Below are 113,239 nucleotides of genomic sequence, written 5' to 3' on the forward strand. Positions count from 1 at the left end.
ATGACCTTGGAGTCCTTCATGCCGGCCAGGTGCTGGATGGCACCGGAGATGCCCACGGCGATGTACAGCTGCGGGGCAACGATCTTGCCGGTCTGGCCAACCTGCATGTCGTTCGGCACGAAACCGGCGTCGACAGCGGCACGGGACGCACCCACGGCAGCGCCCAGCTTGTCGGCCAGGGCGTACAGGTGCTTGAAGTTCTCACCGTTCTGCATGCCACGGCCGCCGGAGACGACGATCTTGGCCGCGGTCAGTTCCGGACGGTCGGACTTGGCCAGCTCTTCACCGACGAAGGCGGACTTGCCGGCGTCGGACACGGTGCCCACAGCTTCAACAGCAGCGGAACCGCCTTCGGCGGCAGCAGCGTCGAAACCGGTGGAACGCACGGTGATCACCTTCACGGCAGCCGAGGACTGCACGGTGGCGATGGCGTTGCCGGCGTAGATCGGACGCTTGAAGGTGTCGGCGCTTTCGACGGCGATGATCTCGGAGATCTGGTCGACGTCCAACAGGGCAGCCACGCGCGGCAGGTAGTTCTTGCCGTTGGTGGTGGCGGGCGCCAGCACGTGGCTGTAGCCCTTGCCCAGCTCAGCGATCAGCGGAGCGACGTTTTCCGGCAGCTGGTGCGCGTAGGCAGCGTGGTCGGCGACCAGCACCTTGGACACGCCAGCGACCTTGGCGGCCGCTTCGGCAGCAGCACCGACGCCCTGGCCAGCGACCAGAACGTGGATATCACCACCGATCTTCTGAGCGGCGGTCACGGTGTTGAGGGTGGCAGCTGCCAGCGCGCTGTTGTTGTGTTCAGCGATTACCAGGATTGCCATCTCAGATCACCTTCGCTTCGTTCTTCAGTTTCTCGACCAGTTCAGCCACGGACTTGACCTTGATACCGGCCTGACGGGCAGCCGGCGCTTCGACTTTCAGGGTCTTGACGGTGGAGGCAGTGGAAACGCCCAGGGCGTCCGGGGTCACCACATCCAGCGGCTTCTTCTTGGCCTTCATGATGTTCGGCAGCGACGCGTAGCGCGGCTCGTTCAGGCGCAGGTCGGTGGTGACGATCGCCGGCAGGGCCAGGGCAACGGTCTGCAGGCCGCCGTCGATTTCACGGGTGACGTTGACCTTGTCGCCCGCCAGCTCGACCTTGGAGGCGAAGGTGCCCTGGGCGTAGCCAGTGAGGGCGCCGAGCATCTGGCCGGTCTGGTTGTTGTCGCTGTCGATGGCCTGTTTGCCGAGGATGACCAGCTGCGGCTGCTCTTTCTCGACCACAGCCTTCAGCAGCTTGGCCACGGCCAAGGAGTTCAGCTCGTCGGCGGACTCGACCAGGATGGCGCGGTCAGCGCCCAGGGCCAGGGCAGTACGCAGCTGCTCTTGAGCAGTGTTCGGGCCGATGGTGACGACGACGATTTCACTCGCTACGCCTTTTTCTTTCAGACGGACGGCTTCTTCTACGGCAATTTCGCAGAAGGGGTTCATCGACATCTTCACGTTGGCGAGGTCGACGCCGGAGTTGTCCGCCTTGACGCGGACCTTGACGTTGTAGTCGACCACTCGTTTGACAGCTACAAGAACCTTCATGGATTCCTCGTTACTCTCCGGTTAATAAGAATGTCGCCAAGACGAGCCTGGCCAGTGATGCAGGTCGGCCGGAACCGACGTCAGCCCAGACAGCGAGCGCAAAACCGCCCGTATCTTGACCGGATCGCCTATTCGGGTCAATACAGCAGAATGCCCTGCCATAAGCCGCAGAGCCTTATCCTATCAGGGCTTCACAAAATTCAAACAAACGTTTGTATTGGACCAGCCTTGGGTGCTGGATATAATGCGCCGGCTCAGGTCAGGGATTGAGCCTAGCCCTCCAACACAAAATATCGAAGAGCCTTGAGGAGATTGACTGTGGAACGCGAATACATGGAATTCGACGTCGTCATCGTCGGCGCCGGCCCCGCTGGCCTGTCCGCCGCGTGCCGACTGAAGCAGAAGGCCGCGGAAGCTGGTCAAGAGATCAGCGTATGCGTGGTCGAGAAGGGTTCCGAGGTCGGCGCCCACATCCTCTCTGGCGCCGTATTCGAACCGCGAGCCCTGAACGAACTCTTCCCTGACTGGAAAGACCTGGGCGCCCCGCTGAACACCCCGGTAGCCCGCGACGACATCTATATGCTCAAGGATGCCGATTCCGCGATCAAGGTTCCCGGCCTCTTCGTGCCCAAGACCATGCACAACGAGGGCAACTATATCATCTCCCTGGGCAATCTCTGCCGTTGGCTGGCCCAACAGGCCGAAGGCCTGGGCGTGGAGATCTACCCGGGCTTCGCCGCCCAGGAAGCACTGATCGACGAGAACGGCGTCGTTCGCGGCATCATCACCGGCGATCTCGGCGTGGACCGCGAAGGTCATCCGAAAGAGGGTTACTACACCCCCGGTATGGAACTGCGCGCCAAGTACACCCTGTTCGCCGAAGGCTGCCGTGGCCACATCGGCAAGCAGCTGATCAAGAAGTACAACCTGGACTCCGACGCAGACGCCCAGCACTACGGTATCGGCATCAAGGAAATCTGGGACATCGACCCGGCCAAGCACCAGCCCGGCCTGGTGGTCCACACCGCTGGCTGGCCGCTGAATGATGAGAACCCGGGCGGTTCCTTCCTCTACCACCTGGAAAACAACCAGATCGTAGTGGGCCTGATCATCGACCTGTCCTACAGCAACCCCTTCCTCTCGCCCTTCGACGAGTTCCAGCGCTACAAGCACCATCCGGTGATCAAGCAGTACCTGGAAGGCGGCAAGCGTGTTGCCTATGGCGCCCGCGCCATCTGCAAGGGCGGCCTGAACTCGCTGCCGAAGATGGTCTTCCCGGGCGGCGCGCTGATCGGTTGCGACCTCGGCACCCTGAACTTCGCCAAGATCAAGGGCAGCCACACCGCGATGAAGTCCGGCATGCTGGCCGCTGACGCCGTGGCTGCTGCCCTGGCCGCTGGCAAGGAAGGTGGTGACGAGCTCACCGGCTACGTCGACAGCTTCAAATCCAGCTGGCTGTACGACGAACTGTTCCGCAGCCGTAACTTCGGCGCCGCGATCCACAAGTTCGGCGCGCTGGCGGGCGGTGCTTTCAACTACATCGACCAGAACTGGTTCGGCGGCAAGATCCCGGTCACCCTGCACGACAACAAGCCGGACTACGCTTGCCTGAAGCCGGCCGCAGAGTCCAAGCGCATCGAGTATCCGAAGCCGGACGGCAAGATCAGCTTCGACAAGCTCAGCTCGGTATTCCTCTCCAACACCAACCATGAAGAGGAACAACCCTGCCACCTGAAGCTGGCCGACGCGAGCATCCCGATCGCCAAGAACCTGCCGCTGTACGACGAACCGGCGCAGCGGTACTGCCCGGCCGGCGTATATGAGGTGGTGACTCAGGAGGACGGCGCCAAGCGCTTCCAGATCAACGCCCAGAACTGCGTCCACTGCAAAACCTGCGACATCAAGGACCCGGCCCAGAACATCACCTGGGTTGCCCCGGAAGGTACCGGCGGCCCGAACTACCCCAACATGTAAGCAGGCACGAAAAAGGCTCCCTCGGGAGCCTTTTTCATATCCACCTTCCGGCTACTCCGGCAATGGCCCGATGGGGAAGAACTCTCCGCCACTCCACACACCCAGCCAGGTAATGCCATCGATCTCGCGCGGCTCCGCCAGTTCCACCAACTGGTAGAAGACGTTGCGATGGATCAGTGCTTCCAGGTTGGTTCGCACCAGGACGTAAGGCGACGGCTCCTGGGTTTGTGGGTCCAGGTCAACACGCAGCGGATGAACTGCACCGGCGACCACCTCGTCCTCGACATTGGTGATGAAACGCAGCTGCTGCTCCCGCCCTGCTCCCTCCACCCGCAACTCGATCGCAACGAAGGGTGCGTCATCGACCTTGATGCCCACCTTCTCCACCGGCGTGACCAGGAAATAGTCCTCGCCATCCTTGCGGATCACGCCGGAGAACAACTTGACCATCGGCTTGCGCCCGATTGGCGTGCCCAGGTAGAACCAGGTGCCATCGCGAGCGATGCGCATGTCGATATCACCGCAGAACGGCGGGTTCCACAGATGAACGGGCGCGCCACCCGGCTTGTCGCCCTTGGGTATCTGCGCCAGCAAGTCACCGGCTTTGCCGGGATCGCTCATTTCAATCTCCTCAACGACTCAACCCGATCAGGCTGCGAGCATACTCTTCCAGTGGCGCGCCGATCAGGTCTTCAGGTTTCTCATCGTAAAACGTCAGAAAACCGCCACGATTGCGAATTCGCGCAGTGTCCACGAGATAACGGGTATTGGTCTCGATCAGCATCAACTGGATTACCCCACGATCGCGCCCGAGCCGATCCAGCAATTCCTCGTCTTCCCACTCCTCGACGGTGCCAATGCGGTCGTCAGCACTGGCGAATCGCGCGTAGAGCAGATAATGCGCCCCGAATGCACGAGCCTGTCCCATGGCCTCTTCCAGACCGGCAGGGCCCTTGGCGCGACGCACCATGGGGAAGTACTCGACGAAACCCTCGAACGCTTCTTCAGCGACCACGTTGGGGCGTGGGTAGGCGGAACCCGGGGGTACGAAGTAGCCCTGCGCGATGTAGATGAAGGAGTCTGCCTGCAAGCGCCAGGGGCTGGCGCGACGGGTCTCGCTGTGGTCCAGGAATCCGGCATCGCTCAATTGCTCGCGTGTGCCTTCCGCCATGTCACTGACCTTCATGCAACCCGCCAGGCCGAGAATTGCCAGCAACAGAATCATCCTACGCATCGTGTGTCCTCCAGGTGCCGGCGACGAAAAACCGGCAGATGGAGAACCAATGCAGCTTCCGCGCCATCAACCGCCAATGATCTTCATCACGGTGACACCACCGGAGAACGCCACGTCCTGCTTGTCGGCCAGCGCCTTGACCAGCAACCGCTGCAAGGCAGGCAAAGCCTCATGCCGTGGTTTTTCCAGCAGGTCGCCGACGTAGTGACGATTGCTCGATGACAGGCAACCGTGCAGCCAGCCGGTGGAGGACAGGCGCAGGCGGGAGCACGTCCGGCAGAAAGGTACGCTCTCGTTGGCGATCACGCCGAAATGGCCTTCACCCGGCACCCGATAACGCAGGGCAGTAGCATCCAGAGGCGCGCTGGCCTGAACGAACTCGTGGGACGTTCGGATCAATGTCAACAGTTCCTCCAGCCCCACGAACTGCTGATGGAAACCGTTGGGGTCGCGAGCCAGGTGTCCCATGCGCATCAATTCGATGAAACGCAGCTCGAAACCCCGTTCCAGGCAGTAGTCCAGCAGCGGCAATACCTGGTCGAGGTTCTTGCCACGCAGGGGGACCATATTGACCTTGATCTTCAGGCCGGCAGCTTTCGCTTCTTCCAACCCTTGGAGCACAGTGGCCAGATCGCCGCCACGGGCGATGCCACGGAACTCGTCAGCATCCAGGGTATCGAGGGAGATGTTCAGCCGGCGTATGCCGCAATCCAGCAGCAGGGGGAGCTTGCGCGACAACAACTGGCCATTGCTGGTCAGGCTGATGTCTTCGAGACCGAGCTTGCTGACTGCGCGGAGGAACGGATCGAGCTTGGGGCTGACCAGCGGCTCGCCGCCAGTAATACGCAGGCGTTCGATGCCGGCCGCCTCGATGAGATAAGCCACGCCGCGCACCATGGCCTCGGCGGACAGTTCGTCCTGGGCCGCCACCAGCCTCTTGCCGTCCGGCACGCAATAGGTACAGGCGTAGTTGCAGGCGGCGGTCAGGCTGATACGCAGGTTGCGGAAACGCCTGCCTTGGCGGTCGACGATCATGGGACGCTCCGGCATGTGGTACACCGGAGTATATCCCTGCGGTCGACACGGCACATATCCGGGACCGCGTTATAGGCGCTCTGAATGCGTCAGCCCGCAGGCAACTCGCTTTCGCGCTTGCGCTTGTTGCCCATGCGGACGCCGATGTCCATGAGGAACTGGAAGAAGCCTTCCTGATCTTCCAGGACATTGCTCCAGAACGGCGAGTGGTAGAGCGCGACAGCGCCATGCACCAGTGCCCAGGCGGCGCAGTAGTGGAAATACGGCGGAACGTCTTCCAGCTTGCCTTCGGCGATACGGCCCTTGATCAGCAGCGTCAGGCGCTCGAAGTTGGAGGCGCGGATCTTGTGCAGTTGCTCGACCATCTCCGGCACCTGGCTGTTCTTCACGACCTTTTCTTCAAGGCGGTCGAACAGGCGATAGCGCTGCGGGTCGCGCATGCGGAACTCGAAGTAGGCGCGCGACAACGCTTCCTTGTCGCGGTCTACATCTGCGGAATGGAACAACGCATTCAGGTCGCGCTCGTAGTCGAGCATCAGGCGCAGATAGATCTCCGCCTTGGACTTGAAGTGCTTGTAGATGGTGCCTTTGCCGATACCCACTGCGTCAGCGATCATCTCGACGGTAACGCTGTCTTCGCCCTCTTCTAGAAAGAGCTTGAGGGCGGTGTCGAGAATTTCCTGCTCGCGGCGGCGGAACTCACGGACTTTACGGGGTTCTTTCTGCATAAAGGGACTGTGGGGTCAAAAATCAAGCCGCGTATTATGCCTATCTGGCGTAAAAATGCACGGATCATCCGACTATGAGCTTATTGCAAGATGAGTTTGCCCACGCCGATGGGCTCCGCTATCTCAACCATGCTGCGGTTGCGCCCTGGCCCAAACGCGCGACTCGTGCGGTCCAGAGCTTCGCCGAAGAGAACTGGCGCCTCGGTGCAAGGGATTATCCAGACTGGCTCACCGTGGAACGTCGCCTCCGCGAACGCTTGGCCAGGCTACTGAACAGCCCAACCACGGCTGATATTGCACTGGTCAAGAATACATCGGAAGCCCTTTCGTTCGTTGCCTTTGGTCTGGACTGGACGGCGGGTGATCAGGTGATCATCAGCGATCAGGAGTTCCCGTCCAACCGTGTCGTCTGGGAAGCCCTCAAGCGCTTTGGCGTGGAAACGGTCCAGGTGTCGTTGGACGGCGCCGATCCGGAAGGCACTCTGCTCGCCGCATGCGGCCCTCGCACCCGACTGCTTTCGATAAGTGCCGTGCAGTACGCCAGCGGATTGCGTCTGGATCTCCACCGGCTCGGCCACGAATGCCGTCGGCTTGGCGTGCTCTTCTGCGTCGACGCCATTCAGCAGCTGGGCGCCCTGCCCTTCGACGTCCAGGCCATTGATTGCGCCTTCGCCATGGCCGATGGGCATAAATGGATGCTTGGACCGGAAGGACTGGGGGTTTTCTATTGCCGCAGTGATCTGCGAGACCAACTGAAGCTCCATGAATACGGCTGGCACATGCTCGAGCACCCCGGTGACTACGAGCGCGTCGACTGGGAGCCGTCCCGTACAGCGCGACGCTTCGAGTGCGGCAGCCCCAACATGCTTGGCGCGATGGCGCTGGAAGCGAGCCTGTCATTGCTGGAAGAGGTGGGCATGGACCAGGTTGCTATAGCGCTCGCCGAACGCGTCCAATGGTTGCAAGACGGATTGGCGCAGATCCCCGGTATCCAACTGTTGAGCCCGCTGAATCCTTTGCGTCGCGCCGGCATCCTCACTTTCCGCCTGGATGGCTGGGACAATCAGTTGCTGTTCGAACGGCTCCGCGCCGAACAGGTGGTGTGCGCCCAGCGCGGAGGGGGAATCCGCGTCTCACCGCACTTCTATACCGAATCCCACGTGCTAGACGAGACGCTCGCGCTCTTACGCCAGATGGCAGACGCATGAGGACTCAGCCGGCGCCGGCGTATTCCAAATAGGTTTAAGAAACGCTGCTGCACTGTCTGGACGCATGGGGATATTGACCGATACTTCTTCTTACTGGCGCGCGGCATCTCCCCCCAAGTGCCCAGCCAGTCGAGGAACCGTGGATCGCGTTCCTTTGTTTTACTCCTAATGGTCTTGACCCGGATTCATCCCCCAGAACCCGGGTTTTTTTTGTGCGCGTTTTTTCGAGCCGCTTCCCGCAACCGCTTCAGGCGCGCCGCGCAAGGGGGAACAGGCGCAGATAGTTTTCGCTGGTCTGCTCTGCGAAAGCTTCAAACGGAACCCCGCGCAAGTCGGCCAGGAACTCCGCCACCTCACGTACGTACTGCGGCAAGTTGGGCTTGCCGCGATAAGGCACGGGAGCGAGATACGGTGAATCGGTTTCCACCAGCAAACGATCCGCCGGGACCTGGCGCGCCACGTCGCGCAGCGCGCTGGCATTGCGGAAGGTGACGATTCCGGACAGGGAGATATAGAAGCCCAGATCCAGCGCTGCGCGGGCCATTTCCCAGTCTTCGGTAAAGCAATGCAGCACGCCGGCCTGCGGCAGTGCTGCCTCACGCAGAAGAGCAAGGGTATCGGCACGAGCTTCGCGGGTATGCACGATGACGGGCTTGCCCGTGACCTTCGCCGCCTCCAGATGCAGCCGGAAGGCTTGCTGCTGGAGCTCGGCTGCCTCGGGTTCGTAGTGGTAGTCCAGACCTGTCTCACCGATTGCCACGACCCGCGGATGCTCCAGCTCGCCCAACAACCATTCCAGCGCCAGGGATTCGCCCGGCTGCAGGTCAAGGGGATGAACACCGACCGAGCAATGCACGTCATCGTAGCGCTCGGCCACCGACTTCACGGCAGCAGCGTTGTCGGCACTTACGCCAATGCAGAGGAACTGGCTGACGCCACGGGCTCGAGCGGCGTCGAGGGCGGCGTCCAGGGAACCACCATGGGCGGCCAGATCAAGGCGGTCCAGATGGCAATGGGAGTCGATCAGCATGGTCAGGCTCCAGGCGCAGGCGCCAAGCTTCAAGCCTGTCGCTTTCAGCCCGGGCCCGGCGGCCGGTTACATCGTATGGGTGGGACGGTCGGACTTGAGGGCGCCGGCGAGATAGGTCTCGATCTTGTTGCGCGCGCCACTGTCGCCATCATTGAACTGGACGCCAATGCCCGCTGCGCGGTTGCCCTGGGCGCCCTTGGGGGTGATCCAGACCACCTTGCCGGCGACTGGAATCTTCTCCTGCTCATCCATCAGGTTGAGCAGCATGAATACTTCGTCGCCGAGCTTGTAGGTCTTGTTGGTCGGAATGAACAGGCCACCGTTCTTGATGAACGGCATATAGGCGGCGTACAGCACGGACTTGTCCTTGATGGTCAAGGACAGAATCCCGTTACGCGGGCCCAGGTTCGGCGGCAGGCTCATACGGTTTTCCTGGCAAGCTGGTTCAGCCACCGATTCTAGCCCGGCCCGGGCAGGCTTGCCCACTGGACCAGAAGAGCTTCGAGAAGCAAGACACGGTTGAGGTTGGCCTTGTTGAGGACTTTCTGACGTTGTTGCAGCAGCCAATCCTGCATGGCCAGGACTTTACTTTGTGGCGCCTTGTCGGCCAGGTACTGCACCACCTTGCGCATATCGTTGAGCCCGAGCCCCGCTTCGTCACGGGTGAGCTGGTAGCGCAGCATCAGCTGAGCCCAATTGCAAAACCAGTCGAACAGCAAGGGCAAAGGCACGGAGTTCCAGCCTTCTGCCAACTGACTGGCACCCACCTGCTGTTTGAGCAGCTTCTTCACACCATCTACGACTTCGGCACGCTGGGTACGCACGCCCTGCCCTTCCAGGCGCAGTGCCGAAAGCGGAGAGCCGCCGGCGAGCACCAGCAACTCGCTCAGCTCTTCAGGCGGCGCATCTGGTAATGCTGAACCCAGCCAGGCCAGGCTCTGCGCCTCGCTCGGCAATGGGCAGGCCTGCTGTACGCAACGGCTCTTGACGGTCGGCAGCAGTCGGCTGGGCTGGTGGCTGATCAACAGCAGCACCGTATCGCCGGACGGCTCTTCCAGGCTCTTGAGCAGGGCGTTGGAGGCATTGAGGTTCATTGCCTCGGCCGGCTCCAGCAGCACGACCTTGCGTCCACCGAGCTGCGCGGTCTGGACGACGAATCCCACCAGTTCGCGGACCTGGTCAACGCGAATCGCCTTGTCCGCTTCCTCTGGCTCGAGTACGAAGGCGTCGGGATGCGTACCGGCCGCCAGCAACAGGCACGCCTTGCACTGACCGCAGGCATCGAGCCCGTTGGGACTCTGGCACAGCAGGCGCGCCATCAGGCGCTCGGCCAAGGCACGCTTGCCGATACCGGATGGCCCGTGGAGCAGGTAGGCGTGCGCGTGTTGCGGACGGCCCGCCAGCTGCTGCCAGATCGCGGTTTGCCAGGGATAGGCCTCAGCCATGGCAGCGCCCCAGCAGATCGGGAATCAATTTATCGAGATTGGCCTGCACTTCCGCCAGCGTCAGCGACGCGTCGACGACTTTGTAGCGATCCGAAGCGGCCTGAGCACGCTGCAGGTAAGTCTGCCGAACGGCTTCGAAGAAGCTGCGCTGCTCCTGCTCGAAACGATCCAGGCGGCCACGGGCGGCGGCCCTGCTCAGGCCGATCTCCACTGGCAGGTCGAAGACCAGGGTCAGATCCGGACGCAAGTCGCCCTGGACGAAGTTTTCCAGCTGGGCGATACGCTCGCTGGACAGGCCGCGACCACCGCCCTGATAGGCATAGGTCGCATCGGTAAAGCGGTCGCAGAGCACCACCGCCCCCCGCGCCAGTGCCGGCTTGATCACGCCCTGCAGATGCTGGGCACGAGCCGCGAACACCAGCAGCAATTCGGTGTCGGCGCCCATGGCTTCGTCGCTGGGGGTCAGCAGGAGTTCACGGATACGCTCGGCGAGCGGCGTACCGCCCGGTTCGCGAGTCAGTACGACCTCGATGCCATGGCTGCGCAGACGCTCTGCAAGGTACTCGCGATTGGTACTCTTTCCGGCGCCTTCCGGGCCTTCCAATGTGATGAACAGACCGCTCACTGGGTGTCCTTATTCATTGCGGGGTGGGGCTGGAGCGGTAGTCGCTGCGGCGCTTCATCTGGAAGTCACGCACGGCCTGATTGTGCTCGCCCAAAGTCTCGGAGAATACATGGCTGCCATCGCCACGGGCGACGAAATAGAGGCTCTTCCCTGTCGCGGGATGCAGCGCGGCATGAATGGCTTCACGCCCGGCGAGGGCAATGGGGGTTGGCGGCAGGCCACTGATCACGTAGGTGTTGTAGGGCGTCGCCTCACGCAGGTGATCGCGGGTCAGATTCCCGTTGTAGCGCTCGCCCAGGCCGTAGATGACGGTCGGGTCGGTCTGCAGCAGCATGCCGCTATTGAGTCGGCGCACGAACACGCCGGCAATCTGCCCGCGCTCGTTGGGCACACCGGTTTCCTTCTCCACCAGCGACGCCATGATCAGCGCCTGATAGGGGTCGTTATAGGGCAGTTTGTCAGAACGCTTGCCCCATTCCTCGGCCAGCACCTGGTCGAGACGATCCCGCGCCTGCTTCAGCAGGTCGATGTCGCGCATGCCGCGCACAAAGCGATAGGTATCCGGGAAGAAGCGACCTTCGGGGTACTCGCCTGGGCGACCCAGGCGAGCCATCAGCTCAGCATCGCTGACATCGGTCAGCGTCTGCTCCAGCTTGGCCTGCTTGGCCAGGGCGGCGCGAACCTGGCGGAAGTTCCACCCCTCCACCAACGTCACGCTGTACTGCACCACATCGCCACGCCGCCACAGTCCCAGCAAGTCGGCGGCGCGCATGCCTGGCGTCAGGCGATACTCACCACTGTGCAGGGACTCGCCGGCCAGGTTGAAGCGCCAGTACTGACGCAACCAGAACGCATTGTTCAGGACCCCTTCCGTCTCCAGGCGATTGAGCAGGCCACCGGGCGTAGCGCCAGCCGGTACCTCCAGCATCCGCTCGGCGGAAATGTTGAGGGGTTGCTCAAGGGTGACGCGCTGCTGCCAGCCGGCAAAGGCAATTAGCAGACCGGCAAGGAGCAGGCCTGCTTCCAGCATCAGCAGGAATTTGCGTATCACGAATCAGATATCCAGTAGATCGCGGGCGATGACCTGAAGTTTACGGGTCAGCGGCCCGACCGGCCAGTGATGCCCTGTTACAGAACGCACCGGCCATACGCCGAAGAGGCTGTTACAGAGGAAAACCTCATCGGCCTGGATAAACTCGTCATAGGTAATATCGCGCACCTCGACCTGGAGACCTTGCGCCTTGGCGCTATCCAGCAGCGCAGCGCGCATGACACCCGCGACCCCGCAACGGGAAAGATCCGCGGTGAGCAGCACGCCGTCATGCACCATGAACAGATTGCTGAACACACCCTCGATCACGCGACCAGACACGTCGCGCATCAGGCCTTCGGCATGCTCGCCATCCTGCCACTCGGCACGGGCCAGGACTTGTTCCAGCCGGTTGAGGTGCTTGAGGCCAGCCAGCATCGGTTGCTCGGCGAGTCGAGTGGAGCAAGGAAAGAGTTGGACACCCTGCTGCGCATTGTTCTCTGGATAAAGCGGAAAGGCAGCGCTCTGCAGAATGCGCCGGGGCAGCGCGACAGGCGGCGGAGCATAACCTCGCAGCCCATCGCCACGCGTGACCATCAGCTTGGCGACGCCTTCACCCAATCCAGCCGAGAAGGCCACCAGCTCCGTGCGCATCAATTGCAGGTCAAGTGGAATACCCAGGCGCCGGCAGCCGTCGGCGAGCCGCGCCATGTGGTACTCGAGAAGCGGGGGTCGGCCGCCACGTACGGCGATGGTCTCGAAAAGCCCATCGCCGTAGGCCAGACCGCGGTCCTTGATGGACAGCGAGTCGGCCGGATGGCCGTCAACCCAATTCGGCATCAGCCCACGAACCGGCGGAACACCAGGGAACCGTTGGTGCCGCCGAAGCCGAAGGAGTTGGAGAGTACGACATCGATGGGCATCGAACGTGCTTCGTGTGGCACGAAGTCGAGGTCGCAACCCTCGTCCGGCTCTTCCAGATTGATGGTCGGCGGCGCCACCTGATCACGCAGCGCGAGGACGCTGAAGATGGCTTCCACCGCACCCGCAGCACCCAGCAAGTGGCCGGTCATGGACTTGGTGGAGCTGACTGCCAGCTTGTACGCATGCTCACCGAACACCGACTTGAGCGCCATGGCTTCAGCGATATCGCCGGCCGGGGTCGAAGTGCCGTGGGCGTTCACGTACTGCACCTCAGCGGGATTCAGGCCGGCGTCGCGCAGGGCGTTGCTCATGCAGCGCGCTGCACCCGCGCCGTCTTCCGGCGGCGAAGTCATGTGATAGGCGTCACCGCTCATGCCGAAGCCGATCAGTTCGGCGTAGATGGTCGCGCCACGGGCTTTCGCATGCTCCAGCTCTTCGAGGACCAGCGCGCCGGCACCATCGGAAAGCACGAAACCGTCGCGGCCCTTGTCCCAGGGACGGCTGGCACGGGTCGGGTCGTCATTGCGGGTGGACAGTGCGCGGGCTGCGCCGAAACCACCCAGCCCCAGGCCACAGGCAGCCATTTCAGAGCCACCCGCGACCATCACGTCCGCCTCGCCATAGGCGATATTGCGCGCAGCCATGCCGATGCAGTGGGTGCCGGTGGTGCACGCCGTGGCGATGGCGTAGTTCGGCCCCTGGATACCCAGGTGGATCGACAGGAAGCCGGACACCATATTGATGATCGAGCCGGGCACGAAGAACGGCGAGATACGGCGCGGCCCTTGCTCATGCAGGGATTTGCAGTTGTTCTCGATGTTCGTCAGGCCACCGATCCCGGAGCCCATGGCCACGCCGATGCGCTCACGATTGGCATCGGTAACTTCGAGGCCTGAGTCACGCACAGCCTGGAAGCTTGCAGCGAGGCCGTACTGAATGAACAGGTCGAGCTTGCGCGCCTCTTTGGCCGACAGGTATTCCTCGACATTGAACCCCTTCACCGAACCACCGAAGCGGGTGGTATAGGCGGACAGGTCCATATGCTCGATAGGGCCAATGCCACTGCGGCCAGCCAGAATTCCCTGCCAGGTGCTCGATACATCCGTACCCAGCGGCGACAGCATGCCAAGGCCAGTGACCACGACGCGTCTACGCGACACAGCGATCTCCTTCTTCAATCTCTACACGGCGGTTGATTCGGATAAACAGACTGTTGAAAAGCTCGGCAGGTAACGCGCAAACCGCAGATTTTCAACAATCGGCTTAAAGAAAAGCCGCACGCCCAATCGGGTCGTGCGGCTTTTCCGCGTCGGGGAACCGACGACTACATTACTGCGCGTGGGCGTTGATGTAGTCGATGGCTTCCTGAACGGTGGTGATCTTCTCGGCTTGCTCGTCCGGGATCTCGGTCTCGAATTCCTCTTCCAGAGCCATCACCAGCTCAACGGTGTCAAGGGAATCGGCGCCCAGGTCTTCAACGAAGGAAGCGCTGTTGGTGACTTCGTCTTCTTTGACGCCCAGTTGCTCGGCGACGATTTTCTTGACGCGTTCTTCGATGGTGCTCATACCGTGTTTTCACTCCTATGGAAAAATCCGTGCAGCTGGGGCTGCAGTGTATAGAAAGGGTTTTCCGCATTTCAAGCAGAACGCCTGAACCCCTTCAGGATCGCCGCAACGAAATGTCTATAACCCTGCTGCACTTATATAGCGAATTCTAGACAGCCCATATGACATCTTCCTGAAGGGATTCGTCACATTCAGCTCATGTACATGCCGCCGTTGACCGGAACGGTTGCACCGGTGACGTAAGCAGCACCGTCGGATGCGAGGAAGCCCACCACCTTGGCAATCTCTTCGGCCTGACCCAGACGACCCAGCGGGATCTGGGTCAGCAGCGCATCGCGCTGGGCGTCCGGCAGCTCACGGGTCATGTCGGTATCGATGAAGCCAGGTGCCACCGCGTTGACAGTGATCGCACGGGAGCCGACTTCGCGCGCCAGGGCACGGCTGAAGCCTTCCAGGCCAGCCTTGGCGGCGGCGTAGTTGGTCTGGCCGGCGTTGCCCATGGCACCCACCACCGAACCGATGTTGATGATGCGACCCCAACGAGCCTTGGTCATGCCACGCAGCACGGCCTTGGACAGGCGGTACAGGCTGTTGAGGTTGGTGTTGATGACGTCGAACCACTCGTCATCTTTCATGCGCAGCATCAGGTTGTCACGGGTGATGCCGGCGTTGTTCACCAGGATCAGCGGCTGACCGAGGTGCTGCTGGATATGTTCCAGGGTGCTGGCGACCGATTCGTCATTGCTGACGTCCAGGACCAGGCCGGCACCTTCGATACCGTTGTCCTTGAGGAACTCGGCGATACGCTCGGCGCCGGAAGCGGAGGTCGCGGTGCCGATCACCACGGCACCCTGACGGCCCAGTTCGAGGGCGATAGCCTGGCCAATGCCGCGGCTCGCACCGGTGACCAATGCCACCTTACCTTGCAGACTCATAGTCTTCTCCTTGTTCAGGCCAGCGCAGCACGGGCGGCCGCGAAAGCATCAGGGGTATCCAGATTGTGGGTGTTGACACCCTTCACGCAGCGCTTGTTCAGACCGGACAGCACCTTACCCGGACCGCATTCGACCAGGTCAGTAACGCCACGCTCGGACAGGCTGACCATCGACTCCACCCAGCGAACCGGGCTGTAGAGCTGAGCCAGCAGGTCACGCTTGAGGTCGGTGAGGTCGGCCACCACGGCGGCGCTGACGTTCTGCACCAGCGGAATTTGCGGCGCCTGCCAAGCCAGCGCGTCGACGGATTCAGCGAAGCGCTCGGCGGCCGGCTTCATCAGGGCGCAGTGAGAAGGCACGCTGACCGGCAGCGACATGGCGCGCTTGGCGCCACGAGCCTTGCACGCTTCGATGGCGCGCTCGACAGCCGCAGCGGAACCGGCGATCACTACCTGGCCGGGGGCATTGAAGTTGACAGCGCTGACCACTTCGCCCTGGGCGGCTTCGGCGCATGCGGCCAGCACGTCGGCATCTTCCAGACCCAGGATTGCGGCCATGCCGCCCTGCCCTGCCGGGACTGCCTGCTGCATGAGTTGACCACGACGCTCGACCAGCTTCACGGCATCGGCGAAGCCCAGGCTGCCTGCAGCCACGAGGGCGGAGTACTCACCGAGACTATGACCGGCGACGTACGCTGGGCGCGCACCACCCTCGGACAGCCACAGGCGCCACAGGGCGATGGATGCAGTGAGGATGGCCGGCTGGGTCTTGTCGGTCTGATTGAGCTGCTCTTCCGGACCTTGCTGGGTCAGCGCCCAGAGGTCATAGCCGAGTGCCTCGGAGGCTTCGGCGAAGGTATCCAGGACCAGCTTCTGCTGGCCCCCCTGCTCGGCCAGCATGCCCAGAGACTGGGAACCCTGACCGGGAAATACGAAAGCGAGGGATGCGGACATTGACTGAGGTCCCTTATCTGGCGGTATAGGGAGATTGACGCCTGGCTTATCCAAGCGCACGGAACTGACATTTGGATGACAGGCTGCCGGTAGCGGTCACATCCTACAGCAACAGATGTTCCAGTCTGCCGTGAAGGCGCTGCGGGAGGTTCTCGCGAACTTCGATCAGCGCGCGACGAATGGCGCTCTGGAAGCCTTCCGAGCCGGCCGAACCATGACTCTTGATCACGATGCCCTGCAGCCCCAGGAAGCTCGCCCCGTTATGGCGCGCCGGAGTCAGATCGGTCCGAAGACGGCGCAGCAACGGCAGGGCCAGCGCACCCACCACGCGAGAAGCGAAGGTTTCGTTGAACAGCGCTTCCATTCGAGTGGAAATCATCGAGGCTAATCCTTCGCTGGACTTGAGCAGGATATTGCCGACGAAACCGTCACAAACCACCACGTCGGCCTCGCCCCGATAGAGGCCATCGCCTTCGATATAGCCGATGTAATTGAGACCTTCGGCCTGCTGCAGCAGGCTCGCCGCAAGCTTGACCTGCTGGTTGCCCTTGATGTCCTCGGTTCCGACATTCAGTAATGCGATACGAGGACCAGGAGTGCCGAGCGCCTCAGCTGCAACAGCCCCCATCACGGCGAACTGGTAGAGATGCTCGGCGCTGCAATCGACGTTGGCGCCCAAGTCGAGCAGATGGCAATGCCCCCGCGCCGTGGGAATCGCACTGACCATGGCGGGGCGATCGATACCTGGCAGGGTCTTCAGCACGTAGCGCGACAGCGCCATCAGGGCACCGGTATTGCCAGCACTGACACAGGCTTGGGCTCGTCCATTGCGCACAAGATCGAGGGCGACACGCATCGAGGCATCCGGCTTCCCGCGCAGGGCTTGTGCCGGGCGCTCGTCCATGGCGATCACTTCGCTGGCGTGTTCGATTTGCAGGCGCTGGCGATCGACCGCAGGGATGCGGGCAACGAGTTCTTCAAGGAGGGGAGCTTGGCCGACGAGGACCAGGTGAAGCGAGGGGAATTCAGCCAGACAGGCGACGCTGGCTGGAACAATGCAGCGGGGACCGTAGTCCCCGCCCATTGCATCAATCGCGATGATCGAGGCGACCAAGGATTACTCGGCAGCGCCCTTGTCGATCACTTTGCGACCGCGGTAGAAACCGTCCGGGGAAACGTGGTGGCGCAGGTGAACTTCACCAGTGCTCTTCTCTACGGACAGGGCGTTGGCTTCGAGGGCGTCGTGGGAACGACGCATGTCGCGTGCCGAGCGGGATTTTTTGTTCTGCTGAACAGCCATAATCAATTAACTCCTAAACGTTTGGGTCACGCTTTAACTGCGCCAGTACGCTGAACGGGTTGGACCGCGGTACCTCGTTCTCGCTCGGCTCGGGCTCATTGGTGCCCGCCGGCTGCTGGCAATCTTCAGGGTCATGGGCCGGAACAATGGGCAGGGCAAGCAACAGCTCATCCTCGACCAGAGTCATCAGATCCAACGGATCCTCACCCACTTCCAGCACGTCATAGCCCTTCGGCAGCGACTGACTGTCCGCCCCTTCCCTCACCACGGCGTAATCACACTCGCTGTGGATGTTCAGGGTGACCAGCTCTAGACAACGCTGGCAAACCATCTTGACCTCGACGTCAATCCGGCTGTGAATTACGACAGCACGACGCTCGTCACGGGCGAACGCGAGGCTTGCATGGATGCTGCCCGCGTTGTCCGCTAGGGGATCGCAGAGTCGCTCCAGACTGGCGAGCGCAATGCCACCCTCTAGAGTGACTTCGCGGTCCGCCAGCTTGCGCGGATCTACATGAGGTGGAATCGGCCCATTCAACATAGGCGCGACATTCTAGGGACGAGCCCCTGCCCTGTCAAAAGAATTTCCGCATTGTCCGCGTGCGACGGGCCTCTATAGAATTTCCCGCCTCTCAGACCGGAGATTGCCATGCTACCCCTGGTACTTGCATCCAGCTCACCCTATCGACGCGAACTGCTCGAACGCCTGCGACTGCCTTTTACCTGGGGCGCACCCGCTATCGATGAAAGCCGTCGGACGGATGAACCCGCCGAACAACTGGTGCGCCGACTGGCACTGGAGAAGGCCAGAGCCCTTGCCAGCCAGAACCCGAACCATCTGATCATCGGCTCGGACCAGGTCGCCGCGCTGGGCGAGCAGATCCTCGGCAAACCCCATGATTTCGAACGCGCCCGAAATCAACTACTGGCAGCTAGCGGAACCAGTGTCAGCTTCCTGACCGGCCTTGCCCTCGTGAATAGCGCTACCGGCCACTACCAGGTGGACTGCGTGCCCTTCACCGTGCATTTCCGCGAGCTGGACGCCGAACGCATAGGCCGCTATCTGGAAGCGGAGCAACCCTATGATTGCGCCGGCAGCTTCAAGGCAGAAGGACTAGGTGTCAGCCTGTTCCGTGCGACCGAAGGCCCGGACGCCACCAGCCTCGTCGGCCTGCCACTGATTCGACTCGTGGACATGCTGCTCGCCGAAGGCGTACAGATTCCCTGATTCACCCATATAGAAGGAAGAAAGCCCGGCTTCTGGCCGGGCTTTCTTTTTTAGCAGACACGAATCAACGCAAGCTCGGCCCCTGGAACCCCATCCAGAGCGCCAACCGCTCGGCAACGCTGGCGCCGAACTTTTTCGAGAAGCGATCGAGGGGCGACTCCTGCACGGTGTAGTCGACGATCTCTTTCGCACCGACGACCTCGCGCGCAACGAAACTGGTATTGCCGAGTTTATCCACCAGACCAAGCGCCAACGCCTGCTCACCCGACCAGACCAGCCCGCTGAAGAGCTCGGGATGCCCATCGACCTTGAGTCGATCGCCACGTCCTTTTTTCACGCTCTCGATGAACTGCTGGTGAGTGGTATCCAGGACGCTTTGCCAGAACTGGGTTTCCTCAGCCTTCTGCGGTTGAAACGGATCCAGGAAGGCCTTGTGCTCGCCGGAGGTATAGACGCGGCGCTCAACACCCAACTTGCCCATGGCATCGACGAAACCGAAGCTCGCCGCAGTGACACCAATAGACCCGACCAGACTCGCCTTGTCGGCATAGATCTCGTCCGCCGCACTGGCAATGTAATACGCACCGGATGCGCCAAGATCGGTGATCACCGCGTAAACCTTGATGTCCTTGTGCTCCGCACGCAGCCGACGGATCTCGTCATAGATGTAACCGGACTGCACCGGGCTGCCACCCGGACTATTGATCCGCAGCACGACACCCTTGGTCTTCGGATCCTCGAAAGCCGCACGCAGGCTGGTCACGATGTTGTCGGCACTCGCAGCCTCTTCATCGGCGATCATTCCACGGACCTCGACCAGCGCCGTGTGCTCCTGGCTGCGCGCAGCGCTTTTCTGCAGATCGAATGCCGGCGAGAACAGTGCAAGGGCGACGAACAGATAGAGGAAGGTCAGGGATTTGAAAAAAATGCCCCAGCGCCGGGCACGACGCTGTTCCTGGACTCCCGCCAGAACAGCCTTCTCCAGCAACTTCCAACTCTTCTGCTCAGCCTTGTCGGCAGGCGCTTCTTTCCATTCGTCAGACATAAAGCTCCACCTCTCGGGATTGCCGGCTCAGGTCACCTTCCAGCCAGTGACGCAGCTCTTCGAAACGCTCGATCGCCAGCCTGGGCGACTCCTTGAGCAACTCAGCAAGCGGCTGGGCGCCATACCCAACCGCCACGGAATCCATCCCGGCCCGATGCGCCATGCGCAAATCGAAGGGAGAATCCCCCACCATCACGGCCTGCTCGGCAGCCACTCCGCAATGCGCAAGGATTTCATGCAGCATGCGCGGATCAGGCTTGCTCGCGGTCTCGTCCGCGCAGCGAGTGACATCGAAGTAATCCAGCCAGCCACGCCCGGCCAGCACATGCTCCAACCCCCGGCGACTTTTGCCGGTGGCCACCGCGAGACGATAGCCCTGGGCACGAAACACCTCCAGCGCCTCGGCCACCCCCTCGAACAGCGGCGAGGGCTGGCGCTCCAGCGTGTGGTAGTGCTCACCGTAACGCTGGCGGAATGCGTCGATGCACCGGGGATCGTCGAGCTCCGGATAGAGCGTCGCGATCGCCTCCGGCAGACCGAGCCCGATGATGCCCTTGATAGCCGCATCATCTCGCCACGGAAGTCCGGAAACCTCTGCAGCCACGCGCATGGACTCGACGATACGGGCGATGGAATCAACCAACGTGCCGTCCCAGTCGAAAATCAGCAGCTGGTAATCAGGCACCGAGACGCTCCAGGGTTTTTTGCCACATCTCGTCAACCGGAGCCTCCAGCTTCAGCTCACCCCCATCGGGGAGACTGATCGCCAAGGAGTGTGCGTGAAGGAACAGGCGCTTGCCGCCCAACTCACGAACCTCACGAGTGAAATCCTCGTCGCCGTACTTGGGATCGCCGGCAATGGAATGACCGGCATGCTTGGCGTGCACACGAATCTGATGAGTACGCCCGGTAATCGGGCTGGCTTCCACCAGGGTGGCGAACTCCCCGAAACGGCGCACGACGCGAAACTCGGTAAGCGCCTCCTTGCCTTCCGGATTCACTTCGACCATGCGCTCGCCGGAGCGCAGATTGTTCTTCATCAACGGCGCACTGACCTTCTTCTTCGAAGTCGGCCAACTACCGCGCACCAGCGCCAGATAACGCTTGTCGACGCCGTCGCCACGCAGCGCCTCGTGAAGGTGACGCAGCATGCTGCGCTTCTTGGCGATCATCAGGAGCCCGGACGTATCGCGATCGAGACGGTGCACCAACTCGAGATCCTTGCTCTCCGGGCGCAGCTGACGAAAGGCTTCAATCACCCCGAAGCTGAGACCGCTTCCGCCGTGCACCGCAATGCCGGCCGGCTTGTTCAGCACGATCAGGGCCTTGTCCTCATAGACGATCGCACTCTCGAGGCGCTCCAGCAGGCCCTGAGCCACGGGTGCAGGCTCGTCGGGTTCCGAGAGCCGCAGTGGCGGAACGCGAATGACGTCGCCTGCCTGGAGCTTGTACTCGGGTTTGATGCGCCCCTTGTTCACGCGGACTTCGCCCTTTCGAAGGATGCGATAAATCAACGTCTTGGGCGCACCTTTCAACTGAGTGCGTAGGAAATTGTCGATGCGTTGGCCGGCATATTCCGGCGCAACCTCAAGCAGCTGGACGCTGGAGGTTGGAGAGGCAGGAGTGTTCATTTGCGCATCATAACAATTTTTTATGGATTTGAAGCACTTAATGATTACTGCTATAGTCGCGAACGCCGCCAAAAGCGGCCTGGTTTCAGGGTGTTCGCCAAAACTGCCACCCTAACCGCTGCAACCCTTTCAGGACGTGAGGCCGTCCGACAGAAAATTCGCTGCAATGACTGCGAATTTTCAGAAACCAAAGCCTTGAGCCATGACGCGTGATCGCCCCTTTCCTTTGGGAGATCACGGTAAATGCAACCCGCTACGGATTCAGCGAGCGGCACCCGATTTTCAAGGGATAAGTGTAGGGTGGAGATGCATAACCGTCGGACTGCGTAGTTTCAAGACGCTTCATTTCGTCCGCTTCCGACCGTTGATTCCTCCTCCTGAACAAGTGCTTCTGTCACGACAGCAAGCAGGAGACGTAGTCGCGATTCCGGTCCCTTTGACTGGAGCTCGCTGGACACTGGAGTGGCACGCCGCTCCTGACACGCACCTGACACCGACCGCGAGAGTCGTGTGCGCCAATCGCCGTTTCCGGTAGCCCGGAAACCCATTGGTACCACATGAAAAGAATGCTGATTAACGCGACTCAGCCCGAAGAGTTGCGTGTTGCTCTGGTCGACGGCCAACGCCTGTACGATCTGGACATTGAATCGGGTGCCCGCGAGCAGAAAAAGGCCAACATCTACAAAGGCCGAATCACTCGTATCGAACCCAGCCTTGAAGCCGCCTTCGTCGACTTCGGCGCCGAGCGCCACGGCTTCCTGCCCCTGAAAGAAATCTCCCGCGAGTACTTCAAGAAGTCCCCCGAAGGCCGCATCAACATCAAGGAAGTGCTCAGCGAAGGCCAGGAAGTCATCGTCCAGGTCGAGAAAGAAGAGCGCGGCAACAAGGGCGCTGCCCTGACCACCTTCATCAGCCTTGCCGGTCGTTACCTGGTGCTGATGCCGAACAATCCCCGCGCAGGCGGCATCTCCCGCCGCATCGAAGGCGAAGAGCGCAACGAACTGCGTGAAGCGCTGAACGGCCTCAACGCTCCGGCCGACATGGGCCTGATCGTTCGTACTGCCGGCCTGGGCCGCTCCAGCGAAGAGCTACAGTGGGACCTGGATTACCTGCTGCAACTCTGGAGCGCCATCAAGGAAGCTTCCGGTGAGCGCGGCGCTCCCTTCCTGATCTATCAGGAAAGCAACGTCATCATCCGCGCCATCCGCGACTACCTGCGCCAGGACATCGGTGAAGTACTGGTCGACAGCGTCGAAGCCCACGAGGAAGCCCTGAGCTTCATTCGCCAGGTGATGCCGCAGTACCAGAGCAAAATCAAGCTCTACCAGGACAGCGTTCCGCTGTTCAACCGCTTCCAGATCGAAAGCCAGATCGAAACCGCCTTCCAGCGCGAAGTGAAGCTGCCATCCGGTGGCTCCATCGTCATCGACCCGACCGAAGCCCTGGTGTCCATCGACATCAACTCGGCTCGTGCGACCAAAGGTGGCGATATCGAAGAAACCGCCCTGCAGACCAACCTGGAAGCGGCTGAAGAAATCGCCCGCCAACTGCGCCTGCGCGACATCGGCGGCCTGATCGTCATCGACTTCATCGACATGACGCCGGCCAAGAACCAGCGTGCCGTGGAAGAAAAAGTCCGCGAAGCCCTGGAAGCCGACCGCGCCCGCGTTCAGATCGGTCGTATCTCGCGCTTCGGCCTGCTGGAAATGTCCCGTCAGCGCCTGCGTCCGTCCCTGGGCGAGACCAGCGGCATCGTCTGCCCCCGTTGCGACGGCCAGGGCATCATCCGTGACGTGGAATCCCTCTCGCTGGCCATCCTGCGCCTGATCGAGGAAGAGGCCCTCAAGGACCGCACCGCCGAAGTCCGCGCCCAAGTGCCGATCCCGGTTGCCGCCTTCCTGCTCAACGAGAAGCGCAACAGCATCACCAAGATCGAGCTGCGCAGCCGTTCGCGCATCGTCATCCTGCCGAACGACCACCTGGAAACCCCGCACTTCGAAGTCCAGCGCCTGCGCGACGACAGCCCGGAAGTGCAGAACAACCAGTCCAGCTACGAAATGACCCCGGCCGAGGTGGAAGAAGTCCAACCGGTCAGCTCCACCCGCACCCTGGTTCGCCAGGAAGCAGCGGTGAAGACCGTTTCCCCCGAGCGCCCGGTTCCGGCACCGACCGCAGTCGCTCCGCAAGCCCAACCGGCACCGACTCCCGAGCCCAGCTTGTTCAAGGGTCTGGTCAAGTCTCTGGTAGGTCTGTTCGCCGGCAAGGAAGAGCCCAAGGTCGAAGCCGAGAAGCCTGCTGCCGAGCGTCAGCCGCGTGGTGAAGAGCGCCGCAATGGACGTCAGCAGAACCGTCGTCGCGATGGCCGTGAAGGCCGCGAACCTCGTGAAGGCCGCCGCGAGGAAGATCGCAAGCCGCGCGAAGAACGCCAGCCTCGCGAAGCCCGTGAAGGCCAAGAGGCCCGCCGCGAGCGTCCAGCCCGCGAAGAGCGTCAGCCGCGTGAAGAACGCCAGCCTCGCGAAGAGCGTCAGGCTCGTGAGCCCCGTGAGGAGCGTCAACCGCGTGAAGAGCGCCAGCCTCGCGAAGAGCGTCAGCCACGTGAAGCCCGTGAGCCCCGCGAAGAGCGTCAGCCGCGTGAAGCCCGTGAGCCTCGTGAGCCCCGCGAACCGCGCGAAGGCCAGGAAGGTCGCCGCGAGCGTGGCGAACGCGCCGAGCGTCCGGCCCGCGAAGAGCGTCAGCCGCGTGAAGAGCGTCAACCTCGCGAAGAGCGTCAGCCGCGTGCCGAACTGGCCCAGGCCGAGCCAGTCGACGAGGAACTGCTGAACAACGAAGAGCTGCTGCAGGACGACGATCAGGACGGCTCCGATGACGAGCGTCCTCGCCGCCGTTCCCGTGGCCAGCGCCGCCGCAGCAACCGCCGCGAGCGTCAGCGTGAAGCCAACGGTGATGAGCTGGTGGAAGGTCAGGAAGATGGCGAAGCAGCCCCGGTTGCTGCCGCTGTCGCCACCGGTGTAGTTGCCGCTGAAGTTGTTGCCGAAGCCGTTACCGAAGCCCCGGCCCCCACCGAAGCTCCGGTTGTCGAAACCGCAGCTGCCGAAGCCGTGGTCGTCCAGGTCGAAGAAACTGCTGCGTTTGTCGAGCAAGCTCCGGTGGTAGAAGCGCCCGTGGTGGAAGCACCCCAGGCCGTTGAAGCCGCCCCTGTTGCTGAAGCCGTGGTAGAAGCACCTGCCGTTGTCGAAGAAGCTCCGGTCGTTGCGCCGCAGCCTGAAGTACCGGCAGCCCAGGCTCCGACCAGCTCCGGCCGTGCCGCCAACGATCCGCGCGAAGTGCGTCGTCGTCAGCGCGAAGCCGAGCGTCTGGCCAAGGAAGCCGAAGAGTCAGCCGCCAAGGCCGTCGAAGCTGTTGCTGCCGCCGAACCGGTTTCCGCTGCTGCTCACGCCGTCGCAGACGTCGAAGAAACAGTGGTAGCTGCCGAGCAGAAGGTTGAAGAAACCGTCGAGCAAGCAGTAGAGACCCCGGCTGAACAGCCTGAACAACTCGTGCTCGTGACTGAAGCTGAAGTACCGGCGCAAGCCGAGACCAAGGCCGACGAAGAAGAGAAGGAAGAAGCCAAGGACGAGACTAAACCAGTCGTCTGAAGCTTTTTCTGAATGAAAAAGGGGATGCCAATGGCATCCCCTTTTTTTTGCTCAACGGGTACCGCTACTCGACTTCATTCTCCGTCCGGGCACCGAACTGCAGCTCCGCCAGCCGCGCATAGAGCGGGCTGCTGGCCACCAGCTGCGCGTGACGACCGATTGCCACTACCCTGCCCCGCTCCATCACCGCAATGCGATCGGCATTCTGTACGGTGGCCAGGCGATGAGCGATCACCAGGGTGGTTCGCCCGCTCATCAGAGCCGGCAGGGCCTGCTGGATAAGGTGTTCGCTTTCCGCATCCAGGGCGCTGGTGGCCTCGTCCAGCAGCAGGATCGGGGCATCCACCAGCAGGGCACGTGCAATTGCCAGACGCTGGCGCTGACCACCGGACAGGCCGATACCCCCCTCTCCCAGATGAGTGCGATAACCCTGTGGCAGGCGGGCGATGAACTCGTGCGCATGGGCCGCTCGGGCAGCAGCTTCGACCTCGGCATCGCTGGCCTCAGGTCGGCCGTAGCGAATGTTGTCTTCGACACTGCCATAGAACAGGGCTGGATTCTGGGATACCAGGGCGAAGCAACGGCGCAGGTCGGCAGGATCGAGCTGGCGAAGCTCCACCCCCTCCACACGGATGCTCCCGGTCTGGGGATCGAAGAAGCGCAGCAGCAGCTCGAATACAGTCGACTTGCCCGCCCCGGACGGCCCCACCAGCGCCAGGGTTTCGCCAGGACGAACGGCCAGGCTGACGCCGTCCAGCGCGTTCACATCAGGTCGCCCCGGATAGGCAAAGTGCACATCCTCCAGCTCGATCTGCCCACTGACCCGCTCCGGTAGCGTCGCCCGCCCTTCAAGCGGTGCATGAATGGCATTGCGCGCCTGCAACAGTTCAGCGATGCGTTCCGCTGCACCCGCGGCGCTCTGCAGCTCGCCGATCACCTCGCTGATGGCGCCGAAAGCGGCACCCACGATCAGGCTGTAGAACACGAAGGCCGCCAGGTCGCCGGGAGAAATGCGTCCGGCGATCACGTCTGTGCCGCCGACCCAGAGCATCACACCTACGGCGCCCAGCACCAGCAGGATCACCAGGGTGATCAGCCAGGCGCGCTGGGTGATGCGACGCCGCGCAGTATCGAATGCACCTTCCACGGTGCCGGCGAATCGTTGGCGGTCCTGCGCCTGGTGGTTATACGCCTGCACCGTCTTGATCTGGCCAAGGGTCTCGCCCACATAGCTGCCGACGTCGGCGATGCGATCCTGGCTCTGCCGCGACAGTTTCCGTACCCGTCGACCAAAGATGAGAATCGGCGCCAGCACCAGCGGCAACGCCAGCAGCACGATGCCGGTCAGCTTGGGGTTGGTGACGAACAGCAGGCCAATGCCCCCAACCAGCATGATCCCGTTGCGCAATGCCATGGACATCGAGGAGCCGATCACCGATTGCAGCAACGTGGTGTCTGCCGTCAGCCGCGACTGGATTTCCGATGCGCGATTGCTTTCGTAGAAGCCCGGATGGAGCTGGATCAGGTGGTCGAACACGCGCTTGCGGATATCCGCAACGAAGCGCTCACCAATCCAGGAAACCAGGTAGAAGCGCGTGAAGGTGCCCAGCGCCAGGGCCAGCACCAGGCCGAAGAACAGCATGATCGAATGCCGCAACGACGCTTCGGACTGCGTGGCCAGCCCCTGGTCGACCAACAGGCGAATGCCCTGGCCCATGGACAGGGTGATACCGGCAGTGAACAACAGCGCCAGCAAGGCGCCGATCACCCGCCAGCGATACGGCGCGACGAAGCGCCCGGCCATGCGCAGCGCACTACGCTGCCGTGCGGAAAGAAAAGATGCCATCGAGGGACTCAGTCGGGTTGTCCAAGGGATTGCTCGCTGCATACAGGCGCTTCGGCCCACCAACCCACCAGGCAGAGGCACAACGCGACCAGGTTGGTGGAGAGCGGGTTGAATGCCTGGATCAGCAGGCCCGGAGTGAACAAGGCCACGTCCAGCAGCAGCCCTGCCAGCAGCAGCGCCGCGAGTGCGAGGGGCCAGCGAGACTGGCGTACGCCCAAGAGGATCAGCGCGAGGATGATTTCCGCCAGTCCGGCCAGGGTCGCCACCAGCTCGACATGCGTGAGGCCGTGGGCGGTGATCATCAGCCTCTCGTCGGAGCTCAGCCAGAGCAGCTTCGGCACCAGGCCGTGATAGAGGAACAGGAGTGCCAGCCCACAACGGGCAAGCATTGCGAAGCGTCGCAGCTCAGCGATCGGCATTCAGAAAGCGCCCCTCATGGTCGGGCGACGGTAACAGGCAGACGTCATACCTGCCGAAAAGGCGGTAGCGATTCAAGGCAATACGGTCGTAGCACCAGTCCCGCAAGGCCAGCGGCAGGATGCGGAATACACCCAATAGCGGCCAGGGCGTCGGCAACTGGCGGACGATGCGTGCAATGGCCTCTGAGCGGACAAACAACTCCCGGCCTTCGACGTAGAGCATGGTTGCGTAGCTGTCCGTGGGCAGGCCGAACCAGCGGAGGATCGCCTGCCCTTCCGCAGACTGCACCGACGCGAGCTTGAATACTCGCGCCCGGTCATGGCGAATCAGGAACTTCGCCCAACCGCTGCAGAGCTTGCAGACCCCGTCGAACAGCACGACGCGCTCGCCGGGTCGAACGTGGGGCGGGTACTGCTCGACATCCATCGCGATGCTCCTGCATCTACGGGAAAGTGTCGTCGATGGTATCCGATCCCCGTGGAAACCAGCGAGCGGCGTCAGCCCTCGTCGCCCCACCCAAGCGGGTAGAGGAGCTCTTCCTTGTAACCGGCCCAGACCCGCACCGCGTCGGGGAAGGCGTCGTCCAGTGCCGGATCGCCGCTGTCCACCAGTAGCGGCCGGCCCTCCAGGGTGCCGAGCTTGCGCTTGGTGGCCACCACCCGCAGGTGTTCCAGGCCGATGGCACGCAGTACCCGCGGGCTGATCTGCTGGTTGCCGCGGCCGATGATGTGACCCTGGCCACCAATGGCGGTGACGAGCAGCCGCGCGGGATGCCCATCCACGAGCTCGAACAGTTGCGTCTCGGTGACGTCGCGGGCGATCACCGCGCCGTTCTCGATCACATCCACACCCAGCAGCGTCGTCTCCAGGCCCAGGTTGGCGGCCAGGCCATGCAGGGTGGAGCCCGGCCCGAATACATAGCGCACGTCCTCCTCCCAGCTGTCACTCAGCCAGTCGGCAAGATCCACCAGCACCAACTCCTCCGACTCCATGCCGCCTTGCTTGACGTGCTGCATGAAGTGGCCTTCCACCGGCACCGTCAGCTCGCCATACCAGCGCGCCGCCACCTTGCCGTCTCGAAGGGCGGTCTCGTCCTGGTCGCGCACCTCGCCACTGGCCAGACGCACCAGCCCGCCTTCCACCAAACGCCGCGCCAATTCCCCGGCGGCACGCGGGCTGATGGCATAGACGCCGGAGTGGATCTTCACCCCGGCGGGAATACCCAGCACCGGCTGATCGCCACGAATCGCCGCGCTGACATCCCGCGCCGTACCGTCACCACCTGCGAAGAGGATCAGCGCCACTCCGGCATCCTGCAGGGCATCGACAGCGTGGCGCGTATCGTCGGCGCTGGTGACCGGACCGTCGAGATGCCCCAGGACGCGATGGGAAAAACCCATCTCCGCCAGCAGGTCGGCGCCCATCGGGCCGGGGAAGGTGACGAACTGGATACGCCCGACAAGCGGCAACAGGCATTCCAGGGCGAGACGCGTGCGCGCAGCCGATCGAGGCTCGGCGCCTCTGGCGAGGGCATCTGCGGCGACTCCGTCGCTGCCCTTGAGCGCTGCCGGGCCGCCCAGACCGGCAAGGGGATTGATGATCAGACCCATGTGGAACAGAGACATGCTTACCTCGTACTGAACTCTCGCCCCACCCAGGGGGTCCATCCACCAGGACCAGGACGCTCGCAGTTGGCATATTCGCTGCTAGTGTTTCCTGGTCTTTCGTTTTTCCGGCGCACCCGTCGCGCCAACTGTCACTGCGCGTTCATATGCCCTACCTAGACTGCGCGCACCACCTGAATGAGGAGACAGGCCATGAGCTTGCACGACAGCACTACCGATAGCCGCGTGATCCCGCTGCAACCGCGTCGTCCCGTCGGCGGCGCGATCATCGACGCCGAAGGCCGTGAGATTCCGATCACCGAAATCATGATCCAGCGCGCCTGCCAGGAACTGCACAAGCAGCTGGCATCCGAGCTGAGAAAGGCCTGACGCGCCTGGGCCCGGGGCAATCCCGGGCCCATTATCTAAACCAGCTCGGCCCCGAGCGCCCGAACCATCTCCGCCAACTTCGGCGCCTCTCCCGTCAAACGTACCCGCAGCCCGTCGATTTCCCGTCGCACCGGATAGTGCTTGCGCAAGGCATCGAAGGCGGCGCGGCGTTGCAGCTCATCGCCCACGAGGCTACGGCGGAAGTCCGCATCGTCGCGGCGCGGGTCGTACACTGCGCGGCACAGGGTCGCCAGGGCCCAATCAAGATCGCAGCTGGCATCGAGGGTCAGTTCCTCCAGCCAGGGCGTCGGCAGCAACTCGTCCAGTTGTACGCTTTCCGCCTGGCCACTGAAGCGGCACCACGCCTGATAGATCTGCGCGGTGCCACGCAGTTTGCCATCAAGGCTGTAGCCGGCGATGTGTGGCGTGGCGATACGGCACAGGCGCGCCAGTTCGACGTCCGCCACGGGCTCGCCCTCCCAGACGTCCAGCACCGCGCGCAGGTCCTTGCGACGCTCCAGCAGCTCGCGCAAGGCACGGTTGTCGACCACTGCGCCGCGACTGGCATTGACCAGCCAGGTGCCGGGCCGCAGGCGCTCCAGCCGCTCAGCGTCAAGCAAGTGATGGGTCGGGTGGGCGCCAGCGTTGTCCAGCGGCGTGTGCAGGCTGATGGCATCGCACTCGCGGAGGATGGTTTCCAGGTCGACGAAATCACCGCCCTCAGCGGCCTGGCGCGGCGGATCGCAGACCAGCACCCGCCAGCCGAGGCCACGCAATACATCCACCAGACGCCCGCCAACCTGGCCGGCGCCGACCACGCCAAAGGTGCGCGAGGCGAGCCGGACGCCTTCGTCTTCGGCCAGCAGCAACAAACTGCCCAGCACGTAGTCGACCACGCCCCGGGCGTTGCAACCGGGCGCACTGGACCAGGCGATGCCCGCTTCAGCGAAATACTCGAGGTCGAGATGGTCGGTGCCAATGGTGCAAGTGCCCACGAATCGCACCGGACTGCCCGCCAGGAGCGCACGATCGACATGGGTCACCGAGCGCACCAGCAACAGGTCGGTGTCTGCCAGGGCTGCCGCATCGATGGCGCGGCCCGGCAGGCGGCGGATTTCACCCAGGGCGCCAAAGAAGGCGTCGACCAGGGGGATGTTTTCGTCGGCAACTATTCGCATGGCAGGCTCCTGCAGAGAGACCGCTATTCTACGCAATCACCCGCTCCTACGCCCACGCGGCAACCCGCTGCCCCTCTTTTCTGACCGTTATGTCAGGGCGTAGACTACCGGTCCCTCAGCCTCCACATCCCGTTCCGCCGGCAGCCTCTTCTGCAAAGGCTGGGATAGTGAACCGTCGCGAGCCCGTCGTGACCAGGCAACGTCCAGACCCCTTACAGCCACTCTCAGCATGGACACCACCGGCACGCCCGGAGGACGCCTTATCGATATGGAACTCTCAGTGAATCACGCAGAAACCCGACTCAGTCGCGCCAGCACGGAACTGCGCGCGCTGCTCAAGCTGGCGGCTCCCATCATGATCGCCCAGCTCTCCAACACCGCCATGGGCTTTGTCGACGCCGTCATGGCCGGCCGCGTCAGCCCGCGCGACCTCGCCGCCGTGGCGCTCGGCAACTCCATCTGGATTCCGGTCTTCCTGCTGATGACCGGCATCCTCCTCGCCACCACCGCCAAGGTTGCCGAGCGCTTCGGCGCCGGCAAGCAGGAAGACATCGGCCCCCTGGTGCGCCAGGGCCTCTGGCTGGCGCTGGCGGTCGGTCTCAGCGGTGCCCTGCTGCTGGTCAACGCACGCCCTGTTCTCGAGCTGATGGGCGTGGACCAGGAGCTGATCGACCCGGCCATGGGGTACCTGCACGGTATCGCCTTCGGCTTCCCCGCCGTGGCGCTCTACTACGTACTGCGCTGCTTCAGCGATGGCCTGGGCCGCACGCGTCCGAGCATGGTGCTGGGCATCTGCGGCCTGCTGCTGAACATTCCGCTGAACTACATCCTGATCTACGGCCACTTCGGCATGCCCGCCTTGGGTGGCGTGGGCTGCGGCTGGGCCAGCGGCACGGTGATGTGGTTCATGCTGCTGGGCATGCTGACCTGGGTGACCCGCGCACCGGCGTACAAGCCGAGCAAGCTGTTCGAGCGATTCGACCGGCCGCAACTGGCGCTGATGAAACGCCTGCTCTCGGTGGGTGTCCCCATCGGCGTCGCGGTATTCGCCGAGTCGAGCATCTTCGCCGTGATCGCCCTGCTGATCGGCGGCCTGGGCGCCACCGTGGTCGCCGGCCACCAGATCGCCCTGAACTTCAGCGCGCTGATCTTCATGATTCCCTACGCCCTGGCAATGGCCGTCACCGTGCGTGTGGGCCAGGCCCTGGGCCGCGGCGATCCACGGGCGGCGCGCTTCGCTGCGGGAGTCGGTATCGGTACCGCGCTGGCCTACGCCTGCATCTCGGCGAGCCTGATGCTGCTGTGCCGTGAGCTGATCGCAAAGATGTACTCGCCCGATCCGCAGGTGATCGCCGTGGCCGCGATGCTGATTGTCTACTCCGCGCTGTTCCAGTTCTCCGATGCCATCCAGGTCGCCGCCGCCGGCGCCTTGCGCGGCTATCAGGACACTCGCGCGACCATGATCATCACGCTGTTCGCCTACTGGGGCATCGGTCTGCCCGTGGGTTATGCGCTCGGGCTTTCCAACTGGCTGGGCGAACCCAGCGGTCCCAAGGGGCTCTGGCAGGGCCTGGTCGTAGGCCTGACCTGCGCGGCGCTGTTGCTCAGCCTGCGGCTGGCACGCAGTGCGCGAGCGAGGATTCGCAGCTAACGAAAAAGGGCCGCTTCAAGCGGCCCTTTTTCTTGCACAGGACGTATCACTCGTCGGCATGGGCCGGAACGGCAGCCAGGTTCTCCCAGTACGCAGGCGTCAGGAATTCCCGGCCAGCCAGCAGGTGTTCCAGGTAGCTGCGGGTCGGCCACAGGCCGTCCTCGCGCATGGCCGGATTGGCCACATAGACCCAGGCAGACTGCACACCTCGGGCGGTGACTACCGGCATGCGCTCCCGGCTGTAGAAGATCGGCGTACCTTCGAAGGGGTCCATCTTCCAGATCTCATCCTCGTGCTCCAGGCGGTAGAGCACGCCCTCCACCACGCCGTCCCGCTGGTAGCGGATGTTGGCATAGGATCGACCGGGGCGGTCGTGGGCGCGCTTGTTGAAGCACAGGGCATAACCTTCCAGGCGCCCGGCGAGGGCTTCGCTGAAGGCCAGGCCACGATGGCGCATCCGCGCCGGATTCATGTTCGAACCGTAGGCGAAGTAGAAGGGCATCAGTCGGACTTCTTGCGAATCCAGTAGAAGTAGGTACCAGCCTCTTCCGACTGGTCCAGCAGTTCATGGCCGAGGAAGACGCAGAACTTGGGGATGTCGCGGCGGGTGGACGGATCGGTGGCGATGACTTTGAGCAGGCCGCCGGCCGGCAGGTCGCGCACCTTGTTGTGCAGCATCATCACTGGCTCTGGGCAGTTCAGGCCGGTGGCGTCGAGAATGGCATCAGGCTGTTGGGACATGGGGCACTCCGAAAACTGGCAGCTATTGTGGCGCAAAGCCGGTTGCCCGCCCAGCCTTGAAGCCCGTGCTGCGACGTCTGGCCACAACGCTGCACAACCTTGGATGGGCTCTTTCCCACCGTCTGCTCGGGCAAGCTGAGGCGGTCATTCCTGCCAGCGGTCCTCCGATGCGCCTCGCCAGCTTGTTACTCGCCCTCCTCTTGCTCAACGGCTGTGCCGCCCGCGAACAGCTCCCCGACTTCAGCACCCTCGCCGATCGCGAGCTGCCTGCGACCCATTTCGAAACCGTCATTACCGCTCGCGACGGCACGCGGCTATCCGCCACCGTCTTTCAACCCGCCCTCAAACAAGGGGAGCAGGCTCCCGTCGTGGTGCACACCCACGGCTGGGGCGGATGGCGCGTGACCGGGCCGGAGGGTTTCTATGGCCAGCAGATGATGTCCGGGCGCGCAGCGCTCAAAGCCTGGCGTGCAGGATTCTGGGTGATCAGCTACGACCAACGCGGCTGGGGCGGCAGTGACGGCAACATCGAGATGATGGACCCGCGCTACGAGGTGCAGGACGCACTCGCCGTCATCGATTGGGCCGCCAGTCACCTGCCACGCCTGAGCATGGACGGCCCCGGCGACCCACGTGTCGGTATGCTGGGCGAAAGCTACGGTGGCGCCGTGCAACTGCTGGCCTCGGCGGAAGATCCGCGCATCGACGCCATCGTGCCCATCGCCACCTGGTACGACCTGTCGGAAGCCCTGGCACCGGGCGGACACATGAAGGTGGGCTGGACCGGCGTATTGCTGGGCCTGGGCGTCGCCACGGGCTACGACCTGGGCAAATTCACCCAGGCGTCTTACCTGAAAAGCGCCGGCGGCGAGATGACACCCCAGGTGCAGGCCGAGCTCAAGGCGCACAGCCTCGCCAGCTATTGCCAGCGCGGCCAGCGCCCCCACGCCGATGCGCTACTGATCCAGGGCCTGCGGGATACGCTTTTCCCCCTCGACCAGGGCTTGGCCATCCGCGAATGCCTGGGCCAAGGCGACGCCGACGTACGTCTGCTGGGGATGCAGGGTGGGCACATCCTGCCGCCGCCCCTGCAGCGCTGGAGTGGCCTGCCGCCCTTCAACAACGAGCCAGTCCTGCATTGTGGCGATCGCGCCATTAACCTCTACCAGGCAGTAGTCGCCTGGTATGAAGACAAACTGCGTGGGCGGCCCGGAGCTGCCGATAGCGTGCCGGACCTTTGCCTCAGCCTCGACCTGGACCACGGGCTGGCACTGCAACGACTTCCCCAAGCCGATGCACTCCAGCCCCTGCCAGAAACCCGTGTCCGCCCGCTGACCAGCGGTTGGCTCAGCCCGTCCAGCTTCATTCCCTTGCGCAAGGTCGAGGCAACGAGCGGACTGGTGGGCAGTGTGCGCCTTGAGTTGGATCGCGACGCCGATGCGCCACTGCTGTTCGCCTCGCTGGCGGTGCGACGTGCCGGCGGCAAGGTCGAAGCGCTCAGCGAACAGAGCACGCCGCTCAAGGCTGGGCGGGTCGATCTCGCCGTCGCCAGCGCCCTGCTCCAGCCCGGCGATGAACTGGGTCTAAAGGTCAGCGGTTTCAGCGGCCAATACCTGTTCAACAGCTCCTGGAATCCGGGCGTGACGACGCTGAAGGGGCTCGTCAGCCTGCCGCCGCTCCTGCCTCTGGAAGCACCGCTCGCCAGCCAGTGAAAGACGGCGCAGCATGGAGCTTTGCAGGAGCTCGCCATGCCCGAATCCCCTGAGCGCAACTGGTGCGTCAAGCGGCTGGACGACAACGGCAACGTGTTCGTCCTGCGTGCCGGACTGAGCCGCGGTGAAGCCGAGCAGTTGATGGCGGAGTACCAGGTGCGGGGGCACAAGCAGAGTTACTGGGTGGAGCGGATGGAGCTGTAGGGGCGAATTCATTCGCCAAGGGCAGCGCAGCTGCCCTATCAGGCCTTGAGGGACAGACCTTCGGCCTGCTTGGCGAATGAATTCGCCCCTACAAGCAGCACTACAACCTGCGCAGGTGGCAGGTCACTTCCTCGCGATCGTGATAGAGCTGCTTGCAGGCGATGGACACCTTCAGCCCCCTGCCCTTCATCCCGGCCTCGATGCGTGCCAGCAGCTTCTGCACTTCGGCATAGCGCTGCTTCATCGGCAGCTTGAGGTTGACCACCGCCTCCTGGCACCAGCCCTCGCCGAGCCAGGTCTCGATCATCGCGGCGGTACGGGCGGGTTTCTCGACGATGTCGCACACCATCCAGTTGACCGGCCGGCGCGGCTTGAAGGTGAAGCCGTCAGCGCGTTGATGCTCGACAAAGCCGGAATACATCAGGCTCTCCGCCATCGGACCATTGTCGACGGCGGTGACCTTGATCTCCCGCTGCACCAGTTGCCAGGTCCAGCCACCCGGCGCGGCGCCCAGATCGACGGCCGTCATGCCGGGAGCAAGGCGCGCATCCCACTGGTTGCGTGGAATGAACTGATGCCAGGCTTCCTCCAGCTTGAGGGTGGAGCGGCTCGGCGCCTCGCGGGGAAACTTCAGGCGCGGGATTCCCATGGGCCAGAGTGCCGAATTGTTCGATTCGGCCAGACCAACGAAGGCCTGGCGGCCGCTGCGGATGGTCAGCAGCAGGCGCGGCAGCTGCGGATCGTCCTTGAGCTTGCCGGCCTTGGTCAGGGCCGCGCGCAAGGGCTTCTCGAACTTGCGGCAGAAGGTCGACAGCTCCTTGCCCTCGTTGGTGTCCAGCACCTCCAGCCAGAGGCTGCCGCACACTGGGTAATCGCCCAGCGCTTCCAGCAGTACACCGATGCGGTCGGTTTCCGGCAGGTCGACATATTCACCACGGGCCCACTGGCGCGGGAAGATCAACTGGCTGAAACGCACTTTGCGCATCAGCCGTTCGGCGCCACCGGGCTCGGTGCAGACGAATTCGGCGCAGGCGCTCTGCGGCTTGGCCCTCGAGTAACCGGCCACATCGAGGTGGGCGGCATGCTCGGTCATTTCGGCGCAGACCTCGCCCTCGAAACCGGGGCGGCAGTGCAACAGCAAGGTGTTCATCGGGGTTCCTCCTGGGCGCGCACTATAGTTGCGCGGCGCCCGTTTTCACACAGGCCAGGAAGGAATTTCCTACAGCCGGATACAACCGCGAGGGGAACCCCACTCCCACCTGACGGTCGGCTGAAATGGCAAGACCCGCCAAGCAGAGCTAGGGTTTTAGATTCCGTACGAGCAGCCGGCCCATGCCGTGTGGGCCTCAAGGAGAAATCCGATGCCTTCCCTGGATAGCCTGAACTGCCGCCGCAGCCTGGAAATCGCCGGCAAGACCTACCACTACTTCAGCCTGCCCGAGGCGGCCAAACGCCTGGGCGCAATCGACAGGCTGCCCATGTCGATGAAGGTGTTGCTGGAGAACCTGTTGCGCTGGGAGGACAACGAAACCGTCACTGCCACCGACCTCAAGGCCCTGGCCGACTGGCTCGGCCCACGCAGCTCGGATCGCGAAATCCAGTACCGCCCCGCGCGCGTGCTGATGCAGGATTTCACCGGGGTGCCTGCGGTGGTGGACCTGGCCGCCATGCGCGCCGCCGTGGCTGCGGCGGGCGGCGACCCGCAGCGGATCAACCCGCTGTCGCCAGTGGATCTGGTGATCGATCACTCGGTGATGGTGGACCGCTTTGCCTCCCAGGCCGCCTTCGAGCAGAACGTCGAGATCGAGATGCAGCGCAATGGCGAGCGCTATGCGTTCCTCCGTTGGGGTCAGCGGGCTTTCGACAACTTCAGCGTGGTGCCGCCCGGCACCGGCATCTGCCACCAGGTCAACCTCGAGTACCTCGCCCGAACCGTCTGGACCCGCGAAGAAGACGGGCTCACCTACGCCTTCCCCGACACGCTGGTGGGCACCGACTCCCACACCACCATGATCAATGGCCTGGGCGTGCTCGGCTGGGGCGTCGGCGGCATCGAGGCCGAAGCGGCCATGCTTGGCCAGCCGGTGTCGATGCTGATTCCCGAGGTGATCGGCTTCAAGCTCACCGGCAAGCTGCGTGAAGGCATCACCGCCACCGACCTGGTGCTCACCGTCACCCAGATGCTGCGCAAGAAAGGCGTGGTCGGAAAATTCGTCGAATTTTATGGCGACGGACTGGCCGACCTGCCCCTGGCCGATCGCGCCACCATCGCCAACATGGCCCCGGAATACGGTGCCACCTGCGGCTTCTTCCCGGTGGACGACATCACCCTGGGCTACCTGCGCCTGTCCGGTCGGCCGGAGGAAACCGTGCAACTGGTGGAGGCCTATAGCAAGGCCCAGGGCCTGTGGCGCGAACCAGGCCATGAGCCAGTGTTCACCGATTCGCTTTCGCTGGACCTCGGCAGTGTCGAAGCCAGCCTGGCCGGCCCCCGGCGCCCGCAGGATCGCGTGCCGCTGCCCCAGGTACCGGGAGCCTTCAGTGATCTGCTGGACCTTCAGGTCAGGCCCGCTGGCGCCACCGCTGCTGAAAGCATCAGCGTGACGCTGGATGATGGCGAACGGTTCAGCCTCGACGACGGCGCGGTGGTCATCGCCGCGATCACCTCCTGCACCAACACCTCCAACCCCAGCGTGATGATGGCCGCCGGCCTGGTCGCGAAGAAAGCCGTGGAAAAGGGCCTGCGACGGAAACCCTGGGTCAAGTCCTCACTGGCTCCCGGCTCCAAGGTGGTGACCGAATACTTCCGCGCCGCCGGCCTCACCGCCTACCTGGACCAGCTCGGCTTCAACCTGGTGGGTTACGGCTGCACGACCTGCATCGGCAACTCCGGCCCCCTGCTGGACCCCATCGAGCAAGCCATCCAGCAAGCTGACCTAACCGTTGCCTCGGTGCTGTCCGGCAACCGCAACTTCGAAGGTCGGGTTCACCCGCTGGTGAAAGCCAACTGGCTGGCCTCCCCGCCCCTGGTGGTCGCCTACGCCCTGGCCGGCAGCGTGCGCCTGGACCTCGGCAGCCAGCCGCTCGGCGTAGGCAGCGATGGCCAACCGGTCTACCTCAAGGACATCTGGCCGAGCCAGCAGGAAATCGCCGAAGCCATCCGGAAAGTGGATACCGCGATGTTCCGCAAGGAATACGCCGAGGTCTTCGCCGGCGACGAAAAGTGGCGGTCGATCGCGGTACCGGAGTCCGACACCTATGCCTGGCAGGCCGACTCGACCTATATCCAGCACCCGCCCTTCTTCGCCGAAATCACCGGCGCCCCGCCGAAGGTGGAGGATGTGCGCCAGGCGCGCATCCTCGCCCTGTTGGGCGACTCGGTGACCACCGACCACATCTCGCCTGCCGGCAATATCAAGGCCGACAGCCCGGCTGGACGCTACCTGCGTGAGCACGGCGTGGCCCCGGCGGACTTCAACTCCTACGGATCGAGGCGCGGGAACCATGAAGTGATGATGCGCGGCACCTTCGCCAATATCCGCATTCGCAACGAAATGCTCGGCGGCGAGGAAGGCGGCAATACCCTGCACATCCCCAGCGGCGAGAAGCTGGCCATCTACGACGCCGCCATGCGCTATCAGTCGGAAGGCACGCCGCTGGTGATAATCGCCGGCAAGGAATACGGCACCGGCTCCTCCCGCGACTGGGCCGCCAAGGGCACCAACCTGCTGGGTATCAAGGCGGTCATCGCCGAAAGCTTCGAGCGCATCCACCGTTCCAACCTGGTGGGGATGGGCGTACTGCCGTTGCAGTTCAAGGATGGTCAGGATCGCAAGACCCTTAACCTGACCGGCAAGGAAACCCTGGCCATCAGCGGCCTGGAAAGCGCCAGCCTGCGGCCACACATGGACCTCAGCCTGGAAATCACCCGCGAGGACGGCTCGAAGGACAGCACCCAACTGCTCTGCCGCATCGATACCCGGAATGAAGTGGAGTACTTCAAGGCCGGGGGCATCCTTCATTACGTGCTGCGGCAGTTGCTCGCCGGCTGAAACGTCCTCCCACCCGCAAGCCCCCGGAAACTGAGCACCTTGTTCTTCCGGGGCCTTCTCCCCTACTCAGCTCCAAGGGCGAGTGCGGTAATCGAACCGCTCCAGCAAGGCAATCGGACAGCCGGCTCCGAAAGCCGGCTAGACTCTGCGCCCCAAAGAAAAGGCTCAACCTTGGCGCATAGATGCCGATAGAAGCAGTAAGCCTTGCGGAAGGAAACTATGAGAAATAATCAACCCATTACCCAGCGGGAACGCAGTTTCCCCGTCGAGCAGCGCCTGATCTCCACTACGGACAGCAAGGGCGTCATCACTTATGCCAACGAGGCGTTCGTCGAGATCAGCGGCTACAGCCGCGACGAACTGATTCGTTCCCCGCACAACCTGGTGCGACACCCGGACGTCCCCCCTGCTGTATTCGCCCACATGTGGACCACCCTGAAGAAGGGTCGCCCCTGGATGGGGGTGGTGAAGAATCGCTGCAAGAACGGCGATCACTACTGGGTGAATGCCTACGTCACCCCGATCTTCGAAGGCAACCAGGTCACTGGCTACGAGTCCGTGCGGATCAGACCCACCGCCGAGCAGGTGCGTCGTGCCGAAGCCCTTTACCAGCGCCTGAACACCGGCAAGGCGGCCATCCCCAGCCGCGACAAGTGGCTGCCGGTTCTCCAGGATTGGCTGCCCTTCATCCTCATCAGCCAGATCGGTTTCCTGATCGGTGCCTGGCTGAACTCCCACTGGGGCTTCCTCCTGGCCGCACTGGTCTCGGTGCCGCTGGGCCTGGTTGGACTCGCCTGGCAGAACCGCGGCATCAAGCGCCTGTTGCACCTGGCCGAGCAGACCACCTCAGACCCGCTGATCGCTCAGATGTATACCGACAGCCGGGGCGTCCAGGCGCGCCTGGAAATGGCCATGCTCAGCCAGGAAGCCCGCCTGAAGACCTGCCTGACCCGTCTGCAGGACACCGCGGAACACCTGACCCAGCAGGCTCGCCAGGCGGATGCCCTGGCCCATAACAGTTCGGAAGGGCTGGAACGCCAACGGGTGGAAACCGAGCAGGTGGCCACTGCCGTGAACCAGATGGCCGCCACCACCCAGGAAGTGGCCAACAACGTGCAGCGCACCGCCGACGCCACCCAGGAAGCCAATCGCCTGACCAGCCAGGGCCGCAACATCGCCGCCGAAACCCGCGAGGCCATCCAGCGTCTCTCGCAATCGGTGGGCGAGACCGGCGAGACGGTCACGCGCCTGGCTCAGGACAGCAACGAGATCGGTGGCGTGGTGGATGTGATCAAAGGCATCGCCGACCAGACCAACCTGCTGGCACTCAACGCCGCGATCGAGGCCGCCCGCGCCGGTGAGATGGGCCGTGGCTTTGCCGTGGTCGCCGACGAAGTGCGCCAACTCGCCCAGCGCACGGCTGAATCCACCGGGCAGATCCATCAGCTGATCGCCCAGCTGCAGAAAACCGCAGAGGAAGCCGTGCACACCATGGAGCATGGTCGTCGCCAGGCGGATGAAGGCGTCGAGCGCGTGCTCCAGGCGGACCAGGCACTGGTGGGCATCAGCGAAGCGGTGGCCAACATCGCTGACATGGCTGACCAGATCGCCGCCGCAACCGAAGAACAGAGCGCGGTGGCCGAACAGATCAACCAGAGCATCAGCAGCATCGCCCATCTGGCCGACCAGACCTCGGGAGAGGCCCAGCGCACGGCGTTGCTCAGCGAGGAGCTGACCCACACCGCTCAGGGGCAGTATTCCCTGGTGGACAGGTTCAACCGCTGACGACACCGACCATGAAAAAGGGCGCCGAAAGGCGCCCTTTTTTCTATTTGCGTGTGGATCGCGAGGTCCACAACGACCTTTACGCCCCCTGCCCTTCCCGGACTACCTCCGTGCCCTGGCGGAAGTACAACTGATAGGCCAGCGCCAGCAGTGCAAGGAAAGGCACGCCGAACACCAAGGTCATGCGGAAGGCCGGTACGAAGGCGGTGGTCACCAGAATCGCCAGCATCAATCCGAGGCCCAACAGCGTCGCCCAGGGAAAGCCCCACATGCGGAAGGACAGTCGCGCACTGCCGTGACGTTCGTGGTAACGGCGGAAACGGTAGTGGGTGAGGAAGATCATCATCCAGGCGAAAAGCGCGCCGAAGATGGAAATCGCCATCATCAGCATGAAGGACTCCTCTGGGAACGCCAGGTTGACCAGGGTCGCCAGGGCGACGCCGGTGCAGGACATCGCCAGGGCGTTCAACGGCACCCCGGCACTGCTCACCCGGCCCATGGCCTTGGGCGCGTGCCCCGCGCGGGAGAGGCTGAACATCATCCGCGTCGTGGTGTAGAGCTGGCTGTTCATCGCCGACAGCGCCGCCACCAGGATCACGAAGTTGATCAGGCCCGTGGCGCCGGGGATGCCCACCTGCTGCATCACAGTGACGAAGGGGCTCTGGGCGCCCTGCCCCGACTGGTCCCAGGGCACCATGGCGAGGATCAGCGCCAGGGTGAAGATGTAGAACACCACCAGCCGCACCATGGTCACGCGGAAGGCATTCTTCACGGCCACCTCCGGTTGCTCCGCCTCGCCGGCCGCCACCGCGATCATCTCGATGCTCAGGTAGCTGAAGATGGCGATGATGACGGCGATCCAGACGCCCGACAGGCCATGGGGCAGGAAGCCACCATGTTCAACGTAATGGTGGAATCCGTATTCCGGGTGCTGGCCACCGAACACCAGCCAGGCCCCCAGCAGGATGAAGGCGAGGATGGCACTGATCTTGATCGCGGAGAACCAATATTCGAAATGGCCGAACGCCTTGACGCTGATGGCGTTGGTCAGGACCAGCACGGAAGAGAACAGCAGGATCCACACCCAACCCGCCACATCCGGGAACCAGTACTTCATGTACAGGGCAATGGCGGTCACTTCGGTGCCTACCGCCAGGACAATGGCCGCCCAGTAGGCATAGCGCACCAGGAAGCCGGCCATCGGGCCAACGTAGTACTCGGCGTAGGCGCCGAAAGAGCCGGAGGTGGGATGAGCCACGGTCATTTCCGCCAGGCAGCCCATCAGCAACAATGCGATGAGTGCACCGATGGAATAGCTGATGAGCACACCCGGCCCGGCGAAGCCGATAGCGAAGCTGCTGCCCATGAAGAGCCCGGTGCCGATGGCGCCACCGATGGCGATCATGCTCATCTGCGCCGAAGTGAGCTGGCGCTTGAGCCCCTGCTCACGAGCCGCGATTGCGGCGAATCCAGTCTTGTTGGTCATTTGTGCCTCGTATGTCTTGTCGTTGTGGCAGGCGTCAGAGCAGTTGCAGCGGGTACTCGACTATCACCCGCAGTTCGTTGTTGTCCGCGGTATCGGCGCGGGCCACCTCTTCGGTGGAGCGGATGCTGGCCTGGCGCAGGCGGAGCGAGAGGTCTTTCGCCGGACCGGACTGCACTACGTAGCGCAACTCGATATCGCGCTCCCAGCGCCTGCCATCCTCGCCATAGCGGCCGTAGGCGCCGTTCGGGCCGCCCCGGTAGTGGCTGTCGTCGATGTGGTCGCCACTGATGTAACGGGTCATGAAGCTGAGGCCGGGTACGCCGAAGGCTGCCAGGTCCAGGTCGTAGCGCAGCTGCCAGGAGCGCTCGTTGGGGGCATTGAAGTCGAGCACCTGCACCGAGTTGGCGAGGAAGATCGAGGTGCCCGGCTGGCGATCGAAGCCCAGGTAGTCGAATGGCTCGTCGCCATGCACTCGCTGGTAGGCCAGGGTCAGTGCGTGGGGGCCCTGGCTGTAGCGTCCGGACAGGGACCAGGTGGTGTTGTCGATCTCACCCGCCCGCTGCTGTCCCTGGTCGAGGGTGCGGTAGAGATTCAGGTCGAACGTCAGGGCCCGGCCCTGGTCGAGGTCCAGGCGCTGGCTGGCACTGGCGTAGTACTGCCGCCAGATGTCCTCGAAGCGCGAGCCATAGACGGAGAAGCTGGTGCCGTTGGAGGGCGTCCAGTTGAGTCCCGCGTAGTCGACCCGGCGCGTTTCCACCTGGGCGTAGAGTGCCTTGAGCGCCCCGTCGGAGTTGGTGGAATTGCCGTCATTACCAGCGGTGAAATGGCCGGCATCCACCAGCAGATCATCGATCTCCCGACTGTTGAGCGAAATGCCGATAGCCATCGGGGTGAACAATCGCGCGTTGCCCGTACCGAACACCGGATTCATGGGGGCTTGGCTGCCGTACTTCAGCTCGCTGCGTGAGACGCGAACTTTCACCGCGGCGCCCACTTCCGAGTACTCGTCCTCGGGTTGCCCTTCGGAATCCACTGGAAGCAGGTCGGTGCCGGTGCGAGAGCGGCTGCTGTCGAGCTTCAGACCGAGGTTTGCGTAGGCATCGATGCCGAAACCAACGGTGCCCCGGGTAAAGCCGGAGCTGTAGTCCAGGATCATCCCATGGGCCCACTCCTCACGGTAGTTCTGCCCACCCGGGTTATTCAGGATGTTGCGATGGAAGTAGAAGTTGCGCTGGGTCAGGACCAGGCGACTGTCGTCGAAAAAGCCACCTTCGGCCTCCCCGGCCATCAGGTGGGGGCTCAAGGCTCCGAGCAGCAGTAACGGGCACGCCGACGACGGATTCAGCTTCATGGATTCAACCTCTTTTTGTGTTTATGGGGTCGAGGCTGGGCGCCATTCCTGGGGATGGCACCCGGGCAAGGGGCTTGTGGTTCTGGATCAGGTCACTTGTTTGCGGGTCATGAAGCGCTCTTCGCGCCAGGCACCGCTGTCGAGTACCTCGCCGAGGATTTCCGCGGCGTCCCAGACATCGACAAAGCGGGTGTAGAGCGGAGTGAAGCCGAAACGCATGATTCGCGGCTCGCGGTAGTCACCGATGACGCCCCGGTCGATCAGCGCCTGGATGACCGCGTAGCCTTCAGGGTGCTCGAAGCTCACGTGGCTGCCACGACGAGCGTGCTCCAGCGGGGTGACCAGCGTCAGCGGGTGCTTGCCGCAGCGGGCCTGGACGCGGTCGATGAACAGATCGGTCAGCGCCAGGGACTTCTGCCGCAAGGCCTGCATGTCGGTCTTGGCGTAAGTGTCGAGGCCGCACTCCACCAAGGCCATCGAGGTGATGGGCTGAGTACCGCAGAGGTAACGACCGATCCCCGGCGCCGGCTCGTAGCGGGGCTCCATGCCGAACTGGCGGGCGTGGCCCCACCAGCCGGAAAGCGGTTGCCAGACCAGCTCCCGAAGTTCCGGGGAAACCCAGACGAATGCCGGCGAACCGGGGCCGCCGTTCAGGTACTTGTAGGTGCAGCCGATGGCGTAGTCAGCGCCGGCAGCCTTGAGGTCCACCGGCACCGCGCCGGCCGAGTGGCAGAGGTCCCAGATGGTCAGCGCGCCGCACTCGTGGGCCAGCGCGGTGAGCGCGGCCATGTCGTGCAGGTAGCCGGTCTTGTAGTTCACCTGGGTGATCATCACCACGGCGGTGTCATTGCCGATGGCCGCCGGCAGGTCCTCCGGGCGGTCCACCAGACGCAGGCTGTAGCCCTGCTGCAGCATGTCGGCCAGACCTTCGACCATGTAGATGTCGGTGGGGAAGTTGCTGGTCTCGGTGACGATCACCTTGCGCGACGGATCGCGTCCGGCCTGCACGCGCAGGGCTGCCACCAGCACCTTGAAGAGGTTGATGGACGTGGTATCGGTGATCACCACTTCGTCCTCGCCGGCACCGATCAGGGGCGCCAACTTGTTGCCCAGGCGCTCCGGCAGGCCGCGCCAGCCTGCGCTGTTCCAGCTGCTGATCAGGTCGTCACCCCACTCGTCCGCCAGCACCTGGCGCGCTCGATCCAGGGCCGCAACCGGGCGAGCGCCGAGGGAGTTGCCGTCCAGATAGATCATGCCCTCGGGCAGGGCGAAGTCCTCACGCAACGCGGCAAGTGAGTCGCGAGCATCAAGTGCCAGGCAGTCTTCTCTTGTTGTCATGGTCTTTTCCTAATTCGAGTGACGACGCAGCACGGCACGAACCGGACTGGCATCGAGATGGGTGAATTTGAGAGGGAGGGCGATCAGTTCGTAGTCGCCGGACGGCACCTCATCCAGCAACAGGCCTTCGAGGATGGCCATGCGCTGACGTGCCACTGCGCGGTGGGCGTCGAGGCTCTTGCTGTCCTGCGGGTCCAGGGAGGGCGTGTCAGTGCCCACCAGCATCACACCGTGATGGGCCAGGAGCTCGATGCAGCCGGGGTGGATGGCGGCGAAGTGCTCAGGCCAGGTATCCAGGGGTGACTGGTGCCAGGTGCGGATCAGGACCCGGGGCGGCACCCCGTCAAGTTGGGGTGCCAATTGCTCGGGCCGCACGTACGGCCCGGCATCCAGGCAATGAATGACCCGGCAGGGTCCGAGGTAAGGCGCGAGATCCACGGCACCGATAGCCGCCCCAGTGGAGTCGTAGTGCAGCGGCGCGTCGGCGTGGGCGCCGGTGTGGGGCGACAGGGTGATGCGCCCGACATTGACTGGGCAGTGTTCGTCGATCCGCCAGCAGCGCTCTTCCTGGAAAGGCGTGTCGCCCGGCCAGGTAGGGGTACTGCTGTCCAGCGGTGGGCTGATGTCCCACAGGACCTTGTCGTCGTGCATGTTCGTCCTCCTCCTCAAGCGAGAGAATCATGCTGCAAGGTCCATCGAATTTTCGTGCTATCTTTGCGCCACTCACCCCATTAGTTCGCAGATAATTCTGAAAATCTTCAAAACAAGAGAAGAATATTCAATTGAACCTGGACGCTACCGACCTTCGCATTCTGCTCTGCCTGCAGCAGAACGGACGCATCAGCAATCAGGAGCTGGCGGAGAAGGTCGCGCTATCGCCGTCTGCCTGCTTGCGCCGGCTGCGCAACCTGGAGGACGAAGGCATCATCCGCGGCTACCGCCCGGTACTGGATGCCGAGCGCCTGGGTGTCGAACTGGAAGCCCTGGTCCATGTTTCCATGCGTCAGGACGAGGAAGGCTGGCATGAACGCTTCGTCCAGAAGGTGCAGGGCTGGCCAGAAGTGATCGCCGCCTACATCGTCACCGGGCACAGCAACTACGTACTGCGGGTCCAGGTGCGCAACCTGAAGCAGTTCTCGGACTTCATCGTGAACCGGTTGAACCGCGCCAATGGCGTCACCGATATCCGCTCCGAGATCATCCTGCAGACCATCAAGGACGGCGGTGGGGTACTGGACCTGCTCGTAGCCCGCAAGTAGCGGGACTCAGCCCGCCAGAAACGCGGCCACGGCGTCCGCCGCGCTGTCCAGGTGCTGTTCATGGCTGAAACCTGATGCCTTGAGCGGCTTCAGGTCGTGATCCCCCGCCACCAGCCATTGCACGCGAATGGCATCCGACAGGCTGTAGCCGGCCACTGTCAGGCGGTCCCCCATGGGGTCGCGCTCACCTTGCACGATCAACGTCGGGGTCTTGAGATCGGCCAGATGGGCGACACGGGGCTTGTCCGCCTTGCCGACGGCATGGAACGGATAGCCCAGGCAAACGAGCGCGTCGACGCCCAACTCATCGGCCAGCAGACTGGCCATCCGCCCTCCCATGGACTTGCCGCCGATGGCCAGCGGCCCTGTGACCTGCTGTCGCACGAGGGTGTGAATCTCCCGCCAGCAGCTCAAGAGCTGGGGCTGGGGATTTGGCGGTCGGCGCCGTCCATCCTCCCGCCGTACGGCCATGTAGGGAAACTCGAATCGGGCCACCGCAACACCACGCGCGGCGAGCCTTTGCGCCATGTCATCCATGAACGGGCTGTCCATCGGCGCCCCGGCACCATGGGCCAGGACGAGGGTGTACGAAGCCGGGCCATCAGGCCTGTTCCACAAGAGCATTCAGACTTCTCCGTCGATTGTGGGCGATTGATCCAGATCAATAGCCACGAAATGGGCTTTCACCATGCTTGCCGCGCTATCTAAAAACCGTGGACGGAAGCCCATAACATGAGCACAGCAAGCAGCACCGCCTATAACTACAAGGTGGTCCGCCAGTTCGCCATTATGACGGTGGTGTGGGGAATCGTCGGGATGGGGCTCGGCGTTCTCATCGCCGCACAATTGGCCTGGCCGGAACTCAACTTCAACCTTCCCTGGACGAGCTTCGGCCGACTTCGCCCGCTGCACACCAACGCAGTGATCTTCGCCTTCGGCGGATGCGCGCTGTTCGCCACCAGCTACTACGCAGTGCAGCGCACCTGCCAGACCCGCCTGATCTCCGACAAGCTCGCCGCCTTCACCTTCTGGGGCTGGCAGCTGGTGATCGTGCTGGCCGCCATCAGCCTGCCAATGGGCTGGACCAGCTCGAAAGAATACGCCGAGCTGGAATGGCCGATCGACATCCTGATCACCATTGTCTGGGTCAGCTACGCCATCGTCTTCTTCGGAACCGTGGTGAAGCGCAAGACCAAGCATATCTACGTGGGTAACTGGTTCTTCGGTGGATTCATCCTCACCGTGGCCATTCTCCACTTGGTGAACAACCTGGAAATCCCGGTCACTCTGACCAAGTCCTACTCCCTTTACTCTGGTGCCACTGACGCCATGATCCAGTGGTGGTACGGCCACAACGCGGTGGGCTTCTTCCTGACCGCTGGCTTCCTGGGGATGATGTACTACTTCGTGCCCAAGCAGGCCGAGCGGCCGGTGTATTCCTATCGCCTGTCCATCGTGCACTTCTGGGCGCTGATCACCCTGTACATCTGGGCCGGTCCGCACCACCTGCACTACACCGCCCTGCCGGACTGGGCCCAGTCCCTCGGCATGGTGATGTCGCTGGTACTGCTGGCACCGAGCTGGGGCGGCATGATCAACGGCATGATGACCCTTTCCGGCGCCTGGCATAAGCTGCGCTCCGACCCCATCCTGCGCTTCCTGGTGGTATCTCTGGCCTTCTACGGCATGTCCACCTTCGAAGGCCCGATGATGGCCATCAAGACCGTCAACGCCCTCTCCCACTACACCGACTGGACCATCGGCCACGTACACGCCGGTGCCCTTGGCTGGGTAGCGATGGTGTCGATTGGCTCGCTGTACCACCTGATTCCGAAGGTGTTCGGTCGCGAGCAGATGTACAGCACCGCACTGATCAACGCGCACTTCTGGCTGGCCACCATCGGCACCGTTCTGTACATCGCCTCGATGTGGGTCAACGGCATCACCCAGGGCCTGATGTGGCGCGCTGTCAACGAAGACGGCACCCTCACCTACTCCTTCGTTGAAGCCCTGGAAGCCAGCCATCCCGGCTTCGTGGTGCGGGTAATCGGCGGGGCCATCTTCTTCAGCGGCATGTTCCTCATGGCCTGGAACACCTGGCGCACCGTGAAGGCCTCCGAGCCAGCCGAATACGACGCCGCCGCGCAGATCCCGCAAGGAGCCCACTGATGAAACAGCACGAGAAACTCGAGAAGAACGTTGGTCTCCTGGCGCTGTTCATGGTCCTGGCCGTCAGCATCGGCGGCCTGGTGCAGATCGTGCCGCTGTTCTTCCAGGACGTGACCAACACACCGGTCGACGGCATGAAGCCCTACACCGCCCTGCAACTGGAAGGTCGTGACATCTACATCCGCGAAGGCTGCGTGGGCTGCCACTCGCAGATGATCCGCCCCTTCCGCGCTGAAACCGAGCGTTATGGCCACTACTCCGTCGCTGGCGAAAGCGTCTGGGATCACCCCTTCCTGTGGGGCTCCAAGCGTACCGGTCCGGACCTGGCCCGCGTCGGTGGCCGCTACTCAGACGACTGGCACCGTGCGCACCTGTACAACCCGCGCAACGTAGTGCCCGAGTCGAAGATGCCGGCCTACCCGTGGCTGGTGGAGAACACCCTGGACGGGAAGGACACTGCCGCAAAGATCCGCGCCATGCAGACCCTCGGCGTGCCCTACACCGACGAGGACGTCGCGGGCGCTCAAGCAGCGGTGAAAGGCAAGACCGAGATGGATGCCGTGGTCGCCTACCTGCAGGTGCTGGGCACCAGCCTGAAGAACAAGAGGTAGGGCCATGGACATCGGAACCCTGCGTGGCCTCGGCACCCTGCTGGTGCTGATCGCCACCCTCGGAGTGATCTGCTGGGCCTACAGCGGAAAGCGCAAGGCCAGCTTCGACGAGGCTGCCAACCTGCCCTTCGCCGACGATGACCGGAATGATTCTAGGAGCAATCGCGCATGACCACTTTCTGGAGCTGGTACATCTCCCTGCTCACCATCTTCACCTTGTTGGTACTGCTGTGGCTGATCTTCGCGACCCGCAAGGGCGAGTCGAAGGGCACCACGGACAAGACCATGGGGCACGCCTTCGACGGCATCGAGGAATATGACAATCCACTGCCCAAGTGGTGGTTCCTGCTGTTCGTCGGCACCCTGATCTTCGCGGCCGGCTACCTGGTCATGTATCCGGGCCTGGGCAATTGGAAAGGCCTGTTTCCCGGTTATGCCGACGGTTGGACACAGGAAGGCCAATGGCAACGCGAAGTGGACAAGGCCGAGCAACAGTACGGACCGATCTTCGCCCGCTATTCCGCCATGTCCATCGAAGAAGTAGCGCAGGACCCGCAAGCCATGAAGATGGGTGGACGCCTGTTCGCCACCTACTGCTCGATCTGCCATGGATCGGATGCCAAGGGCGCCATGGGCTTCCCCAACCTCGCCGACAGCCAGTGGCGCTGGGGCGGCGATCCGGAAACCATCAAGACGTCCATTCTGCACGGCAGGATCGCCGCCATGCCGGCGTGGGGCGATGTATTGGGTGACGATGGCGTGAAGAATGTCGCTGCCTATGTGCGTCAGGACCTCGCCGGCCTGAAGCTGCCGGAAGGCACCAAAGCGGACCCGGAAGCCGGTAAAGCACTGTTCGCCACTACCTGCGTCGCATGCCATGGCACCGAAGGCAAGGGCACTGAGGCCATGGGCGCGCCTGACCTGACCCACCCGGCCGGCTGGATCTACGGTTCGAGCCTCGCCCAACTGCAACAAACCATTCGCCACGGCCGCAACGGCCAGATGCCAGCCCAGCAGGAATACCTGGGCCAGGACAAGGTCCATGTGCTGGCTGCCTACATCTACAGCCTGTCCAGCAAAGACCAGGAATTGGCGATCAAGTAAGAGAAAAGCTGGGGTGGCGCAAGGACGTGCCGCCCCAACCTTGCAGTAAGGCCCCAGGGCCGAACTGCATGCCGCGCAAGAAGGCACCCTGAGCCGGGTACCTGGGACACAGGGAAGTGTCCACCCCTTCCTTTATATAGTGCGACTCAGTGTCGCACCTCTCCGACCAGTAACACCCTCTCGCCTTTGACATCGACTAAGCTGCTTTCGAGTTGCTACTGGTCACAAGTCCAAGGCGCTCCCTCCTGCCGCGCAACACCCCTGGCGTCGACAGCATGTCGGAAAGTGCCGCCAGCACAGCCGCAAATCCTTGTCCAGTGGGCTTCTCAGCCCGGATTGTGTCGGCTTGTGTCGTTGCAATGGCCACCCTCTTTCTCCATACTTGCCGCCGATTTTTTGTCCCCAAAAAACTCCATTAACCGTGGAACCCCTAGCATGAGCACAGCAATCAGTCAGACTGCTTATAACTATAAGGTGGTCCGCCAGTTCGCCATTATGACGGTGATCTGGGGGGTCATAGGGATGGGTCTAGGCGTGTTCATCGCCGCACAACTCGTGTGGCCGGAACTCAACCTGAACCTCCCCTGGACTTCGTTCGGCCGCCTGCGTCCCCTGCATACCAACGCGGTGATCTTCGCCTTCGGCGGATGCGCACTGTTCGCCACTTCCTACTATGTGGTGCAGCGCACCTGCCAGACCCGTCTGGTATCCGATAGTCTGGCCGCCTTCACCTTCTGGGGTTGGCAAGCTGTGATCGTGCTGGCAGTCATCACGCTGCCGCTGGGTTACACCTCCTCCAAGGAATACGCCGAACTGGAGTGGCCGATCGACATCCTCCTGGGTATCGTCTGGATCACCTACTGCGTCGTCTTCTTCGGAACCATCATCAAGCGCAAGACCAAGCACATCTACGTGGGCAACTGGTTCTTCGGCGCTTTCATCCTGGTTACCGCCATGCTGCACATCGTCAACAGCATGGAAATGCCGGTCTACGCCTTCAAGTCGTACTCCATGTACGCCGGCGCGACCGACGCCATGATCCAGTGGTGGTACGGCCACAACGCCGTGGGCTTCTTCCTGACCACCGGCTTCCTGGGGATGATGTACTACTTCGTGCCGAAGCAGGCCGAGCGTCCGATCTACTCCTACCGCCTGTCCATCGTGCACTTCTGGGCGCTGATCACCCTGTACATCTGGGCCGGTCCGCACCACCTGCACTACACCGCCCTGCCGGACTGGGCCCAGTCCCTCGGCATGGCCATGTCCCTGATCCTGCTCGCTCCGAGCTGGGGCGGCATGATCAACGGCATGATGAGCCTGTCCGGCGCCTGGCATAAGCTGCGCTCCGACCCCATCCTGCGCTTCCTGGTGGTATCCCTGGCCTTCTACGGCATGTCCACCTTCGAAGGCCCGATGATGGCCATCAAGACCGTCAACGCCCTCTCCCACTACACCGACTGGACCATCGGCCACGTACACGCCGGCGCCCTCGGCTGGGTAGCGATGATCTCCATCGGCTCCCTGTACCACCTGATTCCGAAGGTGTTCGCTCGCGAGCAGATGCACAGTGTTGGCCTGATCAACGCCCACTTCTGGCTGGCCACCATCGGTACCGTGCTGTACATCGCCTCCATGTGGGTCAACGGCATCACCCAGGGTCTGATGTGGCGTGCAGTCAATGAAGACGGCACCCTCACCTACTCCTTCGTTGAAGCTCTGGAAGCCAGCCATCCGGGTTACCTGGTGCGCATGATCGGCGGCGCCTTCTTCGTGACTGGCATGCTGCTGATGGCCTACAACACCTATCGCACCGTACGTGCTGCGAAGCCGGCTGAATACGACGCCGCTGCGCAGATCCCGCAAGGAGCTCACTAATGAAGCAACACGAATTAGTTGAGAAGAACATCGGCCTGCTGGCCCTGTTCATGGTGATTGCCGTGAGCATTGGCGGCCTGGTGCAAATCGTGCCGCTGTTCTTCCAGGACGTCACCAACACTCCGGTGGAAGGCATGAAGCCGCGCACCGCGCTGGAACTCGAAGGCCGCGACATCTACATCCGCGAAGGCTGCGTTGGCTGCCACTCGCAGATGGTCCGTCCGTTCCGCGCTGAAACCGAGCGTTATGGCCACTACTCCGTTGCCGGCGAAAGCGTCTGGGATCACCCCTTCCTGTGGGGTTCCAAGCGTACCGGTCCGGACCTGGCCCGCGTTGGCGGCCGCTACTCCGACGACTGGCACCGTGCGCACCTGTACAACCCGCGCAACGTAGTGCCGGAATCGAAGATGCCCTCCTACCCCTGGTTGGTTGAGAACAAGCTCGACGGCAAGCACACCGGCGACAAGATGGAAGCTCTGCGCAAGCTGGGCGTGCCCTACACCGACGAAGACATCGCCGGTGCCAAGGCGGCAGTCAAAGGCAAGACCGAGATGGACGCGCTGGTCGCGTTCCTGCAAGGCCTGGGCACCTCTATCAAGAACAAACGGTAACGCAAGATGGATATCGGGACTCTCCGCGGCATAGGCACCTTCATCGTATTCGTCGCCTTCATCGGCGTCGTGCTGTGGGCCTACAGCAGCAAGCGCAAAAGCAGCTTCGACGAGGCTGCCAACCTGCCCTTCGCGGATGAGCCGCCCAAATCCTCCAAGCGCGACGAGCAAGATTCTAGGAGTAACAAAGAATGACTTCGTTCTGGAGTTGGTATGTAACCCTGCTCACCAGCGCCACGCTGGTAGCGCTGACCTGGCTGATCTTCGCCACCCGTCGTGGCCAGCGCCAGGAAAGCACCGAAGAAACCGTCGGCCATGCTTTCGACGGCATCGAGGAATATGACAACCCGCTGCCCAAGTGGTGGTTCATGCTGTTCGTCGGCACCCTGATCTTCGCCGTCGGCTACCTGGTCATGTACCCAGGCATGGGCAACTGGAAAGGCATCTTCCCCGGTTACGGCGAAGTAACCGACGGCAAGCCTTTCGCCAACGGCCAGACCGGCTGGACTGGCGTCCACCAGTGGGAAAAGGAGATGGACAAGGCCGATAAGGAATACGGTCCGATCTTCGCCAAGTACGCTGCCATGCCGATCGAAGAAGTGGCCCAGGACCCGAAAGCCCTGAAAATGGGCGGCCGCATGTTCGCGTCCTACTGCTCCGTATGCCACGGCTCCGACGCCAAGGGCGCCTACGGCTTCCCGAACCTGACCGACCACGACTGGCGCTGGGGCGGCGAGTCCGCGACCATCAAGACCACCATCATGGGTGGTCGCCATGGCGTGATGCCGGCCTGGGGCGAAGTTGTCGGCGACCAGGGCGTACGCGATGTTGCCGCCTTCCTGCGCGTGACCCTCCACGGTCGCGAACTGCCGAAGGACGTGAAGGCCGATCCGGAAGCCGGTAAAGCCATCTTCGCGGCCAACTGCGTGGCGTGCCACGGTCCGGAAGCCAAGGGCACCCCGGCCATGGGCGCACCGGACCTGACCCACCCGAACGCCTTCATCTACGGCAGCAGCTACGCCCAGCTGCAACAGACCATCCGTTATGGTCGCCAAGGCACCATGCCTGCCCAGGAGCAAGTCCTCGGCAACGACAAGGTGCACCTGCTGGCTGCGTACGTTTACAGCCTGTCGCAGAAACCGGCTGCAGAAACTGCATCCAAGTAATACCCTCGCCTGCCATGCGCGACGCACTGTCGCACATGGCAGGCCGCTATCAGGCGTACCATATATAGCGGACTAGAGAGACTCGGACCGGCAATGCACTGGTCAGAGCACCTGAAACCGCCGTGGTATGAGAACGATGAGCGAACAGATTCCCGTCAAGAACGTCACCCCTCCCCCTGCCAAGGGCGGTGAAACCACCGACCTGTACGCCAGCCGCGAAAAGATCTACACCCGAGCCTTCACCGGACTGTTTCGCAACCTGCGAATGACCGGCGGCGCCTTTCTCTTCCTGCTCTATTTCGGCACCGTCTGGCTCAGCTGGAACGATCGCCAGGCCGTCTGGTGGAACCTCCCCGAGCGGAAGTTCTACATCTTCGGCGCCACCTTCTGGCCCCAGGATTTCGTCCTTCTCTCCTGGCTGCTGATCATCTGCGCCTTCGGCCTGTTCTTCATTACCGTATTCGCTGGACGCGTCTGGTGCGGCTACACCTGCCCACAGAGCGTCTGGACCTGGATCTTCATGTGGTGCGAGAAAGTCACCGAGGGTGACCGCAACCAGCGCATGAAGCTCGACAAGGCCCCCATGAGCGGCCAGAAAGCCCTGCGCAAATCCGCCAAACACGGCCTCTGGCTGTTGATCGGCTTCGCCACCGGCATGACCTTCGTCGGCTACTTCACCCCCGTCCGCGATCTGGTCATCGACTTCTTCACCGGCGCTGCCAGCGGCTGGGCCTACTTCTGGGTCGCATTCTTCACCCTCGCCACCTACGGCAACGCCGGCTGGCTGCGCGAGCAGGTGTGCATCTACATGTGCCCCTACGCGCGCTTCCAGAGCGTGATGTTCGACAAGGACACCCTGATCGTCTCCTATGATCCGCGCCGCGGCGAATCCCGTGGTCCGCGCAAGAAGGGGCTCGACTACAAGGCCCAGGGCCTGGGTGACTGCATCGACTGCACCATGTGTGTCCAGGTCTGCCCCACCGGTATCGATATCCGTGACGGGCTGCAGATCGAGTGCATCGGCTGCGCCGCCTGCATCGACGCCTGCGACAGCATCATGGAAAAGATGAACTACCCGAAAGGGCTGATCAGCTACACGACCGAGCACAACCTGAACGGTCAGAAAACCCATCTGATGCGCCCGCGCCTGATCGGTTACGCTATCGCCCTCGTCGCCATGATCGGTCTTTTCGCCTACGCCGTAGCCATCCGTTCCCTGGTTGAACTGGATGTGATCAAGGACCGCGTACTGTTCCGCGAAAACGAGCAGGGGCGGATCGAGAACGTCTACACCCTGAAGATCATGAACAAGGCCCAGGTCGACCAGACCTTCGTCATCGACGCCGAAGGCCTCGACGGCCTGGTCTACGAAGGCAAGCGTGAAGTCCGCGCCGACGCCGGCGAAGTGCTTTCGGTACCGGTGGAACTGTCCATCGAGCCCGACCAGTTGCCTTCCAGCACCAACAAGATCCTCTTCCGCGTCCATAGCGCGGACGACCCCAGCATCAAGACCGACGCCGACAGCCGCTTCATCGGCCCAAGCGTCCGCTAGCAAACGGAAGACCCATGCAGTCCGATACTCCCAGTCCCTGGTACAAGCAGCCCTGGCCGTGGTTCATCCTCGCCATCCTCGGCACATCGGTGGTGCTCGGCACCACCATGCTGGTGATCGCTACCCGTAATCCGCCGAGCCTGGTTTCCGACAACTATTACGAAGTCGGCAAGGGCATCAACACCTCGCTGGAGCGCGAAAACCTGGCCAAGCAGCTCGGCATGCAGGCCAGCTTGCAGCTCGACGAGAGCAGCGGCGAAGTCGCACTGAAGCTCGTGGGAAAAAGCCGTCCGCAGCAACTGGTACTGAGCCTGCTCTCCCCTACCCAGCCGGAGAAGGATCGTCGCATCGTGCTTCAGCCACAGGCTGACGGCCAGTACCGTGGCCATCTTCAGGACCCGGTCAGCGGACGTCGCTTCGTCGAGTTGATCGGCCAGGAGCAGGGGCAGGATTGGCGTCTGTTCGAGGAAGAAACCCTCGACAAGGGCAGCGTTATCCGCCTCGGCGAATAAGCGCATGAGTGCACCGCTTCCCTGCTACCACTGTGGTTTGCCGGTTCCGGCCGGCAGCCGTTTCGAGGCCCGCGTGCTGGGAGAGATGCGGGCCATGTGCTGTCCGGGATGCCAGGCGGTGGCCGAAGCCATTGTCGCCGGCGGTCTGGAGAGTTACTACCATCACCGCAGCGACACCGCTCCCAATCCCGACGCCCTGCCCCGCGAGCTACCCGATGAGCTGGCCCTCTACGATCGCACCGAAGTGCAACAACCTTTCGTGCAGCACCAGGGGGACCTCAGCGAGACCTGCCTGCTGATCGAAGGCATCAACTGCGCCGCCTGTGGCTGGCTGATCGAGAAGCACCTCAAGGCGCTAGGGGGCGTTGCCGAGGCCAGCCTCAACCTGTCCAACCATCGCCTGCAGGTGCGCTGGTACGACAGCCAGCTGCCACTGAGCCAGTTGCTCAAGGAGCTGCGCAAGATCGGTTACGCCGGCCATCCCTACAAGGCCGACGAAGCTGCCGAACGCCTCGCCAGCGAAAACCGTCGCGCCATGCGCCAGCTCGGTGTCGCCGGCCTGCTCTGGATGCAGGTGATGATGGCCGCGATGGCGACCTGGCCGGAATTCAATATCGACCTGTCGCCCGAGCTGGATACCATCCTGCGCTGGGTCAGCCTGTTCCTTACCACGCCCATCGTCTTCTATTGCTGCGGTCAGTTCTTCCGCGGCGCCCTGCGCGATCTGCGCACCCGACACCTGACCATGGACGTTTCCGTCTCCCTGGCCATCGGCGGTGCCTACGTCGCCGGTATCTGGTCCACGGTGACTGGCGTTGGCGAGCTGTACTTCGACGCCGTCGGCATGTTCGCCCTGTTCCTGCTGGCGGGCCGCTACCTGGAACGCCGCGCCCGGGAGCGCACCGCTGCGGCCACCGCGCAACTGGTCAACCTGCTGCCAGCCTCCTGCCTCCGCCTGGACGAGCAAGGTCATAGCGAGCGCATCCTCCTTAGCGAACTGAAGATCGGGGATCACGTCCTGGTCCCTCCGGGCTCGCTACTGCCGGCCGATGGCCAGATCCTGTCCGGCCAGTCCAGCGTCGACGAATCCCTGCTCACCGGCGAATACCTGCCGCATCCACGCAGCGAAGGCGACGCCGTAACCGCCGGCACTCTGAACGTCGAAGGCCCGCTCACCATCGCGGTCCAGGCCCTGGGTGACGATACCCGCCTCTCGGCCATCGTCCGCCTGCTGGAACGCGCCCAGGCGGACAAGCCTCGCCTGGCAGAAGTAGCCGACAAAGTCGCCCAGTGGTTCCTGATCTTCATCCTCGCGGCAGCCGCCATCGTCGGCATCGCCTGGTGGGAGATCGATCCGGATCGCGCCTTCTGGGTCGTGCTTTCCCTGCTGGTGGCCACCTGTCCCTGCGCCCTCGCCCTGGCCACCCCGACTGCCCTCACAACCGCAACGGGGAGCTTGCACAAACTCGGCCTGCTGCTGACCCGTGGCCACGTGCTGGAAGGTCTGAAGCAGATCGACACGGTGATCTTCGACAAGACCGGCACGCTGACCGAGGGCCGCTTGACCCTGAGCGCCATCCACCCGCTCGGGGCGCTGGATCGCGATACCTGCCTGGGCCTGGCCGCGGCCCTCGAGAACCGTTCGGAACACCCCATCGCCCGTGCCTTTGGCCGAGCACCGCAAGCAGCCGATCTGGTGGAAAGTGTGCCCGGTCGTGGGCTGGAGGGTCGTGTTGGCGAACGACGCCTACGTATTGGCCAACCCAGCTTCGTCGCCGAGCTCTGCGGCATGACGGCACCCGATATCCCCGGCGACCAGGGTCAGTGGCTACTGTTGGGAGATGAACAGGGGCTCCTGGCCTGGTTCGTCCTCGACGACCGTCTGCGGGACGATGCCCCCGCCCTGCTGGATGCCTGCCGCGCACGCGGCTGGAAGATCCTCCTGCTGTCCGGCGACAGCTCGCCCATGGTGAGCGGCATCGCCCAGCAGCTGGGCATCGACGATGCCCGTGGCGGCCTGACGCCAGATGCCAAGCTGGAAGTCCTGCGTCAACTCCATCAGCAGGGCCACAAGGTGCTGATGCTGGGTGACGGGGTCAACGACGTGCCAGTCCTGGCCGGAGCCGACATCAGCGTCGCCATGGGCAGCGCTACCGACCTGGCCAAGACCAGCGCGGACGCCGTGCTGCTTTCCAACCGGCTCGACAGCCTGGTGCAGGCATTCGCCCTGGCTCGTCGGACGCGCCGCATCATCGTCGAGAACCTGGCCTGGGCGACCTTGTACAATGGCCTGGTGCTGCCCTTCGCCGCCCTCGGCTGGATCACTCCCCTCTGGGCGGCCTTCGGCATGTCGGTCAGCTCGCTGCTGGTGGTGGTAAACGCCCTGCGCCTGGCCCGCACCTGACCCACGACTATTCAATCGGAGTCCCTGATGCCAGCGCTATACATACTGATCCCGGTCGCCATCGGCCTGGTCGGTTTCGCCATCTGGCTGTTCTTCTGGGCAGTGGACAGCGGCCAGTACGACGACCTCGACGGCCCGGCCCACAGCATCCTCTTCGATGACGAGGACCCCAAGCACCAGGCCGGCATAGCCGAAGCCGAGGGCACGGAGAAAGACAAAAAGGACGAGCAGGAAAAGCCCCGTGGCTGAACTCGCTCCCCTGTTGCTCTCCGCACTTATCCTCGGCCTGCTGGGTGGCGGTCATTGCCTCGGCATGTGCGGCGGCCTGATGGGCGCCCTCACACTCGCCATTCCGCCTGAACAACGCGCCCGTCGCTTGCGCCTGCTGCTGGCCTACAACCTTGGACGCATCGTCAGTTACACCTTTGCCGGCTTGCTCATCGGCCTGGCCGGGTGGGCGGTTGCCAGCAGCCCGGCAGCCATGGCCCTGCGGATCGTGGCCGCGTTGCTCCTGGTTTGCATGGGGCTCTACCTGGCGGGCTGGTGGAGCGGCCTGACGCATATCGAGGCCCTGGGACGAGGGCTCTGGCGCCATATCCAGCCGGTAGCACGCAAGCTGCTGCCGGTATCCAGCCTGCCTCGCGCCTTGTTGCTGGGCGGGCTCTGGGGCTGGCTACCCTGCGGCCTGGTCTACAGCACCCTGCTCTGGTCCGCCAGCCAGGGATCGGCGGCGGATAGTGCCCTGCTGATGCTGGCCTTCGGCCTCGGTACCCTGCCCGTGCTGATTGCCACGGGCCTCGCTGCCGAACGCCTGACCGCGCTGCTGCGCCAGCGCGGCGTCCGCGTCGCTGGCGGGCTGCTGGTGATTCTGTTTGGCCTCTGGACCCTGCCCGGGCCACACCAGGCCTGGCTGATGGGCCATGGTGGCCATGGCAGCAGCGCCGCCAGCAGCGAGCACCAGCACGGCACCCACAGCCCTTAAACGGTTTGATACAAATCAAGATGACCCTGATGGTGGCCCCATAGACTCCCTGGCACAGACAGCCGAACCGGGGACTCCCGCATGCTCGACAATATTCGCTGGGACGCGGGCCTGATCCGCCGCTACGACACACCAGGGCCCCGCTACACCTCCTACCCCACTGCCGTTCAGTTCAACCACAAAGTGGGTTCCTTCGACCTTCTCCACGCCCTGCGCGACAGCCGCAAGGCTCGTCGCCCCCTGTCGCTTTACGTGCACGTGCCGTTCTGCGCGAACATCTGCTACTACTGCGCCTGCAACAAGGTCATCACCAAGGACCGCGGCCGCGCCCTGCCTTATCTCGAGCGCCTGGAGCGGGAAATTGAACTCATCGCGTGCCACCTCGACCCGCAACAGAAGGTCGAGCAACTGCACTTTGGCGGCGGCACTCCCACCTTCCTGAGCCATGACGAACTGCGTCGGCTCATGGGCCATCTGCGCAAGCACTTCAACCTGCTGGATGACGACTCCGGCGACTACGGCATCGAGATCGACCCACGCGAAGCCGACTGGTCCACCATGGGCCTGCTCCGCGAACTGGGCTTCAATCGCGTCAGCCTCGGCGTGCAGGACCTCGACCCCGCCGTGCAACGCGCCGTCAACCGCCTGCAAAGCCTTGAAGAGACCCGTGCGATAGTCGAGGCCGCGCGCACCCTGCAGTACCGTTCGCTGAATATCGACCTGATCTATGGCCTGCCGAAGCAGACGCCAGAGAGCTTCGCCCGCACCGTGAACGAAGTGATCGCCCTGCAACCGGATCGGCTCTCGGTATTCAACTACGCCCACCTGCCGGATCGTTTCATGCCGCAACGGCGCATCCGCAGCGAAGACCTGCCAAGCCCCGTACAGAAACTGGAAATGCTGCAGCGCAGCACCGAACAACTGAGCGTCGCCGGCTATCGCTACATCGGCATGGACCACTTCGCCCTGCCCGACGATGAACTGGCCATCGCCCAGGAAGACGGCCGCCTGCAACGCAATTTCCAGGGCTACACCACCCATGGCCACTGCGATCTGATTGGTCTTGGCGTTTCCGCCATCAGCCAGATTGGCGACCTCTATTGCCAGAACACGGTGCAACTCAACGAGTATCAGGAGGCGCTCGAGCGGAACCTGCTCGCCACCAATCGCGGCTTACTGTGCGACGAAGACGACCGAATCCGGCGAGCAGTGATCCAGCAGCTGATTTGCGATTTCGAGCTGGATTTCGCCAGCATCGAAGCCCGCTTCAATATTGAATTTCGCGGCTATTTCGCAGAAATCTGGCAACAACTTCAGCAAATGCACCAGGATCGCTTGATCGAGCTCAGCGATAGCCGTATCGACGTACTGCCGGCGGGCCGCCTGCTGGTTCGCTCCCTCTGCATGCTCTTCGACCTTTATCTGGCCGATCACAACCAGCAGCGTTTCTCACGGGTGATTTGAGAGGTCAGGCGTTCAGCAACTTGCCGACCTCCAGCGATTGCTCATCGCTGAGGCCGGCATCGCGAGTCGCCTTGGCCAGATTGAGGTTGGCGCTGCTCAACGCGCCTTGCAGGGAAGCCAGTTCGCCGCGCAGCGCTTCAAGGCGCTGCAAGCGGTTCTCCTCGTCCAGGCTCTGATCAGCCGCGATCGCCTGCAGTTCTGCCTGCCGCTCGGCGATCTGGGCCTTGAGCGCGCGGATCAGCTTCAACAACTCCTTGATGCCATCGGGGAGATTGCTCTGATCGATGTCGTCGTTCTTCTGGGCAGCACGCGCCTTGCCCAGTTCGGAAAGGCTGACACGGATTCCCTGACGCACGGCATCGAGGTCTACCGGGGCGTCCTCCTCACGTGCGACCCGTCGCCGCACTGCCTCATCCACTCGATACAGGGGGCTATTGGTCTCCAAGCGCAACATAAGGCCACTCCTTGCCCGAAACTCAGCCCTGTTATCGGCGGCCGTCGAGCAATCTTGAACGGCGAGTCAGCCAGGCTTTTCTGGCCGTTGTCCGCACCCTGCGTTAACCTTACGGGCTATGTGTGTTTGCTCTGCAAGGAATAGCTCATGTCCGAAATCATCAAGGTGCGCAACCTTCCCCAGGCCCACTGCAAGGATTGCAGCCTGGCCGCACTCTGCCTGCCGCTGTCGCTCAACATGGAGGACATGGATTCGCTGGACGAAATCGTCAAGCGCGGCCGTCCCCTGAAGAAAGGCGAGCTCCTGTTCCGCCAAGGCGATGCCTTCGGCTCGGTCTTCGCCGTGCGCTCCGGTGCACTCAAGACCTTTACCGTGACCGATACCGGCGAAGAACAGATCACCGGTTTCCACCTGCCCAGCGAGCTGGTCGGCCTGTCCGGCATGGACACGGAGCTCTACCCGGTTTCCGCCCAGGCACTGGAAACCACCTCGGTGTGCGAAATTCCGTTCGAGCGCCTCGATGAACTCTCGGTCCAGTTGCCTCAACTGCGCCGCCAGTTGATGCGTGTGATGAGCCGGGAAATCCGCGACGACCAGCAGATGATGCTGCTGCTCTCCAAGAAAACCGCCGACGAACGCATTGCCACCTTCCTGGTCAACCTCTCGGCCCGCTTCCGCGCCCGCGGTTTCTCCGCCAACCAGTTCCGCCTGGCCATGTCGCGCAACGAAATCGGCAACTACCTGGGGCTGGCGGTGGAAACCGTTTCCCGCGTATTCACCCGTTTCCAGCAGGCGAACCTGATCTCCGCCGAGGGCAAGGAAGTGCATATCCTCGACCCGATCGAACTCTGCGCCATGGCTGGCGGGACCATCGAAAGCTGATCCTTGCGGGCCCGCCATCCGGTTGGGCCCGCCCGTTCCACCCGCCCTTTCCCTCAGGCATCGACGATGATCTTCGACGACTTTTCCATCAAGACCCTGATCCGCCCAGTTCCGGACTTCCCCAAGCCCGGCGTCGTGTTCCGCGACATCACCCCGCTGTTCCAGTCCCCCCGAGCCCTGCGCCTGGTGGCCGACAGCTTCATTCAGCGCTACGTCGAAGCCGACTTCAGCCACATCGGTGCGATGGACGCCCGCGGCTTCCTAATCGGCTCGATCATCGCCTACGAACTCAACAAGCCCCTGGTGCTCTTCCGCAAGCAGGGCAAGCTCCCGGCCGACGTGCTTTCCGAGCCCTACCAGACCGAATACGGCGAAGCCTTCCTCGAAGTGCACAGCGACAGCCTGTGCGAGGGCGACAAGGTGCTGATCTTCGATGACCTGATCGCCACCGGCGGTACCCTGCTGGCCGCTACCCGTCTGGTACGGCGCATGGGCGCCAGCGTGTTCGAGGCCGCCGCCATCATCGACCTGCCCGAACTGGGCGGCTCCGAGCGCCTCGCCGACGCCGGCATCCCTACCTTCGCTCTCACCGCCTTCGCCCTCGACGAGCGTTGACCGGGCATAGGGGCCCGCGCCGCCGGGCCCCAACCGAAGCACAGCCAGCCGTCGCGGGTTACATCGCTTCCGGCTGGCGTTACTCCTCGCCCCACTCCCCGCCGCAATCACCCGCCGAAAGTTGGCGCCCAGGCCCTCGCGCCTGCTCTCTCGATCCTCAATAGTTACATCGACTGATGGCACGGTTGCCGTGCCCACCGATAACAACAAATGGACGGCTCGCCGAGCCCGAGAGGATTCCCGCATGACAGCTAGCGCCAGTGCTCCCCTGCCCAAGGCCAACTTCCCTGTTCGCCGCATGGACTTCAGCTTCGCGTCGACCCAGAAGTACTGGTGGAGTGGCGATCCCTTCATGACGCACTTCATGAACAACCTCTCCTCGCTCTTCCCATACGGCGAGAAGTTCTTCGTCGACAGCGTGCGCGCCGTACGTGACCAGGTCAGCGACCCGCAGCTACAGAAGGACATCAGCGCATTCATCGGCCAGGAAGCCATGCACTCCAAGGAGCACGCGACCTACAACGACTACGCCGCCGAGCACGGCATCGACCTGGAGCGCCTGGAACTGCGCATCAAGGTGCTGCTGGAGTGGGTCACCCGCATCACCACCCGGAAGCAGCGCCTGGCCGCCACCTGTGCCCTGGAACACTTCACCGCCACCATGGCCGAACAACTGCTGCGCCGGGAGGACATCAACACCCAGATGGACGACCCGAAGATGTACAAGCTGTGGATGTGGCACGCCATCGAGGAAAACGAACACAAGGCCGTCTGCTACGACGCCTACAACGCGATCGGCGGCGGCTACCTGATCCGTACCATCACCATGGCACTGACCACCTTCCTGTTCTTCGGCGTGATCATGACCTTCCAGGTCCACCTGATGCGCAAGGATGGCCAACTGTTCAACTGGCGCAGCTGGGCCCGTGGCCTGAAGACCCTCCTGGGCCCGCGCAACGGCTACTTCCCGAAGATGATCAAGCCTTACCTGGATTACTACCGTCCCGGATTCCACCCGCTCGACCACGAGACCAAGGCCCTGGAAACGCGCTGGAAGGAGCGCCTGGGCTTCAACGGCTGACGAACCTGCATCGCCTTCTGTGGGGGCGAATTCATTCGCGAAGGGCCGCGCAGCGGTCCCATGAGGCCCCAAGCCGAACCTACGGTCCGGTCAGCGAATGAATTCGCCCCCACAAAGATCCGATCAGCCCTACCCGGCGAGCGCTTCACCCCTCCTCGAAATACTCCGCGAAGAACCCGTCCAGCTCCCCTTCGTAGCTATCCAGCGAATACAGGGTGTCGGCTGCAAGCAGGTCCAGCAGGATCAAGCCGTTGAGACTGGAATCCTCCTCGGCAGCGGCGCGCAGGCGGCCAGCCATTCCCAGGTTGACCAGGCGCAGGTTGCGGTACTGCTCGCGCAAACCGTCCATGTCCCAGTCCGGTTCCAGGCCACGCTGCCGGCGCAGGTGCTGCCCCAGCAAATAGGTGCCCAGGGCGCGATAAAGCGTCTCCGCCGAATTGCTGAACGGCCAGTGGAACCAGGCCATCGCCCGCAGCATTCGCGTGTGTGGGCAACCGCTGGTCGCTCCGAGTAGCCCGAGCAGCGAGCCGAGCGCACGTTGCAAGGTGGTCTGCTGGCGAATTTCCCGTCCCCGCCAGAACACGGCCACTCGCACTTCCTCGTAGGACGGTGAATGCGCCAGCACCGCGACCGGCCGCGCCAGCGCCCGCGCGAAGGGGCAGTGATGCACCTCCGTGACGCTCAGCGGGCAATGGCTGCACTGCCGGAAGCCCAGACGGGCCCAGTCCGGCAGCTCGTCCGAGCTGGCGCCCTGACCCGCCAGGTCCACCTCATGCACCCACAGGCGGCCGTCGGGAAAACCGAATTCGTAGCGAACCTGTGCCTCAGCCCTTGGCTCCAGCCCCATGGTCTAACCTTGCTTTCCAGTTGAAAGGATTCCCTGGCGCCATCAAGGCGCAATCACTGACAGGATTCAGACGCCTGAAATCTGTCATACACTTCGTACAACAAAGTCGGACAAGCGCCAGAATTCAACCCAGCCAACCGTTCCACAGCGAAAAAAGCGGGCGACATCATGGAAAGCAGCCCTTTTGACCTTGCCGGAGCCCTGGTTGAACAGATCGAGGTGGGTGTCATCATCCTCGACCGGGAACTTCGCATCCTTCACTGGAACGACTTCGTCAGCCAGCGCAGCGGAAAAGTCCTGGCCCAGGCCCTGCGACAGCCGCTGACCACGGTCTTCCCGGAAACGGAAACGCCGCGCCTCGGCAAGATGGTGGCCAGAGCCCGCGACCAAGGCCTGCACGCCTACACCCATTGGCGCGAAGATCCCTACCTGATCCAGCTCCCCTACAGCCCCGAAGGCCAGGTCACGCCGCTGCGCCTGCAGAGCACCCTGCTGTTCCCCTTCGACTATGGCGGCGAGCGATGCCTGGGCCTGTTGCTCTACGACACCACTGAATTCGCCCGCTCCAACGAACAGCTGGCCGCCGCGCTCAATGCCCTGGGCAGCAAGCAGCTGGAACAGGAGCAACTGGTGCACAAGCTGGAAAAGGCCAACGCCCAGTTGCTGCAGTCAGAGAAGCTCGCCGCCATCGGCCAGTTGGCGGCCGGCGTGGCCCACGAGATCAACAACCCGATCGGCTACGTGTTTTCCAACCTCAAGACCCTCACCGGCTACGTCAACGACCTGTTGCGCATCGTCGACGCAGTGGACGGCGTCGGTAGTCTGGAAGAGCTCCAGCAGCTCAAGCGCAGCCTGGAATACGACTACATCCGCAACGATGTCGAAGCCCTGATCCACGAATCCGAGGACGGCATCGAGCGGGTCAAGAAAATCATCACCGCCCTCAAGGACTTCTCCCACATCGAAGAGGAGGCATTCCGCGCCGCCGACCTGCACAAGGGCTTCGACAGCACCCTCAACCTGGTCAACAACGAACTCAAGTACAAAGCCGAAGTGGTCCGCGAATATGGCGAACTGCCGCTGGTGGAGTGCATTCCTTCGCAGATCAACCAGGTGGTGATGAACCTGCTGATCAACGCTGCCCACGCCATCGAGGGCTTCGGTCGTATCACCTTGCGCAGCGGCCAGCAGGGCGACTGGGTCTGGCTGGAAGTGGAAGACGACGGCAAGGGCATCGACCCGAACATTCTCAACCGCATCTACGAGCCCTTCTTCACCACCAAGCCGGTGGGTAAAGGCACGGGGCTGGGCCTCGCGCTTTCCTACAACATCGTGCAGAAACACAGCGGCCGCATCGAAGTGGTGAGCCAGCCCTGCCACGGCACGCGCTTCCGCGTCTGGCTGCCCCGGCAGCAACCCCAACCCGGTGGGGTGCAGGCATGAGTGAAGCCCAGCGCCGCCCCACCCTGCTGTTGGTGGACGACGAGGAACACATCCTCAGCGCCCTGCGACGCGTCCTGCGAGGCGAACCCTACGAGCTGCTCACCGCCAACGGCGGTATGGAGGCCCTCGGCCTGCTGGCGGCGAACGAAGTCGACCTGGTGGTTTCCGATGCCCGCATGCCCGGACTCGATGGGCCGGCCCTGCTTGCAGAAGTACAGAAGCGCTGGCCGGGCACGCTGCGGCTGATGCTCACCGGCGCCACCGATCTGGACACCAGCATCCGCGCCATCAACCAGGGGCAGATCTACCGCTACCTCGGCAAGCCCTGGAATGACGACGAGCTGCGTTTCACCCTGCGCCAGGCCCTCGCCCACCAGCACGCCGAACGCGAGCACCAGCGCCTGGAAAGCCTCACCCTGGAACAGAACCAGCGCCTGCAGGAGCTCAACGCCAGCCTGGAACAGCGGGTCCGCGACCGTACTGCCGAGTTGCAGCAGACCGCCGACATGCTCGACCTGGCCTACGACGAACTGCGGCACAGCTACGTGACCGCCACGGAAGTCTTCTCCTCGCTGCTCACCCAGCGCCTGCCCGGCGACAAGCAATGCAACGCCCAGGTCATCGCCCTGGTGCGCGCCTTCGCCAACGAGCTTCAGCTACCGGAGGCGGACACCCGTGACCTGGCCATGGCCGCCGCCCTCTACAACCTCGGCAAGCTGACCTGGGACGACCACCTGCTCAACCGGCCCAGCGACCTGCTGCACCGCGAAGAGCGGGAGCGCTACTGCCGCTACCCGCAGCTGGGCGAAAGCCTGATCATGGCGCTGGAGCCACTGCACGACGCCGGTCGGCTGATCCGCCACCATCAGGAGCGCTGGAACGGCACCGGCTTCCCCGATCAACTGCACGGCGAAGAGATTCCCTACGGTGCCCGCCTGCTCAAGCTGGCGGTGGATTTCGTCGAACTGCAGTGCGGACTGGTACTGCAGCGCCCGTTGCCCCGGCCGGAAGCCCTGCAACTACTCGCCCGTTACGCCGGACGCCTCTACGACCCGACGCTCTGCCGGCAGTTCCTCGACTTCTGCACCCTTCATGCGCCGGACCTGCTGGAGGCCGATCCCAGCATCCTCGCGGTCGACACGCGCCGCCTGGAACCCGGCATGGTGCTGGCCCGCAACCTCCAGGCCGACAGCGGCATGCTGCTGCTCAATGCGGGCAAACAGCTCAGCCGCGCCCTGATCGACAAGCTCATCGCCTTCGAGTCCAGCGAAGGCACGCGCTACACCCTTCACGTCCGCCTGCCGGAAGCAGACGGGACCCTGGCAAAGGAGCAGCCACGATGATCAAGATCCAGCTGGTGGACGACGAACCGCATATCCTCAGCGCCCTGCAACGCCTGTTGCGACCGCAGGGCTGGGTCCTGCACGCTTTCGACAATCCCGAAACCGCATTGTCGGCGCTGGCCGAACACCAGTACGCTGCCATCATCTGCGACCTCAACATGCCGCAACTGGACGGACTGACCTACCTGCAGTTCGCCCGCCAGCGCCAGCCCGATGCCCTACGCATGCTACTCAGCGCCCATGGCGACCGCACCACGCTGATGCAGGCGATCAACCGTGCCGAGGTCTATCGCTTCCTCCCCAAACCCTGGGAGAACTACGACATCGAAAGCGCCCTGCAGGCCGCCGTCGACCTTTTCCTGCTGCGCGACGAGAACCACCGCCTGCTGGAACAGGTTCGCGGCCAGCGGGACACCCTCGAGCGCCAGCACCGCGAGTTGTTGCGTCTGGAAAGCGAGCACCCCGGGCTGACGCGCGTGCGCCGCGATGCCGATGGCGCCGTGCTGCTCGAAGACTACGACCTGGATGACTGAGTCCGGTCAACCAGTATCGTCCCCGCCACCGGAACGGCACGCCCCCATGGCCAAGCACAACCGCAATCTCGGCTATCAGGCCTACCTGCACTGCCTGGCCTTTGCCCTGCTGGCCCTTGGCGTCATCAGCCTGATCGCCTTCGCCGGCATGAACCATCCGGCACGCTACGAACTGGTTCTGTTGCCCGACAGCGCGCTGATCACCCTGTTCGCCGGCAGCGCCCTGCTGAGTGCCACCCGCGCCTGGCGTCGATCCTCGTGGCTGGCGGGCCTGGTGCTGATCGCCCTGGCCGGCTACAGCCTCGGGCACAACGTCCTGTCCGGGGGCAGCGACCAGGGCCGCTCACTGATCAGCGGCTACTGGCGGATTCGCAGCGAGCTGGCGATCGTCGCCTGCCTGTTCGGCCTGGCGATGCTCCTGGCCGTCACTCGCCACGGCGGCCGCTGGCTCAGCCAGCTTTGCGGCATCACCCTGATCGGCCTGGCCCTGCTGTCGGAACTGTCGTTGCTGGGCGCCAGCACCGGCCTGCCACGCTTCGCCTTCCGCCCGGAAACCGGGCACGTCACCAACCTCCTCATCGCCCTGCTCGGCAGCGCCGTCCTGATGCTCTGCGCGCTGCCCCAGGACCAGCCCAGCCTGCTTAACCGTCGAGCCATGGCCACCGGCATCCTGGGCGCGCTGGCCACCTGCATCGGCTGGTTCCTCCTCAGCCTGAACGAAGTTTCCACCCTCAACGCCCACAGCCATCAGCTGCTGCTGCGCGCCCAATCCACCATCGAGAACACTGTCACCGTGCGCCGGCAGCTCGTCCAGCGCATGGCCGAGCGCTGGCAGAGCCTTGAAGGGATGCCACCTGCCAGGCTCTGGCAACAGGAAGCCGACAGCTACCTGCGGGACTTCCCCAACATCAACCTGATCGCGGTACTCGATGCCGACCTCAAACCGATCCTGCAACAGGGTCGCAGCCGCGTGGCAGACGACTGGCTGGCGCGCTTCCTCGCCCAGGCCGAACTACGCGACTGGCTGCAGCAGGTGCGCCAGGGACCGGCTGCTCAAATGAGCCCGGCGCAGAGCTTCAGCGCCACCGACAACAGCAGCCTGGTCGCCACGCCCCTGCAAATCGCGGGTCGCCCCCGTTCGCTGCTGGTGGCCAGCCTGGACATCAGCGCCACGCTGGACCGTCAGCTGGGACGGGAGCTGGATGGCTTCGTCCTGGAAGTCTTCGAGGGCCCCAGGCGCATCTACGAATCCGGCGTCGGACGCGATGGCCGCAGCCTGTTCCCGGTGGGCCAGGAGTTCACCGACCTCGGCCCGGAAGGACGCTGGCACATGCGCACCTACCAGGCCCTGCCTCGCAGCGATTACGCCTCGGTCTACCTGCCACCGCTGTTCATGCTGTTCGGCCTGGGCTTCACCTTCCTGCTGATGGTCAGCCAGAGCTTTTCCCGGCTGGCCATCGAACGCAGCCAGCGCCTGCGCGAAAGCAATCGCGAACTGGAGCTGAGCCTGCAGCACCAGGCCCGCCTGCAAACGCAGAACCAGCGGATCATGGATCACTCCATGGACGTGCTCTGCTCCATCGACGCCTCCGAGCGCTTCACCCAGGTCAGCCCCTCCTGCCACAGCGTGCTGGGTTACCGGCCAGAGGAAATGATCGGCCGTCCCTACACCGACTTCATCCTCAGCGAAGACCGCGAGCGCACCCGCGGCGAGATCGAGGCCATCATCCAGGGCGAGTCCTGGGACGCCGTGCGCAACCGCTGCAAGCGCAAGGACGGCAGCGTGGTGCACCTGCTCTGGTCCGCTGGCTGGTCCGAAAGCGAGCGCACCCTGTTCGCCGTCGCCCACGACATCACTGGCCTGGTGCGTCACGAAGCCTATGCCGAGGACCAGCGCGACATCCTCAGCATGATTTCCACCGACCAGCCGCTGGCGGAAATCCTCAAGGCCATCTGCCTGATGAGCGAGACCCTCGACCCCGCCGCCCTGTGCTCGGTCCACCTCGTGGACGGCGATCAGAATCGCCTGCGCGAGGGCGCCGCGCCGAGCCTGCCGGATGCCTTCAACCAGGCCCTCGACGGCCAGTCCATCGGCCCCCTGGCCGGCGCCTGCGGAACCGCAGTGTTCCGCAGGCAGATGGTGGTCAGCGAAGACATCAGCGAAGACCCGCTCTGGCATGAGCATCGCGACCAGGCACTGCGCCATGGACTGCGCGCCTGCTGGGCGATCCCGCTGATCTCCCACCATGGCGACGTGCTCGGCACCTTCGCCGTCTACCTGCGCCAACCCTGCTCCCCGGACGACGAATCCCTGCAGCTCATCGGCACCGCCGGCCAGCTCGCGGCCATCGCCATCGAGCGTCAGAATGATCGCCTGCGACTCCTGGAAAGCGAGCAGCGCTACCGCTCCCTGTTCATCTTCAACCCCGACCCGGTGTTCTCCCTCGACCGCAACGGACGCTTCCTCAGCCTCAACCAGGCGGGCTGCGAGCTGATCGACTTCAAGGCCGAAGACCTGCTCGGCGAGTCGTTTTCCCGGCTGGTGCTCGACGCCGACATCGAACACGTCCGCGAGCATTTCCGCGCCGCCCTGAAGGGCAAGGCACAGCGGTTCGAGGTGCGCTGCCACGACCGCGCAGGCGGCTTGCTGGAGCTGGACATCACCCACCTGCCCATCGTCGTCGAGGGGCAGATCGTCGGGGTATTCGGCATTGCCAAGAACATCGGCGAACGCAACCGCATGACCCGCGCCCTGCAGGACACCCTGGTCCAGTCGGAGCGCAAGGCGTTGCTCCTGCACGGCCTGAGCGACACCGCGCTGCGCATCGGCGGCATTCTCGACACCCGCACCCTGCTGGATTTCATGTGCGAGCAACTGCGCCTGCTGGTGGGCGCCCACCAGTCCCTGATCGACCTCGGCGACGGCCAGGGTCCGGCCGCCTTCTCGCTATCCCCCAAGTACCAGGCCTGGCAGACGCCGCAGTTGCCCGCCGAAGGCATCGCACTCTATGCCCGGACCTGCGTCGGCAATCAGCCGGTGTTGCTGACGCGCGCCGAGCTGGATACGGCCGGCGATGCGGGCAGCGGCCAGCTGCCGTTGCAAGGCTGGCTGGCAGTGCCGCTGATCGACCACGGTGGCCGTCATCTGGGCCTGATCCAGCTGTCCGACAAGTACGACGGCGACTTCAACCAGGACGACCTGGCGATTGCCCAGCAATTCGCCCAGATGGCCTTGGCGGCGCTGGAAAACATCCGCCTGGTGCAACAGGTGCTTTCCGGCGAACAACGCCTGCAGGAGCAACTGGACTTCACCTCGGCCATCACCAACAGCGTCGGCGAGGGCCTGCTGGCGGTGGATCGCCAAGGGCGGCTGAACTTCGTCAACCCGGCCGCCGCCGACCTGCTCGGCCAGCGTCCCGAGGTCCTGCTCGGCCAGGCCCTGGTCGATCACCTGCCACTGGACCTCTACAGCGCCCCGGCCACCAGTGGCCGCCATGGCGAAGTCAGCCTGGGCGGCGAGCGCCATATCGCCTACGACTGCGCGCCGCTCCTGCATGCACAGACCCTCGGTGGCTGGGTCATCGCCTTCCGCGACATCAGCCGCGCCAAGGAGTCGGAGAAACAGTTGCGCATCCTCCAGCGCAGCATCGAGGCCAGCTACAACGGCGCGATGATCTGCGATGCCACCGACGAAAACCTGCCGGTGGTCTACGTCAACCCGGCCTTCGAACGCATCACCGGCTACAGCGCAGCCGAGGCCATGGGGCGCAACTGCCGCTTCCTCCAGGGCGCGGACCACGAGCAGGCCGGCATCGCCGAGATCCGCCACGCACTGGCGGAGAAGCGTGAAGTCCACGTGGTGCTGCGCAACTTCCGCAAGGACGGTACGCCCTTCTGGAACGACCTCTATATCGCCCCCGTGCCCAACGAGCACGGCGAGATCACCCACTTCATCGGCGTGCAGAACGACATCTCCGAACAGAAACGGGTGGAGTCCGAACTGGCCTACAACGCCAGCCACGACGTGCTCACCGGCCTGCCCAACCGCTCCCTGCTGGAAGACCGTCTGCGCCAGGGCTGCCAGATCAGCCAGCGCTACCAGCGCAAGCTGGCGGTGATGTTCATCGACCTCGATGGCTTCAAGCCGATCAACGACTCCATGGGCCACGGGATTGGCGACCAGATACTGGTGGAGGTGGCGCGACGGCTGACCCAGCAGGTTCGCCCCGGCGACACCGTGGCGCGCCTGGGTGGCGACGAGTTCATCCTCATCCTGCCGGACCTGGCCCGTGAGGAAGACGTGCTGCAAGTGGCCGAGCGGGTCATCGACTGCATCGCCCGCCCCTACCCCATCGCCGGCAGCGAAATTCACATCACTGCCAGCCTGGGTATCGCCGTGAGCGAGAAAGGCATCCAGCAGCCCATGCAACTGATCCAGCAGGCCGACCTGGCGATGTACAAGGCCAAGCAGCAGGGACGCAACTGCTACCAGTGGTACACCACCGACCTGGAACAGAAGGTCAGCGAGCGCGTGACCCTGCGCAACGAGTTGCAGAAGGCCCTCGAAGCCAACGCCTTCATGCTCTATTACCAGCCGCAGATCGATGGTCGGAATGGCCGCGTCACCGGCTTCGAAGCCCTGCTGCGCTGGCAGCACCCGCTGCTCGGCTTCATCTCGCCGTCGCAGTTCGTACCGGTGGCAGAAGACACCGGGCAGATCATTCCCCTGAGCGAATGGGTGCTCGCCACCGCCTGCCGCGACTGCCGCGAACTGCTGGACCGGGGCATGACCGGCACGGTGGTGGCGGTGAACATCTCGGCGGTGCACTTCCAGCGCAACATCTTCGTCGACAGTGTGCGGCGCGTCCTCGAGGAAACCCGCTTGCCGGCCGAACTGCTGGAACTGGAGATCACCGAAACCGTGCTGCTGGACAACGCCGAGCGCGCCATCGCCACCCTGCAGGCACTCAAGGCACTGGGCGTGCGCCTGTCGATCGACGATTTCGGCACCGGCTTCTCCAGCCTCAACTACCTCAAGCGCCTGCCCATCGACAAAGTGAAGATCGACCGTGCCTTCGTCCAGGAAATCATCAGTGACCGGCACGATGCGGCCATCACCCAGGGCATCATCTCCATGGCCCACCACCTGCGCCTGCGGGTGATCGCCGAAGGCGTGGAGAGCGAGTCCCAGTTCGCCTTCCTGAAGAAGAGCCACTGCGACGAGTTCCAGGGCTACTACTTCGCCCGCCCCATGCCCTTCGAGCAGCTCGACCAGTTCCTTCACGAGCACCACAAGAGCCCGGCGTCCTACCTGGATACCCGCTCCGGCACCAGCAACACGCAGACCCTGTTGCTGCTGGACGACGAGGAAAACATCCTCCGCGCACTGACCCGCGTGCTGCGCCGCGACGGCTACCAGATACTCACCGCCACCCGCGCCCAGGACGCCTTCGCGCAACTGGCCAAGCACGACATCCAGGTGATCCTGTCCGACCAGCGCATGCCGGAAATGAACGGCACCGAGTTCCTCAGCCGGGTCAAGGACCTCTACCCCGACACCATTCGCATCGTGCTGTCCGGCTACACCGACCTGAAGTCCGTCACCGACGCCATCAACCAGGGTGCCATCTACAAGTTCCTCACCAAGCCCTGGGACGACGACCAGCTCCGCGCCGTGATCGCCCAGGCCTTCCTGCACCACAGCCTGGCCAAGGCCAAGGAAGAGAGCGCGACGGTGGAGCAGAACGAGGAGTGAAGGGCTCGTGTGGGGGCGAATTCATTCGCCAAGGGGCGCGTAGCGTCCCCAATGGATCAGGGCAGACCTTCGGCCTGCTTGGCGAATGAATTCGCCCCTACAGTGCCCCCACCGCCTGCAACACGCTGGCACCGGTGAAGAGGAACAACACCTGCTCCACCGCCTCCGCACGAATCGCCTCGCGGCGCTCCGGTTCACCGATGTAGTCCAGTGACATCTGGAACAGGTTGCGACTGACCAGCCGCGACACGCGCCGCACCACCGGCTCGGCCACCAGCGTCGGCAGCAGCTTGTACTCGCGAACGTCTTCGGCCATATCGGCGGCGAAGTCTTCCATCACCTCGCGCAGGGCCTCCCGCAGCACCGGGGAAGCGCCATGCAGCTCGCGCACGCCAATGACGAACGCCTCGGCGTTGTCGTCGACGAAGTCGAAGAACAGATGCACCGTCTCATGGCAGACGCGCCGCCCACGGCCCAGGTCGATCCCCATCAGCTTCGGCAACAGTCCGCCATCGCCCTGCACGGCTCGGGCAGCCGCCTCGCGTCGCAGGTCGCGCAGCGGCTGGCGGAGTTGGGTGGCGATGTTGCGGATGATGGCCAGGCCCAGGTCCTCCACATCCTTGAAGTGGCGGTAGAAGGTATTCGGGTTCAGCCCGGCCTCCCGCGCCAGCTCGCGCAACCCCACGCTGGCGAGGCTGCGGCTCTGGGAACCCAGGCGCAGCGCCGCTTCCATGAGCAGGCGCTTGCCGGGGGCATCGGGCGTTCGTTCTGGCGACTGGGGCTCGTCACCGCTGGCGGAATTCATTTCTGGCCCTACCTAAGGTTGGTTGTGACGACGTTGGATTGCCGGCGAGTATACAGATGTCTACCTTGGTATACAGCTGTATACGCCGCAATTAATAAGAACAGGAGCCCGGCCAATGACTGCGTCACCCCGACCCTCTGCCCGCCATTGCAAGATCGCCATCATAGGTTCCGGTTTCTCCGGCCTCGGCATGGCGATCCGCCTGAAGCAGAAAGGCGAGAACGATTTCCTCGTATTCGAAAAGGAGCCCGGCATCGGCGGCACCTGGCGAGTGAACAACTACCCGGGTTGCGGCTGCGACGTGCAATCGCACCTGTATTCCTTCTCGTTCGAGCCGAACCCGAACTGGACGCGCATGTTCGCCAAACAGGAGGAGATCAAGACCTACCTGGAAGGCTGCTGGGAAAAGTACCGGCTGCAGGACAAGACCCTGCTGGGCACCGAGATCACCCGCCTGGCCTGGAACGACGTGGACGAGCTGTGGCAGATAGAGGATGCCGCCGGCAATCACTACAGCGCGCAGTTCGTGGTATCCGGCATGGGCGCGCTGTCCACCCCCGCGACCCCGGCACTGAAGGGCCTGGAGAAGTTCAAGGGCACGCGCTTCCACTCCCAGCAGTGGAACCATGACTACGACCTGACCGGCAAACGCGTGGCGGTAGTCGGCACCGGCGCCTCCAGCATCCAGTTCGTGCCGCAGATCCAGAAGCAGGTCGCCCAGCTCGACCTCTATCAACGCACCGCGCCCTGGATCATGCCCAAGCCCGACCGCGCCATCAGCGAAGGCGAGCGCTCCCGCTTCAAGCGCTTCCCCTTCCTGCAGAAGCTCTGGCGCGGCGGCATCTACGCCATCCTCGAAAGCCGCGTGGTGGGCTTCGCCCTGACGCCGAAGGTGATGAAGCTCGCCGAATGGGTCGCCAAGAGCTACATCAAGCGCAAGATCAAGGACCCGGTGCTACGCGCCAAGGTCACGCCGGACTACACCATGGGCTGCAAGCGGGTGCTGATCTCCAATGACTACTACCCGGCCCTGACCCAGCCCAACGTCGACGTGATCACCAACGGCATCCGCGAAATCCGCGCGAACAGCATCGTCACCGCCGACGGCACGGAACGCCAGATCGACGCCATCATCTTCGGCACCGGCTTCACCCCCAGCGATCCGCTGCCCCGCGGCGTGGTCTTCGGCCGCAACGGCGTCGACCTGCTGGACACCTGGTCGCAGGGCCCCGAAGCCTACAAAGGCACCCTTACCGCCGGTTTCCCGAACCTGTTCTTCCTGATGGGGCCGAACACGGGGCTCGGCCATAACTCCATGGTCTACATGATCGAATCGCAGATCCATTACGTGCTCGGCGCCCTCCGGCTGCTGGACGAACGCCGCCTGCGCAGCTTGGAGGTCAAACGCGAGGTGCAGGACAGGTTCAACGGCAAGCTCCAGGGCAGCCTGGGCAACACCGTGTGGAATGCCGGCGGTTGCAAGAGCTGGTACCTGCACCCGGTGACCGGACGCAACTGCACCGTATGGCCCGGCTTCACCTGGCGCTACCGCCTGCTGACCCGCAACTTCGACCCCGCGGCCTACCATTTCAGCCGCAGCGTGCCGGTGCACGCCGCCCAGGGCCCGCTGCTGATGGCTAATCAAGAGGTACCAGCATGAAATCCTTCGAGAACAAAGTCGCCGCTGTCACCGGCGCCGGTTCCGGCATCGGCCGTGCCCTCGCCTGCGCCCTCGCCCGCCAGGGCTGCCACCTGGCTCTCGCCGACGTGAACGCCGAGGGCCTGGCCGACACCGCCGCCATGGCGCGCAAGCTGGGCGTGCAGGTCACCGAGACCCGCGTCGATGTCGCCAACCGCGACGCCGTGCACGCCTGGGCCGAACAGGTGGTGCTGGACCACGGCCGCGTCAACCTGATCTTCAACAACGCCGGTGTCGCCCACGCCGGCACCGTGGATGGCAGTGACTACTCGGAATACGAGTGGATCATGAGCATCAACTTCTGGGGCGTGGTGTATGGCACCAAGGCCTTTCTGCCGCACCTCAAGGCCAGCGGCGAAGGTCATGTGGTCAACGTCTCCAGCGTGTTCGGCCTGTTCGCCCAGCCCGGCATGAGCGCCTACAACGCCACCAAGTTCGCCGTGCGCGGTTTCACCGAATCACTGCGCCAGGAGCTGGACATGGAAGGCTGCGGGGTATCGGCCAGTTGCGTGCACCCCGGCGGCATCCGCACCAACATCGCCAAGACGGCGCGAATGAACGACAGCCTGGCCAAGGTCACCGGCCAGGAATCCAGCCGCGCCCGCCAACAGTTCAACGACCAGTTGCTGCGGACCAGTCCGGACAAGGCAGCAGAGGTGATCCTGCGCGGCGTGCTGCGCGACGGTCGACGCATTCTCATCGGCGCCGATGCCTGGGCGCTGGATGGCATGCAGCGCCTGCTGCCGACCCTCTACCAGCGCCTGGTCACCACCTCCATGCGCCTGGCCGCGAAGTTCGCGCCGAAACCAAGGACGGTGGAAGTGTCCAAGGCGGTTGATTGATCGGAGTGCTTCTACTTGTGGGGGCGATTTCAATCGCAAAGCAGACCGGAGGGCTGCCCTGCTGATTATCAGGGGGGCAGCTCCGCCGCCCTCAGCGAATGAATTCGCCCCCACAAAACACGGACCTGCCTTTCCTTGTAGGGGCGAATTCATTCGCCAAGCAGGACGCAGTCCTGCCGTAGGTTGGGCAGAGGAACGAAGCCCAACGATGCAAAGCACACGGAGATCCCCGGCACTCCCCCCTCCAAACATGACCACAAAGTCACTCGTTCGGAAACCCGAACGCCATTCGGAGCGCATATTCGGAAGCCCGGACAAGGCGCAAATCCAGATAGCCTCCTATCAATATAAAATCCTTTAATTTCAATAACTTGATAAAATAATCAGACCGCCATACAGCTGGCACGCATTCTGCCAATACAGATCCCCGACGGACGCGAATTCCTAACGCGCCGATAAGAACAAACAACATCGAGGACTGTCGTTCATGCGTATGCTCCCCAAGGTTCTGGCCACCGCTATCGCAGCAACCCTGATTTCCGCTCCGGCCTTCGCCGCCGAGCTGACCGGTACCCTGAAGAAGATCAAGGAGACCGGCACCATCACCCTCGGTCACCGTGACGCCTCCATCCCCTTCTCCTACCTCGGCACCGAGCCGGGCAAGCCCATCGGCTACTCCCATGACCTCCAGCTGAAAGTGGTCGAGGCCATCAAGCAGGAACTGGGCCTGCCGGAACTGAAGGTCCGCTACAACCTGGTGACCTCCCAGACCCGTATCCCGCTGGTGCAGAACGGCACCGTCGACATCGAGTGCGGTTCCACCACCAACAATCTCGAGCGCCAGAAGCAGGTCGGCTTCTCCGTGGGCATCTTCGAAGTGGGCACCCGCCTGCTGTCCAAGAAGAGCGCCAGCATCAACGAGTTCGAAGACCTGAAAGGCAAGAACGTCGTGACCACCGCCGGCACCACGTCCGAGCGCCTGCTCAAGTCCATGAACGCCGAGAAGCAGATGGGCATGAACATCATCTCGGCCAAGGACCACGGCGAGTCCTTCCTGATGCTCGAATCCGGCCGCGCGGTGGCCTTCATGATGGACGACGCCCTGCTCTACGGTGAAATGGCCAAGGCCAAGAAGCCCGATGACTGGGTCGTGACCGGCAAGCCGCAGTCCTTCGAAATCTACGGCTGCATGGTTCGCAAGGACGACGAAGCCTTCAAGAAAGTGGTCGACAAGGCCATCGCCGACACCTTCGCCTCCGGCGAAATCAACGGCATCTACGACAAATGGTTCACCCAGCCCATCCCGCCGAAGGGCCTGAACCTGAACTTCCCCATGAGCGAAGAGCTGAAAAAGCTGGTCGCCAACCCCTCCGACAAGTCGGCTGAAGAAATCTGACGCCTTGCTCCCTTCTCCCAGAGGGAGAGGGGCCGGGGGTGAGGGGTGTTGGAGAACGCACGCAGTTAGGCTTCCCTCACCCCAACCCTCTCCCAGAGGGAGAGGGAGCTGTCCGAAGTCGGCCTGAAATATCGCCGTACTCCTGACAGCCACTCCCTTCCACTGCCTTCATCGCAGAACGATCGACCTGATAGGGGACAACCCTGATGAATTACAACTGGGACTGGAGCGTGTTCTTCAAGTCCACCGGGATCGGCAGCGAGATCTACCTGGACTGGTTCGTAACCGGCCTGGGCTGGACCATCGCCATCGCCCTGGCGGCCTGGATCATCGCCTTGCTGCTGGGCGCGCTGCTCGGCGTGATGCGCACTGTGCCGAACCGCTGGGTTTCCGGCATCGCCACCGTCTACGTGGAAATCTTCCGTAACGTGCCGCTGCTGGTGCAGCTGTTCCTTTGGTACTTCCTGGTGCCGGACCTGCTGCCCGAACCGCTGGAAATCTGGTTCAAGCAAGACCTCAATCCGGCCACTTCGGCCTACCTCAGCGTGGTTATCTGCCTCGGTTTGTTCACCGCCGCCCGCGTCTGCGAACAAGTGCGCACCGGTATCCAGGCATTGCCCAAGGGCCAGCTCGGCGCCGCCCGCGCCATGGGCTTCCGCCTGCCGCAGATATACCGCTACGTACTGCTGCCCCAGGCCTTCCGCATCATCATCCCGCCGCTCACCAGCGAGTTCCTCAACATCTTCAAGAACTCTTCGGTGGCGTCGCTGATCGGTCTGATGGAGCTGCTGGCGCAGACCAAGCAGACCGCCGAGTTCTCCGCGAACCTGTTCGAAGCCTTCACCCTGGCCACCCTGATCTACTTCACCCTGAACATGAGCCTGATGCTGATCATGCGCACCGTGGAGCGGAAAGTGGCAGTGCCCGGCCTGATTTCCGTAGGGGGTAAATGATGGATTTCTCCGCGATCATCCCTGCCCTGCCGGGCCTTGCAGACGGCCTGCTGATGACCCTCAAGCTGATGGTGCTGGGCGTCTTCGGTGGCGTGGCGCTGGGCACCCTCCTGGCCCTCATGCGCCTGTCGCACAACCCGATGATGTCGAAGATTGCCGGGTTGTACGTCAACTACTTCCGCTCCATCCCGCTGCTGCTGGTGATCACCTGGTTCTACTTCGCGGTGCCCTTCCTGCTGCGCGCCATCACCGGTGAAGACACGCCCGTGGGTGCGTTCACCTCGTGCCTGGTGGCCTTCATGATGTTCGAGGCGGCGTACTTCTGCGAAATCGTCCGCGCCGGCATCCAGGCCATCCCGAAAGGCCAGATGGGTGCGGCCTCGGCCCTCGGCATGACCTACAGCCAGAGCATGCGCCTGATCATCCTGCCCCAGGCCTTCCGCAAGATGACCCCGCTGCTGCTGCAGCAGAGCATCATCCTGTTCCAGGACACCTCGCTGGTTTACACCGTGGGCCTGATGGACTTCCTCAACGCCGCCCGTTCCCGTGGCGACATCATCGGCCAGCCCCACGAGTTCCTGATCTTCGCCGGCCTGGTCTACTTCAGCGTCAGCTTCATCGCTTCCCAGTTGGTCAAACTCCTGCAGAAAAGGTTAGCCGTATGATTTCCATCAAGAACGTCAACAAGTGGTACGGGGACTTCCAGGTGCTGACCGACTGCAGCACCAATGTGAAGAAAGGTGAAGTGGTGGTGGTGTGCGGCCCGTCGGGCTCGGGCAAATCCACCCTGATCAAGTGCGTGAACGCCCTGGAGCCTTTCCAGAAAGGCGACATCGTGGTCGACGGCACGTCCATCGCCGACAAGGCCACCAACCTGCCCAAGCTGCGTTCCCGCGTCGGCATGGTGTTCCAGCACTTCGAGCTGTTCCCGCACCTGTCCATCACCGAGAACCTGACCATAGCCCAGACCAAGGTGCTCGGCCGCAACAAGGACGAGGCCCTGGAGAAAGGCCTCAAGCTGCTCGACCGCGTCGGCCTCAAGGCCCATGCCCACAAGCACCCCGGCCAGCTCTCCGGCGGCCAGCAGCAGCGCGTCGCCATCGCCCGCGCCCTGGCCATGGACCCGGTGGTGATGCTGTTCGACGAACCCACCTCGGCGCTGGACCCGGAAATGGTCAACGAAGTGCTGGACGTGATGGTCGAGCTGGCCCAGGAAGGCATGACCATGATGTGCGTGACCCACGAGATGGGCTTCGCCCGCAAGGTCGCCGACCGGGTGATCTTCATGGACCGCGGGCAGATCGTCGAAGACTGCGCCAAGAATGAGTTCTTCGGTGACGTCAGCGCCCGCTCCGACCGCGCCCAGCAGTTCCTCGCGAAGATCCTCCAGCACTAAGCGGCTCTTGTAGGAGCCAGCTTGCTGGCGAAACGTGCACGGCGATTCGCGAGCAAGCTCGCTCCTACATCGCTCCGCCCTTACTCCACCACTCGGCGCCCGTACGTGGCGCCGACTGGAACGGCCCGGATGTCTATGATGCAATGCCCTCCCGCCAGCCTCCGCGCCGTGCCGCCCGCATTGACCGTGAAACCGCGCCTGTTCCGCCATTTCCTGCTGTTCCTGCTGCTGCTCCTGTGCATGCTGGGCTTCGGCTACATCGGCTATCACCTCAGCGAAGTGTCCGGCATCCGCCAGCTGCGGGATAACGGCGAGCGCCAGCTCGAACTCCACGCCCGCGCCGTGGAAAGCGAGATCAACCGCTACACCTACCTGCCCAGCCTGCTGGAGTTGGAGTCCAGCGTCAGCCACCTGCTGCTGAACCCCACGCCCTACCGGCGCAACCTGGTCAACGACTACCTCGAAGGCCTGAACCGCCGCAGCGGCGCCCGCGCCATCTACCTGCTGGACACCAACGGCCGCGTGCTGGCCACCAGTAACTGGCGCGACACCGACAGCTACCTGGGCGAAGACCTGGCCTTCCGCGCCTATTTCCAGGAGGCCGTGCAAGGCAGGCCCGGCCGCTTCTATGGCATCGGCAGCACCACCGGCGAGGCCGGTTACTACCTGGCCCACGGCTTGCGCTACCAGGGCCGGATCATCGGCGTGGCGGTGGTCAAGGTGAAGCTCGAAGCCCTGCAGGAACGCTGGGAAAAGGCCCGCCTGCAAGCCTTCGTCAGCGACGAGAACGGCATCATCATCCTCTCCAGCGACCCGGCCCTGCGCATGAAGGCCGTGCGCCCGCTCTCGGCCGAGGACAAGGAACGCCTGGCCCGCAGCCTGCAGTACTACTGGTGGGCGTTGAACGAATGGGAGCCGCGCTCCCGCGAAGTGCTGGGCGAAGGCCTGGAGGCCATCAGCTTCGCAGCCAGCGGTCCCCAGGGCGAACAGGAAGGCGAAATCGCCTACCTCGCGCAGACCCGCACCCTGAATGACACGCCCTGGCATTTCACCCTGCTCTCGCCACTCGCCGATCTGCGCCGCGAAGCGGTGATCCAGGGCATGCTCGCCGCCGTCGGATTCGCCCTGCTGGCCTTCCTGCTGATCGCCTGGAACGAGCGGCGCAAGGTCATCGCCACCCGCCTCGCAGCCCGCGAAGCACTGCTGGCAGCCAACAACGAGCTGGAACGCAAGATCGCCGAACGCACCCAGGACCTGCGCGCCAGCAACAGCCGCCTGCTGGCGGAAATCCGCGAACGCAAGCAGACCGAAGACAACCTGCGCAAGGCCCAGGACGGGTTGGTGCAGGCTGGCAAGCTGGCGGTGATCGGGCAGATGTCCACCAGCATCGCCCACGAACTCAACCAGCCCTTGGCCGCGCTGCGCACTCTCTCCGGCAACACGGTGCGCTTCCTGGCGCGCGGCGCCCTGGACACTGCCAGCACCAACCTCGCGGCGATCAACGAGCTGGTCGACCGCATGGGCCGCATCACCGCCAGCCTGCGCGCCTTCGCCCGGCGCTCCGATGACCACGGCGTGGCGCACCTGGGCAAGGCGGTGGATGCCGCCCTCTTCCTCCTGCACACCCGCCTGGAACGTACGCCGCTCACGCTGCACCGCGACTTCGCCGACGTGCTGCTGGCCATCGACCAGACCCGCCTGGAACAGATCCTGGTCAACCTCATCGCCAACGCCCTGGACGCCATGTCCGGCCAGCCCGACTGCCAGCTCTGGCTCAGCGGCGCGGCCGACGGCGGCAACTATCGCCTGCAGGTTCGCGACAACGGCCCCGGCATCGACCCGGCCAACCGCCAGCACCTGTTCGAACCCTTCTTCACCACCAAGCCCGGCGAACACGGCCTGGGCCTTGGCCTGACCCTTTCCGCCAGCCTGGCCACGGCCGCTGGCGGGAGCCTGGCGGCCCATCACCCGGAAAGCGGCGGCACTGCCTTCGAGCTCTGCCTGCCGCTGCTGGAAAGCCCCGACGAATCCGTGAGCCCAGCCCCATGACCGAGCCCCTCAGCGTCCTCATCGTCGAAGACGACCCCCACGTCCTGATGGGTTGCCAGCAGGCGCTGGCCCTGGAAGACATCCCCAGCATCGGCGTCGGCAGCGCCGAAGAAGCCATGGCCCAGGTGGGCGAGGACTTCGCCGGCATCGTCATCAGCGACATCCGCCTGCCCGGCATGGATGGCCTGACGCTGCTGGAGCGCCTGAAGTCCCGCGACCGCAGCCTGCCGGTGGTGCTGATCACCGGCCACGGCGACATCACCATGGCGGTCCAGGCCATGCGCGACGGCGCTTACGACTTCATGGAGAAACCTTTCTCTCCCGAGCGCCTGGTGGACGTCGCGCGCCGCGCCCTGGAACAGCGCGCGCTGGCCCGCGAAGTGTCGAGCCTGCGCCGGCAACTGGCCGGCCGGCAGTCTCTGGAGCAGCGCATCATCGGACGCTCGCCGGCCATCCAGGCCCTGCGCGAACTGATCGCCAACGTCGCCGACACCTCGGCCAATGTGCTGATCGAAGGCGAGACCGGCACCGGCAAGGAACTGGTCGCCCGTTGCCTGCACGACTTCAGCCGGCGCCAGTCGAAACAGTTCGTCGCCCTCAACTGCGGTGGCCTGCCGGAGAACCTGTTCGACAGCGAAATCTTCGGCCACGAGGCCCATGCCTTCACGGGTGCCGGCAAGCGTCGTATCGGCAAGATCGAGCACGCCCACCAGGGCACCCTGTTCCTCGACGAAATCGAGAGCATGCCGCTCAACCTGCAGATCAAGTTCCTCCGCGTGCTCCAGGAGCAGACCCTGGAACGCCTCGGCTCCAACCAGCCGATCCCGGTGGATTGCCGGGTGATCGCTGCCACCAAGTTCGACCTGGACGAAGAAGGCCGCGCGGGCCGTTTCCGCAGTGACCTCTACTACCGCCTCAACGTGGTCACCCTGGAACTGCCGCCGCTACGTGATCGCCGCGAAGATATCCTGCTGCTGTTCGAGCACTTCCTGCAGCTCTCCACCTTGCGCTTCGATCGCGCCGCCCCCGAGCTGGACAACGCCACCGTCTCCGCGCTGATGGCCCACGACTGGCCCGGTAACGTGCGAGAACTGCGCAACGTCGCCGAACGCTTTGCCCTCGGACTGCCGGTATTCAAGAAAAGCGGCCAGACCCCGGACGGCAACGAACCGCGTTTCGCCGAAGCGGTGGAAGCTTTCGAAAAATCCCTCCTCAGCGCCGCCCTCGAACGCCACGGCGGCAACCTCAGCCAGGCCTGCATCGCCCTCGGCATGGCCAAGACCACGCTGTTCGACAAGGTGAAGAAGTACGGGCTTTGATCGAGCCCCTGGGGCGGACTGAAACTTGTGGGGGCGAATTCATTCGCTAAGGGCAGCGCAGCTGCCCCCACCAGATCCCGAATGGCAGACCTTCGGCCTGCTCAGCGATTGAAATCGCCCCCACAACAAAGCGCGCCCCACTATCCCCGCAACGGCCAATACCAGCACCCCGCCCCGCCATGGTCTAAAACCTCCAGACACCCCCACACGAACCACCGCCATGTCCCCGCTCCACCGCGCCATCCATGCCAGGGCCGGTGAACTGGCCCCGGCCCTCGCCGCCTTCGCCCTGCTGCTGTGCCTGTTCGGCGGCTACTTCATGCTGCGGCCGGTGCGCGAAACCATGGGCATCGCCGGCGGCGTGGAGAACCTGCAATGGCTGTTCAGCGCCACCTTCGTCACCATGCTACTGGCAGTCCCTGCCTACGGCTGGCTGAATGCGCGGGTTCCGCGGCGGATCTTCCTCGACTGCGTCTACCTGTTCTTCGCCAGCAACCTGCTGGGTTTCGCCTGGCTGCTGTGGCGCACGTCGGACCCGCTGTGGGTGGCGCGCGCCTTCTACGTCTGGTTGTCGGTCTACAACCTGTTCGTGGTGTCCCTGGCCTGGAGCCTACTGGCCGATGTGTTCGACCGTCGGCAATCCAAACGGCTGTTCCCGTCCATCGCCGCGGGCGCCAGCCTGGGTGGCCTGATCGGTCCGCTGCTGGGAGGACTGCTGGTCAGTCACGCGGGCACTGCCGGTCTGCTGGTACTGGCCGCACTTTTCCTGTTGCCCACTCTCGTCCTGCGCCGCTACCTGATGACCTGGCGCGCAATGGGTGGCGCCGGGCGACCGGGCGTGGAGAGCGAACCACCGGAACGCCCGGTGCCCGGCAATCCCTTCGCCGGCATCAGCCTGGTGCTGGGCTCGCCCTATCTGCTGGGCATCTGTGTTTTCGTCCTGCTGCTGTCCTGCACCAGCACCTTCCTATACTTCGAGCAGGCCCGTCTGGTGGCCGCGCTGTTCCCCGATAGCCAGCAGCAGGTCCGCGTCTTCGCCCTGATCGACTTCACCGTGCAGGCCCTCTCCCTCGCCTGCCAGTTGTTCATCGCCGGGCGCGTGGCCCAGCGCTTCGGTGTCGGCGCGCTACTGGCGGTAGTACCCCTGTTGGTGACGCTGGGCTTCCTCGCCCTCGCGCTGCTGCCGCAGTTCGCCGTACTGGCGGCGGTCATGGTGCTGCGCCGGGTGGGGGAATACGCCTTCGTGCGGCCGGGGCGGGAAATGCTCTTCGTGCCGCTCGGCGCCCAGCAGAAATACCGGGCGAAAAACTTCATCGACACCGTGGTCTATCGCGGAGGCGATGCCGTCAGCGCCTGGCTCAAGGCCCTGCTCGACGCCATCGGCCTCGGCGCTGCGCTGGTGGCCCTGGTGGGTGCCGGCGTGGCCCTCGCCTGGAGCGCAGTGGGCTGGCGCCTCGGCCGTCACCATGAACAGACAGCCAACCCGCAGGAGGTCCAACCATGAGAACCGGCATCACCCGCGCCGAATTCCTCCGCCTCAGCGCCGGCACCGCGCTCCTGGCCATGAGCCCCTTCAGCCTGGGTGCGGACATGGGTCAGCAGCCCCTGCGCCGCCGCGCCATTCCCTCCAGCGGTGAGCAGTTGCCGGTGATCGGCATCGGCACTTACCGAGGCTTCGACATCTCCCGTAATGCCACCGAAGCCTGGGCCGACTGCCGCAAGGTGCTGGAAGAACTGTTCGCAGGCGGGGGCTCGGTGATCGACAGTTCGCCCATGTACGGGCAAGCGGAAGAAGTGGTCGGCGGCCTGCTCAACGAGCTCAAGGCACACGACCGCGCCTTCGTCGCCACCAAAGTCTGGACCCAGGGTCGCCAGCACGGCGTGGAGCAGATGCAGCACTCGATGCGCCTGTTGCAGCGCCAGCGCATCGACCTGATGCAGGTGCACAACCTGGTGGACTGGCAAGAGCACCTGAAGACCCTGCGCCAATGGAAAGAGGAAGGCCGCATCCGCTACCTGGGCGTCACCCACTACACCTCGAGCGCCTACGACCATCTGGAGAAAGTGCTGCGCGCCGAGCAGTTGGACTTCCTGCAGGTCGACTACGCCCTCGACGACCGCGACGCCGAGGAGCGCATCCTGCCCCTGGCCCGGGATCGCGGCACGGCAGTGTTGATCAACCGTCCCTTCGGCGGCGGCAACCTGCTGCGCAACCTGTTGCAACAGCCCGTACCGGAGTGGGCCGCCGAGTACGACTGCACGAGCTGGTCGCAACTCCTGCTGAAGTTCTGCCTCAGCCACCCGGCGGTGACCTGCGTCATCCCCGGAACGGGAAACCCCCGTCACATGCTGGACAACCTCCAGGCTGGGCGGGGGAAGGAAGCGGATCAGGCATTTCGCGAGCGCCTGATACAGCTTTTGTAGGGTGGAAATCGCTCTTCATTTCCACCCTCGGTGCCAACCCGGACTCCGCGCTTTCGTAGGATGGGTAGAGCCCGCGAAACCCATCGACCATCGCTGATGGGTTTCGCTTCGCTCTACGCCATCCTACGGGGACCATATGCCCGCCGTCAGGCCGAGAACCCGCCATCGATCATCAGGTTCGCACCAGTGATGTACCCGGCTTCCGGGCCCGCCAGGTAAGCCACGAAGCTGGCGATTTCCTCGGCCTGGCCGTAACGCGGCAGGGCCATCAGTTGCTTGAGGGAGGTGGCGAACTCGCCGTTATCGGGGTTCATCTCGGTGTCCACCGGGCCCGGCTGCACGTTGTTGACGGTGATGCCGCGCGGGCCCAGGTCGCGGGCCAGGCCCTTGGTGAAACCGGCTACCGCCGCCTTGCTCAGGGCATAGACCGAACCACCGGCAAAGGGCATGCGTTCGGCGTTGGTGCTGCCGATGGTGATGATGCGACCGCCCTCGCCCATCACACGAGCCGCTTCCTGGCTGGCGATCACCACGCTCCGGACGTTGACGTCCAAGGTGCGGTCGAGGTCATCGATGCTGAACTCTTCGATGGGCGCCACGGCCAGCACGCCGGCGTTGTTCACCAGGATGTCGAGTCGGCCGTAGGTTTCCACGGTGTGGCGGATGGCGGCGCGGATGGCCTTTTCGTCGCGGCTGTCGGCCTTGATCGCGATGGCGCGGCCGCCGGCGGCTTCGATGGCCTGGACGACTTCAAGGGCGCTGCTGGCGGAAGCAGCGTAAGTCAGCGCTACTGCGGCGCCGTCATTGGCCAGGCGCTTGGCGATGGCAGCGCCGATACCACGGGAACCGCCCTGGATGAATGCGACCTTGCCTTCGAGGGTTTTCAGAGTGCTCATCGGGAATCTCCTGGAACTGGGTGGGTGTGGAAGACGGCCCCAGTATTCACCCCGCATTCACAACCGATAAGCTGGCAATCACTATATTCAGTCGATACCAATGGTTTATGGAGATGCCATGGAAACCCTCAGCAGCATCGAGTGCTTCGTCCGCGCAGCCGAGGCCGGCAGCTTCGCCGAAGCCGCTCGGCGCCTGGGCCTGACGCCCGCAGCGGTGGGCAAGAACGTGGCACGGCTGGAGTCGAACCTCGGCGTGCGGCTATTCCTGCGCAGCACGCGTCGCCTGACGCTGACCGAAGCCGGTGAGCGTTTTCTCGCGGAGGTGAGTGGCGGGCTGGCAAGCATCCAGGGCGCAGTGGCGAACCTCGCCAGCAGCCAGGGCCAACCGGCGGGGACCCTGAAGGTGAGCATGGGCGTTTCGTTCGGCCGGGATTACATCCTGCCGCACCTCGGCGAGTTCCTCGCCCGCTACCCGGCGATCATCCCGGACTGGCACTTCGACAACCGTCCCGTGGACCTCATTGGCGAAGGCTTCGACGCGGCCATTGGCGGCGGTTTCGAACTGCCGCCCGGCGTCATCGCGCGTCAGCTCGGGCCAGCCCATCGGGTGCTGCTGGCGTCCGCGGACTACCTGGCGCGCAGCCCCGCCATCGGGTCCCCGGAAGACCTTGCCCGGCACGACGGCATCCTTATCCGCTCCCCGCAGACCGGACGCGTTCGCGCCTGGCCATTGCGCACCCGCGACGACCGCCAGGCCACCTTCGAGCTGAAGCTGCGCATGGCCATGACCGACCCGGAAGCGGCCTGCCATGCAGCCATGCAAGGGCTCGGCGTTACCCTGGTGAGCACCGTGCACGCCCTGCCCCACCTTCGCAGCGGTGCCCTGGAACGGGTGCTGCCGGACTGGTACGTGGATACCGGCAGCCTGTCGCTCTACTTCAGCGCGCAGAAACTGCTACCGGCCAAGACCCGCGTGTTCATTGACTTCATCGTCGAGCGCTTCCGCGAGCAGAAGATGGCAGAACAATTCAACGCCAACTGGCGGCCCTGAGCCGCAAGCGGCACCTCTTCGTAGGATGGGTAGAGCTTGCGAAACCCATCGACCAACGCTGATGGGTTTCGCTTCGCTCTACCACATCCTACAAATGACCCAGCTGGCTTCAGAGATGCTCGCTGCGCGCCGCGACATACAGGTTTCGACCGGCGCCCAGACCGAACGCGGTGGCGGCCAGGCTGATCACCACGAAGATGATCCCCACCGCACTCCAACCTTCGGTGAGGTCGTGCACCACGCCCACCATCAGCGGGCCCATGGCCGCCAACGTGTAGCCCACACCCTGGGCCATGCCGGAAAGGTTAGCGGCGACATGGGCGTCCTTCGAGCGCAGCACGATCAGCGCCAGGGCAATGCTGAAGGTGCCGCCCTGCCCCAACCCGAGCACCGCGGCCCAGCCCCAGATACCGGATAGCGGCGCATAGAGCATGCCCAGCAAGCCGGCGAGGGTCAGGCCCATTACCAGCAGCACGGCCAGACGCTGGTCGCGGCCACGGGTGGCCAGCCAGGGCGCACCGAGAGCGCTGATCAGCTGCACCATCACCGAACCGGACAGCACCAGTCCGGCTTGCACCGCGGAGAGGCCACGGTCGATCAGGATCGACGGCAACCAGCCGAACACGATGTAGGCCAGTGAGGACTGCAGCCCCATGTAGAGGGTCACCTGCCAGGCCAGCGGGTCGCGCCACAGGCCGGTCACCTTGTAGGCCTGGCGATGGGCATGCTGGCTCTGGCGAGCCTGGGGCAGCCAGATCAGCGCAGCGAGCACCGCCGGCAGCGCCCAGAAGGCCAGTGCCGGCTGCCAGGCATCATCCAGCAGCTCGGCCAGCGGCACCGTGGCGCCTGCGGCCAACGCCGCGCCCAGGCACAGCGCCATGGTGTAGACCCCGGTCATCGTGCCGGCGATATGTGGGAAGTCGCGCTTGACGATGCCCGGCAGCAGTACCCCGATGATGCCGATGCTCGCGCCCGCCACCAGGCTGCCCACGAACAGCCCGGCTACCGGGAACAGGCTGCGCAGCACGATGCCGACGGCCAGGGTGAGCAGGATCAGCAGCACCGTGCGCTCGCTGCCCAGACGCCGCGCCAGCATCGGCGCCAGCGGCGCAAACAGGCCGAGGCAGAGCACCGGCAAGGTGGTCAGCAGGCCCGCGCCGGTCGCCGACAGGCCCGTCGCCTCGCGCACCATGTTCAACATCGGCGCCAGGCTGGACAGTGCCGGACGCAGGTTCAACGCCACCATCACCAGGCCGACCAGCAACAGCACAGTGCTGCCGCGCAATGCTTGCGGCTGGGGTTCGTCGTCAGCTTCGGCGTCGATCAACAGCTCTTCCGGCGGGCAGGCCGGCTTGGGGTCATCCATTGGGTTTGGGGCGTTCATGCAAGGCAGCTCCAGGAAGGTCAGATCAGCAACGCACGGTTGGCCGCTGCGGCGGCGTCCGCGTCTTGTCGTTCGATGGCGTCGAGCAGGTCGCGGTGCAGATCGAAACTCGGCTGTTCACGCTCGGGATCGGAGATGGTGCGCTCCAGGCCAACGCGGATGACCTGGGAGAAATAGCGATACAGCTGGCTCAGCACCGGGTTGTGGGCGCTGTCCACCACCCGCTGGTGGAAGGCCAGGTCATGGACGATGTAGTCGTCGATATCTTCGTAGTTGGAACGGGCGGCGGACGCGGCCAGGGCCACGCGCAGGGCGGCAAGGTCGTCTTCGGTGCGACGCAGGGCCGCCAGCCGCGACGCCTCGACCTCGATCATCCCCCGCGCCTCCAGCGCCTGCTCCACCGAACTGCGCGCCAGCGCCTGCATGGTGCCGAGCGGGTCGGCACAACCACGCACATAGGTACCGTCGCCCTGGCGCACTTCCAGCACACCGGAGAAGGTCAGCACGCGCACCGCCTCACGTACGGTGTTACGGCTGATGCCGATGATCTCGGCCAGTTCGGGTTCGGGAGGCAGGCGCTGGCCCAGGGGCCAGGTGCCGTCGTCGATGCGCTGGCGAATCTGTTCCAGGGCGATATCCACCAGGGAACGCTTGAGAGAAGACGCGGACATGGCAAACATCCAATCATCCGATGAATTTGAAGAATCGAAGGTTAGCCTGCTCACTATCGCCTCGCAACCGCGACACCCTTGCGGTTGAGGCAATAGTCATTATCTACGGGGATGATTTTTCGCCCCCTACCGCGGTTGGTAGCCTGCACGCATTCACAAGCACCGCTCGGGAACACCCACATGAAGCATGTTCACATCCTTGCGCTGGCCGTAACGACCCTGATCCTCGCCGGCTGCGCCAGCCAACCCGAACCCGAGCTACGCCCCTACACCGACGCCGAGGTGAAGCAATTCGCCTTGGAAATGCTCAGCCGCGCCGGCCTGCCGTACGACGACTACGAAAAGGTCCGCCAGGCCCTCATCCACCCCAAGGTGCCCGAGGCGGGGAAAGACCTGCCGAAGGGACTTCCACGCAAGGGTTGATCGGATAGTCCGGTTTGGCCCCCTTGCCCTCTCCCCCGACCCCTCTCCCGCACGCGGGCGAGGGGTGACTCTCCCTACGCCTCCGATGCACGGGCTACATCCGCATTTGTGGGGGGTGATCGTGCGCGTTGGGCTTCGCATAGCTCAGCCGCAACCTACGAAAGCCAGGCAGGGACCTGAGCTTTTTGTGGGGGCGATTTCAATCGCTGAGCAAGCCACAGGCCTGCCGTAGGTTGGGCAGAGGAACGAAGCCCAACGCGCGGACGTGACCATGATCGTTGGGCTTCGCATCGCTCAGCCACAACCTACGAATTCCAGGCACGCCCAAGCGGAGGGATCTGAGCTTTTCGTGGGGGCGAATTCATTCGCCAAGCAGGCCGCAGGCCTGCCGTAGGTTGGGCAGAGGAACGAAGCCCAACGCGCGGACGTGACCATGAGCGTTGGGCTTCGCATCGCTCAGCCACAACCTACGAGTCTTAACTCTTGCGCCACACACTCGCCAGCCACGGCTGCTGCGCACGCGGCATTCCCGCCGGGCGGTAGTAATGCTCCAACTCCTCGAAACCCGCTGCTTCAAGCAGGACCTTCCAGTTTTCGTAATCGTGCCAGGAACCGTAGCGGCTGCCGCTCCAGCCTTCGTCGTTCTGCCCCCGCGGGTTGGAGCTGAAGAGCACGCCGCCGGGCTTCAACGCGGCGTGCAGCTGGAGCAGGACGCGGGGCAGTTCCTGGCGCGGGACGTGGAACAGGCTGGCGTTGGCGAAGATGCCGTCAAAGCGTTCGGCAGGAAGATCAAGCGCGAGGAAGTCCTGGTGCCAGACCTCGCAGCCGGAATCGACACGGGCCATGGCGACGAAGCTCTGCGCGCCGTCCAGGCCGATGGCGTGATGGCCGAGGCGAGTGAAGGTCTGCAGATCGCGGCCGGGGCCGCAGCCGAAATCGAGGAGGGTGAACGGCGCATTGCCCCTGATGTGCCGCAAGAGCGCCTCGATGTTCTGGCTCACATCGTGGTCGCGGGTACCTTCGCGGAAACCTTCGGCGTTGCGGTTGTAATCGTCGAGCGTGGTGGCGGTGATGCTGGCCAGATCGTCGGGGTGCAGAGACATGGGCGGCTCGCGGCGGCATGTTGCAGGGAAGTGAATTCTACTCCTGGCCGGGAAGCAGCATCGTCCAACGCCACCTATCTTTCTGGAGATATCTCCTCCAGAAGGTTTCCAGCATGACGGCTCCCGGCAAGAAAATGGGTCTGACCGGCCTCACCACGCTCGTGTCGGTCAACATGATGGGCTCGGGCATCATCATGCTGCCCTCCAGCATGGCGCAGCTCGGCGCGATCTCGCTGCTGTCCTGGATCATCACCGCCGTGGGTTCCATGGCCATCGCCTACTGCTTCGCCCAGTGCGGCATCTTTTGCGCACGCTCGGGCGGGATGTCGGCCTATACCGAAGAGGCCCATGGCAAGTCGGCCTTCTTCCTCTGTTCCTATCTCTATTTCCTCTCGCTGGCCATCGGCAACGTGGCCATCGCGATTTCCGCCGTCGGCTACCTCACACCGTTCTTTCCCTGGCTGGGTAGCGGTGCCATTCCGCTGTTCGTCGGTGCGGTGGCGCTGATCTGGCTGACCACCCTGGCCAACTTCGGCGGACCGAAGATCACCGGCCATATCGGTTCGATCACCGTCTGGGGCGTGATCATCCCGGTGGCGGGGCTGTCGGTTATCGGCTGGTTCTGGTTCGACGCCGACATCTTCCGCGCAGCCTGGAACCCCAATGGCATCTCCACCAACGACGCCATCACCCAGAGCATTCCCCTGACCCTCTGGGCCTTCCTCGGCATGGAGTCCGCCGCGCAGAACTCCGATGCGGTGGAGAACCCCAAGCGCAACGTCCCGCTGGCGTGCCTGCTGGGCACCCTCGGCGCCGCGGTGATCTACGTGCTGTCCACGTCGGTGATCATGGGCATCGTGCCCAACCCCGAACTGGCCAACTCCAGTGCGCCGTTCGCCTTCGTCTACGCGAAGATGTTCAACCCGCTGGTGGGCGACCTGATCATGGGCCTGGCGGTGATGGCCTGCGTCGGGTCGCTGCTGGGCTGGCAGTTCACCCTGGCGCAGACGGCCAAGGTCACCGCCGACCAGCACATGTTCCCGGCGCTGTTCTCCCGGGTCACCCTGCTGGGCGCGCCCATTGCCGGGTTGGTGGCCAACGCCGTGCTGCAGAGCGCGATGGCGGTGTCGACCATTTCGCCCAATGCCTCGGAACAGTTCGGCAAGCTGGTGAACCTGGCGGCGGTGACCAACATCGTTCCCTACATCACCTCGCTCTCGGCGCTGCTGGTGATCATGCAGAAAGCCGGGGTGACCGGTTACCCCCACCACCGCAACGTCGTGGTGCTGCTCATTGCCATGGCCTACAGCTTCTATGCGCTCTACGCCTCGGGCACGGAGGCGGTGTTCGGCGGCATGATCGTCACCGCCGTGGGCTACCTGATGTTCGGCTACATCGCTGACCGTTTCCTCGAAGAGCGGGCTGCACGTACGCGCTCCCTCGGCCTGGAGGAGCAGCCATGAACGGAATCTCGATTCGCTGGCTCCCGGCGCTGCTGATCGCCCTCCTGCCAGTGCTGGCCCCTGCCCAGACCCTGGAGCGCATTCGCGCCACCGGCACCCTCACCCTCGGCTACCTGCCCGACCAGCCGCCCTTCTCCTCCGCCGAGGGTGAAGGCGCCTCGGGCTATGCCATCGACCTGTGCCAGAAGGTTGCCGAACAGCTGCGCACCCAGCCGGGCCTGGCATCACTCAAGGTCCGCTTTGTGCCATTGGCGCCGGGGAAAGCCCTCGGCGTTGTACGTGACGGCGGCGTTGACCTGCTGTGCAGCCCGATGGTGGAAACCCTGAAACGCCGCCAGAGCGTGGCATTCTCGCTGCCGGTGTATACCGCCGGCATTGGCGTGGTGCTGCGCAAGGATGCACCGATTGCGCTGGTGAAGGTGCTCAGCGGCGAAGTGGAGGAGACGGGACCCACCTGGCGCGCCACACTCAACCGCGGCCTGGCAGCCCACAACTTTGCGGTACAGAGCGGGTCGGTCGTGGAAGACTGGGCGCGGGAAAAACTGCGTCTGATGAAGGTGATGGTCAACCTGGAAACCGTGACCAGTCCGGCGGAAGGCGTGGCGCAGGTGGCCGACGGCAAGGTGGACGCCTTCTTCGCCAGCCAGATGATCCTGCGCAGTCTGGTGGCACGGGATACTGCCAATACCAATCTGATGGTGCTGGACCGGCGTTTCGAGTTCGAGCCGGTGTCGCTGGCCCTGGCGCGCGGCGACGAGGACTTCCGCCTGCAGGTGGACACGGCGTTGAGCCAGGTCTACCGCTCCGGCGCGATCCTGCCGCTCTACAGCAAATATTTCGGCATCCCGAGCGAGTTGGACCAGACCCTGTTCAAGGTTTACTCACGGCCCTGACAGGCGCCGAATTCGACCGCAAGCAGCGGAGTGCCCCGATGCTTGCGCGCGCCTAATCTCGGCGCCCATCACCGAACAGGGGCACCCACCATGAAAGCCATCGACAGCCTGGATTGGCCATCCATCGAAGCGGACCTCGACCAGAATGGCTGGGCCCTGATCCGCCAGTTACTGACACCAGCGGAGTGCACGGAGCTGGCAGCCCTGTACGGGCAACCGGATCGCTTCCGCTCTCGCGTCGTCATGGCCCGCCATGGTTACGGCCAGGGCGAATACCAGTATTTCGACTACCCATTGCCGCCCATGGTGGCGGGCCTGCGCAGTGTTCTATATCCGCGTCTGGCGCCGCTGGCCAACCTCTGGCACGAACGCCTGGGACTGGATGGACAATTCCCGGCCGAGCACAGCGGCTTCCTCCAGCGCTGCCACGATGCCGGCCAGTCGCGCCCTACCCCGCTGCTGCTGCGCTACGTCGCCGGTGACTACAACTGCCTGCACCAGGACCTCTATGGGGAGCAGGTTTTCCCGATTCAGCTGGCGGTGCTGCTGTCCGAGCCGGGCAAGGCGTTCGAAGGCGGCGAGTTCGTCATTACCGAACAACGTCCACGCATGCAATCACGGGTGCAGGTGGTGCCGCTGAGCCTTGGCGATGGGGTGCTGTTCGCGGTCAACTTCCGCCCGGCACTGGGCGTTCGTGGCTACCACAGGGTCCGGCTGCGTCATGGCGTCAGCCAGGTTCGCAGCGGCCAGCGCCACACGCTGGGGGTGATTTTCCATGACGCGCTGTGAAGGAATTCGACCGCAAGAGTCGGGATGCGCGCCTGATGCTGGCCGCATACTCTCTGCCATGAACGAACCACAAGCGGATAGCGCCATGAAGCCCTCTGCCAGGACCGCCACCGAACAGGACCCACGCTGGGCCGCCGTACAGGCCCGCGACCCGGCTGCCGACCGCCAATTCGTCTATGCGGTGAAGACCACCGGCATCTACTGCCGCCCCAGCAGCCCCACGCGCCTGCCGCGCCCGGAGAACGTGGAATTCTTCGACAGCGCCCAGGCCGCCGAAGCCGCCGGATACCGTCCCAGCCGTCGCGCCGCTACCGACATGACGCACCTGGCCGAGCAGCATGCGGCGCTGGTGTCCGCGGCCTGCCGGCAGATCGAAACCGCCGAGGAAGTACCGGGGCTCGAAGCCCTGGCCGAATCGGTGGGCATGAGTGCCTCGCACTTCCACCGGGTATTCAAGGCCGTCACCGGCCTGACGCCCAAGGCGTACGCCCGCGCCCGGCGTGCGCGCAAGGTGCGCGATCAGCTCGGCCCGGACACCTCGGTGACCGAGGTGATCTACGACGCCGGATTCAATTCCAACAGCCGCTTTTATGCCGACTCCGCCCAGGTATTGGGCATGAAGCCGGCCGACTACCGGGCCGGCGGCACCAACAACGCCATCCGCTTCGCCCTGGGGGAATGTTCGCTGGGCCACTTCCTGGTGGCGCAAAGCGATGTCGGCGTCTGCGCCATCCTCCTCGGCGACGATCCGGATGCCCTGCTGCGCGACCTGCAGGACAAGTTCCCCCGCGCCGGGCTGATCGGCGGCGACAGCGACTTCGAACAACTGGTGGCCAAGGTCATCGGCTTCATCGAAGCGCCGCAACTGGGCCTGGACCTGCCACTGGATGTGCGCGGTACGGCTTTCCAGGAGCGGGTCTGGCAGGCGCTGCGGGAGATTCCACCCGGTAGCACCGCCAGCTATGCGGACATCGCCGAACGCATCGGCTCGCCCCGCGCAGTGCGCGCCGTGGCCCAGGCCTGCGCAGCCAACAGCCTGGCGGTAGCCATTCCCTGCCACCGAGTGGTGCGCAGCGACGGCAATCTCTCCGGTTACCGCTGGGGCGTGGAGCGCAAGCGCCGTCTGCTGGAGCGCGAGGCCGAGGGGTGAAAGCCTGGACCCTGGTGGGAGCGGACGGGCAGACCTATCCCAGCCCTGTTCCCGGAATGCTGGGCGGGCACCGCAAGACGCGCATCTACGGTCGTTTCGACTGCCCCACCGCCCTGCGCGCGATCGCGCGGGGTGGCTACGTGAAAGAGCGGGTGTTCTTTGCCGATGAGGCAGCCGCGCGAGCGGCGGGGTATCGGCCTTGTGCGCGGTGCATGGAAAAGGCGTACCTGAAATGGAAGGCCGGCCTGACTTGTAGGGGCGAATTCATTCGCCAAGCAGTCCGAAGGCCTGCCCTGCCAACTCTGCAAGGGGGCAGCTGCGCTGTCCTTGGCGATTGAAATCGCCCCCACAAAGAAGCAATCCACTTGCCGCATCGACCGATCCCAGGTTCTGAACGCCCCTGCGGGGGGCGAATTCATTCGCCAAGCAGGCCGAAGGCCTGCCCTGCCAACTCCGCAAGGGGGCGACTGCGCCGCCCTTGGCGATTGAAATCGCCCCCACAAAGAAGCAATCCACCTGCCGCATCAACCGATCACAGGTTCTGGACGCCCCTGTGGGGGCGAATTTATTCGCCAAGCAGGCCGAAGGGCTGCCCTGCCAACTCCGCAAGGGGGCGGCTGCGCCGCCCTTGGCGATTGAAATCGCCCCTACAAAGAAGCAATCCACCTACTGCGCAACCACCACTGTTCCACCCTCCCTTGCCGCCCGGCCGATGGCATCCACCACCCGCAGGTTCTGCAAGCCATCGCGCACGCTCACCAGCGGCTCCGACTCGCCGCGAATAACCTGGCAGAAATGCTCCAACTGCCGTGCCAGCGGGTCTTCGCGGTGCAACTCGGCCACTTCGCAGGTGAAGGGTTTCCACCAGGAACGGTCCTCCGGCTGCGCGTAGCACTTCAGGCGCATGGTCGGCACGGCCAGGGAACCGCCGGTGCCGGCGATCAGATAGCAGTCTTCGTCGTCGTAGCTGGGATAGTCGCGGTTTTCCTGGGAGGTCTGTTCCCAGCTGCGCGCCGAAGCAGCGGTGTCGGACAGCAGGAAACTGCCCAGGGCTCCGCTGGCGAAGCGCAGGCTGATGCTCACCGTGTCTTCCACCGGGAAACCACGGGTGGCGCTGGAGGCCAGAGCCTGCACGGCAACGATTTCGCCGCACAGTGAGCGCAGGTTGCCGATTTCATGGATCAGGTTGATCAGCACCGGCCCGCCGCCGGCCTGGCGCCGCCAGGGCGCGGCATCGAAGTAATCGTCCGGCTTGTAGAAAAGCGCGCTCCCCATCACCGCTACCACCTGGCCAAGCCGGCCCTGGCGGATGACCTCACGCGCCTGCTCGAGGATAGGGCTGTGGGCGCGGTGATGCCCGACCAGCAGCGGCACCTTCGAATCCGCCGCTGCCGCCAGCAGTCGCTCGCCCTCCTCCAGCGTATGGGCGACGGGCTTCTCGATCAGTGCGGGCACGCCGGCCTGCAAGCAGACCAGCGCCTGCTCCACATGCAGCTGGTTGGGGGTCGCAAGGATGATGCCGTCGGGGCGCTCCGACTCGAACAATGCCTCCAGCGAGGGAAACAGCGGCACGCCGGCACGCTGTGCAACCTCCGAGGCGGCGGCCGCCGGGTCGACCAGCGCGGCCAGTTCGCAGAAAGGGTTGGCCTGGATGAGTTCAAGGTGGCGCTGGCCGATCAGGCCGGCACCGGCAATGGCGATACGCAAGCGGTTCATGTCGTTCGATCTGTTCCGGTGAGGAGGGGTCGATCGAAAGACTAATATTCACTAATCGATCTATAATCTGCCGCCATGAAAAATCAGAATGCGCTTTTAGCGAATAATGATCCCTTCCTTCGGGACCTCTTGCTGTTCTGTACCGTGGCGCGACGCTCCAGTTTCGTGGCCGGTGCGACGGAACTGGGCATCTCCCCCGCCCATGTCAGCAAGCGCATCGCCATGCTGGAGGAATCCCTCGGGGTCAAGCTGTTCAACCGCACCACGCGACGGGTGAACATCACCGCTGACGGCGAGGCGGCCTTTGCCTGGGCGCAGAAGATTCTCGAAGACGTGGAAGGCATGGTGGAGGCGCTCTCCGGCCTGAAGGGCGAGCCACGCGGGGTGCTGCGCATCGCCACCAGCCTGCGTCTGGGGCGGGACTATGTGTCGCCGGTGCTGTCCTTGCTGCGCCAGCGCCATCCGGGCCTGGAAGTCTGGCTGGAACTGTTGGATAGACGCGTGGACCTGCTCGGCGAGAACTTCGACATCGACCTGCGCGTGGGCGAAGTGCACGAGCCGCACCTGATCGCCCACAAGATCGCCGACAGCTATCGCATGCTCTGCGCCGCCCCCGCCTACCTGGCGCGACGCGGCCAACCGCGCACCCTGGCGGACCTCGCGCAGCACGAATGCCTGCTATTCCGCGAGCGCGAACTGGGCTTCGGCGTCTGGCGTCTGGTCGGCCCCAATGGGGAGGAAACCGTGAAGGTCACCGGGCCGATGGCCTCCAACCACAGCGACGTGGTGCGCCAATGGGCCCATGAGGGCCACGGGGTGATCATGGCGTCGGTTTGGGACGCTGCCCCTAGTATTCGCGACGGCAAGCTGGTGCAGGTGCTACCAGCCTATCGACAGAAGGCGGATGTCTGGGCGGTGACCGCGGCAAGGGCCTCGGGCTCGGCCAAGGTGAAGCTGTGCATCGACTTCCTCAAGGAGCAGCTCGCCCACGGGCCCCACGCCCTGGATATCCGCCTCTGAGCCACGCCCGCTAGGGCACGTAGTCGCTTTCCATCACATCCCGATAGGTCGCGGCGAAGGCTTTCCAGTCTTCGTCCGGCATCGGCTTGTGATGCTCCTTGAACTGTTCGTAATCGTGCTTCGCGGCGCTGTACGCCGTCAGTCGATGATTGCTCCGGGCCAGTCCGAGCAAGGCGACTTCCACCTTCTTCTCCCGCTCGCCGGTGACCTTCACGAAGATGTTCTTCGGGTACAGGCGGCCATGCTCCCAGCCCGCGCGGTGCATACGCGCGACAGTGTTGGCCAGTTGCTGAATCAACTGCTGGCGAAGCCCCGCGGAAACCGGCTGCGCATACCACTCATCCAGGCTGACGAAATCGTCCAGGCCCTCGGTGACCAGCAGTGCCTGGGACTCGGTTTCAGTCTTGCGTGCGCCGCTGAACACCACCCGGGGCACGCGGATGCCGAGTTGATTCAGTGCCTGCAGGGCCTTCGCCTCGTGGAGGATGGTGGGTTCACCGAAGGGGTGAGTCAGATCGCGGTGGAAGTGGTTGATCTGCCGCTTGCTGTAAAGCACATGGCCATCGGGCGCGTGCAGCCGCTGGATACCGCTTTCGCCGCTGAGCAGTTGGTCCTGGGAGTCGAACCACTCGCCGTAGGTATCCCACCACTTGTCGAAACTGCCTGCCGCGTCGCCCTTGTCGTGCCTGAACCACTGGGTGTTCATGAGAGCACCTCCTCATGGAGCGCACACGCCCCACGGGCTACTGCCAAGGCAACCCGACACGGGCCGCCGCCTGAGGCCGGTATATCGGTCCCCTGGATTCACGTTAGCGTCCTTTTGCCCACTCTGCCGGCGCGTTCACAGGCACTTCGAGGTCGAATCCAGACAACTCCCGACAAGTCGTTAGACCTATGGTGACGGGCCTTTTATCAGATCGTTTGGAGCTGAAATGTCCGACTTCATCACCGTTCTGCGCGAAACCTGCCCTACCCCCGTGCTGGATGCCACCAAGTGGAAGCGCATCGGCGGCGACCCGCACACTGTGAATCTCAACGCCTACCTCTCCCAGGACGGCAGCAAGATCATGGGCACCTGGATCTGCACCCCCGGCAAGTTCGAGGTGAACTACGAGAAGTGGGAGTACTGCCACTTCCTGGACGGCTACTGCATCATCACGCCCGAAGGCGAGGAGCCGAAGCACCTGAAGGCCGGCGACGTGTTCGTGATCGAGCCGGGCATGAAGGGCACCTGGGAAGTGGTGGAGACGGTGCGCAAGTACTTTGTGTTTGCCTGACCGACAGACGCGAATTCGTTTGCGCGTGGCCGAACACCGAGTTGGCCAATGGCTACCCTCACCCCAACCCTCTCCCAGAGGGAGAGGGGGCAGTCCGAGCCAGGTATGAGGTCTGCGCGCTATTTGTGGGAGCGAATTCATTCGCGAAAAAAAGGCCGGGCAATTGCCCGGCCTTTTTTCGTCTGGCCCCGATCAAGCCTTGTAACGAGCCGCCGCCGAGGAGCGCGACAGGTTCGGCGCCATGTGGAAACGGGCTGCGGTGAAGCGGTCCCAGTCTTCCTTGTCCGGCAACGAGGGAATGGTCACCAGTTCGCCCTGGTCCAGGCCGGCCAGTGCGGCGTCCACCATTTCGACCACGTCCATGAGGATTTCCTGCGGGATGTTCTCGATGCCGGTACCCGAGCGTTCCCAGATTTCGGTACGGGTCGCGCCCGGCAGTACCACTTGCACGCGCACGCCCTTTTCCTTCACTTCCGCATTCAGCGACTGGCTGAGGTTGAGCACGAAGGCCTTGGTGCCGCTGTAGGTGCCGTTGAACATTTCCGGCGCCAGGGCCAGCACCGAGGCGATGTTGATGACGGTGCCGCGTCCCTGGGCGACGAAGTTGGCGGCAGCGGCGGCGGCCAGGTGGGTCACGGCCACCACGTTGAGCTGGATCATCGCGTCGAAGCGGTCCAGGTCGGTGTCCAACAGGCTGCCGCTGACGGCTACGCCGGCATTGTTCACCAGCACGCTGATGGCAGCGTCGCTGCGCAGGCGCTGGGCCACGCGAGTCAGGTCGGCCCGATCGGTCAGGTCGGCCTTCAGCACTTCCACCTTCACGCCGGCGGTTTCGCGCAGCGTGGCGGCCAGCTCTTCCAGACGTCCCTGGTCACGGGCGACCAGCAGCAGGTCATGGCCCCGTTCGGCCAGGCGCTTGGCATAGGTGGCGCCGATGCCAGTGGATGCGCCAGTGATCAGGGCAACGCCTTGGTGCTTCTGTTCGCTCATGGTTCTGTCTCCGGGGAAAGGGCTTGGGGTTCCAAGCGATTGACTTAAATTACACTCGTAATATTACGTTCGCAATATATCTCCACTAACCATTCGTCGTCAGCTCTCTCTGGGGGATTTGTTGAGGAAGGTGAACGGTGCAAAGAATGCGGGCAAAAAAAACGGCGCGCGGGCAGCAATCCCGGGCGCCGTAACACTGCCTAGCAGCTGTGGTCACGGACCGCCGGCCCTGGTAGCCGGCCGTCCGTAGCGGGGCTGGAAACAGCCCCGACTTCCGCGCGGTGATTACCACCGCGATGTGTTTTCAGTTCAGCAGCGCTGCCGCCATCCGGTCGATCGCCTGGCGCTGGAATGCACGGAATTCGGCATTGGGCTGCTGCCCTTCCAGCATCGGCAGGAAGGGGTCTTCGACTTCAGTCCGCACCCCGGCCAACTCTTCGATTACCGCATGGCCGCAGAACGGTACGTAGGCCTCCGCATAGCCCCCTTCGTGAACCAGCACCAGTCGCCCGCCACAGAGCCGGTCGGCAGCCTCCCGCAAAATGGCCGTCATGGCGCGGAACGACTCGCTGTGCAACAGCATCCGCGCCAGCGGGTCCACGCCGTTGGCGTCGAAGCCGCAGGCGACCACTATCAACTCCGGTTCGAAACGTTCCAGCGCCGGCACGATGACTCGCTCCATGGCGTAGCGGTAGGCGTCGTCGCCGCTGCCCGGGAACAACGGCAGGTTGAGGTTGTAACCAAGCCCGGCGCCCGTGCCCCGCTCCTCCGCTGCGCCCTGACCGACAGGGAAGCAGTTGTCCTGGTGGATCGACAGGGTCAGCACATCGTCACGGCCGTAGAAGATCGATTGGGTGCCGTTGCCGTGGTGTACATCCCAGTCCAGTACCGCCACCCGGCCGACACCGTGGCGGGCCTTGGCGGTTTCCACGGCGACAGCAATGTTCGCCAGGTAGCAGAACCCCATGCCGCGATCCGCCAGGCAGTGGTGGCCCGGCGGGCGCGACAGGGCATAGGCGTTGTCCAGCTCACCACGCAGTACGGCATCTACGGCCGCAATGGCCAGCCCCGCTGACTGCCGGGCGATTTCATAGGTACCCGGCCCGACGGCAGCCTCTTCGCCCAGCTCACCGTGGCCGGCGTCGCTCATGGCTTTGAAGCGCTCCAGGTACTGGGCCGGATGGACCCGCAGCAGGTCCTCCTCAGCCGCCATTGGCGCGCTGGAGAGCACCAGACGATCACTCAGTCCGGACACGTCCATCAGGCTCTTCAGCCGGCGCTTGGTTTCCGGCGATTCGGCATGACCGGAACCGCTTGGCGGCTGCAGCCAGCCCCCCACCGGCAGTACCAGGCTATGCAGCCCAGCGGCGTGCCAGAAACAGCGCTCGTCGAAGAAGAATCCGCTACGACGGGTCATCAGGCACCTCCTTGAGCGGTTTGGGCCAGGGCACGGGTCCGACCGCCGAGGCGACAGGCCAGGTAGTAGACCGGCGAAATCACACCCAGGCCAACGATCCAGGAAATATCGGCACCGTCCATGGCGCGCGCCACCGGGCCGGTATAGAGGGCGGTGGACATGAAGGGGATCTGCACGATGATGCCGAGCACGTAGCAGTTGACCGCCGTCCAGTTGCAGCGACCGTAGAGGCCACCATCACGACGGAAGAACGACGGCAGGTCGTAGCGACCGTGGGCCACCAGGTAGTAGTCCACCAGGTTGATGGCGCTCCAGGGCACCAGCACGTACAGCAGCAGGAGAATGAAGTTGGTGTAGTTGACCATGAAGTCGTCCTGCCCCAGCAGCGCAAACGCCAGGGAGCCCGAGAACAGGATCAGCGAGATGAGGATGCGTGCACCGGCCCCGGCCGACCAGGACGGCACGAGCGTCTGCCCCACGGTGATGGTGGACAGGGCACCGCAATACAGGTTCATCGCGTTGGTAGCAGCGATGCCGATGGAGAGCACCGCCACAAGCAAAGCGCTGAGGCCGCCGGTGGCCTCGATCAGGCCACCCACCACGTCATCGCCGTCGATACTCAGGGCCACCATCACCCCCAGCAGCATGGGCAGCAGGGAGCCCAGGCAGCAGCCCCAGTAACTGGACCAGAAGGCACTGCGGGACCCGGTGGCCTCCGGCAGGTAACGGGAGTAGTCGGAGACATAGGGCGCATAGGCCAGTTGCCAGAGCGCGGCCACCGACAGGGTGCCGAGGAATCCGGCCAGGGAGGTCTCATTGCGCTCAAGGAAGTCCGCCGGTAGGCCGTGGCCGAACACCAGCCAGACGAAGGCAAGCAACAGCACCGCGCCGGAAAGATAGGTCATGACACGGGTGTAAGCGTGGATCAGGCGATAGCCCACCGACGCCGCCACCAGGCTGATGAAGCCCACCAAGAGGATGCCGACGTTGGTGTCGACGGCCGGGAAACGACCGTGCAGCGACTGGCCACCCAGCACCAGGTTCGAGGCGAAGAAGCCGAGGTACATCACGACGACGAGGGCCACCACCAGCAGGGAGCCGAAGGAACCGAACTGGCCGCGGGTCTGCACCATCTGGGGCACGCCGAGTTGTGGCCCCTGGGCCGAGTGCAGGGCCATGAACACGCCCCCCACCAGGTTGCCCAGTACCAGCGCCGCCAGTGCGGAAAAGAAAGGCAGTTTGAACACGGTCACCGCGAGGGCGCCGGTGATTACGGTCAACAGGATCAGGTTGCAGCCGAACCAGATGGTGAACAGGTCCCGTGGGCGCCCATGGCGCTCCTCGGCGGAGATCGGCTGGATCGTACTCAGTTCCAGCGTCGGAGCCTGCGGATTGTCATTGTTGTGCATGCCAGGTCTCGCACTCGTTTCTTGGGGATGAGCGCCGCCCCGGCAGTCCGGAGCAAACCGAAGCACCACCGTCGTCAGCGCAGAACCGGGAATGGCTGCCCCGGTCCAGAGCCGGACCGGGGCAGTCGACAGGGACTTAGAGGCGTCCCAGTTCCTGCGCGGTGCGATCCACCGCGATCTTGGTCTTGCTCACCAGCTCGTCGATCTCGCCGCGAGTGGCCACCAAGGCCGGCGCCATGATCATGCGGCCGAGGGTGGAGCGAATGATCAGCCCTTCCTCGAAGCCGATGGTGCGGCAACGCCAGGCGATGTCGTTCTCGTTCTCGAAGCGCTTGCGGGTGGCCTTGTCTTCGGCGAACTGCAGAGCGGCGACCAGGCCGGTGCCCTGGATATCACCCACCAACGGATGGTTGCCGAACACTTCGCGCAGGCACTGTTGCAGATACGGGCCGGTATCGGTTTTCACCTGAGTGACCACGCCTTCGTCGCGCAGCGCCTTGAGGTTGGCGATGGCCACCGCCGCCGCCACCGGGTGCCCGGAGTAGGTCAGGCCGTGAGCGAACACACCGCCCTGCTCCACCAGGGCCTCGGCCATGCGCTTGCTGAGAATCAGGCCACCCATGGGGATGTAGCCGGAGGTCAGGCCCTTGGCGATGGACAGGGTGTCCGGCTCGAAGCCGAAGTGCTGGTGGGCGAACCACTCGCCGGTGCGGCCAAAGCCGCCGATCACTTCATCGGCACACAGCAGCACGTCGTACTTGCGGCAGATGCGCTGGATTTCCGGCCAGTAGGTTTCCGGCGGGAAGATCATGCCGCCCGCCCCCTGGAAGGGCTCGGCGACGAACGCGGCAACCTTGTCGGCACCCAGTTCGAGGATCTTCTCTTCCAGCTGGCGGGCGGCACGCAGGCCGAACTCCTGCGGAGTCAGGTCGCCGCCGTTGGCGAAGTAGTAAGGCTCGTCGATGTGCGCGATGTCCGGCAGCATGCCGCCCATCTCGTGCATGAACTTCATCCCGCCGAGCGCCGTGGCGCCCAGGGTGGAGCCGTGGTAGCCGTTCCAGCGGCCGATCATGATCTTCTTCTCGGGCTTGCCGAGGATCTGCCAGTAGCGGCGCACGGTGCGGATCAGCACCTCGTTCGCCTCGGAACCGGAGTTGGTGTAGATGGCGTGGCTGTAGTGGCCCGGCAGCAGGCTGAACAGCAGCTCGGACAGTTCCACGACCGCCGGGTGGGTGGTGTGGAAGAACATGTTGTAGTACGGCAGCTGCTCCAACTGGCGGGTCGCGGCGGCGGTGAGATCCTTGCGGCCGTAGCCGAGGTTGGTGCACCAGAGGCCGGACATGCCGTCGAGGTAGCGCTTGCCGTCGTTGTCCCAGAGGTGGAGGCGCTCGCCGCCAACGATCACCCGCGGCCCTTCGGCGTTCAGCGCCTTCTGGTCGAGGAAGGCATGGATGTGGTGGGCCGCATCTGCTGCCTGGTAGTCACGGGTTTCGCGTTGGGCTTGGAATTGAGCGTTCATTGTTAGGGGTCTCCTCGTCCCGGTATTCAGTGGTACCGATGCTGGCCGAAGCCGATGGGCAGGGAAATTACTAAATTTGTCTTCGCGCTATATGAAAAAGCTGTCCTGCCCGCCAGACGCGCTGGCGCCCGCCCCCCAGCCGGGCGCGAGGCGTGCGGGCAGGTTCCCGGGCGACGAATTGCGCGCCGCCCGGCACCCTCAGATCAATGGGGTTCGTCCATCTCGTGGTGCAGCAGGCCAAGGATCTCGCGCTTCATCTCGATGAACTGGCGATCCATCACCATGTCCATGTCCCGCGGGCGCGGCATGGGCACGTCCATCTCGCGCTTGATCCGTCCTGGGCGCGCGCCCATCACGTAGACGCGGTCACCCAGGAGGATGGCCTCGTCTATGTCATGGGTGACGAACACCACGGTCTTCTTGCTGTGCTCCCACACCCGCAGCAGCAACTGCTGCATCTGCATGCGGGTCTGGCTGTCGAGCGCCCCGAAGGGTTCGTCCATCAGCAGGATCTGCGGGTCATTGGCCAGGGCGCGGGCGATCGCCACCCGCTGCATCATGCCGCCGGAGAGCTGCTTGGGATAACGGTCGGCGAACTGCGTCAGCCCCACCTCGTTGAGGTAGAAGTCGACGATCTCGGCGCGCTCGGTGGTCGCCATGCCCTTTCGTTTGAGGCCGAACTCGATGTTCTGCCGCACGCTGAGCCAGGGGAACAGGGTGTAGCTCTGGAACACCATGCCCCGGTCCGGCCCCGGCCCTTCCACCCGTTTGCCTCCGACGTAGATCTCGCCCGAGGTGGGCTCAGCCAATCCCGCCGTCAGGTAAAGCAGGCTCGACTTGCCGCAGCCGGAGGGACCGACCAGCACGGCGAACTGCTGGTCCGGCACGTTGAGGGAAACATTCTCCAGGGCGGTGAAGGTCTGTCCGTCCGGGGTCCGGTAACGCAGGCAGACCTGCTCCACGCGCAGACGGTCCTGCTGGCTGTTGGTCGCCGCGAGGCTGACTGGCGATTCTCTGTGCATTGCGGTTACTGCGCCCATGAGGCCACCTTCAGTCGGAGCAGACGGAACAGTTGGTCGGTCACCAGCCCGAGCAGGCCGATGATGGCGATGGCGAGGAAGATCACATCCACCTGGAAGCCGCGCATGGCCTTCAGGCTGATGTAGCCCAGGCCGCTGCTGGCGGCGACCAGTTCGGCCACCACCAGGTAGGTCCAGGCCCAGCCCATGGTGACCCGCAGGGTATCCAGCACGCCGGGCAGGGACGCCGGGCCGAGTACGTGGAAGATCACGTCGCGGCGGTTCGAACCGAGGGTGTAGGAAGCGTTGATCAGGTCCTTGGATACGCCCTTGGACACGTCCGCGATCATCACCAGCTGCTGGAAGAACACACCGAAGATGATCACTGTCACCCGCTGCTCCAGACCGATGCCGATCCACAGGATGAACAGCGGCACGAAGGAGGTCACCGGCAGGTAGCGGATGAAATTGACCAGGGGTTCGAGGAAGGCCTGGACGATGCGGAAGCTGCCCATCAGCAGCCCCAGCGGCACCGCCACCAGGGACGACAGGATGAAGCCGATCAGCACCACTTCGACGCTGGCCAGCACATGCTTACCGAGGGTGCCGTCGGCGGCCAGTCGCCCGGCCGCCTCCAGCACAGCGCCCGGCGTGGGCAGGAACATCGCCGGCACCAGGCCGCCGTAGGACAGCCCGGCCCAGAGGCCGAGCACCAGGAGCCAGCCCAGGGTGCTGGCGCTGAGGATGAGCCGCGCCGGCAGTTCGACCTTTGGAGTCAGGCAGCGGGTCAACCAGTTCTGCTTGGAAGTCATGACGGTCTCCGTTTACGGGGTGACGAACCGGGTATCGACCAGGTCGTCGTAGGACACGTCGAAGCGCTTGCCTTGCAGGCCGCTCCAGGTTTCGTTGGCGAGGCGGATCACGCCCTTGATCTGCCCCGGCTTGCCCGGCGTGCCCAGGAGCGCCTCGCTCATGGCCTGGTCGTAGAAGCGCACGCCCTTGGCCGCGTTGGCCAGTTCCGTCGGGTCGGACAGGTAGCCGCCGACGCCCTTGGCCATGATTTCGTGGGCCTTGTCGGGGTTGTCGCGGGTGAACTGCACAGCCTTGTACAGGCCTTTGACCAGCGCTTTCACATCGTCCGGCTGCTTCTCGATCACATCGCAGGACAGCGCCACGACGTCGACGATCACGCCGGGGGTTTCTGCGCTGTCGATCAGCACCTTGCCCTGCCCTTTCTGGCGCACCATCGACAGGTGCGGTTCCCAGGTCACGGCAGCGGGTACGCGGCCGGCGATGAAGGCGGTGGCCGCGTCATCGGCGGTCATGTTCTGGATATCCAGGTCGGCCATGGTCATGCCGTTGTGCTTGAGCAGGTAGGACAGCCAGAACTGCGATACCGAACCTTCGTTGACCGCCACCGACTGGCCCTTGAGGTCCTTCAGGCTAGTGACCTTGTCGCTCACCAGCACACCGTCGCCGCCGTAGCTCTCATCGAGCGCGGCCACGGCCTTGAAGCAGAACTCGCCGGAGCGGTACTTGAGCACTTCGTCGATGGTCGAGGCCGATCCGGAGAGCTGGCCGGACGCCTGGGCGGCCATGTACATCGAGGCCTCTTCCATGGTGGTCAGCTCGACGTCCAGGCCCTGCTCCTTGAAGAAGCCGAGGTCACGGGCCAGGTACAGGGTGCCGTAGCCGACCCAGGTGGTATGGCCGATGGACAGGGTGCCGGCCTGCGCGCCGCCGGCGATACCGGCCGCCAGTGCAGTGCAGACGAGGGGTTTGGAAATGCGCTTGAGCAAGGGTTTGAACATGGAACAGTCTCCCGCAGCCTGATGGCTTTGCTTGTTGTTGGATTGCAGGGCAGTTGCTGGCCAGAAGGCCAAGGTCGTTCCACTGCGCCGGCCTCTCGCGGGCCGACGGCAGGCAGGGGCCCGGCGCAATGCCGGGCGGGAACGGGGCCGGACTGGCCCCGGGTGAATCGGTCACAGGGTCAGCGGGTGCCCTCCAGGGCTTCGGGGCGGAACAGGTCCTTGCGCATCACGACCTTGATCCACACCACCGCGATCAGCGACACCAGCCCCAGCACCACGCCGGCGATGCCGAAAATCTTCCCGGTCATGTCCGGGCTCGGCGATGCGTACCAGATGGCGTAGAGCATCCCGGCGATGCCGAAGAGTTGCGGCAGCGGATAGAACGGCGTCTTGAACGGACGGGCGATGGTCGGGTAGCGGCGGCGCAGGGCGATCACATCCAGGTGGACGATGATGTAGGCCAGCAGCCAGGCCAGCGCGGCGGCCAGCAGCAGCAGGTTGACCGAAGCGGCGTCCTGACCCAGCACCAGGATCGGCAGGCCGGTGATGGCCGACACGAACAGCACCGATACCCAGGGGGTACGGGCACGCGGGCTGAGGCGTTTGAAGATCGGGAAGGCCTGGCCGTTCTGCGCCATGCCGTAGAGCATGCGCGGAATGGACGCAAGCGACGAGTTCAGGGTGCTGAAGGTGGCGGTCACCGAGGCGATCACCAGGAACAGCTCACCGGCCTTGCCGAACACCTTGGTGGCGAACAGGTAGTGCGGCAGCGCGTCGGTGGTCAGCGCTTCCTGCGGCACCATGAAAAGCGCACCCAGGCAGTAGAGACCGATGGTGAGGAAGATCACCGTGAGGCCGATGATCATCGAGCGCGGGATGTTGCGCTCCGGCCGTTTGGTCTCTTCCACCAGCGGGCAGACGAACTCGGCGCCGACGAAGCCCCACACCGCCAGCGCGGTAAGGGTCAGCACACCAGCGCCCATGGGGTTCCAGTCGCCCTGTATCACGGTGCTGGCGGTTTCGCTCGGCGCGCCTTCGACGATGGCAGCAATGCCCAGCAACAGCAGCACGAAGACCATCACCACGGCCAGGGCGGTCTGCAGTTTGGCGAAGATGTCGATGCCCATCAGGTTGAGGACGGTGAACAGGCCGAGCACGCCGAAGGCGATGCTGAAGGGCGGGAACACCCCGGGGTAGACCTTGCCGACGATCAGGTCGAGCAGCAGCAGTTCGGCCGACAGGGCGAACATGGCCACCACCACGTAACCGGAGAATGTGGCCAGGATGGCTGGGAAGTGGCCCAGCGCGACCTCGGTGTAGCTGGACAGGCCGCCAGCGCGGGGGATCATCAGCGACAGTTCGGAGAAGGAAAACGCGTAGCTGAGGGCCAACAGGTAGGCCAGGCCCAGCGGCACGATGAAGCCCAGGCCGGAGAAGCCGGCGCCCTGCAGCATCAACACCATCACGCCCTGTGACACCACCAGGCCGATGGCGACGGACAGCAGCGCCCCCAGACCCAGCACACGGCGGAAACCGCCAGCTTCCGCCTGCCCATGGGCAGGAACGGACACACTTGCACTCATGACACTCTCCAATCTTGTATTTGTTATCGGCCCGCCTGGCCGTGGATGCCGGCGGGCTTGGTAGTACGGGATACGGCTGCGCCGTCCCCGTCAGTCACGCCGCTCTCGGCCGCCGTACGCGGCGGCCAAGGGGCGCGAATTTCAGCGTGCCGCCCAGGCGTTGAAGCGCTCTTCCAGCTCCTCGCCGTGGTTGACCCAGAACTCGGCGCTGACCAGTTGCGCATCGGCCAGGTTGGCCGGCGCAGTGGGCAATTGCGCTTGGGTGGCGGCGGGCAAGGCGGCCAGGGCGTCCTTGTGGACCGGGCCGTAGGGGATCTGGCTGGAGAACGCCTGCTGCGTCTGTGCCTGGCTGGCGAAGGCGATGAAGCGTTCGGCGAGCGCCTTGTTCGGGCTGCCGCGGACGATGGCCCAGTGGTCCGGGTCGTAGAGGTTGCCGTTCCAGACGATCGCGAGTTTGGAACCCTCTTTCTGGGCGGCGGCGATACGGCCGTTGTAGGCGGCGGACATCACCACATCGCCGGCCACCAGCCATTGCGGCGGTTGCGCGCCGGCTTCCCACCACTGGATGTGCGGCTTGATCTCATCCAGCTTGCGGAAGGCACGCGTCACGCCATCCGGGGTTTCCAGCACCTTGTAGAGGTCTTCGCGTTTCACCCCGTCGGCCAGCAGCGCCGCTTCCAGGGTGTACTTGGCGCCCTTGCGCAGGCCGCGCTTGCCGGGGAAGCGCTGGGTGTCCCAGAAGTCAGCCCAGGAACTGGGCGCACTGGCCAGCTTGTCGGAGTTGTAGGCCAGCACCATGGACCAGACGTAGCTGGCGACGCCGCACTCGCTGACGGTGCCGGGCATGTAGCTCGCCGATTCGCCGAGCACGGCCGGGTCCATGCGTTCGAACAGGCCCTCTTCGCAACCGCGCAGCAGTTCGGGGCTTTCCACTTCCACCACGTCCCAGGTGACCTGGCCGATGTCCACCATGGCTTTCACCTTGGACAGCTCGCCGTTGTATTCGCCGGCCACGACCTTGCCGGCGCCGCTCTGTTCGAAGGGTTTGAAATAAGCCGCATCCTGAGCGGCCTTGGTGGCGCCGCCGAAGGAAATCACGGTGAGGCTGGAGGACTGGGCCAGGGCCGGCACGCTGGCACTGGCCAGCAGGACGACACCGAGGGTGGCACGCAGGAACGGGAAGGACTTGAGCATGGAAACTCCCTCACTACTTGTAAGTTGTGATCAGTTGCTGAGGCAGTCATGAGCCCACGCGTGGCACCACGCGACAGGATGTGTTTCTTGTTATGGGCGGCCGCGCACGCGGCCGGGTCGTCATTGCGACCTGCAGATCAGGGTTCTTAGCGAAGCTGGAACCAGGTGGTTTTCAGTTGGCTGTATTTGTCGAAGGAATGCAGCGAGAGGTCGCGGCCGAAACCGGACTGTTTGCCGCCGCCGAAGGGCACGGTGACGTCCAGAGCGTCCACCGTGTTCACCGACACCGTTCCCGCCTTGAGCGCGCGGGCGACCCTGTGGGCACGATGCAGGTCATCGCTCCACACCGAAGCGGCCAGGCCGTAGACGCTGTCATTGGCCAGACGCAATGCCTCTTCTTCGGTTTCGAAGGTGCTGACGGCCAGCACGGGGCCGAACACCTCTTCCCGCGCCAGCTGCATGTCGCTGTTCACGTCGGCGAAGACGGTGGGCTCGACGAAGTTGCTGGAGCCGTTGAAGGTCAGGCGACGGCCACCGGCGAGCAGTTGTGCACCCTCGCCCTGTGCGCCTTCGATGAAGGCCATGACGCGCGCGGTCTGCCCGGCATCGACGATGGCGCCGGCGCGGCTGGCCGGGTCCAGCGGATCGCCGGGCATCCAGTCGCGCGCCTTGGCCAGCAGGCGTTCGATGAACTCGTCGCGAATCGAACGTTGCACGTAGAGGCGCGAGTTGGCCGAGCAGACTTCACCCTGGTTGAAGAAGATGCCGAAGGCAGCCTTCTCGGCGGCCAGGTCCAGGTCGCGGCAATCCTCGAAGATCAGGTTCGGGCTCTTGCCGCCGCATTCCAGCCAGACCTGCTTGAGGTTGGACTGGGCCGAGTACTGCATGAAGTATTTGCCGACCTGGGTGGAGCCGGTGAAGACCAGGCAATCCACATCCGGGTGCAGGCCGAGGGCCTTGCCGGCACTCTCGCCCAGGCCCGGAACCACGTTCAGGACGCCTTCCGGCAGCCCGGCTTCCAGCGCCAGCTCGGCCAGACGCAACGCGGAGAATGGCGACTGCTCGGCGGGCTTCAGCACCACGCTGTTACCGGCGGCCAGGGCCGGCGCCAGCTTCCAGGCGGCCATGTCGAGGGGGAAGTTCCAGGGCACCACGGCGGCGACCACGCCCAGCGCTTCGCGGGTGATGGTAGCCAGCGCGTTCGGCGCGGTGGGTGCGACCTGGTCGTAGAGCTTGTCCAGGGCCTCGCCGTACCAGGCGAACACGTGGGCGGCGCCCGGTACGTCGATGTTGTAGGCGTCCATCACCGGCTTGCCCATGTTCAGGGAATCCAGCAGGGCCAGTTCTTCGCGGTGGGCCATCATCAGCTCGGCGAGACGCAGCAGCACCTTCTTGCGCTCCACCGGCGCCATGCGTGCCCAGGGGCCTTCGTTGAAGGCGCGGCGCGCCGTGCTGACCGCCAGGTCCACCTCTGCATCGCCGCAGGCGGCGACGCGGGCCAGCAACTGGTTGGTGGCGGGGTTTATCGAGTCGAAGGTTGCGCCGGAAGCGGCGGCCACCTGGCGGCCACCGATCAGCGCCTTGTCGTTGAATGCTTGCCGGGCAGCTTTCTGCTGCCAATAGCCGAGATCGAACACGCTGCACTCCCAGATCGACCGTCTGTGCGGTCAGTTTGTTATTCGGGTCGAGGCAGATGGTGCGCCAGCTTCCGGCAGAGGAAAATTATTAAAAATATGCTCGAGTCATATGAAAAAACTCGGCAGCCCAAGCGGCCTCGCAGGTGCCGGCTGGGGTAAGGTTCACTCCACAACGACAAGCACACAGAGCCGCCACGCGCGTGCGCATGCGGCCAACAGACAGAGGTGCCCGTGGCTACCTATACCTTGCGACAACTCAAGTATTTCGTGACGACCGTGGAAGCCGGCAGCGTGGCCGAAGCCTCGCGCAAGCTGTACATCGCCCAGCCGTCCATCTCCACCGCCATCAAGGGCCTGGAAGAGAGCTTCGGCGTGCAGCTGTTCATCCGCCATCACGCCCAGGGTGTGTCCCTGACGCCC

106 protein-coding genes (1 of these 106 cut by a window edge) are annotated in these 113,239 nt (G+C 63.9%); 52 read left to right on the plus strand and 54 right to left on the minus strand.

The features are described 5' to 3' along the window. Nucleotides 1-824, minus strand: an 824-nt coding sequence (locus E8E95_RS18035; RefSeq protein WP_280352428.1) for an FAD-binding protein, incomplete at its 3' end; no start/stop codon positions are given. Nucleotide 825: 1 nt separating this feature from the next. Beyond that, nucleotides 826-1,575 carry an electron transfer flavoprotein subunit beta/FixA family protein gene (locus E8E95_RS18040; protein WP_280352430.1) on the minus strand — a complete coding sequence of 250 codons (750 nt, stop codon included), beginning with the start codon at nucleotides 1,573-1,575 and terminating at the stop codon, nucleotides 826-828. A gap of 318 nt (nucleotides 1,576-1,893) precedes the next feature. On the opposite strand from E8E95_RS18040, the gene E8E95_RS18045 reads away from it, so the two are divergent. After that, complete coding sequence (locus tag E8E95_RS18045) at nucleotides 1,894-3,549, plus strand: electron transfer flavoprotein-ubiquinone oxidoreductase (protein ID WP_280352432.1); 1,656 nt, start codon at nucleotides 1,894-1,896, stop codon at nucleotides 3,547-3,549. Between the two features lie 51 nt (nucleotides 3,550-3,600). On the opposite strand, the gene E8E95_RS18050 is transcribed toward E8E95_RS18045, so the two are convergent. From E8E95_RS18050 to E8E95_RS18065, 4 genes are all read right to left on the minus strand, one after another. Next, the gene (locus tag E8E95_RS18050) at nucleotides 3,601-4,170 is read right to left on the minus strand and encodes a DUF1285 domain-containing protein (RefSeq protein WP_280352434.1); all 570 of its coding nucleotides are present in this window, start codon (nucleotides 4,168-4,170) and stop codon (nucleotides 3,601-3,603) included. 10 nt (nucleotides 4,171-4,180) lie between these two features. Further along, on the minus strand, nucleotides 4,181-4,783 hold the full coding sequence (locus E8E95_RS18055) for a DUF4823 domain-containing protein (protein ID WP_280352436.1): 603 nt from the start codon (nucleotides 4,781-4,783) through the stop codon (nucleotides 4,181-4,183). Nucleotides 4,784-4,849: 66 nt separating this feature from the next. Then, nucleotides 4,850-5,818 carry a radical SAM protein gene (locus E8E95_RS18060; protein ID WP_280352886.1) on the minus strand — a complete coding sequence of 323 codons (969 nt, stop codon included), beginning with the start codon at nucleotides 5,816-5,818 and terminating at the stop codon, nucleotides 4,850-4,852. A gap of 89 nt (nucleotides 5,819-5,907) precedes the next feature. Then, a complete protein-coding gene (locus E8E95_RS18065; RefSeq protein ID WP_179062041.1) occupies nucleotides 5,908-6,546 on the minus strand; it encodes a TetR/AcrR family transcriptional regulator in 639 nt (212 codons plus the stop codon). A 74-nt stretch (nucleotides 6,547-6,620) separates the two neighbouring features. Between E8E95_RS18065 and E8E95_RS18070 the strand changes: the two genes are divergently transcribed. After that, nucleotides 6,621-7,754 carry an aminotransferase class V-fold PLP-dependent enzyme gene (locus tag E8E95_RS18070; protein ID WP_280352439.1) on the plus strand — a complete coding sequence of 378 codons (1,134 nt, stop codon included), beginning with the start codon at nucleotides 6,621-6,623 and terminating at the stop codon, nucleotides 7,752-7,754. Nucleotides 7,755-8,001: 247 nt separating this feature from the next. Here E8E95_RS18070 and E8E95_RS18075 read toward each other — a convergent pair whose 3' ends face one another. The 13 genes from E8E95_RS18075 to E8E95_RS18135 all read right to left on the minus strand — a co-directional run bounded on the left by E8E95_RS18075 (nucleotide 8,002) and on the right by E8E95_RS18135 (nucleotide 18,103). Then, nucleotides 8,002-8,784 (minus strand): TatD family hydrolase, encoded by a 783-nt coding sequence (locus E8E95_RS18075; protein WP_280352441.1) that lies wholly within the window; start codon nucleotides 8,782-8,784, stop codon nucleotides 8,002-8,004. 66 nt (nucleotides 8,785-8,850) lie between these two features. Next, a complete protein-coding gene (locus E8E95_RS18080; protein WP_028627861.1) occupies nucleotides 8,851-9,207 on the minus strand; it encodes a PilZ domain-containing protein in 357 nt (118 codons plus the stop codon). Between the two features lie 35 nt (nucleotides 9,208-9,242). Then, the gene (locus E8E95_RS18085) at nucleotides 9,243-10,229 is read right to left on the minus strand and encodes a DNA polymerase III subunit delta' (protein ID WP_280352443.1); all 987 of its coding nucleotides are present in this window, start codon (nucleotides 10,227-10,229) and stop codon (nucleotides 9,243-9,245) included. Then, nucleotides 10,222-10,854: a dTMP kinase gene (tmk, locus tag E8E95_RS18090; protein ID WP_280352444.1), complete on the minus strand. Its 633-nt coding sequence runs from the start codon at nucleotides 10,852-10,854 to the stop codon at nucleotides 10,222-10,224. Before tmk ends, E8E95_RS18085 begins: the two co-directional genes overlap by 8 nt. A gap of 13 nt (nucleotides 10,855-10,867) precedes the next feature. Further along, nucleotides 10,868-11,905 carry an endolytic transglycosylase MltG gene (gene mltG / locus E8E95_RS18095; protein ID WP_280352446.1) on the minus strand — a complete coding sequence of 346 codons (1,038 nt, stop codon included), beginning with the start codon at nucleotides 11,903-11,905 and terminating at the stop codon, nucleotides 10,868-10,870. Between the two features lie 3 nt (nucleotides 11,906-11,908). Next, nucleotides 11,909-12,724, minus strand: a complete 816-nt coding sequence (pabC, locus tag E8E95_RS18100) for an aminodeoxychorismate lyase (RefSeq protein WP_280352448.1) — start codon at nucleotides 12,722-12,724, stop codon at nucleotides 11,909-11,911. Further along, nucleotides 12,724-13,968, minus strand: coding sequence for a beta-ketoacyl-ACP synthase II (gene fabF / locus E8E95_RS18105; RefSeq protein WP_280352450.1), 1,245 nt, complete (start codon nucleotides 13,966-13,968; stop codon nucleotides 12,724-12,726). Before fabF ends, pabC begins: the two co-directional genes overlap by 1 nt. A gap of 169 nt (nucleotides 13,969-14,137) precedes the next feature. Beyond that, nucleotides 14,138-14,374: an acyl carrier protein gene (gene acpP, locus E8E95_RS18110; protein ID WP_016493661.1), complete on the minus strand. Its 237-nt coding sequence runs from the start codon at nucleotides 14,372-14,374 to the stop codon at nucleotides 14,138-14,140. A gap of 191 nt (nucleotides 14,375-14,565) precedes the next feature. Beyond that, nucleotides 14,566-15,309 carry a 3-oxoacyl-ACP reductase FabG gene (gene fabG, locus E8E95_RS18115; protein ID WP_179062033.1) on the minus strand — a complete coding sequence of 248 codons (744 nt, stop codon included), beginning with the start codon at nucleotides 15,307-15,309 and terminating at the stop codon, nucleotides 14,566-14,568. A 14-nt stretch (nucleotides 15,310-15,323) separates the two neighbouring features. Next, on the minus strand, nucleotides 15,324-16,262 hold the full coding sequence (gene fabD / locus E8E95_RS18120) for an ACP S-malonyltransferase (RefSeq protein WP_280352453.1): 939 nt from the start codon (nucleotides 16,260-16,262) through the stop codon (nucleotides 15,324-15,326). Nucleotides 16,263-16,365: 103 nt separating this feature from the next. Next, nucleotides 16,366-17,376, minus strand: coding sequence for a phosphate acyltransferase PlsX (gene plsX / locus E8E95_RS18125; RefSeq protein WP_280352455.1), 1,011 nt, complete (start codon nucleotides 17,374-17,376; stop codon nucleotides 16,366-16,368). A gap of 3 nt (nucleotides 17,377-17,379) precedes the next feature. Next, nucleotides 17,380-17,562, minus strand: coding sequence for a 50S ribosomal protein L32 (gene rpmF / locus E8E95_RS18130; protein ID WP_044870244.1), 183 nt, complete (start codon nucleotides 17,560-17,562; stop codon nucleotides 17,380-17,382). 13 nt (nucleotides 17,563-17,575) lie between these two features. Next, nucleotides 17,576-18,103 (minus strand): YceD family protein, encoded by a 528-nt coding sequence (locus E8E95_RS18135; RefSeq protein WP_280352459.1) that lies wholly within the window; start codon nucleotides 18,101-18,103, stop codon nucleotides 17,576-17,578. 108 nt (nucleotides 18,104-18,211) lie between these two features. On the opposite strand from E8E95_RS18135, the gene E8E95_RS18140 reads away from it, so the two are divergent. Then, nucleotides 18,212-18,790: a nucleoside triphosphate pyrophosphatase gene (locus E8E95_RS18140; protein ID WP_280352461.1), complete on the plus strand. Its 579-nt coding sequence runs from the start codon at nucleotides 18,212-18,214 to the stop codon at nucleotides 18,788-18,790. 64 nt (nucleotides 18,791-18,854) lie between these two features. Here the strand turns inward: E8E95_RS18140 and sppA are convergent, their stop codons facing one another. Genes sppA through rluC form a run of 3 tightly spaced genes read right to left on the minus strand, consistent with a single transcriptional unit; the run spans nucleotide 18,855 to nucleotide 21,466 of the window. Then, a complete protein-coding gene (gene sppA / locus E8E95_RS18145) occupies nucleotides 18,855-19,835 on the minus strand; it encodes a signal peptide peptidase SppA (protein ID WP_280352463.1) in 981 nt (326 codons plus the stop codon). After that, the gene (locus E8E95_RS18150) at nucleotides 19,828-20,520 is read right to left on the minus strand and encodes an HAD-IA family hydrolase (RefSeq protein ID WP_280352465.1); all 693 of its coding nucleotides are present in this window, start codon (nucleotides 20,518-20,520) and stop codon (nucleotides 19,828-19,830) included. The genes sppA and E8E95_RS18150 overlap by 8 nt, the downstream gene beginning before the upstream one ends. Beyond that, nucleotides 20,513-21,466 (minus strand): 23S rRNA pseudouridine(955/2504/2580) synthase RluC, encoded by a 954-nt coding sequence (gene rluC, locus E8E95_RS18155; protein WP_280352467.1) that lies wholly within the window; start codon nucleotides 21,464-21,466, stop codon nucleotides 20,513-20,515. Before rluC ends, E8E95_RS18150 begins: the two co-directional genes overlap by 8 nt. Before the next feature lie 557 nt (nucleotides 21,467-22,023). Between rluC and rne the strand changes: the two genes are divergently transcribed. Continuing rightward, nucleotides 22,024-25,101 (plus strand): ribonuclease E, encoded by a 3,078-nt coding sequence (gene rne, locus E8E95_RS18160; RefSeq protein WP_280352469.1) that lies wholly within the window; start codon nucleotides 22,024-22,026, stop codon nucleotides 25,099-25,101. A gap of 64 nt (nucleotides 25,102-25,165) precedes the next feature. On the opposite strand, the gene E8E95_RS18165 is transcribed toward rne, so the two are convergent. The 4 genes from E8E95_RS18165 to E8E95_RS18180 form a co-directional block, all read right to left on the minus strand. Beyond that, on the minus strand, nucleotides 25,166-26,947 hold the full coding sequence (locus E8E95_RS18165; protein ID WP_280352471.1) for an ABC transporter transmembrane domain-containing protein: 1,782 nt from the start codon (nucleotides 26,945-26,947) through the stop codon (nucleotides 25,166-25,168). A gap of 8 nt (nucleotides 26,948-26,955) precedes the next feature. Next, nucleotides 26,956-27,366 carry a DoxX-like family protein gene (locus E8E95_RS18170; RefSeq protein ID WP_280352473.1) on the minus strand — a complete coding sequence of 137 codons (411 nt, stop codon included), beginning with the start codon at nucleotides 27,364-27,366 and terminating at the stop codon, nucleotides 26,956-26,958. After that, on the minus strand, nucleotides 27,353-27,793 hold the full coding sequence (locus E8E95_RS18175; protein ID WP_280352474.1) for a thiol-disulfide oxidoreductase DCC family protein: 441 nt from the start codon (nucleotides 27,791-27,793) through the stop codon (nucleotides 27,353-27,355). The genes E8E95_RS18170 and E8E95_RS18175 overlap by 14 nt, the downstream gene beginning before the upstream one ends. A 71-nt stretch (nucleotides 27,794-27,864) precedes the next feature. Continuing rightward, nucleotides 27,865-28,992, minus strand: a complete 1,128-nt coding sequence (locus E8E95_RS18180; RefSeq protein ID WP_280352476.1) for an ATP-NAD kinase family protein — start codon at nucleotides 28,990-28,992, stop codon at nucleotides 27,865-27,867. Between the two features lie 192 nt (nucleotides 28,993-29,184). Between E8E95_RS18180 and E8E95_RS18185 the strand changes: the two genes are divergently transcribed. Continuing rightward, nucleotides 29,185-29,361, plus strand: a complete 177-nt coding sequence (locus E8E95_RS18185) for a PA1571 family protein (RefSeq protein WP_179062020.1) — start codon at nucleotides 29,185-29,187, stop codon at nucleotides 29,359-29,361. A 35-nt stretch (nucleotides 29,362-29,396) separates the two neighbouring features. Here E8E95_RS18185 and pdxB read toward each other — a convergent pair whose 3' ends face one another. Beyond that, nucleotides 29,397-30,539, minus strand: a complete 1,143-nt coding sequence (pdxB, locus tag E8E95_RS18190; RefSeq protein WP_280352479.1) for a 4-phosphoerythronate dehydrogenase PdxB — start codon at nucleotides 30,537-30,539, stop codon at nucleotides 29,397-29,399. A gap of 268 nt (nucleotides 30,540-30,807) precedes the next feature. Here pdxB and E8E95_RS18195 point away from each other — a divergent pair, with 268 nt between their 5' ends. Then, nucleotides 30,808-32,190 (plus strand): MATE family efflux transporter, encoded by a 1,383-nt coding sequence (locus E8E95_RS18195; RefSeq protein WP_280352481.1) that lies wholly within the window; start codon nucleotides 30,808-30,810, stop codon nucleotides 32,188-32,190. Nucleotides 32,191-32,236: 46 nt separating this feature from the next. On the opposite strand, the gene E8E95_RS18200 is transcribed toward E8E95_RS18195, so the two are convergent. Beyond that, the gene (locus E8E95_RS18200) at nucleotides 32,237-32,692 is read right to left on the minus strand and encodes a gamma-glutamylcyclotransferase (protein WP_280352483.1); all 456 of its coding nucleotides are present in this window, start codon (nucleotides 32,690-32,692) and stop codon (nucleotides 32,237-32,239) included. Then, nucleotides 32,692-32,931, minus strand: coding sequence for a sulfurtransferase TusA (gene tusA, locus E8E95_RS18205; RefSeq protein ID WP_077526325.1), 240 nt, complete (start codon nucleotides 32,929-32,931; stop codon nucleotides 32,692-32,694). The genes E8E95_RS18200 and tusA overlap by 1 nt, the downstream gene beginning before the upstream one ends. A 167-nt stretch (nucleotides 32,932-33,098) precedes the next feature. Between tusA and E8E95_RS18210 the strand changes: the two genes are divergently transcribed. Both E8E95_RS18210 and E8E95_RS18215 read left to right on the plus strand, forming a co-directional pair. Further along, entirely contained in the window at nucleotides 33,099-34,643 is a 1,545-nt protein-coding gene (locus E8E95_RS18210; RefSeq protein ID WP_280352485.1) for a CocE/NonD family hydrolase, read from the plus strand. 36 nt (nucleotides 34,644-34,679) lie between these two features. Further along, the gene (locus tag E8E95_RS18215) at nucleotides 34,680-34,847 is read left to right on the plus strand and encodes a hypothetical protein (protein ID WP_280352487.1); all 168 of its coding nucleotides are present in this window, start codon (nucleotides 34,680-34,682) and stop codon (nucleotides 34,845-34,847) included. Between the two features lie 100 nt (nucleotides 34,848-34,947). Here the strand turns inward: E8E95_RS18215 and rlmM are convergent, their stop codons facing one another. Further along, nucleotides 34,948-35,997 (minus strand): 23S rRNA (cytidine(2498)-2'-O)-methyltransferase RlmM, encoded by a 1,050-nt coding sequence (rlmM, locus tag E8E95_RS18220; protein WP_280352489.1) that lies wholly within the window; start codon nucleotides 35,995-35,997, stop codon nucleotides 34,948-34,950. 211 nt (nucleotides 35,998-36,208) lie between these two features. Here rlmM and acnA point away from each other — a divergent pair, with 211 nt between their 5' ends. Next, nucleotides 36,209-38,899, plus strand: coding sequence for an aconitate hydratase AcnA (gene acnA, locus E8E95_RS18225; protein ID WP_280352491.1), 2,691 nt, complete (start codon nucleotides 36,209-36,211; stop codon nucleotides 38,897-38,899). A 219-nt stretch (nucleotides 38,900-39,118) separates the two neighbouring features. Then, nucleotides 39,119-40,684 carry a PAS domain-containing methyl-accepting chemotaxis protein gene (locus tag E8E95_RS18230; RefSeq protein WP_280352493.1) on the plus strand — a complete coding sequence of 522 codons (1,566 nt, stop codon included), beginning with the start codon at nucleotides 39,119-39,121 and terminating at the stop codon, nucleotides 40,682-40,684. Between the two features lie 79 nt (nucleotides 40,685-40,763). Here E8E95_RS18230 and E8E95_RS18235 read toward each other — a convergent pair whose 3' ends face one another. The 4 genes from E8E95_RS18235 to kynB all read right to left on the minus strand — a co-directional run bounded on the left by E8E95_RS18235 (nucleotide 40,764) and on the right by kynB (nucleotide 45,510). Next, nucleotides 40,764-42,170, minus strand: a complete 1,407-nt coding sequence (locus tag E8E95_RS18235; RefSeq protein WP_280352495.1) for an amino acid permease — start codon at nucleotides 42,168-42,170, stop codon at nucleotides 40,764-40,766. A 34-nt stretch (nucleotides 42,171-42,204) separates the two neighbouring features. Next, complete coding sequence (locus E8E95_RS18240) at nucleotides 42,205-43,521, minus strand: OprD family porin (RefSeq protein WP_280352497.1); 1,317 nt, start codon at nucleotides 43,519-43,521, stop codon at nucleotides 42,205-42,207. 87 nt (nucleotides 43,522-43,608) lie between these two features. After that, entirely contained in the window at nucleotides 43,609-44,859 is a 1,251-nt protein-coding gene (kynU, locus tag E8E95_RS18245) for a kynureninase (protein ID WP_280352499.1), read from the minus strand. Nucleotides 44,860-44,868: 9 nt separating this feature from the next. Then, complete coding sequence (gene kynB / locus E8E95_RS18250; protein ID WP_280352501.1) at nucleotides 44,869-45,510, minus strand: arylformamidase; 642 nt, start codon at nucleotides 45,508-45,510, stop codon at nucleotides 44,869-44,871. Between the two features lie 131 nt (nucleotides 45,511-45,641). Between kynB and E8E95_RS18255 the strand changes: the two genes are divergently transcribed. Next, a complete protein-coding gene (locus E8E95_RS18255) occupies nucleotides 45,642-46,118 on the plus strand; it encodes an Lrp/AsnC family transcriptional regulator (protein ID WP_280352503.1) in 477 nt (158 codons plus the stop codon). A 6-nt stretch (nucleotides 46,119-46,124) separates the two neighbouring features. Here E8E95_RS18255 and E8E95_RS18260 read toward each other — a convergent pair whose 3' ends face one another. Beyond that, nucleotides 46,125-46,742 (minus strand): alpha/beta family hydrolase, encoded by a 618-nt coding sequence (locus E8E95_RS18260; RefSeq protein ID WP_280352505.1) that lies wholly within the window; start codon nucleotides 46,740-46,742, stop codon nucleotides 46,125-46,127. A 108-nt stretch (nucleotides 46,743-46,850) separates the two neighbouring features. Between E8E95_RS18260 and ccoN (E8E95_RS18265) the strand changes: the two genes are divergently transcribed. The 14 genes from ccoN (E8E95_RS18265) (at nucleotide 46,851) to hemN (ending at nucleotide 60,568) form a co-directional block, all read left to right on the plus strand. Continuing rightward, nucleotides 46,851-48,287 carry a cytochrome-c oxidase, cbb3-type subunit I gene (ccoN, locus tag E8E95_RS18265; RefSeq protein WP_280352507.1) on the plus strand — a complete coding sequence of 479 codons (1,437 nt, stop codon included), beginning with the start codon at nucleotides 46,851-46,853 and terminating at the stop codon, nucleotides 48,285-48,287. After that, entirely contained in the window at nucleotides 48,287-48,898 is a 612-nt protein-coding gene (gene ccoO / locus E8E95_RS18270) for a cytochrome-c oxidase, cbb3-type subunit II (RefSeq protein ID WP_179062004.1), read from the plus strand. The genes ccoN (E8E95_RS18265) and ccoO (E8E95_RS18270) overlap by 1 nt, the downstream gene beginning before the upstream one ends. A 4-nt stretch (nucleotides 48,899-48,902) precedes the next feature. Continuing rightward, nucleotides 48,903-49,070 carry a cbb3-type cytochrome c oxidase subunit 3 gene (locus tag E8E95_RS18275; RefSeq protein WP_120650083.1) on the plus strand — a complete coding sequence of 56 codons (168 nt, stop codon included), beginning with the start codon at nucleotides 48,903-48,905 and terminating at the stop codon, nucleotides 49,068-49,070. After that, nucleotides 49,067-50,002 carry a cytochrome-c oxidase, cbb3-type subunit III gene (gene ccoP / locus E8E95_RS18280; RefSeq protein WP_280352512.1) on the plus strand — a complete coding sequence of 312 codons (936 nt, stop codon included), beginning with the start codon at nucleotides 49,067-49,069 and terminating at the stop codon, nucleotides 50,000-50,002. Before E8E95_RS18275 ends, ccoP (E8E95_RS18280) begins: the two co-directional genes overlap by 4 nt. 435 nt (nucleotides 50,003-50,437) lie before the next feature. Further along, on the plus strand, nucleotides 50,438-51,877 hold the full coding sequence (ccoN, locus tag E8E95_RS18285) for a cytochrome-c oxidase, cbb3-type subunit I (protein ID WP_280352514.1): 1,440 nt from the start codon (nucleotides 50,438-50,440) through the stop codon (nucleotides 51,875-51,877). Continuing rightward, on the plus strand, nucleotides 51,877-52,488 hold the full coding sequence (gene ccoO / locus E8E95_RS18290) for a cytochrome-c oxidase, cbb3-type subunit II (protein ID WP_179062000.1): 612 nt from the start codon (nucleotides 51,877-51,879) through the stop codon (nucleotides 52,486-52,488). The genes ccoN (E8E95_RS18285) and ccoO (E8E95_RS18290) overlap by 1 nt, the downstream gene beginning before the upstream one ends. A gap of 6 nt (nucleotides 52,489-52,494) precedes the next feature. Continuing rightward, nucleotides 52,495-52,683, plus strand: a complete 189-nt coding sequence (locus tag E8E95_RS18295) for a cbb3-type cytochrome c oxidase subunit 3 (RefSeq protein ID WP_179061999.1) — start codon at nucleotides 52,495-52,497, stop codon at nucleotides 52,681-52,683. Then, nucleotides 52,680-53,654, plus strand: a complete 975-nt coding sequence (gene ccoP / locus E8E95_RS18300) for a cytochrome-c oxidase, cbb3-type subunit III (RefSeq protein ID WP_280352518.1) — start codon at nucleotides 52,680-52,682, stop codon at nucleotides 53,652-53,654. The genes E8E95_RS18295 and ccoP (E8E95_RS18300) overlap by 4 nt, the downstream gene beginning before the upstream one ends. A 136-nt stretch (nucleotides 53,655-53,790) precedes the next feature. Next, entirely contained in the window at nucleotides 53,791-55,206 is a 1,416-nt protein-coding gene (gene ccoG, locus E8E95_RS18305; protein ID WP_280352520.1) for a cytochrome c oxidase accessory protein CcoG, read from the plus strand. A 14-nt stretch (nucleotides 55,207-55,220) separates the two neighbouring features. Continuing rightward, entirely contained in the window at nucleotides 55,221-55,718 is a 498-nt protein-coding gene (locus tag E8E95_RS18310; RefSeq protein ID WP_280352522.1) for a FixH family protein, read from the plus strand. 4 nt (nucleotides 55,719-55,722) lie between these two features. Further along, entirely contained in the window at nucleotides 55,723-58,122 is a 2,400-nt protein-coding gene (locus E8E95_RS18315; protein WP_280352524.1) for a heavy metal translocating P-type ATPase, read from the plus strand. Nucleotides 58,123-58,149: 27 nt separating this feature from the next. Then, entirely contained in the window at nucleotides 58,150-58,371 is a 222-nt protein-coding gene (gene ccoS / locus E8E95_RS18320) for a cbb3-type cytochrome oxidase assembly protein CcoS (protein ID WP_280352526.1), read from the plus strand. Next, complete coding sequence (locus tag E8E95_RS18325) at nucleotides 58,364-59,104, plus strand: sulfite exporter TauE/SafE family protein (protein WP_280352528.1); 741 nt, start codon at nucleotides 58,364-58,366, stop codon at nucleotides 59,102-59,104. Before ccoS ends, E8E95_RS18325 begins: the two co-directional genes overlap by 8 nt. Nucleotides 59,105-59,185: 81 nt before the next feature. Continuing rightward, a complete protein-coding gene (hemN, locus tag E8E95_RS18330; RefSeq protein ID WP_280352529.1) occupies nucleotides 59,186-60,568 on the plus strand; it encodes an oxygen-independent coproporphyrinogen III oxidase in 1,383 nt (460 codons plus the stop codon). 4 nt (nucleotides 60,569-60,572) lie between these two features. Here the strand turns inward: hemN and E8E95_RS18335 are convergent, their stop codons facing one another. Then, entirely contained in the window at nucleotides 60,573-61,022 is a 450-nt protein-coding gene (locus E8E95_RS18335; protein ID WP_280352531.1) for a hypothetical protein, read from the minus strand. A 147-nt stretch (nucleotides 61,023-61,169) separates the two neighbouring features. Here E8E95_RS18335 and fnr point away from each other — a divergent pair, with 147 nt between their 5' ends. From fnr to E8E95_RS18350, 3 genes are all read left to right on the plus strand, one after another. After that, on the plus strand, nucleotides 61,170-61,904 hold the full coding sequence (gene fnr / locus E8E95_RS18340; RefSeq protein ID WP_077523547.1) for a fumarate/nitrate reduction transcriptional regulator Fnr: 735 nt from the start codon (nucleotides 61,170-61,172) through the stop codon (nucleotides 61,902-61,904). A gap of 66 nt (nucleotides 61,905-61,970) precedes the next feature. Then, nucleotides 61,971-62,519 carry an adenine phosphoribosyltransferase gene (locus E8E95_RS18345; RefSeq protein ID WP_280352534.1) on the plus strand — a complete coding sequence of 183 codons (549 nt, stop codon included), beginning with the start codon at nucleotides 61,971-61,973 and terminating at the stop codon, nucleotides 62,517-62,519. A gap of 244 nt (nucleotides 62,520-62,763) precedes the next feature. Next, on the plus strand, nucleotides 62,764-63,600 hold the full coding sequence (locus E8E95_RS18350) for a metal-dependent hydrolase (protein WP_280352536.1): 837 nt from the start codon (nucleotides 62,764-62,766) through the stop codon (nucleotides 63,598-63,600). Nucleotides 63,601-63,745: 145 nt separating this feature from the next. Here the strand turns inward: E8E95_RS18350 and E8E95_RS18355 are convergent, their stop codons facing one another. Further along, nucleotides 63,746-64,447, minus strand: a complete 702-nt coding sequence (locus E8E95_RS18355; protein ID WP_280352538.1) for a hypothetical protein — start codon at nucleotides 64,445-64,447, stop codon at nucleotides 63,746-63,748. A 168-nt stretch (nucleotides 64,448-64,615) separates the two neighbouring features. On the opposite strand from E8E95_RS18355, the gene E8E95_RS18360 reads away from it, so the two are divergent. The 4 genes from E8E95_RS18360 to E8E95_RS18375 are packed head-to-tail and all read left to right on the plus strand — an operon-like array spanning nucleotide 64,616 to nucleotide 73,521. Next, a complete protein-coding gene (locus E8E95_RS18360) occupies nucleotides 64,616-65,890 on the plus strand; it encodes an ATP-binding protein (RefSeq protein WP_280352540.1) in 1,275 nt (424 codons plus the stop codon). After that, nucleotides 65,887-67,233: an HD domain-containing phosphohydrolase gene (locus E8E95_RS18365; protein ID WP_280352542.1), complete on the plus strand. Its 1,347-nt coding sequence runs from the start codon at nucleotides 65,887-65,889 to the stop codon at nucleotides 67,231-67,233. Before E8E95_RS18360 ends, E8E95_RS18365 begins: the two co-directional genes overlap by 4 nt. Further along, nucleotides 67,230-67,766 carry a response regulator gene (locus E8E95_RS18370; protein ID WP_280352543.1) on the plus strand — a complete coding sequence of 179 codons (537 nt, stop codon included), beginning with the start codon at nucleotides 67,230-67,232 and terminating at the stop codon, nucleotides 67,764-67,766. The genes E8E95_RS18365 and E8E95_RS18370 overlap by 4 nt, the downstream gene beginning before the upstream one ends. 46 nt (nucleotides 67,767-67,812) lie before the next feature. Then, the gene (locus tag E8E95_RS18375) at nucleotides 67,813-73,521 is read left to right on the plus strand and encodes an EAL domain-containing protein (RefSeq protein WP_280352545.1); all 5,709 of its coding nucleotides are present in this window, start codon (nucleotides 67,813-67,815) and stop codon (nucleotides 73,519-73,521) included. 97 nt (nucleotides 73,522-73,618) lie between these two features. Here the strand turns inward: E8E95_RS18375 and E8E95_RS18380 are convergent, their stop codons facing one another. Then, complete coding sequence (locus E8E95_RS18380) at nucleotides 73,619-74,326, minus strand: TetR family transcriptional regulator (protein ID WP_280352547.1); 708 nt, start codon at nucleotides 74,324-74,326, stop codon at nucleotides 73,619-73,621. Nucleotides 74,327-74,441: 115 nt separating this feature from the next. Between E8E95_RS18380 and E8E95_RS18385 the strand changes: the two genes are divergently transcribed. The 10 genes from E8E95_RS18385 (at nucleotide 74,442) to E8E95_RS18430 (ending at nucleotide 86,404) form a co-directional block, all read left to right on the plus strand. Then, nucleotides 74,442-75,986: an NAD(P)/FAD-dependent oxidoreductase gene (locus E8E95_RS18385; RefSeq protein ID WP_280352549.1), complete on the plus strand. Its 1,545-nt coding sequence runs from the start codon at nucleotides 74,442-74,444 to the stop codon at nucleotides 75,984-75,986. Then, nucleotides 75,983-76,867, plus strand: coding sequence for an SDR family NAD(P)-dependent oxidoreductase (locus tag E8E95_RS18390; RefSeq protein ID WP_280352551.1), 885 nt, complete (start codon nucleotides 75,983-75,985; stop codon nucleotides 76,865-76,867). The genes E8E95_RS18385 and E8E95_RS18390 overlap by 4 nt, the downstream gene beginning before the upstream one ends. A 487-nt stretch (nucleotides 76,868-77,354) precedes the next feature. Next, entirely contained in the window at nucleotides 77,355-78,263 is a 909-nt protein-coding gene (locus tag E8E95_RS18395) for a glutamate/aspartate ABC transporter substrate-binding protein (RefSeq protein WP_179061982.1), read from the plus strand. A gap of 206 nt (nucleotides 78,264-78,469) precedes the next feature. After that, a complete protein-coding gene (locus E8E95_RS18400; protein ID WP_280352554.1) occupies nucleotides 78,470-79,216 on the plus strand; it encodes an amino acid ABC transporter permease in 747 nt (248 codons plus the stop codon). Then, nucleotides 79,213-79,881, plus strand: a complete 669-nt coding sequence (locus tag E8E95_RS18405; RefSeq protein ID WP_199824492.1) for an amino acid ABC transporter permease — start codon at nucleotides 79,213-79,215, stop codon at nucleotides 79,879-79,881. Before E8E95_RS18400 ends, E8E95_RS18405 begins: the two co-directional genes overlap by 4 nt. Next, nucleotides 79,878-80,612: an amino acid ABC transporter ATP-binding protein gene (locus tag E8E95_RS18410; protein ID WP_280352557.1), complete on the plus strand. Its 735-nt coding sequence runs from the start codon at nucleotides 79,878-79,880 to the stop codon at nucleotides 80,610-80,612. Before E8E95_RS18405 ends, E8E95_RS18410 begins: the two co-directional genes overlap by 4 nt. 138 nt (nucleotides 80,613-80,750) lie before the next feature. Continuing rightward, the gene (locus tag E8E95_RS18415) at nucleotides 80,751-82,661 is read left to right on the plus strand and encodes a sensor histidine kinase (RefSeq protein ID WP_280352888.1); all 1,911 of its coding nucleotides are present in this window, start codon (nucleotides 80,751-80,753) and stop codon (nucleotides 82,659-82,661) included. Continuing rightward, a complete protein-coding gene (locus tag E8E95_RS18420) occupies nucleotides 82,658-83,980 on the plus strand; it encodes a sigma-54 dependent transcriptional regulator (protein WP_280352559.1) in 1,323 nt (440 codons plus the stop codon). The genes E8E95_RS18415 and E8E95_RS18420 overlap by 4 nt, the downstream gene beginning before the upstream one ends. A gap of 220 nt (nucleotides 83,981-84,200) precedes the next feature. Continuing rightward, nucleotides 84,201-85,484, plus strand: coding sequence for an MFS transporter (locus tag E8E95_RS18425; protein WP_280352561.1), 1,284 nt, complete (start codon nucleotides 84,201-84,203; stop codon nucleotides 85,482-85,484). Then, nucleotides 85,481-86,404, plus strand: coding sequence for an aldo/keto reductase (locus E8E95_RS18430; protein ID WP_280352563.1), 924 nt, complete (start codon nucleotides 85,481-85,483; stop codon nucleotides 86,402-86,404). Before E8E95_RS18425 ends, E8E95_RS18430 begins: the two co-directional genes overlap by 4 nt. Nucleotides 86,405-86,550: 146 nt before the next feature. On the opposite strand, the gene E8E95_RS18435 is transcribed toward E8E95_RS18430, so the two are convergent. Then, nucleotides 86,551-87,300 carry a 3-oxoacyl-ACP reductase family protein gene (locus E8E95_RS18435; RefSeq protein WP_280352565.1) on the minus strand — a complete coding sequence of 250 codons (750 nt, stop codon included), beginning with the start codon at nucleotides 87,298-87,300 and terminating at the stop codon, nucleotides 86,551-86,553. A gap of 118 nt (nucleotides 87,301-87,418) precedes the next feature. Between E8E95_RS18435 and E8E95_RS18440 the strand changes: the two genes are divergently transcribed. Continuing rightward, nucleotides 87,419-88,351 (plus strand): LysR family transcriptional regulator, encoded by a 933-nt coding sequence (locus E8E95_RS18440; protein ID WP_280352567.1) that lies wholly within the window; start codon nucleotides 87,419-87,421, stop codon nucleotides 88,349-88,351. A gap of 109 nt (nucleotides 88,352-88,460) precedes the next feature. On the opposite strand, the gene E8E95_RS18445 is transcribed toward E8E95_RS18440, so the two are convergent. Together E8E95_RS18445 and E8E95_RS18450 are read right to left on the minus strand one after the other, a co-directional pair. Continuing rightward, nucleotides 88,461-89,735 carry a CynX/NimT family MFS transporter gene (locus E8E95_RS18445; protein WP_280352569.1) on the minus strand — a complete coding sequence of 425 codons (1,275 nt, stop codon included), beginning with the start codon at nucleotides 89,733-89,735 and terminating at the stop codon, nucleotides 88,461-88,463. A 20-nt stretch (nucleotides 89,736-89,755) separates the two neighbouring features. After that, the gene (locus E8E95_RS18450) at nucleotides 89,756-90,406 is read right to left on the minus strand and encodes a FadR/GntR family transcriptional regulator (protein ID WP_280352571.1); all 651 of its coding nucleotides are present in this window, start codon (nucleotides 90,404-90,406) and stop codon (nucleotides 89,756-89,758) included. A gap of 180 nt (nucleotides 90,407-90,586) precedes the next feature. Here E8E95_RS18450 and E8E95_RS18455 point away from each other — a divergent pair, with 180 nt between their 5' ends. After that, nucleotides 90,587-90,829 carry a hypothetical protein gene (locus tag E8E95_RS18455; protein ID WP_280352573.1) on the plus strand — a complete coding sequence of 81 codons (243 nt, stop codon included), beginning with the start codon at nucleotides 90,587-90,589 and terminating at the stop codon, nucleotides 90,827-90,829. Nucleotides 90,830-91,305: 476 nt separating this feature from the next. On the opposite strand, the gene E8E95_RS18460 is transcribed toward E8E95_RS18455, so the two are convergent. Next, nucleotides 91,306-91,932: a class I SAM-dependent methyltransferase gene (locus E8E95_RS18460; protein WP_280352575.1), complete on the minus strand. Its 627-nt coding sequence runs from the start codon at nucleotides 91,930-91,932 to the stop codon at nucleotides 91,306-91,308. A gap of 113 nt (nucleotides 91,933-92,045) precedes the next feature. On the opposite strand from E8E95_RS18460, the gene potE reads away from it, so the two are divergent. The 5 genes from potE (at nucleotide 92,046) to E8E95_RS30550 (ending at nucleotide 96,565) form a co-directional block, all read left to right on the plus strand. Beyond that, nucleotides 92,046-93,395, plus strand: coding sequence for a putrescine-ornithine antiporter (potE, locus tag E8E95_RS18465; protein ID WP_280352577.1), 1,350 nt, complete (start codon nucleotides 92,046-92,048; stop codon nucleotides 93,393-93,395). After that, on the plus strand, nucleotides 93,392-94,288 hold the full coding sequence (locus tag E8E95_RS18470; protein ID WP_280352579.1) for an amino acid ABC transporter substrate-binding protein: 897 nt from the start codon (nucleotides 93,392-93,394) through the stop codon (nucleotides 94,286-94,288). The genes potE and E8E95_RS18470 overlap by 4 nt, the downstream gene beginning before the upstream one ends. 90 nt (nucleotides 94,289-94,378) lie before the next feature. Then, a complete protein-coding gene (locus E8E95_RS18475) occupies nucleotides 94,379-95,077 on the plus strand; it encodes a 2OG-Fe(II) oxygenase (protein ID WP_280352581.1) in 699 nt (232 codons plus the stop codon). A gap of 85 nt (nucleotides 95,078-95,162) precedes the next feature. Next, nucleotides 95,163-96,227: a bifunctional DNA-binding transcriptional regulator/O6-methylguanine-DNA methyltransferase Ada gene (gene ada, locus E8E95_RS18480; protein ID WP_280352583.1), complete on the plus strand. Its 1,065-nt coding sequence runs from the start codon at nucleotides 95,163-95,165 to the stop codon at nucleotides 96,225-96,227. A gap of 56 nt (nucleotides 96,228-96,283) precedes the next feature. Then, complete coding sequence (locus E8E95_RS30550; RefSeq protein WP_348532582.1) at nucleotides 96,284-96,565, plus strand: Ada metal-binding domain-containing protein; 282 nt, start codon at nucleotides 96,284-96,286, stop codon at nucleotides 96,563-96,565. A gap of 328 nt (nucleotides 96,566-96,893) precedes the next feature. Here E8E95_RS30550 and E8E95_RS18490 read toward each other — a convergent pair whose 3' ends face one another. Then, the gene (locus E8E95_RS18490) at nucleotides 96,894-97,943 is read right to left on the minus strand and encodes a Gfo/Idh/MocA family oxidoreductase (RefSeq protein ID WP_280352585.1); all 1,050 of its coding nucleotides are present in this window, start codon (nucleotides 97,941-97,943) and stop codon (nucleotides 96,894-96,896) included. A 75-nt stretch (nucleotides 97,944-98,018) separates the two neighbouring features. Here E8E95_RS18490 and E8E95_RS18495 point away from each other — a divergent pair, with 75 nt between their 5' ends. Continuing rightward, complete coding sequence (locus E8E95_RS18495) at nucleotides 98,019-98,963, plus strand: LysR family transcriptional regulator (RefSeq protein ID WP_280352587.1); 945 nt, start codon at nucleotides 98,019-98,021, stop codon at nucleotides 98,961-98,963. 10 nt (nucleotides 98,964-98,973) lie between these two features. On the opposite strand, the gene E8E95_RS18500 is transcribed toward E8E95_RS18495, so the two are convergent. After that, the gene (locus tag E8E95_RS18500; RefSeq protein ID WP_280352589.1) at nucleotides 98,974-99,669 is read right to left on the minus strand and encodes a lipopolysaccharide kinase InaA family protein; all 696 of its coding nucleotides are present in this window, start codon (nucleotides 99,667-99,669) and stop codon (nucleotides 98,974-98,976) included. A 226-nt stretch (nucleotides 99,670-99,895) separates the two neighbouring features. On the opposite strand from E8E95_RS18500, the gene E8E95_RS18505 reads away from it, so the two are divergent. Then, a complete protein-coding gene (locus E8E95_RS18505; protein ID WP_077523605.1) occupies nucleotides 99,896-100,240 on the plus strand; it encodes a cupin domain-containing protein in 345 nt (114 codons plus the stop codon). A 192-nt stretch (nucleotides 100,241-100,432) separates the two neighbouring features. On the opposite strand, the gene E8E95_RS18510 is transcribed toward E8E95_RS18505, so the two are convergent. The 10 genes from E8E95_RS18510 to E8E95_RS18555 all read right to left on the minus strand — a co-directional run bounded on the left by E8E95_RS18510 (nucleotide 100,433) and on the right by E8E95_RS18555 (nucleotide 112,819). Beyond that, entirely contained in the window at nucleotides 100,433-101,230 is a 798-nt protein-coding gene (locus tag E8E95_RS18510) for an SDR family oxidoreductase (protein WP_280352592.1), read from the minus strand. A gap of 304 nt (nucleotides 101,231-101,534) precedes the next feature. Further along, entirely contained in the window at nucleotides 101,535-102,647 is a 1,113-nt protein-coding gene (locus E8E95_RS18515; protein ID WP_280352594.1) for a class II histone deacetylase, read from the minus strand. Further along, nucleotides 102,647-104,056, minus strand: coding sequence for a cytosine permease (locus E8E95_RS18520; RefSeq protein ID WP_280352596.1), 1,410 nt, complete (start codon nucleotides 104,054-104,056; stop codon nucleotides 102,647-102,649). Before E8E95_RS18520 ends, E8E95_RS18515 begins: the two co-directional genes overlap by 1 nt. Nucleotides 104,057-104,192: 136 nt before the next feature. Beyond that, on the minus strand, nucleotides 104,193-105,575 hold the full coding sequence (locus E8E95_RS18525) for an aspartate aminotransferase family protein (RefSeq protein WP_280352598.1): 1,383 nt from the start codon (nucleotides 105,573-105,575) through the stop codon (nucleotides 104,193-104,195). 203 nt (nucleotides 105,576-105,778) lie between these two features. Then, a complete protein-coding gene (locus tag E8E95_RS18530; protein ID WP_280352600.1) occupies nucleotides 105,779-106,597 on the minus strand; it encodes an ABC transporter ATP-binding protein in 819 nt (272 codons plus the stop codon). 5 nt (nucleotides 106,598-106,602) lie between these two features. Next, entirely contained in the window at nucleotides 106,603-107,406 is an 804-nt protein-coding gene (locus tag E8E95_RS18535) for an ABC transporter permease (RefSeq protein ID WP_077524465.1), read from the minus strand. A 12-nt stretch (nucleotides 107,407-107,418) separates the two neighbouring features. Continuing rightward, the gene (locus E8E95_RS18540; protein ID WP_280352603.1) at nucleotides 107,419-108,405 is read right to left on the minus strand and encodes an ABC transporter substrate-binding protein; all 987 of its coding nucleotides are present in this window, start codon (nucleotides 108,403-108,405) and stop codon (nucleotides 107,419-107,421) included. Nucleotides 108,406-108,584: 179 nt separating this feature from the next. Beyond that, the gene (locus E8E95_RS18545; RefSeq protein ID WP_280352605.1) at nucleotides 108,585-109,988 is read right to left on the minus strand and encodes an APC family permease; all 1,404 of its coding nucleotides are present in this window, start codon (nucleotides 109,986-109,988) and stop codon (nucleotides 108,585-108,587) included. A gap of 141 nt (nucleotides 109,989-110,129) precedes the next feature. Beyond that, a complete protein-coding gene (locus E8E95_RS18550; RefSeq protein ID WP_280352607.1) occupies nucleotides 110,130-111,182 on the minus strand; it encodes an ABC transporter substrate-binding protein in 1,053 nt (350 codons plus the stop codon). Nucleotides 111,183-111,328: 146 nt separating this feature from the next. Then, a complete protein-coding gene (locus E8E95_RS18555) occupies nucleotides 111,329-112,819 on the minus strand; it encodes an aldehyde dehydrogenase (protein ID WP_280352609.1) in 1,491 nt (496 codons plus the stop codon). A gap of 231 nt (nucleotides 112,820-113,050) precedes the next feature. Here E8E95_RS18555 and E8E95_RS18560 point away from each other — a divergent pair, with 231 nt between their 5' ends. Next, nucleotides 113,051-113,239, plus strand: the 5' end (the start) of a protein-coding gene (locus E8E95_RS18560; RefSeq protein ID WP_280352611.1) for a LysR family transcriptional regulator. 732 nt of this gene lie beyond the right edge of the window; only the first 189 of its 921 coding nucleotides appear in the window; it begins with the start codon at nucleotides 113,051-113,053; its stop codon lies beyond the right edge, outside the window.

This window comes from Pseudomonas sp. BN414, assembly GCF_029871275.1.
Classification (GTDB): domain Bacteria; phylum Pseudomonadota; class Gammaproteobacteria; order Pseudomonadales; family Pseudomonadaceae; genus Metapseudomonas; species Metapseudomonas resinovorans_C.

Coding starts and splice junctions, on each gene's coding strand:
- E8E95_RS18500 (WP_280352589.1), bottom strand. CDS start 99,669: ATGAACACCCAGTGGTTCAGGCACGACAAGGGCGACGCGGCAGGCAGT.
- pabC (WP_280352448.1), bottom strand. CDS start 12,724: ATGCCGAATTGGGTTGACGGCCATCCGGCCGACTCGCTGTCCATCAAG.
- E8E95_RS18335 (WP_280352531.1), bottom strand. CDS start 61,022: ATGTTGCGCTTGGAGACCAATAGCCCCCTGTATCGAGTGGATGAGGCA.
- E8E95_RS18445 (WP_280352569.1), bottom strand. CDS start 89,735: ATGAACGCCCCAAACCCAATGGATGACCCCAAGCCGGCCTGCCCGCCG.
- ada (WP_280352583.1), top strand. CDS start 95,163: ATGAAGCCCTCTGCCAGGACCGCCACCGAACAGGACCCACGCTGGGCC.
- E8E95_RS18175 (WP_280352474.1), bottom strand. CDS start 27,793: ATGGATGTCGAGCAGTACCCGCCCCACGTTCGACCCGGCGAGCGCGTC.
- E8E95_RS18400 (WP_280352554.1), top strand. CDS start 78,470: ATGAATTACAACTGGGACTGGAGCGTGTTCTTCAAGTCCACCGGGATC.
- E8E95_RS18040 (WP_280352430.1), bottom strand. CDS start 1,575: ATGAAGGTTCTTGTAGCTGTCAAACGAGTGGTCGACTACAACGTCAAG.
- E8E95_RS18515 (WP_280352594.1), bottom strand. CDS start 102,647: ATGACCCGTCGTAGCGGATTCTTCTTCGACGAGCGCTGTTTCTGGCAC.
- E8E95_RS18420 (WP_280352559.1), top strand. CDS start 82,658: ATGACCGAGCCCCTCAGCGTCCTCATCGTCGAAGACGACCCCCACGTC.
- E8E95_RS18080 (WP_028627861.1), bottom strand. CDS start 9,207: ATGAGCCTGCCGCCGAACCTGGGCCCGCGTAACGGGATTCTGTCCTTG.
- E8E95_RS18170 (WP_280352473.1), bottom strand. CDS start 27,366: ATGCCGATCGCTGAGCTGCGACGCTTCGCAATGCTTGCCCGTTGTGGG.
- E8E95_RS18510 (WP_280352592.1), bottom strand. CDS start 101,230: ATGAGCGAACAGAAGCACCAAGGCGTTGCCCTGATCACTGGCGCATCC.
- E8E95_RS18430 (WP_280352563.1), top strand. CDS start 85,481: ATGAGAACCGGCATCACCCGCGCCGAATTCCTCCGCCTCAGCGCCGGC.
- E8E95_RS18055 (WP_280352436.1), bottom strand. CDS start 4,783: ATGCGTAGGATGATTCTGTTGCTGGCAATTCTCGGCCTGGCGGGTTGC.
- hemN (WP_280352529.1), top strand. CDS start 59,186: ATGCTCGACAATATTCGCTGGGACGCGGGCCTGATCCGCCGCTACGAC.
- E8E95_RS18075 (WP_280352441.1), bottom strand. CDS start 8,784: ATGCTGATCGACTCCCATTGCCATCTGGACCGCCTTGATCTGGCCGCC.
- E8E95_RS18235 (WP_280352495.1), bottom strand. CDS start 42,170: ATGACCAACAAGACTGGATTCGCCGCAATCGCGGCTCGTGAGCAGGGG.
- E8E95_RS18295 (WP_179061999.1), top strand. CDS start 52,495: ATGGATATCGGGACTCTCCGCGGCATAGGCACCTTCATCGTATTCGTC.
- E8E95_RS18380 (WP_280352547.1), bottom strand. CDS start 74,326: ATGAATTCCGCCAGCGGTGACGAGCCCCAGTCGCCAGAACGAACGCCC.
- fabD (WP_280352453.1), bottom strand. CDS start 16,262: ATGTCCGCATCCCTCGCTTTCGTATTTCCCGGTCAGGGTTCCCAGTCT.
- E8E95_RS18540 (WP_280352603.1), bottom strand. CDS start 108,405: ATGTTCAAACCCTTGCTCAAGCGCATTTCCAAACCCCTCGTCTGCACT.
- E8E95_RS18405 (WP_199824492.1), top strand. CDS start 79,213: ATGATGGATTTCTCCGCGATCATCCCTGCCCTGCCGGGCCTTGCAGAC.
- E8E95_RS18460 (WP_280352575.1), bottom strand. CDS start 91,932: ATGTCTCTGCACCCCGACGATCTGGCCAGCATCACCGCCACCACGCTC.
- E8E95_RS18260 (WP_280352505.1), bottom strand. CDS start 46,742: ATGCTCTTGTGGAACAGGCCTGATGGCCCGGCTTCGTACACCCTCGTC.
- fabG (WP_179062033.1), bottom strand. CDS start 15,309: ATGAGTCTGCAAGGTAAGGTGGCATTGGTCACCGGTGCGAGCCGCGGC.
- E8E95_RS18215 (WP_280352487.1), top strand. CDS start 34,680: ATGCCCGAATCCCCTGAGCGCAACTGGTGCGTCAAGCGGCTGGACGAC.
- E8E95_RS18415 (WP_280352888.1), top strand. CDS start 80,751: ATGCAATGCCCTCCCGCCAGCCTCCGCGCCGTGCCGCCCGCATTGACC.
- E8E95_RS18065 (WP_179062041.1), bottom strand. CDS start 6,546: ATGCAGAAAGAACCCCGTAAAGTCCGTGAGTTCCGCCGCCGCGAGCAG.
- E8E95_RS18050 (WP_280352434.1), bottom strand. CDS start 4,170: ATGAGCGATCCCGGCAAAGCCGGTGACTTGCTGGCGCAGATACCCAAG.
- tusA (WP_077526325.1), bottom strand. CDS start 32,931: ATGTCCCAACAGCCTGATGCCATTCTCGACGCCACCGGCCTGAACTGC.
- E8E95_RS18315 (WP_280352524.1), top strand. CDS start 55,723: ATGAGTGCACCGCTTCCCTGCTACCACTGTGGTTTGCCGGTTCCGGCC.
- ccoS (WP_280352526.1), top strand. CDS start 58,150: ATGCCAGCGCTATACATACTGATCCCGGTCGCCATCGGCCTGGTCGGT.
- sppA (WP_280352463.1), bottom strand. CDS start 19,835: ATGTCTGACGAATGGAAAGAAGCGCCTGCCGACAAGGCTGAGCAGAAG.
- E8E95_RS18520 (WP_280352596.1), bottom strand. CDS start 104,056: ATGCACAACAATGACAATCCGCAGGCTCCGACGCTGGAACTGAGTACG.
- E8E95_RS18470 (WP_280352579.1), top strand. CDS start 93,392: ATGAACGGAATCTCGATTCGCTGGCTCCCGGCGCTGCTGATCGCCCTC.
- E8E95_RS18355 (WP_280352538.1), bottom strand. CDS start 64,447: ATGGGGCTGGAGCCAAGGGCTGAGGCACAGGTTCGCTACGAATTCGGT.
- kynU (WP_280352499.1), bottom strand. CDS start 44,859: ATGACAACAAGAGAAGACTGCCTGGCACTTGATGCTCGCGACTCACTT.
- E8E95_RS18185 (WP_179062020.1), top strand. CDS start 29,185: ATGAGCTTGCACGACAGCACTACCGATAGCCGCGTGATCCCGCTGCAA.
- E8E95_RS18210 (WP_280352485.1), top strand. CDS start 33,099: ATGCGCCTCGCCAGCTTGTTACTCGCCCTCCTCTTGCTCAACGGCTGT.
- acpP (WP_016493661.1), bottom strand. CDS start 14,374: ATGAGCACCATCGAAGAACGCGTCAAGAAAATCGTCGCCGAGCAACTG.
- E8E95_RS18365 (WP_280352542.1), top strand. CDS start 65,887: ATGAGTGAAGCCCAGCGCCGCCCCACCCTGCTGTTGGTGGACGACGAG.
- E8E95_RS18535 (WP_077524465.1), bottom strand. CDS start 107,406: ATGACTTCCAAGCAGAACTGGTTGACCCGCTGCCTGACTCCAAAGGTC.
- E8E95_RS18275 (WP_120650083.1), top strand. CDS start 48,903: ATGGACATCGGAACCCTGCGTGGCCTCGGCACCCTGCTGGTGCTGATC.
- kynB (WP_280352501.1), bottom strand. CDS start 45,510: ATGCACGACGACAAGGTCCTGTGGGACATCAGCCCACCGCTGGACAGC.
- rpmF (WP_044870244.1), bottom strand. CDS start 17,562: ATGGCTGTTCAGCAGAACAAAAAATCCCGCTCGGCACGCGACATGCGT.
- ccoO (WP_179062000.1), top strand. CDS start 51,877: ATGAAGCAACACGAATTAGTTGAGAAGAACATCGGCCTGCTGGCCCTG.
- E8E95_RS18195 (WP_280352481.1), top strand. CDS start 30,808: ATGGAACTCTCAGTGAATCACGCAGAAACCCGACTCAGTCGCGCCAGC.
- ccoP (WP_280352518.1), top strand. CDS start 52,680: ATGACTTCGTTCTGGAGTTGGTATGTAACCCTGCTCACCAGCGCCACG.
- E8E95_RS18490 (WP_280352585.1), bottom strand. CDS start 97,943: ATGAACCGCTTGCGTATCGCCATTGCCGGTGCCGGCCTGATCGGCCAG.
- potE (WP_280352577.1), top strand. CDS start 92,046: ATGACGGCTCCCGGCAAGAAAATGGGTCTGACCGGCCTCACCACGCTC.
- E8E95_RS18435 (WP_280352565.1), bottom strand. CDS start 87,300: ATGAGCACTCTGAAAACCCTCGAAGGCAAGGTCGCATTCATCCAGGGC.
- ccoG (WP_280352520.1), top strand. CDS start 53,791: ATGAGCGAACAGATTCCCGTCAAGAACGTCACCCCTCCCCCTGCCAAG.
- ccoN (WP_280352514.1), top strand. CDS start 50,438: ATGAGCACAGCAATCAGTCAGACTGCTTATAACTATAAGGTGGTCCGC.
- E8E95_RS18070 (WP_280352439.1), top strand. CDS start 6,621: ATGAGCTTATTGCAAGATGAGTTTGCCCACGCCGATGGGCTCCGCTAT.
- E8E95_RS18530 (WP_280352600.1), bottom strand. CDS start 106,597: ATGCACAGAGAATCGCCAGTCAGCCTCGCGGCGACCAACAGCCAGCAG.
- E8E95_RS18440 (WP_280352567.1), top strand. CDS start 87,419: ATGGAAACCCTCAGCAGCATCGAGTGCTTCGTCCGCGCAGCCGAGGCC.
- E8E95_RS18390 (WP_280352551.1), top strand. CDS start 75,983: ATGAAATCCTTCGAGAACAAAGTCGCCGCTGTCACCGGCGCCGGTTCC.
- E8E95_RS18450 (WP_280352571.1), bottom strand. CDS start 90,406: ATGTCCGCGTCTTCTCTCAAGCGTTCCCTGGTGGATATCGCCCTGGAA.
- E8E95_RS18395 (WP_179061982.1), top strand. CDS start 77,355: ATGCGTATGCTCCCCAAGGTTCTGGCCACCGCTATCGCAGCAACCCTG.
- E8E95_RS18310 (WP_280352522.1), top strand. CDS start 55,221: ATGCAGTCCGATACTCCCAGTCCCTGGTACAAGCAGCCCTGGCCGTGG.
- E8E95_RS18425 (WP_280352561.1), top strand. CDS start 84,201: ATGTCCCCGCTCCACCGCGCCATCCATGCCAGGGCCGGTGAACTGGCC.
- E8E95_RS18240 (WP_280352497.1), bottom strand. CDS start 43,521: ATGAAGCTGAATCCGTCGTCGGCGTGCCCGTTACTGCTGCTCGGAGCC.
- E8E95_RS18350 (WP_280352536.1), top strand. CDS start 62,764: ATGACAGCTAGCGCCAGTGCTCCCCTGCCCAAGGCCAACTTCCCTGTT.
- E8E95_RS18085 (WP_280352443.1), bottom strand. CDS start 10,229: ATGGCTGAGGCCTATCCCTGGCAAACCGCGATCTGGCAGCAGCTGGCG.
- E8E95_RS18550 (WP_280352607.1), bottom strand. CDS start 111,182: ATGCTCAAGTCCTTCCCGTTCCTGCGTGCCACCCTCGGTGTCGTCCTG.
- rne (WP_280352469.1), top strand. CDS start 22,024: ATGAAAAGAATGCTGATTAACGCGACTCAGCCCGAAGAGTTGCGTGTT.
- E8E95_RS18230 (WP_280352493.1), top strand. CDS start 39,119: ATGAGAAATAATCAACCCATTACCCAGCGGGAACGCAGTTTCCCCGTC.
- rlmM (WP_280352489.1), bottom strand. CDS start 35,997: ATGAACACCTTGCTGTTGCACTGCCGCCCCGGTTTCGAGGGCGAGGTC.
- E8E95_RS18505 (WP_077523605.1), top strand. CDS start 99,896: ATGTCCGACTTCATCACCGTTCTGCGCGAAACCTGCCCTACCCCCGTG.
- E8E95_RS18455 (WP_280352573.1), top strand. CDS start 90,587: ATGAAGCATGTTCACATCCTTGCGCTGGCCGTAACGACCCTGATCCTC.
- E8E95_RS18545 (WP_280352605.1), bottom strand. CDS start 109,988: ATGAGTGCAAGTGTGTCCGTTCCTGCCCATGGGCAGGCGGAAGCTGGC.
- E8E95_RS18060 (WP_280352886.1), bottom strand. CDS start 5,818: ATGATCGTCGACCGCCAAGGCAGGCGTTTCCGCAACCTGCGTATCAGC.
- E8E95_RS30550 (WP_348532582.1), top strand. CDS start 96,284: ATGCTGGGCGGGCACCGCAAGACGCGCATCTACGGTCGTTTCGACTGC.
- E8E95_RS18410 (WP_280352557.1), top strand. CDS start 79,878: ATGATTTCCATCAAGAACGTCAACAAGTGGTACGGGGACTTCCAGGTG.
- rluC (WP_280352467.1), bottom strand. CDS start 21,466: ATGAACACTCCTGCCTCTCCAACCTCCAGCGTCCAGCTGCTTGAGGTT.
- fnr (WP_077523547.1), top strand. CDS start 61,170: ATGTCCGAAATCATCAAGGTGCGCAACCTTCCCCAGGCCCACTGCAAG.
- E8E95_RS18135 (WP_280352459.1), bottom strand. CDS start 18,103: ATGTTGAATGGGCCGATTCCACCTCATGTAGATCCGCGCAAGCTGGCG.
- E8E95_RS18180 (WP_280352476.1), bottom strand. CDS start 28,992: ATGTCTCTGTTCCACATGGGTCTGATCATCAATCCCCTTGCCGGTCTG.
- E8E95_RS18140 (WP_280352461.1), top strand. CDS start 18,212: ATGCTACCCCTGGTACTTGCATCCAGCTCACCCTATCGACGCGAACTG.
- E8E95_RS18495 (WP_280352587.1), top strand. CDS start 98,019: ATGAAAAATCAGAATGCGCTTTTAGCGAATAATGATCCCTTCCTTCGG.
- acnA (WP_280352491.1), top strand. CDS start 36,209: ATGCCTTCCCTGGATAGCCTGAACTGCCGCCGCAGCCTGGAAATCGCC.
- ccoN (WP_280352507.1), top strand. CDS start 46,851: ATGAGCACAGCAAGCAGCACCGCCTATAACTACAAGGTGGTCCGCCAG.
- E8E95_RS18375 (WP_280352545.1), top strand. CDS start 67,813: ATGGCCAAGCACAACCGCAATCTCGGCTATCAGGCCTACCTGCACTGC.
- E8E95_RS18360 (WP_280352540.1), top strand. CDS start 64,616: ATGGAAAGCAGCCCTTTTGACCTTGCCGGAGCCCTGGTTGAACAGATC.
- E8E95_RS18385 (WP_280352549.1), top strand. CDS start 74,442: ATGACTGCGTCACCCCGACCCTCTGCCCGCCATTGCAAGATCGCCATC.
- ccoP (WP_280352512.1), top strand. CDS start 49,067: ATGACCACTTTCTGGAGCTGGTACATCTCCCTGCTCACCATCTTCACC.
- E8E95_RS18370 (WP_280352543.1), top strand. CDS start 67,230: ATGATCAAGATCCAGCTGGTGGACGACGAACCGCATATCCTCAGCGCC.
- E8E95_RS18165 (WP_280352471.1), bottom strand. CDS start 26,947: ATGGCATCTTTTCTTTCCGCACGGCAGCGTAGTGCGCTGCGCATGGCC.
- E8E95_RS18525 (WP_280352598.1), bottom strand. CDS start 105,575: ATGAACGCTCAATTCCAAGCCCAACGCGAAACCCGTGACTACCAGGCA.
- E8E95_RS18345 (WP_280352534.1), top strand. CDS start 61,971: ATGATCTTCGACGACTTTTCCATCAAGACCCTGATCCGCCCAGTTCCG.
- ccoO (WP_179062004.1), top strand. CDS start 48,287: ATGAAACAGCACGAGAAACTCGAGAAGAACGTTGGTCTCCTGGCGCTG.
- E8E95_RS18200 (WP_280352483.1), bottom strand. CDS start 32,692: ATGCCCTTCTACTTCGCCTACGGTTCGAACATGAATCCGGCGCGGATG.
- E8E95_RS18475 (WP_280352581.1), top strand. CDS start 94,379: ATGAAAGCCATCGACAGCCTGGATTGGCCATCCATCGAAGCGGACCTC.
- pdxB (WP_280352479.1), bottom strand. CDS start 30,539: ATGCGAATAGTTGCCGACGAAAACATCCCCCTGGTCGACGCCTTCTTT.